Source organism: Pseudomonas sp. LBUM1678 (genome assembly GCF_059695575.1).
Genome location: NZ_CP166775.1, coordinates 4,465,492 through 4,577,819, shown reverse-complemented (window position 1 = coordinate 4,577,819; position 112,328 = coordinate 4,465,492). Strand labels below are relative to the sequence as shown.

The 112,328-nt window shown below is 60.3% G+C and carries 106 protein-coding genes, 2 tRNA genes and 7 pseudogenes (1 of these 115 running past the window's edge); 59 read left to right on the top strand and 56 right to left on the bottom strand.

Features of this window, described 5'->3' with window-relative positions; all coding sequences use genetic code 11:
• Positions 1–22: 22 nt before the first annotated feature.
• Positions 23–787 carry an AraC family transcriptional regulator gene (locus ACA070_RS20895; RefSeq protein WP_497448163.1) on the bottom strand — a complete coding sequence of 255 codons (765 nt, stop codon included), beginning with the start codon at positions 785–787 and terminating at the stop codon, positions 23–25.
• A gap of 99 nt (positions 788–886) precedes the next feature.
• On the opposite strand from ACA070_RS20895, the gene ACA070_RS20890 reads away from it, so the two are divergent.
• Positions 887–2,089 (top strand): MFS transporter, encoded by a 1,203-nt coding sequence (locus tag ACA070_RS20890; protein ID WP_497451998.1) that lies wholly within the window; start codon positions 887–889, stop codon positions 2,087–2,089.
• A gap of 138 nt (positions 2,090–2,227) precedes the next feature.
• Here ACA070_RS20890 and ACA070_RS20885 read toward each other — a convergent pair whose 3' ends face one another.
• Positions 2,228–3,409, bottom strand: a complete 1,182-nt coding sequence (locus tag ACA070_RS20885; protein WP_497448162.1) for an acetyl-CoA C-acyltransferase family protein — start codon at positions 3,407–3,409, stop codon at positions 2,228–2,230.
• Entirely contained in the window at positions 3,406–4,188 is a 783-nt protein-coding gene (locus tag ACA070_RS20880) for an enoyl-CoA hydratase-related protein (RefSeq protein ID WP_497448161.1), read from the bottom strand. Before ACA070_RS20880 ends, ACA070_RS20885 begins: the two co-directional genes overlap by 4 nt.
• Before the next feature lie 229 nt (positions 4,189–4,417).
• On the opposite strand from ACA070_RS20880, the gene ACA070_RS20875 reads away from it, so the two are divergent.
• From ACA070_RS20875 to ACA070_RS20865, 3 genes are read left to right on the top strand one after another with little or no spacing between them, the layout of a single operon-like run.
• Entirely contained in the window at positions 4,418–5,521 is a 1,104-nt protein-coding gene (locus ACA070_RS20875; RefSeq protein WP_497448160.1) for a polyamine ABC transporter substrate-binding protein, read from the top strand.
• Positions 5,522–5,552: 31 nt separating this feature from the next.
• A complete protein-coding gene (locus tag ACA070_RS20870; protein ID WP_497448159.1) occupies positions 5,553–6,971 on the top strand; it encodes an aminotransferase in 1,419 nt (472 codons plus the stop codon).
• The gene (locus ACA070_RS20865) at positions 6,968–7,861 is read left to right on the top strand and encodes a helix-turn-helix transcriptional regulator (RefSeq protein ID WP_497448158.1); all 894 of its coding nucleotides are present in this window, start codon (positions 6,968–6,970) and stop codon (positions 7,859–7,861) included. The genes ACA070_RS20870 and ACA070_RS20865 overlap by 4 nt, the downstream gene beginning before the upstream one ends.
• A 171-nt stretch (positions 7,862–8,032) precedes the next feature.
• On the opposite strand, the gene paaZ is transcribed toward ACA070_RS20865, so the two are convergent.
• The 9 genes from paaZ to paaA all read right to left on the bottom strand — a co-directional run bounded on the left by paaZ (position 8,033) and on the right by paaA (position 17,266).
• Positions 8,033–10,087, bottom strand: a complete 2,055-nt coding sequence (gene paaZ / locus ACA070_RS20860) for a phenylacetic acid degradation bifunctional protein PaaZ (RefSeq protein ID WP_497448157.1) — start codon at positions 10,085–10,087, stop codon at positions 8,033–8,035.
• A 58-nt stretch (positions 10,088–10,145) separates the two neighbouring features.
• Positions 10,146–11,399, bottom strand: a complete 1,254-nt coding sequence (locus tag ACA070_RS20855) for an OprD family porin (protein WP_497448156.1) — start codon at positions 11,397–11,399, stop codon at positions 10,146–10,148.
• Positions 11,400–11,431: 32 nt separating this feature from the next.
• Positions 11,432–13,078 carry a cation acetate symporter gene (locus ACA070_RS20850; protein ID WP_497448155.1) on the bottom strand — a complete coding sequence of 549 codons (1,647 nt, stop codon included), beginning with the start codon at positions 13,076–13,078 and terminating at the stop codon, positions 11,432–11,434.
• Positions 13,075–13,383, bottom strand: coding sequence for a DUF485 domain-containing protein (locus ACA070_RS20845; RefSeq protein WP_497448154.1), 309 nt, complete (start codon positions 13,381–13,383; stop codon positions 13,075–13,077). The genes ACA070_RS20850 and ACA070_RS20845 overlap by 4 nt, the downstream gene beginning before the upstream one ends.
• Before the next feature lie 185 nt (positions 13,384–13,568).
• On the bottom strand, positions 13,569–14,645 hold the full coding sequence (gene paaE, locus ACA070_RS20840; RefSeq protein ID WP_497448153.1) for a 1,2-phenylacetyl-CoA epoxidase subunit PaaE: 1,077 nt from the start codon (positions 14,643–14,645) through the stop codon (positions 13,569–13,571).
• 32 nt (positions 14,646–14,677) lie between these two features.
• Positions 14,678–15,211 (bottom strand): 1,2-phenylacetyl-CoA epoxidase subunit PaaD, encoded by a 534-nt coding sequence (gene paaD, locus ACA070_RS20835; RefSeq protein ID WP_497448152.1) that lies wholly within the window; start codon positions 15,209–15,211, stop codon positions 14,678–14,680.
• The gene (paaC, locus tag ACA070_RS20830) at positions 15,198–15,959 is read right to left on the bottom strand and encodes a 1,2-phenylacetyl-CoA epoxidase subunit PaaC (protein ID WP_497448151.1); all 762 of its coding nucleotides are present in this window, start codon (positions 15,957–15,959) and stop codon (positions 15,198–15,200) included. The genes paaD and paaC overlap by 14 nt, the downstream gene beginning before the upstream one ends.
• Before the next feature lie 8 nt (positions 15,960–15,967).
• Complete coding sequence (gene paaB / locus ACA070_RS20825; protein ID WP_003208899.1) at positions 15,968–16,249, bottom strand: 1,2-phenylacetyl-CoA epoxidase subunit PaaB; 282 nt, start codon at positions 16,247–16,249, stop codon at positions 15,968–15,970.
• A gap of 27 nt (positions 16,250–16,276) precedes the next feature.
• Entirely contained in the window at positions 16,277–17,266 is a 990-nt protein-coding gene (paaA, locus tag ACA070_RS20820) for a 1,2-phenylacetyl-CoA epoxidase subunit PaaA (protein ID WP_497448150.1), read from the bottom strand.
• Between the two features lie 370 nt (positions 17,267–17,636).
• Here paaA and ACA070_RS20815 point away from each other — a divergent pair, with 370 nt between their 5' ends.
• Positions 17,637–18,371, top strand: coding sequence for a hypothetical protein (locus tag ACA070_RS20815; RefSeq protein ID WP_497448149.1), 735 nt, complete (start codon positions 17,637–17,639; stop codon positions 18,369–18,371).
• 57 nt (positions 18,372–18,428) lie between these two features.
• Positions 18,429–18,989: a hypothetical protein gene (locus tag ACA070_RS20810; RefSeq protein ID WP_497448148.1), complete on the top strand. Its 561-nt coding sequence runs from the start codon at positions 18,429–18,431 to the stop codon at positions 18,987–18,989.
• A 159-nt stretch (positions 18,990–19,148) separates the two neighbouring features.
• Here ACA070_RS20810 and paaK read toward each other — a convergent pair whose 3' ends face one another.
• From paaK to paaF, 6 genes are all read right to left on the bottom strand, one after another.
• Positions 19,149–20,474 carry a phenylacetate--CoA ligase PaaK gene (gene paaK, locus ACA070_RS20805; RefSeq protein ID WP_497448147.1) on the bottom strand — a complete coding sequence of 442 codons (1,326 nt, stop codon included), beginning with the start codon at positions 20,472–20,474 and terminating at the stop codon, positions 19,149–19,151.
• A 99-nt stretch (positions 20,475–20,573) separates the two neighbouring features.
• Positions 20,574–21,785 (bottom strand): 3-oxoadipyl-CoA thiolase, encoded by a 1,212-nt coding sequence (gene pcaF, locus ACA070_RS20800; RefSeq protein WP_497448146.1) that lies wholly within the window; start codon positions 21,783–21,785, stop codon positions 20,574–20,576.
• The gene (gene paaI / locus ACA070_RS20795; RefSeq protein WP_497448145.1) at positions 21,778–22,227 is read right to left on the bottom strand and encodes a hydroxyphenylacetyl-CoA thioesterase PaaI; all 450 of its coding nucleotides are present in this window, start codon (positions 22,225–22,227) and stop codon (positions 21,778–21,780) included. Before paaI ends, pcaF begins: the two co-directional genes overlap by 8 nt.
• Positions 22,220–23,737, bottom strand: a complete 1,518-nt coding sequence (gene paaH, locus ACA070_RS20790) for a 3-hydroxyacyl-CoA dehydrogenase PaaH (protein ID WP_497448144.1) — start codon at positions 23,735–23,737, stop codon at positions 22,220–22,222. Before paaH ends, paaI begins: the two co-directional genes overlap by 8 nt.
• A 3-nt stretch (positions 23,738–23,740) precedes the next feature.
• Positions 23,741–24,532: a 2-(1,2-epoxy-1,2-dihydrophenyl)acetyl-CoA isomerase PaaG gene (paaG, locus tag ACA070_RS20785; RefSeq protein WP_497451997.1), complete on the bottom strand. Its 792-nt coding sequence runs from the start codon at positions 24,530–24,532 to the stop codon at positions 23,741–23,743.
• Positions 24,533–24,566: 34 nt separating this feature from the next.
• Positions 24,567–25,340 (bottom strand): 2,3-dehydroadipyl-CoA hydratase PaaF, encoded by a 774-nt coding sequence (paaF, locus tag ACA070_RS20780; RefSeq protein ID WP_497448143.1) that lies wholly within the window; start codon positions 25,338–25,340, stop codon positions 24,567–24,569.
• A 361-nt stretch (positions 25,341–25,701) separates the two neighbouring features.
• Here paaF and paaY point away from each other — a divergent pair, with 361 nt between their 5' ends.
• The 5 genes and pseudogenes from paaY to ACA070_RS20755 all read left to right on the top strand — a co-directional run bounded on the left by paaY (position 25,702) and on the right by ACA070_RS20755 (position 29,349).
• Positions 25,702–26,298 carry a phenylacetic acid degradation protein PaaY gene (paaY, locus tag ACA070_RS20775; RefSeq protein WP_497448142.1) on the top strand — a complete coding sequence of 199 codons (597 nt, stop codon included), beginning with the start codon at positions 25,702–25,704 and terminating at the stop codon, positions 26,296–26,298.
• 166 nt (positions 26,299–26,464) lie between these two features.
• On the top strand, positions 26,465–27,388 hold the full coding sequence (gene paaX, locus ACA070_RS20770; RefSeq protein WP_497448141.1) for a phenylacetic acid degradation operon negative regulatory protein PaaX: 924 nt from the start codon (positions 26,465–26,467) through the stop codon (positions 27,386–27,388).
• Positions 27,389–27,473: 85 nt separating this feature from the next.
• A pseudogene (locus ACA070_RS20765) lies at positions 27,474–28,022 on the top strand (AraC-like ligand-binding domain-containing protein); the annotation flags it as partial.
• A 22-nt stretch (positions 28,023–28,044) separates the two neighbouring features.
• Complete coding sequence (hpaC, locus tag ACA070_RS20760; protein WP_497448140.1) at positions 28,045–28,515, top strand: 4-hydroxyphenylacetate 3-monooxygenase, reductase component; 471 nt, start codon at positions 28,045–28,047, stop codon at positions 28,513–28,515.
• Positions 28,516–28,986: 471 nt separating this feature from the next.
• Positions 28,987–29,349: a DUF6124 family protein gene (locus tag ACA070_RS20755; RefSeq protein ID WP_497448139.1), complete on the top strand. Its 363-nt coding sequence runs from the start codon at positions 28,987–28,989 to the stop codon at positions 29,347–29,349.
• Between the two features lie 122 nt (positions 29,350–29,471).
• Here the strand turns inward: ACA070_RS20755 and ACA070_RS20750 are convergent.
• The 3 genes and pseudogenes from ACA070_RS20750 to ACA070_RS20740 form a co-directional block, all read right to left on the bottom strand.
• Positions 29,472–30,437: pseudogene (locus ACA070_RS20750) on the bottom strand (methyl-accepting chemotaxis protein); the annotation flags it as partial.
• Between the two features lie 480 nt (positions 30,438–30,917).
• Positions 30,918–31,379 (bottom strand): annotated as a pseudogene (locus ACA070_RS20745) (cache domain-containing protein); the annotation flags it as partial.
• Between the two features lie 435 nt (positions 31,380–31,814).
• A complete protein-coding gene (locus ACA070_RS20740) occupies positions 31,815–33,137 on the bottom strand; it encodes an alginate export family protein (RefSeq protein ID WP_497448138.1) in 1,323 nt (440 codons plus the stop codon).
• 352 nt (positions 33,138–33,489) lie between these two features.
• Between ACA070_RS20740 and ACA070_RS20735 the strand changes: the two genes are divergently transcribed.
• From ACA070_RS20735 to ACA070_RS20715, 5 genes are all read left to right on the top strand, one after another.
• Entirely contained in the window at positions 33,490–33,879 is a 390-nt protein-coding gene (locus tag ACA070_RS20735; protein ID WP_497448137.1) for a c-type cytochrome, read from the top strand.
• 49 nt (positions 33,880–33,928) lie between these two features.
• Positions 33,929–35,419: an aldehyde dehydrogenase family protein gene (locus ACA070_RS20730; protein ID WP_497448136.1), complete on the top strand. Its 1,491-nt coding sequence runs from the start codon at positions 33,929–33,931 to the stop codon at positions 35,417–35,419.
• Positions 35,420–35,555: 136 nt separating this feature from the next.
• Complete coding sequence (locus tag ACA070_RS20725; protein WP_497448135.1) at positions 35,556–36,056, top strand: sigma-70 family RNA polymerase sigma factor; 501 nt, start codon at positions 35,556–35,558, stop codon at positions 36,054–36,056.
• 40 nt (positions 36,057–36,096) lie between these two features.
• Positions 36,097–37,071 carry a FecR family protein gene (locus tag ACA070_RS20720; RefSeq protein WP_497448134.1) on the top strand — a complete coding sequence of 325 codons (975 nt, stop codon included), beginning with the start codon at positions 36,097–36,099 and terminating at the stop codon, positions 37,069–37,071.
• A gap of 97 nt (positions 37,072–37,168) precedes the next feature.
• Positions 37,169–39,592: a TonB-dependent siderophore receptor gene (locus tag ACA070_RS20715; RefSeq protein ID WP_497448133.1), complete on the top strand. Its 2,424-nt coding sequence runs from the start codon at positions 37,169–37,171 to the stop codon at positions 39,590–39,592.
• A gap of 515 nt (positions 39,593–40,107) precedes the next feature.
• Here ACA070_RS20715 and ACA070_RS20710 read toward each other — a convergent pair.
• Positions 40,108–41,259, bottom strand: a complete 1,152-nt coding sequence (locus ACA070_RS20710; RefSeq protein WP_497448132.1) for an MFS transporter — start codon at positions 41,257–41,259, stop codon at positions 40,108–40,110.
• Positions 41,260–41,475: 216 nt separating this feature from the next.
• On the opposite strand from ACA070_RS20710, the pseudogene ACA070_RS20705 reads away from it, so the two are divergent.
• Positions 41,476–41,676: pseudogene (locus tag ACA070_RS20705) on the top strand (helix-turn-helix domain-containing protein); the annotation flags it as partial.
• A gap of 45 nt (positions 41,677–41,721) precedes the next feature.
• Positions 41,722–42,714 carry a diaminopimelate epimerase gene (locus tag ACA070_RS20700; RefSeq protein WP_497448131.1) on the top strand — a complete coding sequence of 331 codons (993 nt, stop codon included), beginning with the start codon at positions 41,722–41,724 and terminating at the stop codon, positions 42,712–42,714.
• A gap of 111 nt (positions 42,715–42,825) precedes the next feature.
• On the opposite strand, the gene codA is transcribed toward ACA070_RS20700, so the two are convergent.
• The 5 genes from codA to ACA070_RS20675 all read right to left on the bottom strand — a co-directional run bounded on the left by codA (position 42,826) and on the right by ACA070_RS20675 (position 48,274).
• Positions 42,826–44,070 (bottom strand): cytosine deaminase, encoded by a 1,245-nt coding sequence (codA, locus tag ACA070_RS20695; protein ID WP_497448130.1) that lies wholly within the window; start codon positions 44,068–44,070, stop codon positions 42,826–42,828.
• Between the two features lie 13 nt (positions 44,071–44,083).
• Positions 44,084–45,355 (bottom strand): cytosine permease, encoded by a 1,272-nt coding sequence (codB, locus tag ACA070_RS20690; protein WP_497448129.1) that lies wholly within the window; start codon positions 45,353–45,355, stop codon positions 44,084–44,086.
• Positions 45,356–45,650: 295 nt separating this feature from the next.
• Entirely contained in the window at positions 45,651–46,484 is an 834-nt protein-coding gene (locus ACA070_RS20685) for an alpha/beta fold hydrolase (RefSeq protein ID WP_497448128.1), read from the bottom strand.
• A gap of 268 nt (positions 46,485–46,752) precedes the next feature.
• Positions 46,753–47,109 (bottom strand): 6-carboxytetrahydropterin synthase QueD, encoded by a 357-nt coding sequence (queD, locus tag ACA070_RS20680; RefSeq protein ID WP_008152165.1) that lies wholly within the window; start codon positions 47,107–47,109, stop codon positions 46,753–46,755.
• 85 nt (positions 47,110–47,194) lie between these two features.
• Entirely contained in the window at positions 47,195–48,274 is a 1,080-nt protein-coding gene (locus ACA070_RS20675) for a patatin-like phospholipase domain-containing protein (RefSeq protein ID WP_497448127.1), read from the bottom strand.
• A 256-nt stretch (positions 48,275–48,530) separates the two neighbouring features.
• On the opposite strand from ACA070_RS20675, the gene ACA070_RS20670 reads away from it, so the two are divergent.
• The 4 genes from ACA070_RS20670 to ACA070_RS20655 are packed head-to-tail and all read left to right on the top strand — an operon-like array spanning position 48,531 to position 51,126.
• Complete coding sequence (locus tag ACA070_RS20670; protein WP_497448126.1) at positions 48,531–48,839, top strand: PepSY domain-containing protein; 309 nt, start codon at positions 48,531–48,533, stop codon at positions 48,837–48,839.
• On the top strand, positions 48,839–49,144 hold the full coding sequence (locus tag ACA070_RS20665) for a PepSY domain-containing protein (protein ID WP_497448125.1): 306 nt from the start codon (positions 48,839–48,841) through the stop codon (positions 49,142–49,144). The genes ACA070_RS20670 and ACA070_RS20665 overlap by 1 nt, the downstream gene beginning before the upstream one ends.
• Before the next feature lie 3 nt (positions 49,145–49,147).
• Positions 49,148–49,816: a response regulator transcription factor gene (locus tag ACA070_RS20660; RefSeq protein ID WP_497448124.1), complete on the top strand. Its 669-nt coding sequence runs from the start codon at positions 49,148–49,150 to the stop codon at positions 49,814–49,816.
• A complete protein-coding gene (locus ACA070_RS20655) occupies positions 49,813–51,126 on the top strand; it encodes a sensor histidine kinase (RefSeq protein ID WP_497448123.1) in 1,314 nt (437 codons plus the stop codon). The genes ACA070_RS20660 and ACA070_RS20655 overlap by 4 nt, the downstream gene beginning before the upstream one ends.
• Positions 51,127–51,258: 132 nt before the next feature.
• Here ACA070_RS20655 and ACA070_RS20650 read toward each other — a convergent pair whose 3' ends face one another.
• Both ACA070_RS20650 and ACA070_RS20645 read right to left on the bottom strand, forming a co-directional pair.
• Complete coding sequence (locus tag ACA070_RS20650) at positions 51,259–51,963, bottom strand: methyl-accepting chemotaxis protein (protein WP_497451996.1); 705 nt, start codon at positions 51,961–51,963, stop codon at positions 51,259–51,261.
• Positions 51,964–52,164: 201 nt separating this feature from the next.
• Positions 52,165–52,221, bottom strand: a pseudogene (locus tag ACA070_RS20645) (hypothetical protein); the annotation flags it as partial.
• 1,568 nt (positions 52,222–53,789) lie between these two features.
• On the opposite strand from ACA070_RS20645, the gene ACA070_RS20640 reads away from it, so the two are divergent.
• Both ACA070_RS20640 and ctpM read left to right on the top strand, forming a co-directional pair.
• Positions 53,790–55,106: a Na+/H+ antiporter family protein gene (locus ACA070_RS20640; RefSeq protein WP_497451995.1), complete on the top strand. Its 1,317-nt coding sequence runs from the start codon at positions 53,790–53,792 to the stop codon at positions 55,104–55,106.
• A 228-nt stretch (positions 55,107–55,334) separates the two neighbouring features.
• Positions 55,335–57,017 (top strand): methyl-accepting chemotaxis protein CtpM, encoded by a 1,683-nt coding sequence (ctpM, locus tag ACA070_RS20635; protein WP_497448122.1) that lies wholly within the window; start codon positions 55,335–55,337, stop codon positions 57,015–57,017.
• Between the two features lie 162 nt (positions 57,018–57,179).
• Here ctpM and ACA070_RS20630 read toward each other — a convergent pair whose 3' ends face one another.
• Positions 57,180–58,115 carry a LysR family transcriptional regulator gene (locus tag ACA070_RS20630; protein ID WP_497448121.1) on the bottom strand — a complete coding sequence of 312 codons (936 nt, stop codon included), beginning with the start codon at positions 58,113–58,115 and terminating at the stop codon, positions 57,180–57,182.
• Between the two features lie 227 nt (positions 58,116–58,342).
• Here ACA070_RS20630 and ACA070_RS20625 point away from each other — a divergent pair, with 227 nt between their 5' ends.
• From ACA070_RS20625 to ACA070_RS20615, 3 genes are all read left to right on the top strand, one after another.
• On the top strand, positions 58,343–58,828 hold the full coding sequence (locus ACA070_RS20625) for a DMT family transporter (RefSeq protein WP_497448120.1): 486 nt from the start codon (positions 58,343–58,345) through the stop codon (positions 58,826–58,828).
• The gene (locus tag ACA070_RS20620) at positions 58,828–59,283 is read left to right on the top strand and encodes a DMT family transporter (RefSeq protein WP_497448119.1); all 456 of its coding nucleotides are present in this window, start codon (positions 58,828–58,830) and stop codon (positions 59,281–59,283) included. Before ACA070_RS20625 ends, ACA070_RS20620 begins: the two co-directional genes overlap by 1 nt.
• Positions 59,284–59,518: 235 nt before the next feature.
• Positions 59,519–59,686, top strand: a complete 168-nt coding sequence (locus ACA070_RS20615; RefSeq protein WP_461975136.1) for a metallothionein — start codon at positions 59,519–59,521, stop codon at positions 59,684–59,686.
• A 66-nt stretch (positions 59,687–59,752) separates the two neighbouring features.
• Here ACA070_RS20615 and ACA070_RS20610 read toward each other — a convergent pair whose 3' ends face one another.
• On the bottom strand, positions 59,753–59,980 hold the full coding sequence (locus ACA070_RS20610) for a DUF6555 family protein (RefSeq protein WP_010458578.1): 228 nt from the start codon (positions 59,978–59,980) through the stop codon (positions 59,753–59,755).
• Between the two features lie 145 nt (positions 59,981–60,125).
• Here ACA070_RS20610 and ACA070_RS20605 point away from each other — a divergent pair, with 145 nt between their 5' ends.
• The 3 genes from ACA070_RS20605 (at position 60,126) to ACA070_RS20595 (ending at position 62,314) form a co-directional block, all read left to right on the top strand.
• Positions 60,126–60,914 carry an AraC family transcriptional regulator gene (locus ACA070_RS20605; protein ID WP_497448118.1) on the top strand — a complete coding sequence of 263 codons (789 nt, stop codon included), beginning with the start codon at positions 60,126–60,128 and terminating at the stop codon, positions 60,912–60,914.
• Positions 60,915–61,153: 239 nt separating this feature from the next.
• Positions 61,154–61,327, top strand: coding sequence for a DUF1427 family protein (locus ACA070_RS20600; RefSeq protein ID WP_010458583.1), 174 nt, complete (start codon positions 61,154–61,156; stop codon positions 61,325–61,327).
• Between the two features lie 30 nt (positions 61,328–61,357).
• Positions 61,358–62,314, top strand: a complete 957-nt coding sequence (locus tag ACA070_RS20595) for a quinone oxidoreductase family protein (RefSeq protein ID WP_497448117.1) — start codon at positions 61,358–61,360, stop codon at positions 62,312–62,314.
• A 111-nt stretch (positions 62,315–62,425) separates the two neighbouring features.
• On the opposite strand, the gene ACA070_RS20590 is transcribed toward ACA070_RS20595, so the two are convergent.
• On the bottom strand, positions 62,426–63,448 hold the full coding sequence (locus tag ACA070_RS20590) for a purine-nucleoside phosphorylase (RefSeq protein WP_497448116.1): 1,023 nt from the start codon (positions 63,446–63,448) through the stop codon (positions 62,426–62,428).
• Between the two features lie 24 nt (positions 63,449–63,472).
• Entirely contained in the window at positions 63,473–64,429 is a 957-nt protein-coding gene (locus tag ACA070_RS20585) for a nucleoside-specific channel-forming protein Tsx (RefSeq protein WP_497448115.1), read from the bottom strand.
• Positions 64,430–64,836: 407 nt separating this feature from the next.
• On the opposite strand from ACA070_RS20585, the gene selD reads away from it, so the two are divergent.
• On the top strand, positions 64,837–65,871 hold the full coding sequence (gene selD / locus ACA070_RS20580) for a selenide, water dikinase SelD (RefSeq protein ID WP_497448114.1): 1,035 nt from the start codon (positions 64,837–64,839) through the stop codon (positions 65,869–65,871).
• Positions 65,871–66,974: a tRNA 2-selenouridine(34) synthase MnmH gene (gene mnmH / locus ACA070_RS20575; protein ID WP_497448113.1), complete on the top strand. Its 1,104-nt coding sequence runs from the start codon at positions 65,871–65,873 to the stop codon at positions 66,972–66,974. Before selD ends, mnmH begins: the two co-directional genes overlap by 1 nt.
• A 140-nt stretch (positions 66,975–67,114) precedes the next feature.
• Here the strand turns inward: mnmH and ACA070_RS20570 are convergent, their stop codons facing one another.
• Positions 67,115–67,789 carry a histidine phosphatase family protein gene (locus ACA070_RS20570; protein ID WP_497448112.1) on the bottom strand — a complete coding sequence of 225 codons (675 nt, stop codon included), beginning with the start codon at positions 67,787–67,789 and terminating at the stop codon, positions 67,115–67,117.
• 372 nt (positions 67,790–68,161) lie between these two features.
• Here ACA070_RS20570 and ACA070_RS20565 point away from each other — a divergent pair, with 372 nt between their 5' ends.
• From ACA070_RS20565 to hemB, 3 genes are all read left to right on the top strand, one after another.
• Positions 68,162–68,860: a glutathione binding-like protein gene (locus tag ACA070_RS20565; protein ID WP_497448111.1), complete on the top strand. Its 699-nt coding sequence runs from the start codon at positions 68,162–68,164 to the stop codon at positions 68,858–68,860.
• A 33-nt stretch (positions 68,861–68,893) separates the two neighbouring features.
• Positions 68,894–69,736, top strand: coding sequence for a PhzF family phenazine biosynthesis protein (locus ACA070_RS20560; protein ID WP_497448110.1), 843 nt, complete (start codon positions 68,894–68,896; stop codon positions 69,734–69,736).
• Between the two features lie 274 nt (positions 69,737–70,010).
• Entirely contained in the window at positions 70,011–70,985 is a 975-nt protein-coding gene (hemB, locus tag ACA070_RS20555) for a porphobilinogen synthase (protein WP_497448109.1), read from the top strand.
• Positions 70,986–71,109: 124 nt separating this feature from the next.
• Here hemB and ACA070_RS20550 read toward each other — a convergent pair whose 3' ends face one another.
• Together ACA070_RS20550 and ACA070_RS20545 are read right to left on the bottom strand one after the other, a co-directional pair.
• On the bottom strand, positions 71,110–72,645 hold the full coding sequence (locus ACA070_RS20550) for an FAD-dependent oxidoreductase (protein WP_497448108.1): 1,536 nt from the start codon (positions 72,643–72,645) through the stop codon (positions 71,110–71,112).
• Positions 72,646–72,770: 125 nt separating this feature from the next.
• Positions 72,771–74,993 (bottom strand): TonB-dependent receptor, encoded by a 2,223-nt coding sequence (locus ACA070_RS20545; protein ID WP_497448107.1) that lies wholly within the window; start codon positions 74,991–74,993, stop codon positions 72,771–72,773.
• A gap of 378 nt (positions 74,994–75,371) precedes the next feature.
• Between ACA070_RS20545 and ACA070_RS20540 the strand changes: the two genes are divergently transcribed.
• Complete coding sequence (locus ACA070_RS20540) at positions 75,372–76,463, top strand: DUF1615 domain-containing protein (RefSeq protein WP_497448106.1); 1,092 nt, start codon at positions 75,372–75,374, stop codon at positions 76,461–76,463.
• A gap of 200 nt (positions 76,464–76,663) precedes the next feature.
• Here ACA070_RS20540 and ACA070_RS20535 read toward each other — a convergent pair whose 3' ends face one another.
• Entirely contained in the window at positions 76,664–77,065 is a 402-nt protein-coding gene (locus ACA070_RS20535; RefSeq protein ID WP_497335769.1) for a hypothetical protein, read from the bottom strand.
• A 226-nt stretch (positions 77,066–77,291) separates the two neighbouring features.
• On the opposite strand from ACA070_RS20535, the gene ACA070_RS20530 reads away from it, so the two are divergent.
• Together ACA070_RS20530 and ACA070_RS20525 are read left to right on the top strand one after the other, a co-directional pair.
• On the top strand, positions 77,292–77,912 hold the full coding sequence (locus ACA070_RS20530) for a cysteine hydrolase family protein (protein ID WP_497448105.1): 621 nt from the start codon (positions 77,292–77,294) through the stop codon (positions 77,910–77,912).
• Between the two features lie 94 nt (positions 77,913–78,006).
• Positions 78,007–78,630 carry a glutathione S-transferase N-terminal domain-containing protein gene (locus tag ACA070_RS20525; protein ID WP_497448104.1) on the top strand — a complete coding sequence of 208 codons (624 nt, stop codon included), beginning with the start codon at positions 78,007–78,009 and terminating at the stop codon, positions 78,628–78,630.
• A gap of 131 nt (positions 78,631–78,761) precedes the next feature.
• On the opposite strand, the gene ACA070_RS20520 is transcribed toward ACA070_RS20525, so the two are convergent.
• Positions 78,762–79,202 carry a CBS domain-containing protein gene (locus tag ACA070_RS20520; RefSeq protein ID WP_131059904.1) on the bottom strand — a complete coding sequence of 147 codons (441 nt, stop codon included), beginning with the start codon at positions 79,200–79,202 and terminating at the stop codon, positions 78,762–78,764.
• 343 nt (positions 79,203–79,545) lie between these two features.
• Here ACA070_RS20520 and ACA070_RS20515 point away from each other — a divergent pair, with 343 nt between their 5' ends.
• Positions 79,546–81,906 (top strand): DNA polymerase II, encoded by a 2,361-nt coding sequence (locus ACA070_RS20515; protein WP_497448103.1) that lies wholly within the window; start codon positions 79,546–79,548, stop codon positions 81,904–81,906.
• Here ACA070_RS20515 and ACA070_RS20510 read toward each other — a convergent pair.
• From ACA070_RS20510 to ACA070_RS20500, 3 genes are all read right to left on the bottom strand, one after another.
• A complete protein-coding gene (locus ACA070_RS20510; protein WP_497448102.1) occupies positions 81,871–82,341 on the bottom strand; it encodes a DUF1810 domain-containing protein in 471 nt (156 codons plus the stop codon). The two genes, ACA070_RS20515 and ACA070_RS20510, sit on opposite strands and share 36 nt — an antisense overlap.
• A 30-nt stretch (positions 82,342–82,371) precedes the next feature.
• Entirely contained in the window at positions 82,372–83,193 is an 822-nt protein-coding gene (locus ACA070_RS20505; protein WP_497448101.1) for an aldo/keto reductase, read from the bottom strand.
• A gap of 244 nt (positions 83,194–83,437) precedes the next feature.
• Positions 83,438–84,586 (bottom strand): aldose epimerase family protein, encoded by a 1,149-nt coding sequence (locus ACA070_RS20500; RefSeq protein WP_497448100.1) that lies wholly within the window; start codon positions 84,584–84,586, stop codon positions 83,438–83,440.
• A 399-nt stretch (positions 84,587–84,985) separates the two neighbouring features.
• On the opposite strand from ACA070_RS20500, the gene ACA070_RS20495 reads away from it, so the two are divergent.
• Entirely contained in the window at positions 84,986–85,735 is a 750-nt protein-coding gene (locus ACA070_RS20495) for a hypothetical protein (protein WP_497448099.1), read from the top strand.
• Positions 85,736–86,045: 310 nt separating this feature from the next.
• Positions 86,046–86,831 (top strand): sulfite exporter TauE/SafE family protein, encoded by a 786-nt coding sequence (locus ACA070_RS20490; RefSeq protein ID WP_438662115.1) that lies wholly within the window; start codon positions 86,046–86,048, stop codon positions 86,829–86,831.
• A 19-nt stretch (positions 86,832–86,850) separates the two neighbouring features.
• Here the strand turns inward: ACA070_RS20490 and ACA070_RS20485 are convergent, their stop codons facing one another.
• Positions 86,851–87,219 carry a VOC family protein gene (locus ACA070_RS20485; protein ID WP_497448098.1) on the bottom strand — a complete coding sequence of 123 codons (369 nt, stop codon included), beginning with the start codon at positions 87,217–87,219 and terminating at the stop codon, positions 86,851–86,853.
• Between the two features lie 180 nt (positions 87,220–87,399).
• On the opposite strand from ACA070_RS20485, the gene ACA070_RS20480 reads away from it, so the two are divergent.
• Complete coding sequence (locus ACA070_RS20480) at positions 87,400–87,963, top strand: DUF4174 domain-containing protein (RefSeq protein ID WP_497448097.1); 564 nt, start codon at positions 87,400–87,402, stop codon at positions 87,961–87,963.
• Between the two features lie 491 nt (positions 87,964–88,454).
• Entirely contained in the window at positions 88,455–88,832 is a 378-nt protein-coding gene (locus ACA070_RS20475) for a DUF6124 family protein (RefSeq protein ID WP_497448096.1), read from the top strand.
• A gap of 234 nt (positions 88,833–89,066) precedes the next feature.
• On the opposite strand, the gene ampC is transcribed toward ACA070_RS20475, so the two are convergent.
• Positions 89,067–90,233, bottom strand: a complete 1,167-nt coding sequence (ampC, locus tag ACA070_RS20470) for a class C beta-lactamase (RefSeq protein ID WP_497448095.1) — start codon at positions 90,231–90,233, stop codon at positions 89,067–89,069.
• Positions 90,234–90,393: 160 nt separating this feature from the next.
• On the opposite strand from ampC, the gene ACA070_RS20465 reads away from it, so the two are divergent.
• Positions 90,394–91,272 carry a LysR family transcriptional regulator gene (locus tag ACA070_RS20465; protein WP_497448094.1) on the top strand — a complete coding sequence of 293 codons (879 nt, stop codon included), beginning with the start codon at positions 90,394–90,396 and terminating at the stop codon, positions 91,270–91,272.
• A gap of 41 nt (positions 91,273–91,313) precedes the next feature.
• Here ACA070_RS20465 and gudD read toward each other — a convergent pair whose 3' ends face one another.
• The gene (gene gudD, locus ACA070_RS20460; RefSeq protein ID WP_497448093.1) at positions 91,314–92,657 is read right to left on the bottom strand and encodes a glucarate dehydratase; all 1,344 of its coding nucleotides are present in this window, start codon (positions 92,655–92,657) and stop codon (positions 91,314–91,316) included.
• 24 nt (positions 92,658–92,681) lie between these two features.
• On the bottom strand, positions 92,682–94,028 hold the full coding sequence (locus ACA070_RS20455) for an MFS transporter (protein ID WP_497448092.1): 1,347 nt from the start codon (positions 94,026–94,028) through the stop codon (positions 92,682–92,684).
• 283 nt (positions 94,029–94,311) lie between these two features.
• Between ACA070_RS20455 and ACA070_RS20450 the strand changes: the two genes are divergently transcribed.
• Together ACA070_RS20450 and ACA070_RS20445 are read left to right on the top strand one after the other, a co-directional pair.
• A complete protein-coding gene (locus ACA070_RS20450) occupies positions 94,312–95,025 on the top strand; it encodes a FadR/GntR family transcriptional regulator (protein WP_497448091.1) in 714 nt (237 codons plus the stop codon).
• 92 nt (positions 95,026–95,117) lie between these two features.
• A complete protein-coding gene (locus tag ACA070_RS20445) occupies positions 95,118–95,348 on the top strand; it encodes a hypothetical protein (RefSeq protein WP_497448090.1) in 231 nt (76 codons plus the stop codon).
• 39 nt (positions 95,349–95,387) lie between these two features.
• Here the strand turns inward: ACA070_RS20445 and ACA070_RS20440 are convergent, their stop codons facing one another.
• A complete protein-coding gene (locus tag ACA070_RS20440) occupies positions 95,388–96,296 on the bottom strand; it encodes a DMT family transporter (protein WP_497448089.1) in 909 nt (302 codons plus the stop codon).
• Positions 96,297–96,392: 96 nt separating this feature from the next.
• Here ACA070_RS20440 and ACA070_RS20435 point away from each other — a divergent pair, with 96 nt between their 5' ends.
• Positions 96,393–97,256, top strand: coding sequence for a LysR substrate-binding domain-containing protein (locus tag ACA070_RS20435; RefSeq protein ID WP_497448088.1), 864 nt, complete (start codon positions 96,393–96,395; stop codon positions 97,254–97,256).
• A gap of 156 nt (positions 97,257–97,412) precedes the next feature.
• Here the strand turns inward: ACA070_RS20435 and ACA070_RS20430 are convergent.
• Positions 97,413–97,619: pseudogene (locus ACA070_RS20430) on the bottom strand (U32 family peptidase); the annotation flags it as partial.
• 175 nt (positions 97,620–97,794) lie between these two features.
• Here ACA070_RS20430 and ACA070_RS20425 point away from each other — a divergent pair.
• The gene (locus ACA070_RS20425) at positions 97,795–98,856 is read left to right on the top strand and encodes an AI-2E family transporter (protein ID WP_497448087.1); all 1,062 of its coding nucleotides are present in this window, start codon (positions 97,795–97,797) and stop codon (positions 98,854–98,856) included.
• Here ACA070_RS20425 and ACA070_RS20420 read toward each other — a convergent pair.
• The 3 genes from ACA070_RS20420 to ACA070_RS20410 form a co-directional block, all read right to left on the bottom strand.
• Positions 98,853–99,035, bottom strand: coding sequence for a hypothetical protein (locus ACA070_RS20420; RefSeq protein WP_497448086.1), 183 nt, complete (start codon positions 99,033–99,035; stop codon positions 98,853–98,855). The two genes, ACA070_RS20425 and ACA070_RS20420, sit on opposite strands and share 4 nt — an antisense overlap.
• Positions 99,036–99,135: 100 nt before the next feature.
• The gene (locus ACA070_RS20415; RefSeq protein ID WP_003179723.1) at positions 99,136–99,330 is read right to left on the bottom strand and encodes a hypothetical protein; all 195 of its coding nucleotides are present in this window, start codon (positions 99,328–99,330) and stop codon (positions 99,136–99,138) included.
• A 235-nt stretch (positions 99,331–99,565) separates the two neighbouring features.
• Positions 99,566–99,931 (bottom strand): hypothetical protein, encoded by a 366-nt coding sequence (locus ACA070_RS20410; protein WP_094468152.1) that lies wholly within the window; start codon positions 99,929–99,931, stop codon positions 99,566–99,568.
• Positions 99,932–100,176: 245 nt separating this feature from the next.
• Between ACA070_RS20410 and ACA070_RS20405 the strand changes: the two genes are divergently transcribed.
• Positions 100,177–100,995, top strand: a complete 819-nt coding sequence (locus tag ACA070_RS20405; protein ID WP_497448085.1) for a shikimate 5-dehydrogenase — start codon at positions 100,177–100,179, stop codon at positions 100,993–100,995.
• Between the two features lie 240 nt (positions 100,996–101,235).
• The gene (locus ACA070_RS20400) at positions 101,236–101,754 is read left to right on the top strand and encodes a cupin domain-containing protein (protein ID WP_461975030.1); all 519 of its coding nucleotides are present in this window, start codon (positions 101,236–101,238) and stop codon (positions 101,752–101,754) included.
• A 172-nt stretch (positions 101,755–101,926) separates the two neighbouring features.
• Here ACA070_RS20400 and ACA070_RS20395 read toward each other — a convergent pair whose 3' ends face one another.
• Positions 101,927–102,574, bottom strand: coding sequence for a YceH family protein (locus ACA070_RS20395; protein ID WP_438662099.1), 648 nt, complete (start codon positions 102,572–102,574; stop codon positions 101,927–101,929).
• Between the two features lie 139 nt (positions 102,575–102,713).
• Here ACA070_RS20395 and ACA070_RS20390 point away from each other — a divergent pair, with 139 nt between their 5' ends.
• Positions 102,714–103,223 carry a DUF1993 domain-containing protein gene (locus tag ACA070_RS20390; RefSeq protein ID WP_497448084.1) on the top strand — a complete coding sequence of 170 codons (510 nt, stop codon included), beginning with the start codon at positions 102,714–102,716 and terminating at the stop codon, positions 103,221–103,223.
• A 186-nt stretch (positions 103,224–103,409) separates the two neighbouring features.
• On the opposite strand, the gene sstT is transcribed toward ACA070_RS20390, so the two are convergent.
• Positions 103,410–104,642, bottom strand: a complete 1,233-nt coding sequence (sstT, locus tag ACA070_RS20385; protein WP_497448083.1) for a serine/threonine transporter SstT — start codon at positions 104,640–104,642, stop codon at positions 103,410–103,412.
• A gap of 279 nt (positions 104,643–104,921) precedes the next feature.
• Here sstT and ACA070_RS20380 point away from each other — a divergent pair, with 279 nt between their 5' ends.
• Positions 104,922–106,076 carry an MFS transporter gene (locus tag ACA070_RS20380; RefSeq protein ID WP_497448082.1) on the top strand — a complete coding sequence of 385 codons (1,155 nt, stop codon included), beginning with the start codon at positions 104,922–104,924 and terminating at the stop codon, positions 106,074–106,076.
• A gap of 4 nt (positions 106,077–106,080) precedes the next feature.
• Here the strand turns inward: ACA070_RS20380 and nhaR are convergent, their stop codons facing one another.
• On the bottom strand, positions 106,081–106,980 hold the full coding sequence (nhaR, locus tag ACA070_RS20375; RefSeq protein ID WP_010458685.1) for a transcriptional activator NhaR: 900 nt from the start codon (positions 106,978–106,980) through the stop codon (positions 106,081–106,083).
• A gap of 135 nt (positions 106,981–107,115) precedes the next feature.
• On the opposite strand from nhaR, the gene ACA070_RS20370 reads away from it, so the two are divergent.
• Together ACA070_RS20370 and ACA070_RS20365 are read left to right on the top strand one after the other, a co-directional pair.
• Entirely contained in the window at positions 107,116–107,358 is a 243-nt protein-coding gene (locus ACA070_RS20370) for a hypothetical protein (protein WP_462027877.1), read from the top strand.
• Positions 107,359–107,384: 26 nt separating this feature from the next.
• Positions 107,385–108,134 carry a TerC family protein gene (locus ACA070_RS20365; protein ID WP_497448081.1) on the top strand — a complete coding sequence of 250 codons (750 nt, stop codon included), beginning with the start codon at positions 107,385–107,387 and terminating at the stop codon, positions 108,132–108,134.
• Positions 108,135–108,208: 74 nt separating this feature from the next.
• Here ACA070_RS20365 and ACA070_RS20360 read toward each other — a convergent pair whose 3' ends face one another.
• Entirely contained in the window at positions 108,209–108,379 is a 171-nt protein-coding gene (locus ACA070_RS20360) for a hypothetical protein (protein ID WP_178082292.1), read from the bottom strand.
• Between the two features lie 167 nt (positions 108,380–108,546).
• Between ACA070_RS20360 and ACA070_RS20355 the strand changes: the two are divergent.
• From ACA070_RS20355 to ACA070_RS20345, 3 genes and pseudogenes are all read left to right on the top strand, one after another.
• Positions 108,547–109,274 (top strand): annotated as a pseudogene (locus ACA070_RS20355) (cysteine peptidase family C39 domain-containing protein).
• 94 nt (positions 109,275–109,368) lie between these two features.
• On the top strand, positions 109,369–109,575 hold the full coding sequence (locus ACA070_RS20350; protein ID WP_010458694.1) for a DUF6021 family protein: 207 nt from the start codon (positions 109,369–109,371) through the stop codon (positions 109,573–109,575).
• Between the two features lie 17 nt (positions 109,576–109,592).
• A complete protein-coding gene (locus tag ACA070_RS20345; protein ID WP_497448080.1) occupies positions 109,593–109,808 on the top strand; it encodes a hypothetical protein in 216 nt (71 codons plus the stop codon).
• 55 nt (positions 109,809–109,863) lie between these two features.
• On the opposite strand, the gene pbpG is transcribed toward ACA070_RS20345, so the two are convergent.
• Together pbpG and folD are read right to left on the bottom strand one after the other, a co-directional pair.
• Positions 109,864–110,802 carry a D-alanyl-D-alanine endopeptidase gene (gene pbpG, locus ACA070_RS20340; RefSeq protein ID WP_497448079.1) on the bottom strand — a complete coding sequence of 313 codons (939 nt, stop codon included), beginning with the start codon at positions 110,800–110,802 and terminating at the stop codon, positions 109,864–109,866.
• Between the two features lie 236 nt (positions 110,803–111,038).
• Positions 111,039–111,893, bottom strand: coding sequence for a bifunctional methylenetetrahydrofolate dehydrogenase/methenyltetrahydrofolate cyclohydrolase FolD (gene folD / locus ACA070_RS20335; RefSeq protein ID WP_403104728.1), 855 nt, complete (start codon positions 111,891–111,893; stop codon positions 111,039–111,041).
• 275 nt (positions 111,894–112,168) lie between these two features.
• Here folD and ACA070_RS20330 point away from each other — a divergent pair.
• Positions 112,169–112,245 (top strand) — tRNA-Arg (locus ACA070_RS20330).
• 32 nt (positions 112,246–112,277) lie between these two features.
• Positions 112,278–112,328 (top strand) — tRNA-His (locus ACA070_RS20325); it runs 25 nt beyond the window's last position.

The window sequence follows — 112,328 nt, the reverse complement described above, 5'->3', positions numbered from 1 at the left end:
TCTACTGCCGGTCGTCAGGTGCTTATTTGAGCCAATTGCCAGGAGTGATGCCGGTCATGTCCTTGAAGAACGCGATAAATGCGCTGTCACTGGCAAATCCCGATTCGAAAGCGCTGTAGCTGATGCTGCGTCCGGTGGCGAGCAGTTCCATGGCGCGCATCAGCCGCCACTGTTGACGCCATTGCTGATAACTCATGCCGGTTTCACGCTGGAAGATTCGCCCGATGGTGCGGCCGCTGGCGCCGATCTGTTGTTCCAGTACTCGAAGTTCCGGCGGCAGTTTTTCGGGCGTTGCCAATAGCGGCGCCAGGCGTTTGTCCCACGGCAAAGGCAACAGCATCGATTGCTGCACCGCGTCGCGAATTTCGCTCAGGCAAAGACCCAGCAGGTGAACGAATTTGCCCTGCTGCCAATCGGTGTCGAAGTCGGCGAGCGCGATCGGCTCCAGCACCGCTCGCAGCAATGGGCTGACTTCAATCACGCAGACCTGCTGCGGCAGCGCGGCGCACACATCCGCTGTCAGGTAAATGGAGCGGTAGTCGACGCTCTGCTGCATCACGGCGCGGTGTTCAATCCCCGGCGGAATCCACGCCGCACGGGAGGGCGGCAACAGGCACAACTGCTGCGCGAGGGTGATGCGCGTGCAGCCCTGACGGGTGAACAGTAACTGCCCGCGCTGATGCCGATGCAGTCCGGAATCGTGATCGCCCAAGGTCGCGGCGATGCCGACCACCGACGCTGAGTAACGATCGGGATTGAACCGTGTGTGTGCATCAATCCAGGCCATGGTTGTCCGATTTAAACGATTAAATGTCAGGATCTTGATAATACGTCAGTCAGCGCTCTTTAAGCTGCTTGCCAGTTTTTCTTGAAGAGTGAAGTCGTGATGAATTCCAAAAGCCTGTTGATACTGGCGATCGCGTTGCTGATGTTTCCGCAGATCGCCCAAACCCTTTACAGCCCGGCACTGGCGGACATCGGCCAGGTCTTTTCCGTCGCCCCGCAACAAGCCGCGCAAACCCTGTCGGTGTATTTCCTGGCGTTCGCCTTCGGTGTGGTGGTGTGGGGCCAGCTGTGTGATCGCATCGGACGTCGGCCCTCGATGCTCGCCGGGTTGGCGTTGTATGCCGGTGCCTCGGTATTGGCGCTGAACGCCCACACGTTCGAGGCGCTGCTGATGGCCCAGGCGCTGGCCGCGTTCGGTGCGGCGGTGGGCTCGGTCGTCACGCAAACCCTGTTGCGCGACCGCTTCAAAGGCGCAGAACTGGCGCAGGTGTTTTCGGTGATGGGCATCGCACTGGCGGCCAGCCCTGCGATAGGCCTGTTCGCCGGAGCGAGTCTGGTGCAAGCGTTCGGCTATCGAGGCGTGCTGGGCTGCCTGTTGCTGTTGTCTTCGGCGTTATGGCTGTGGTGCCTGCGCGCCCTGCCGGAAACCCGACCGCAAAATGTATCGACACCGGCGCTGTTGGAGACGCTGTGGCGAATGCTGCAAGACCGCGATATCTGGCGCTCTACGCTGTTGGTGGCGCTGTTCAACATTGCCTTGTTTAGCTACTACAGCCTCGCCCCGTTCATGTTTCAGCGACTGGGTCTGAGTGCGCAATGGTTCGGCTACAGCGGGGTAATCCTGGCCCTGGGTTCCGGCTTCGGCGCCTGGCTCAACAAGCGATTGCTGCGTCGCGGGTTCCAGGGGCCGCAGCTGATTCGGCTTGCGGCAGCGTTGGCATTGTCGGGCGGCGTGGGCGTCTGGCTGATGCAGAAAAGCGCTCTGTTTGCACTGCCGATGCTGCTGGTGGTGCTGGCGTTCGGCATGGCGATCCCGAACATTCTCGGTTCCGCTTTGGCCAACTATGGCGATCGACTGGGCACGGCCGGTGCGCTGTTTGGTTTGCTGTATTACCTGTTGATTGGCGGTGGGCTGATGCTTGCAGTCTGGGGTCAGGCATTGGGCAAAACCTTGATGCTGTGCGGTGGGGTCGCCTTGTTGTTGGCGGTAACAGCAAGGAAACCAATTGTCGGTCCTGTAACCCTTGGCGGTCATTCCGACAGCCAATCGCTGCAGGCCGGGATCGACGAAAAAAACATTTAAACCGCAAACCCCTGTGGGAGCGAGCCTGCTCCGGGCGGCGTTCCGACGATAGCGGCCGTACAGTCGAGATAATTGTCGCCTGGTACACCGCATCGCGAGCAGGCTCGCTCCCACATTTGATCACCGTCGCTCTAACACTCAGACCCGCTCAAAAATCGCCGCAATCCCCTGACCACCGCCAATGCACATCGTCACCAGCGCATAACGGCCGTTGACGCGGTGCAGTTCGTGGATGGCTTTGGTGGCAATCACCGCCCCTGTCGCGCCCACCGGGTGACCGAGGGAAATGCCCGAGCCGTTCGGGTTGACCTTGGCCGGGTCGAGGTCCAGTTCCTGGCTGACCGCACAGGCCTGGGCGGCGAAGGCGATGTTGGCTTCGATCACGTCCATGTCAGCGGTCGTCAGGCCTGCGCGTTTGAGCGCCAGGCGCGTGGCGGGAATCGGGCCCAGCCCCATCAGTTCCGGCTCGACACCGGCGTGGGCATAGCTGACCAGGCGGGCGAGAGGGCGCAGGTTGTTGGCCTGAACCGCGTTGCCGGTGGCCATGACCAATGCCGCGGCACCGTCGTTCAAGCCCGAGGCATTGCCGGCAGTGACGGAACCGTCCTTCTGGAACGCCGGCTTCATCTGCGCGAGTTGTTCCAGTGAGGTGGAACGAGGATGTTCGTCGATGCTGAACAGCGTCGTTTCCTTGCGACCACGGATTTCGACCGCAGCAATCTGCTCATTGAAGTAGCCATTGGCGATCGCAAACGCCGCGCGTTTTTGATCTTCCAGGGCGAGGGCGTCCTGCATGTCGCGGGTGATGCCGTTGCGCAGGGCGACGTTCTCGGCGGTGATGCCCATGTGGATGCCGTGGAACGGGTCATGCAGGATGCCCAGCATGTAGTCGATGGCCTGGACGTTGCCCATGCGCGCGCCCCAACGGGCGGACGGCATCAGGTACGGGCCGCGGCTCATGGACTCGGCGCCAGCGCCGATCGCGATCTCGGCGTCGCCGAGCATCAAGGTCTGGGCCGCGCTGATAATGGCTTGCAGGCCGGAACCGCAGAGGCGGTTGACGTTGTACGCGGGTGTTTCCTTTGGAATGCCGGCGTTCATCGCGGCGACCCGGGAAATGTACGCATCGCGGGTTTCGGTCGGGATCACATGGCCCATCACCAAATGGCCGATTTGCGCCGGGTCCACGCCGGAGCGTTGCAGGGCGGCCTTGACGGCCGTGGTCGCCAGATCGGCCAGCGGGACATCTTTGAGCGAGCCGCCAAAGGAGCCGATGGCGGTGCGTGCGGCGCTGACAACAAATACGTCTGGGGTGTTCATGAAGGCTTTCCTGTAGAGGGGGTCTTTTCAGTGCTGCGATTAAGGAGTGCGTTCAACGCCGCCTGAGCTTCAGGGGTTTTCAGGCGTTTGATGAACAGCAAATTTTCCTGGCGAAGGGTGGCTTGCAGTTCCGGCATCGACGTCTGTTTGAGTAATTGCCGGGACTGACGCAGGGCTTCCTGGGGGAGCGCCAGCAGGCGACGGGCCATGTGCTCGGCGGCCGCCAGGCACTGTTGCCCGTCGTCGAACAGTTCGTTGGCCAACCCACACGCGACGGCGGCGGCACCGTCCAGGCTGTCGCCCCAAAGCAGCAAACGCGCTGCCCGGGCATGACCGAGCAGGCGCGGCAGCAGCAGGCTTGCGCCGAACTCCGGGCACAGGCCCAGGTTCACGAACGGCGTGCGCAACCGGGCATTGCGGGTGACCAGCACCTGATCACAATGCAGAAGCAGGGTGGTGCCGATGCCGATCGCCGCTCCGCACACCGCCGCAATCAACGGTTTTTGCAGGTGGATGACCACGCGCATCAGGCGAAACGCCGGGCTGTCCAGATCGGTCGGCGGATGCTGGAGAAAATCCGCCAGGTCGTTGCCACTGGTAAAGCACGAAGCTCCGCCCGTGAGAATGATCACGCCGGTTTCAGCGTCTTCATCAGCGGCCAGCAACAGGTCGGCCAGCTGCGCATACATGCTGTTATTCAGCGCGTTGAGTTTGTCGGGGCGGTCAAAAGTGAGCGTCAGGACGCCTTCATGTCTTTCTTGTTTGATCAGGTCGTTCATGTACGTGCCCTGGGTGATCTCTATGCAGGGCACTCTAAGCGCGGGACCGGCGTTGGATCTATGACAAAACAAGTCAACGAAACTGCTGCTTTTTGCCATGTCGGGCAGTCGCGAGCGCCGCAAACCAGCTCACACACCCATTCGGGGTATGGTGCCGTTGGCTGAATCGCTCAATAGTGGATTCATCCGCTCATCCAGATCGGAACTCGCTTGATAAGGTGAATTTGCTATGCGCAAGGCCTTCTTGGTGATGCTTGGTGCGTTACTCGTGCCGCTGTCGGTGGGCGTCCACGGCGCCGAAGTGGACGATAACAACACGCTGCGGCTGTATAACTGGGCGGATTACATCGGCGAAAAAACCATTGCCGACTTTCAGAAAGCCACTGGCATCAAGGTCATTTACGACACTTTTGATGCGTATGAAACGGTTCAGGCCAAGTTGCTCACCGGCCACTCCGGTTATGACCTGGTAGTGTTGAACGCCTCTCTCGCGCCACCGCTGATCAAAGCCAAAGTGTTCCAGCCGCTCGATAAAAAGTTGCTGCCGGGCTGGACCAACCTGGACCCGAAAGTCTTGCAGGACTTGCAGGGGTTTGATGCCGGCACGTTGTACTCGGCGCCCTATACCTGGGGCAGCAACGGCATTACTTACAATGTCGACAAAATCCTGGAACGCATGCCGGATGCGCCGATTGGCTCGCTGGCGATGATCTTCGATCCGAAAATCGTCTCGCGCTTCGCCGATTGCGGCGTGACCCTGGTCGATGCGCCCACTGAAGTCATTCCACTGGCCCTGAAGTACCTGGGACGAGATCCGAGAAGCGCCGCGCCCGAAGATCTTAAAGCCGCTCAGGATTTACTGCTGTCGGTCCGGCCCTACATCCGCAAGTTCGACTCGGTCAACTACCTGACCAGCCTGCCCAATGGCGATGTGTGCATGGCCATGACCTGGTCGGGCGATTACGCGACCGCCATGGCCCGCGCCGAAGAGGCCAAGTTGAAGATCAAACTGGCCTACTTCATTCCCAAGGAAGGCTCGTTGATCTGGTTCGACAACCTGTACATCCCCGCCGATGCGCCACACGTGGCCAACGCACACAAGTTCCTGGATTACTTGATGCAGCCACAAGTGATGGCGGACGTGACTGACTACATTCATTACGCCAACAGCAATGCAGCGGCCACGCCGTTGGTGCACGCCGATGTGCGCAACAACCCGGCGATTTATCCCGATGACGAAACCCGCCAGCGTTTGTTTCCGCAAAAGACTCAGGACGCGAAAGACATGCGCGCCATGACCCGGGTCTGGAGCACGGTGAAGAGCGGGATTTGATCGTTTAATTTTTCGGTTTGAGGTTTTTTGTATGGCAACTCCAATCAAGAAAGTTGTGCCCACCGTTGATAATGCCCACTTGGTCAAAGCCGACAAAGCGCACTACATGCACGGCTATCACATGTTCGACGAACACGCCGAACAGGGCTCCCTGAACATTGTTGCCGGTGACGGCGCCTATATTTACGACACCGAGGGCAACCGCTTTCTCGACGCTGTCGGCGGCATGTGGTGCACGAACATCGGTTTGGGTCGTGAAGAAATGGCACTCGCGATTGCCGACCAGGTCCGTCAACTGGCGTACTCAAACCCGTTTTCCGACATGTCCAACAACGTCGCCATCCAGTTGTGCGAGAAACTCGCCAGCCTGGCCCCCGGCGATCTCGATCATGTGTTCCTGACCACCGGCGGCTCCACCGCCGTGGACACCGCGTACCGGTTGATTCAGTACTATCAGAACTGCCGAGGCAAACCGGAAAAGAAGCACGTCATCGCCCGTTTCAACGCGTATCACGGCTCCACCACCCTGACGATGTCGATTGGCAACAAGGCTGCCGACCGGGTGCCGGAGTTCGATTACGCCAACGACAAGATTCACCACGTCTCCAACCCCAACCCTTACCGGGCGCCGGATGGCATGGACGAGGCGCAGTTTCTCGAGTTTCTGATCAAGGAGTTTGAAGACAAGATTCTGTCCATCGGCGCGGACAAGGTGGCGGGCTTTTTTGCCGAGCCGATCATGGGCTCCGGCGGGGTGATCATTCCGCCCAAGGGTTATCTGAAACGCATGTGGGAAGTCTGCCAGCGCTACGACATTCTGTTTGTCGCCGATGAAGTGGTGACGTCGTTCGGCCGTTTGGGCAAGTTCTTCGCCTCGTATGAAGTGTTCGATGTTCAGCCGGACATCATCACCACGGCCAAAGGGCTGACGTCGGCTTACTTGCCGTTGGGCGCCTGCATCTTTTCCGAGCGCATCTGGAAAGTCATCGCCGAGCCCGGCAAGGGCCGCTGCTTCACCCATGGCTTCACCTACAGCGGCCATCCGGTCTGCTGCACGGCGGCGTTGAAGAACATTGAAATCATCGAGCGGGAAAATTTGCTGGAGCACGTCGATGTCGTCGGCGCTTATCTGGAACAGCGTCTGGCGACACTTAGCGACTTGCCGCTGGTGGGCGATGTGCGCTGCCAGAAGTTCATGGCCTGTGTGGAATTCGTGGCCGATAAACGCACCAAGGCGTTGTTCGCCGACGAGATCAACATTGGCGAAATGATTCATTCCCGGGCACAGGCCCGAGGGTTGCTGGTGCGGCCGATCATGCACCTCAATGTGATGTCGCCGCCGCTGATACTGTCCTGTGCGCAGGTGGATGAAATCGTCGAGATCCTGCGGGAGTGCATTCTTGAAGTGGCGGGTGAGCTTGAGCAAAACGGCCAGTACTTCGGCCAATGAGTTCGTCGACTCTGCGGTTACCAGGTGCCGGTTCACCCGCTAGACTGCGGGGCATGAGCAAACCAAACGACGACACGTTGATCGCATTGCCCTTCGGTGCCTTGCATAAGTGGCACGGCGAGATGCGCCAGGCATTCGCCCATATCGATGAGCCCGACGCGCTGCACTTCCTGGTGTCGGCCTTCGAGCATCTGGTGTCCATCGAGTCGGTGATGATCAGCCTGGAACACAAGGACCGCCCGCCACAGTTGTTGTATCAGCGTGGCATTCCGGAAAAATACCGGGAGTCGATCATCGACCGCTATTTTTCCGGCGGCTACTTGCTCGACCCGTTTTGCCTGGCGGTGGAGCAGGGGCTGGCGGAAGGGTTTTATCACCTGGAGGATATTGCCCCGGACAACTTCTTCGACAGTGAGTACTACAAGACTTACTACTTGAGGGCCGGGAGTTCGGAAGACAGTTTTTATATTGTCGATACCGGCAATGACACCAAGGTGTCGGTGAGCCTGTTCCAAGGCTTTGGCGGGGAAGGTCTGCGGGTGGAACAGCTGAATCTGCTGCGGGCGGTTGAGCCGCTGGTGCGCGAATTCATCAGCGAGTTTGGACGCCGGGGTTTACAGCACAGCACCGTCAATCAAGGCGTGCGTGACGATCTCAGGCAACGCGTGCAGTCCGCCTTCGAGCAGTTCGGCTGCGATTTGCTGACCGAGCGCGAGCGGGAAGTGGCGCACATGGTGCTCCGGGGCCACTCCGTGAAGTCCACGGCCAGCCTGATGAGCATCTCGCCGGAGACGGTGCGCATGCACCGCAAGAATCTTTATCTGAAGTTGAATATCGGTTCACAGTCGGAGCTGTTTGCACTGTTTATCGAGTGGTTGCGCAAGCACTGACCCAACTCTACAACCCACCCAAGCCCCCTGTGGGAGCTAGCCTGCTAGCGATGAACGTCAACGATAAAGCGTGCTGTCTGAATGAACGCGGTGTCTGAGCGTCCATCGCTAGCAGGCTAGCTCCCACAAGGGATGTAGGTTGATCACAGGATTTGTGATCAACCCTCAGGGTCAATCTTCGCGTTTAACGACCAGCGTCAGAATGTCATAACTGGCAACCAGTTCCCCCAGTTGGTTGGTGACTTCCACATCCCACGCCACCACCCCTTGCGGTATCCCCAGCGGGCTCTTCTTCCCCTGGTCGATCTTGCGTTTGCAGGTCAGGCGCGCCTGAATCGTGTCGCCGATCCCCACTGGGGTAATGAAGCGCAATGTGTCCAGGCCATAGTTGGCCAGCACCGGACCAGGCGCTGGCGAGACGAACAAACCGGCCGCCGCCGACAGCACGAAGTAGCCGTGGGCGATGCGTTTGCCGAATTGCGATTCCTTGGCGGCGATGTCGTCGAAGTGCATGTAGAAGTGATCGCCGGACAGGCAACCAAAGTTCACCAGGTCGGCCTCGGTCACTGTGCGACGGTGGGTCAGCAGCGATTCGCCGATCTGCAGATCTTGGAAGAACCGGCGGAACGGATGCACTTCGGTCTCGATGACCTTGGCGCCACGCACGTATTCGCCGGTGACCGCCGCCAACATTGTCGGCGAGCCTTGTACCGCGGCGCGTTGCAGGTAGTGTTTCACCGCGCGCAGGCCGCCGAGTTCCTCACCACCACCGGCACGCCCCGGGCCACCGTGCTTGAGTTGCGGCAGTGGCGAACCGTGGCCGGTGGACTCGGCGGCGGACTCGCGGTCGAGCACCAGCAAACGGCCGTGCCAGGCAGCGGCGACCGGGATCGCCTTGGCGGCGATTTGCGGGTCCTTGGTGATCAAACTCGCCACCAGGCTGCCTTTGCCGCGCGCCGCCAAGGCCAGTGCTTCGTCCAGATCCTCGTAAGCCATCAGCGTGCTGACCGGGCCGAACGCTTCGATATCGTGAGCCCCGCCTTCGGCGTGCGGATCGCGCGATTGCAGCAACGTCGGCGCAAAGAACGCACCCTGGCTGACGTTTTCACCGCGCGGCTCGAAACCATCACGGGCGCCAAACAACAGGTCACTGCTCTGCAGGAGGCTTTCCAGGCGCTCGGCGACATCTTTTTGCTGATCGTGAGACGCCAGCGCGCCCATGCGCACACCTTCCACCGACGGGTCGCCGACCACGACTTTCTTCAGTCGATCGCGCAGGCGGGTCGCGACCGCATCGATGTGTTTGGCCGGGACAATCGCGCGGCGAATGGCGGTGCATTTCTGCCCGGCCTTGGTGGTCATTTCCCGGGCGACTTCCTTGATGAACAGCTCGAACTCTTCGTCGTCCGGCGTCACGTCCGGGGCGAGGATCGCGCAGTTCAGCGAATCGGCTTCGGCGTTGAACGGCACCGAGTTGCGGATCAGGTTCGGGTTGACCCGCAGCTTGGCAGCGGTGTCGGCCGAGCCGGTAAAGGTCACCACGTCCTGGCCCTGCAAGCGGTCCAGCAGATCACCGGTGCTGCCGATGATCAATTGCAGGCTGCCGGCCGGCAGCAAGCCGGATTCGTCCATCAGCCGCACCACGGCTTCCGTCAGGTAGCTGGTGGCGCTGGCCGGTTTGACGATGCACGGCATGCCGGCGAGAAAGCTCGGCGCGAATTTTTCCAGCATGCCCCAGATCGGGAAGTTGAACGCGTTGATGTGTACCGCGAGGCCGCCACGGGGCACCAGGATATGCGTGCCGGCGAAGGTGCCGAGTTTGCTCAGCTGCATCGCCGGGCCTTCGTGGACGATGTTGCCCGACGGCAATTCCCGCGAGCCAAGGCTGGCATAGGTGAACAGCGTGCTGTTGCCGCCTTCGACGTCGATCCAGCTGTCGGCGCGGGTGGCGCCGCTGTGATGGGAAATCGCGTAGAGCTGCTCTTTGCGTTCGCTCAGGTACAAGGCGAGCGCCTTGAGACGCTGCGCCCGCTGCTGGAAGTCCAGCGCCATCAACGCGCTGACGCCCTGGCGGCGACCGTGTTCGACAGCTTCGGCGAAGTCCGGGCGCTCTTCGTGGGTGCGCGCAATCTCATGGCCATCAATGGCGCTGCGCAGCACTTGGGCGCCGTGTTCGCCAATCCAGCGACCGGCGATGAAACTTTGCAGGGTAGGGGCGTGAGGCATCACGATTCCTCCAGGTTATGAAAGGTGTTGGCGCGATTGCTACCGCGCCCTTCAAGGATTACCAAAGCGCCACGGTGTAACCGACAATCAGCCGGTTTTCATCGATAGCGGTACTCAAGCCATTGCCGGAACGGAAGGTCACGTTGCGCCAGCGCAGGCTGACGTCCTTGAACGGGCCGCTCTGGATGACGTAACTGATGTCGGTGTCGCGCTCACGCTCGCGACCGCTATCGACGTTGCCGGCCTTGACGTGGCGACCGTCGGTGTAGCGCGTCATGAAGGTCAGGCCGGGGATGCCTTGCGCCGCGAAGTCATAGTCGTAACGCAGCTGCCATGAGTCCTCGTCGGCGCGGGTGTAGGTGTTGTAGGTCACCAGGTTGACCACGTATGGATCACCGCCGTTGAGGAACGGAAAGGCGCTGTCGCCAGACAACTGCTGGTACGTGGCGCTGACTTTGTGGGCACCGTGGGACACGGTGAACATGCTGTTGAAGTTACGGTTGTCGATCCGTCCGGCGCGCTCGGCACCGTCGCCCTGGCTGTCGAAATAGCGCAGGTCGCTGCGCAGGTTGAAACCGTTGCCCAGCGGCTGGGTATGCACCAGCCCGACAAACTGCTGACGATAAATCTGATCGAGCTTGCCGTAGTAGTAGCTCAGGTTCAGTTGCGGGCTGAAGGCGTAGCTGCCGCCGCCGAAGTCGAAGTGATCACTGCTGGCGGCGCCGTAACCGATGTCATCGTTGCTGGAGGAGTCCCGCAGATTGGCCTTGGTCAGACGCCCGGCATTCACCGTCAGGCCGCTTATTTCCTGGCTGGTCAGCAAGCCGCCTTCAAAGGTCGAACCCAGCAGACGGGTGTCGTTGTAGGTCGCCACCGGCAGCAAGGGTTGCAGGGTGCCAACCTTCAACACGCTCTTGGATACCCGCAGCTTGCCGGTCAGTCCCAGTTCGCTGAACTCGTCCGCAGGCTCGTGGCTGTTCGGGCCAAAGGGCAGCAGCCCGGTGCCTCGGCGATCCGGGCTGGAGTCGAGTTTCAGCCCCAGTTCCCCCAGCGCGTCTAGACCGAAGCCGAAGGTGCCGTCGGTGAACCCGGATTCGATGCGCGCAGTGAACCCTTGCGCCCATTCTTCAGCCTTGGATTGCGCCGCGTTGTCCTGACGGAAATCGCGATTGATGTAGTGGTTGCGCATTTCAATGCGTGCCTTGCTGTCGTCGATGAAGTCGGCCATGGCGCTGGGAGCGACCATGGGCAGACTCAATGCGGCGGCTAACGAAAACAGTGATTCGTAGGGTGCGGTACGTGCGGGCTTCATTGTTTTTATTCCCTGGCATCAGTCGGTCGTTATTAGTGCTTGCTAGCGCCGGAGGCACCGATGCCGGTCATCGAACGGATGAACTGCGCCAGATAACGGCCGCGTTCAAGGGCTGCACGGGGTGAGGTGTCGGTGACGGAAAACACCCAGGCGCTCAAGAAGGCCAGGCTCATGGAAAACAGCGCCGGGTTGGAGTAAGGGAACAGGGCCTTGTCGTGATGCAACACGTTGACCCACACAGCGGGGCTCAGCACCAACAGGACAATCGCCGAGATCAAACCGGTCAGGCTGCCGGTCACCGCGCCACGGGTGGTCAGGCCTTTCCAGTACATCGAGAGAAACAGCACCGGGAAATTCACCGAGGCGGCAATGGCCAGCACTAGACCGGAGAGAAACGCGATGTTCTGCGATTCGAACAACAGGCCGAGAATGATTGCCAGGACGCCGATGCACAGCGTGGCAATGCGCGACACGCGAATTTCCTGCTGCTCGGTGGCCTGGCCCTTGCGCATCACGCAGGCATACAAGTCATGGGACACCGCCGACGCGCCGGACAATGCCAGTCCGGCCACCACGGCCAGAATGGTGGCGAAGGCGACCGCCGAGATAAAGCCGAGGAACAGGTTGCCACCCACGGCCTGGGCCAAGTGCACGGCGATCATGTTGCCGCCGCCGATGATCGCGCCGCTGGCATCGCGGAACGCCGGGTCGGTGCCGACCATGACGATCGCACCGAAGCCGACGATAATCAGCAACAAGTAGAAGTAGCCGATAAAACCGGTGGCGTAGAACACGCTTTTGCGCGCTTCCCTGGCATCGCTGACGGTAAAGAAACGCATCAGGATATGCGGCAGGCCGGCGGTGCCAAACATCATGCCCAGACCCAGCGATATCGCATCGACCGGGTTCGACAGCAAACCGCCGGGCGCCATGATTGCGTTGCCCTTGGCGTGCACGGCAGTGGCCCCGGCGAACATCGCTTCGGTGCTGAAACCGAAATGCTTGAGCACCATGAACGCCATGAACGTGGTGCCGAACAGCAGCATCACGGCCTTGATGATTTGTACCCAGGTGGTGGCGAGCATGCCGCCGAAGGTCACGTAGAACACCATCAATACGCCGACCAGCATGACCGCGTAGAGGTAATCGATGCCGAACAGCAACTCGATCAACTTGCCGGCGCCAACCATCTGCGCCACCAGGTACATCAGGGCCACGGTCAGGGTACCGAACGCCGAAGTCAGGCGCACCGGTGTTTGTTCGAGGCGATAGGAAACGACGTCGGCAAAGGTGTATTTGCCGAGGTTGCGCAGGCGTTCGGCGATCAGGAACAGAATGATCGGCCAGCCGGCCAACACGCCCAGCGCATAGAGCAAGCCGTCGTAGCCATTGAGGAACATCATCGCCGAGATGCCGAGGAAGGACGCGGCGGAGATCATGTCGCCGGCAATCGCCAGACCGTTCTGGAAACCGGTCATGCCGCCGCCTGCGGTGTAGAAATCGCTGGCGGAGCGAGTACGCAGCGCAGCCCAACGCGTCACACCGAGGGTGAACAGCACGAACACCAGGAACATGCCGATGGCGTTCCAGTTCAGTGGGCGGGATGCGCCGTCGGCTGCGACCGCCATGTCGGTGACAGCTGCCAGCGGCAGCAGGAATAACGCGAGAAGACGGTTCATCGGGCGCACTCCTGCTTGAGTTTTTCATTCAGCGGGTCGATCACGTTGTTGGCGCGATAGACATAGAAACCGGTCAGTGCGAAGGCCAGCACCACGATTACCACACCCACCAGCATCCCCACGGTGGTTACGCCGCCACTCAGGGACTGGCCAAGGGTGGCGGGGGAGAACGCCACCAGCAACACGAAACCGAAATAGATCACCAGCATGATCAGCGACAGCGACCAGTACAGTTTTTGTTTGCGGCGTACCAACTGGATGAAGTCGGGGTGCTGGCGGATGAGTTCTATGTCTTGGGGTGTCATGTAAGCGCTCTCCTTTGTTGTTTTTGTTGTTGTGTGAAGCAAATTTTGAGGGGCGACCCGTTCCCTGTAGGAGCGAGGCTTGCCCGCGAAGGCGGACGGTCTGGCGACATCGATGTTGAGTCTGATGGCCTCTTCGCGGGCAAGCCTCGCTCCTACAGGTGAAAGGTATGCCCGCGATAGCGATGTCAGAGTTGGTCGAAGTCGAGCACCACCTTGTCGCTCACCGGAAACGCCTGGCACGACAGCACATAACCGGCGGCCACTTCGTAATCTTCCAGGGCGTGGTTGCTGTCCATTTCCACCTCCCCTTCAATGACTTTGCATTTGCAGGTCGAGCACACGCCGGCCTTGCACGAATAGGGCAGTTCTGCGCCCTGAGCGTTGCCGGCATCAAGGATGCTCTGGCTGTTGCGCGGCAGGTCGAACGCCAGGGCGCGGCCGTCGCTGATGACGGTGATTTGGCTGACGGCGGCATCCACTTGTCGGGCCGCCTCGCGGGCCTGGCGTTTTTGCGTGCTGCCGATGGCAGCGAACAGTTCGAAGTGGATGCGCTCGACCGGCATACCTTTGACCTTCAGGCTGTCGCGCACGGTTTCGGTCATTTCCTGCGGGCCGCAGATGAATGCCGCGTCGAGGGCTTTGACGTCGAGCCAGCGGGAGAACAGTTGCTCGCATTTCTCGGCGTTGATCCGGCCGTTGTACAGGTCGACATCCTGCTGTTCGCGACTGAAGACGAAGATCAGATTCAGGCGCTGCAAGTAGCGGTTTTTCAGATCTTCGAGTTGTTCGCGAAACAGCGCGCCGGAGCTGGAACGGTTGCCATATAGCAGCGTAACGCGGCTGTGGGGCTCGGTTTCCAGGGTGGTCTTGATGATCGACAGAATCGGCGTAATGCCGCTACCGGCGGCGACCGCCAGGTAGTTGCCATGGCGAACCGGGTCGAGGTCGACATGAAAATGCCCGGCGGGCGGCATCACTTCCAGGCTGTGCCCGGCCTGCAACTGCTCGTTTGCAAACGCCGAGAAACGGCCACCGGCCACACGCTTGATGGCGACGCGCAGTTCGCCGTCGTTGACACCGGTGCAGATTGAATAGGAACGGCGCACTTCCTCGCCATCCATCTGCGTGCGCATCACCAGGTGCTGGCCCTGGGTGAAGTGAAAACTGTCTTGCAGGTGCTGCGGAATTTCGAAGGCGATGGACACCGCGTCACGGGTTTCGGCGCGCACATCCTTGATGGTCAGGCTGTGAAATTTACTCATTTTTATTCTCCAGCTGGACGGCCGATCGCCGCTCAGATGCACTTGAAATAGTCGAACGGTTCCCGGCAATCGACGCAGCGGTATAACGCCTTGCACGCCGTAGAGCCGAATTCGCTGAGCACTTCGGTGTGGGCGCTGCCGCATTGCGGGCAAACGATCACCGGGCTTTCGCCGAGCAGGCTGCGTTTGCTGGTGCTGCCCTCGGGCGGTGCGATGCCATAGGCGCGCAGGCGTTCACGGCCGCTGTCGGTGATCCAGTCGGTGGTCCACGCCGGGGTCAATTTGCGCTCCAGTAACGGCGCCTTGAATCCGGCCAGTTCCAGCGCCTCGCGGATGTCGCTCTCGATCACTTCCGTAGCGGGGCAACCGGAGTAGGTCGGTGTGACCACCACGTGCAGATGACCGGCCTGCCAGTCGAGATCGCGCACGATGCCCAGGTCGACCACGCTGACCACCGGCACTTCCGGGTCCATGACCTGCGCCAGGGTCGCCCAGGCAGCGGAGAGGTCGGCCGGTTGAGCCGGCCGCGCGCCGAGGTCGCTGGCAATCAGCTCACCAGGTTGCATCGGGGTACGCTCGAGGCAGGAACTGCATTTCGGCCAACAGAATGCCCAGGTGTTCGGTGTGCAGACCCTTGCGTGCATTCAGGTAGAAATAGCTTGGAGCAGCCGGCACGGGCAGGGTGGCGCTGGCGAAGAGGTCGTTGACCTTGGCTTGCCAGGCAGCGGCGACTTGCGCGGTGTCTGGAGTGATGCCGGCGTCGCACAGGCGTTGCTCGCTGTCATCGGCACTGGTCAGCTCGACGGTGAAACGCCAGACCTCGGGGATCGCCGCGATCATGCGCTTGTGGCTCTCTTCGGTGCCGTCACCCAGACGCTCGACCCATTCGCCGGAGCGGCGCAGGTGGTAGGTCACTTCCTTGACCGCTTTGGCGGCGATCCCGGCGATGCGTTCGTCGCTGGACTGGCTGAGGCCGCTGAGCACTGGCAGGTGCCAGGCGTCATAGAGAAACTGCTTGAGGATGGTCACCGCGTAATCGCCGTTGGGTTGTTCCACCAGCAGCAGATTGCGGTAGGCGCGCTCGTCACGGCGGAACGCCAGGTGATCGGCGTCGCGACCGTCGTTCAGCAGTTCGGCGGCGTATTCCAGCCAGTTGCGCGCCTGCCCGACGAGGTCGAGGCCGACGTTCATCAGCGCCAGTTCTTCTTCCAGCGCCGGGGCCTTGCCGCACCATTGGCACAGACGCTGGCCCTGGATCAGGGCGCTGTCGCCGAGGCGCAGCAGGTATTCGATCAGATCAGTCTGGTTATTCATGGTCGACCTCACATGTGCCCGACTTCGGCCGGCAGCTCGTAGAAGCTGGCGTGGCGATAAACCTTGTCGTCCGCCGGGTCGAACAGCGGGTCTTTTTCATCCGGCGATGAGGCGGTAATCAGCGCCGAGGGCACCACCCACAGACTCACGCCTTCGCTGCGGCGGGTGTAGAGCTCACGTGCGTTTTCGATGGCCATGGTGGTGTCGGCGGCATGCACACTGCCGACATGCTTGTGGTTGAGGCCGTGCTTGCTGCGCACGAAGACTTCGAAGAGGGTCCATTCAGACATTTCAGTGACTCCACATCAGGTGGCCGATCAAGCGGCGTTCTTGTTCTGTTTTTTGCGAGCGTGAGCAACCGCGGCTTCGCGGACCCAGGCGCCGTCTTCAATGGCTTTGCGGCGAGTGGTGACGCGATCCTGGTTGCACGGGCCGTTGCCCTTGAGTACTTCGTAGAACTCGCTCCACTGGATTTCGCCGAAGTCGTAGTGACCGCGTTCGGCGTTCCACTTCAGGTCCGGATCGGGGCAGGTGCAACCCAGGAGTTCAAGTTGCGGGATGGTTTGGTCGATGAAGCGCTGGCGCAGTTCGTCGTTGCTCTGGCGCTTGATTTTCCAGGCCATGGACTGGGCACTGTTCGGCGAATGTTCGTCGCTTGGGCCGAACATCATCAGCGACGGCCACCACAGGCGATTGATCGCGTCCTGGACCATGTCTTTTTGCGCCTGATTGCCCTGGCGCATCATGGTCAGGAGGATTTCGTAGCCCTGGCGCTGGTGGAAACTTTCTTCCTTGCAGATCCGCACCATGGCCCGGGAGTAGGGGCCATAAGAGGTGCGCTGCAATACCACCTGATTGACGATCGCGGCGCCATCCACCAGCCAGCCCACCGCGCCCATGTCGGCCCAGTTCAGCGTCGGGTAATTGAAGATGCTTGAGTACTTGGCTTTGCCGCAATGCAGCTTGGCGATTTCTTCGTCGCGGTCGGCGCCGAGGGTTTCCATGGCGCTGTAGAGGTACAGGCCGTGGCCGGCTTCGTCCTGGATCTTGGCCATCAGTTGCAGTTTGCGTTTGAGCGATGGCGCGCGGGTGACCCAGTTGCCTTCGGGCAGCATGCCGACGATTTCGGAGTGGGCGTGCTGGGAGATCTGCCGGATCAGGGTCTGGCGATAGGCGTCGGGCATCCAGTTTTTGGCTTCGATCTTGATTTCTGAATCGATTTTTTCCTGAAAGGCGCGTTCCTGTTCGGACATTTCCGACAGGTCTTTTATGCGCTTTACGCCGGTTTCTACGAGCTGTGCGTACATTTTGGGTCTCCCGCCTTGAAGCTGATCGAGGGCATGGAGAACTTTATAAGCGATACATAAATTAATATCAAACAGAAAATATCGTGTCGCATGTGTTTTTGTATCGCTTTGGGATGGATGGTTGTTTTGTGAGTCAGGAGCTGACTGACTTCAAGCACCTGCACACCCCTCTCCTGTAGCAGCTGTCGAGCCTTGGCGAGGCTGCGTGCTTTTGTGTTCTTTTATCGCAGCCTCGCCAAGGCTCGACAGCTGCTGCAGGGGAGGGGTGTTGGGGCGAATTCTGGACAGCCTAGTGGCTACTTAGTAGCATCCGCGGCATACGGATCTTTCTCCTGCACGTCGATCGACGTGGGTCTAAAAAGGAATCGAAATGCACACGTTCACCCATGGCGATAAATCCGTTGCTTTCACTGTCTTGAGCGGTGAAGTGGTGGGCAGCGAAAAACTCAGTGAAACTCGCGTGACCACCACGGGCGGCGTTCATGTGAACGGCAAGGACGGGGATCTCACGCCGGTGCGCGTCAGTTCGGTGTCGATCATCAATCACGAGTTCTGGGTCAAGACCCCGGACGGCGTCGAACACGATGTGAAGCTGCGTGGCGTGGATATTCCTTTGCGCACGGGCCAGCAGATCTCGCTCATCAGCGCCTTGAAAAAGGATGGTTTGCCCTTGCATACCATCCTGCTGAACCACACGGCCTCCAAGCGCTGGATTCTGCGTGACGCGAGCGTGCTCAATACGGAGCTGGAGCTGACGCCCTTCAGCTGGAAGACCGTGCTGATCGTGTCGGGGTTGTGCGTCGCCGGCATTGCCACCGCCGGGCTCGGTCTCCTGGCGGCGGCGGGTTACCTTTGCTACGCGTTGTATCAGGGCTCCCAGCGCAAGAAGCTGCTGGTCAGCGACCTGAACGCCTACATCGAGAAGCTCGACACTCTGGCGGCCAGTCGTACTCAGGCGCCAAGCGCTGAGCAAGTTGAGAGCCCGGCCCAGGCTGAACTCTCATTTCAGCTCGACAGTCCCGCACCCGCGCAAATCCCTTCTGAAACTGAAAGCCCCGTGCTGAACAGCGACAGCGTGCGCCGGGCACTGTCGCGCAATCTGTGACGAACTGATCTCGATTCGATCTCGGCTCATGGCATCGTGATTTTTCAAGGAATAGAGATGTACGACTACAGCTACGACAATATCGTTATCCGGTTCTGGACCCAGAGTGGAGAGATATTGAGCCGTGAGCGGCGCAGCGAGCCTGTCGCCTACGAGATTGAGGATGAGTACTGGATACGAACGCCTGACGGCCTGGAACTGGAGCTGGTATTCAATAATCCGGATTTCCGCTATCGCCCGGGCGACGAGGTCACCGTGGTCTACGCAGGAACGCGCGACGGCAAGGAGAGCATTTCCACCCTTGTGCACAATCACAGCATTTCGCAAAGCGCCACGCTGGCGAGTGCAGAATGGCTGTTTGGCCAATTGGTTCACCCGGCATCCCGAGGCATGTTGCTGTTCCTCTGTCTGATATTGACCGTCTACACGACCTGGGTTTCTGGTGCATGGGGCTTGTCCACGGGATTGATTGCTTACCTGCTGGCACGCGCGGAAGAAGCCAGGCGCAAAAGACGCATGATCAGCGGATTGACGGCGCACCTTGAAAACTTGCGAGCGCAGTTCCGCCGCGCAGATGATCGACTCGATATCGACGGTGCACTGGCGCGTAATCTCTGATCAAAAGTCGCAGCCTCGTTGCACTCGACAGCTCCTGCAGCGGGACGGGTTAAGGCTGGCTGTCAGGCCGCTTTCGCGAGCAGGCTCACTCCCATAGGGGTCGGGGCATTAACCCAAAAAAAAGCCCCGCAAAAAGCGGGGCTATAAAGGGTGCAGCAGTCATCCCTTCGGACGCTTGTCCATCACATGACAAGCCTTGCCCTCAGACCGCTTGATCGAATGCATCGGCTGCACAACAATCCGCGAACTGATCCCGATATACGTCTTGATATGCCGACTCAACTCGGCACAGACCGCTTTCTGCTGGTCATCCCCCAAATGCTGATGCTCAGCCTTGAGCTCGACATGTACATCCACGCTGTCCAGATTCCCGTTGCGATACAGATGAATCTCATAACACTCTGAAAGCTGTTTGATCTTCAGCACCTGTTCCTCGATCTGCGTCGGAAACACGTTAACCCCACGAATGATCAACATGTCATCACTGCGCCCGGTGATCTTGTCGATCCGCCGCATCGGCCGCGCAGTCCCCGGAAGCAGACGCGTCAAGTCACGGGTGCGATAACGAATCATCGGCAGCGCTTCTTTGCTCAGCGAGGTAAATACCAGTTCGCCCATCTGCCCGTCCGGCAGCACCTCGCCGGTGACCGGATCGATGATCTCCGGATAGAAGTGGTCTTCCCAGATCGTCGGCCCGTCCTTGGTTTCGGCGCATTCCATGGCGACGCCGGGCCCCATGATTTCCGAGAGACCGTAGATGTCGAGGGCGGTAATGCCCAGGCGGTTTTCGATGGCGCTGCGCAGTTCGGCAGTCCACGGCTCGGCGCCGAAGATGCCCAGGCGCAGGGCCAGTTTGTGCGGATCGATGCCCTGGCGCTCGATTTCATCGGCAATGTTGAGCATGTACGACGGCGTGACCATGATGATGTCCGGCTGGAAATCCTTGATCAGCTGCACCTGTTTCTCAGTCTGGCCGCCAGACATCGGAATCACCGTGCAGCCCAGGCGCTCGGCACCGTAGTGGGCGCCAAGACCGCCGGTGAACAGACCGTAGCCATAGGAAATATGCACCTTGTCACCACGCCGGCCGCCCGCCGCGCGAATTGAGCGCGCGACGACGTTGGCCCAGGTGTCGATGTCGTTCTGCGTATAACCCACGACCGTCGGTTTGCCGGTGGTGCCGCTGGAGGCGTGCAGTCGCACGATGTCGTGCATCGGTACGGCGAACATGCCGTACGGATAGTTATCGCGCAGGTCGGTTTTGGTGGTGAATGGAAACTTCGCCAGGTCTTCCAGGGACTTGATGTCGTCCGGGTGTACGCCCAGCGTATCGAAGCGTTGGCGGTACAGCGGCACATTGTTATAGGCGTGGTTCAGGCTCCAGCGCAGACGCTCCAGTTGATGCTGGCGCAGTTCGTCAATGCTGGCGGTTTCCATCGGGTCCAGCACGGGATCAAGCACGGCTTTGGCAATTGGCATGTTCATAACTTCACTCGAATTATTTTTGTGTTTCGGCCCTTCTACACAAGGGCTTTGAGTGCATGCCCCAAGGATACCTCTCGGCTCCTCGGGAATCGCGGTTCTTTAGTCGGACAGGCGCTCGATGATCAGCGCGATGCCCTGGCCGACGCCGATGCACATGGTGCACAAGGCGTAGCGACCCTGACGTTCTTCCAGTTCATGCAGGGCGGTAGTCACCAGCCGTGCGCCGCTCATGCCCAGTGGATGACCCAGGGCAATCGCGCCGCCGTTGGGGTTGACCCGCGCATCGGTGTCGCTCAGGCCCAGCTCGCGCAGCACCGCCAGGCCTTGCGCGGCAAAGGCTTCGTTGAGTTCGATCACGTCCATGTCGGCGAGGCTCAGGTTGGCCAGTTCCAGCACCTTGCGCGTTGCCGGCACCGGGCCGATGCCCATGATCCGTGGTTCGACCCCGGCAGTGGCCATCGCCACGACCCGCCCGCGCGCCTTCAGGCCATGGCGTTTGGCAGCTTGCGGGCTGGCGAGCAATAACGCGCAAGCCCCGTCATTGACCCCGGACGCATTGCCCGCGGTGACGCTGCCGCCTTCGCGAAACGGCGTGCCGAGTTTCTGCAACTGCTCAAGGGTGGTATCGCCGCGGGGGTGCTCGTCATGCTCGACGACTTTGGCCGGGCCTTTGCGCTGGGGGATTTCCACCGCGACGATTTCCTTCGCCAGCCGCCCGCTGGCCTGGGCCGCACCGGCACGTTGCTGGCTGCGCAGGGCGAAGGCGTCCTGATCGGCGCGGGAGATGTTGAACTGCTCGGCGACGTTCTCGGCGGTCTCCGGCATGGAGTCGATGCCGTAGGACTTTTTCATCAGCGGATTGACGAAACGCCAGCCGATGGTGGTGTCGTAGACCTGCGCATCGCGAGAAAACGCTTGCTCGGCCTTGCCCATCACCAACGGTGCGCGGGACATCGACTCGACGCCGCCGACCAGCATCAACCCGGCCTCGCCACAGCGAATCGCCCGCGCTGCCGTGCCAATGGCATCCAGCCCGGAACCACACAAACGGTTGAGCGTGGTGCCGGGCACGCTGACCGGCAACCCGGCCAGCAGCGCCGACATGCGCGCCACGTTGCGGTTGTCTTCGCCGGCCTGATTGGCGCAGCCGTAGATCACGTCATCAACGGCATTCCAGTCGACTTGCGGGTGACGGCGCAGCAGTTCGCGCAGCGGCACCGCGCCGAGGTCGTCGGCGCGCACGCTGCTCAAGGCGCCGGCGTAGCGACCGATCGGGGTCCGTACCGCGTCGATGATCAAGGCGTCATTCATTCGGATTCTCCTGCGTCAGCACAGCGCCGCGCACTTTGTAGGATTTGCCATGGAACAGCGCGATCAGCTGGCCCAGTTGGTTTTCAATGCGTACGTCGTAGTTGCCGGTGCGACCGGAACGGCTTTGCTCGGTGCAGTCGGCATTCAAGGTGTCGCCCAGGCGTGCCGGGGCGATGTAGTCGATGCTGCAACCGATGGCCACCGTGGCTTCGTTGTAGCTGTTGCAGGCCAGGGCAAACGCCGAGTCGGCGAGGGCGAACAGGTAGCCGCCGTGGCAAGTGCCGTGGCCCTGGATCATGTCGGCGCGCACACTCATGCCGACGCGGGCGCACCCTGGCGCGGCGGAGAGCAAGCGCATGCCCATTGCCTGACTGGCGGTGTCGCGCTTGAACAACGCTTGCGCGCAGTCGCTAGCCAGATTCATGGCTTCATGGTTAGTCATGGAACGTTCTCCCTTCAGCGACCCGGCGGCGCAACAACAGCGACGGCCGATAACGTTCTTCGCCATAAACGGCCTGCAGGTTTTCCAGTACCTGGAGGATGTGCGAAAGGCCGATGGCATCGGCCCAGGCCAGCGGACCTTGCGGGTAATTGACCCCGGCACGCATCGCAAGGTCGATGTCCGCGGCCGAGGCCACGCCTTGCAGCACGGCGTCGGCGGCTTCGTTGGCGAGCATGGCCACCGTGCGCAGCACCGCGAGGGCCGGGCTATCACTCAGCGGGCTGACGATGAACCCGGCCCGTTGCAGCAATGCGACGCCGTGTTCGAAGGCGGAGGGCTCGATATCGGGCGAGTAGCTGATAGCGATACGACTGGCCTTGCCGTAGTCGAATGCCAGGTCGAGCAGGATCAGATTGCGCAACCCATCTTCCCTGGCGCGCTGGCAGGCCATGCGCCCGTCGCTTAACGCCAGCACGGCGTCGCCGACCCGCAGCAAACCTTGGCCGTCGCGCTGAACGATATCGATGTTGTGTTCACGCAGGCGTGGGATCAACGCGTTGGCGATGCCGAGATCACCTTCTACAACGCAGGTTTGAACGGCGTGTTCGCTGTTGATGGACATTGGTTGCGGACGCTCGGTGCCTTCGGTGTAGCGATAGAAGCCATGACCACTTTTCCGGCCCAGACGCCCGGCGTCTACCAGTTCTTTCTGGATCAACGACGGCAGGAATCGCGTGTCGCCGTAATACGCATCGAACACCGAGCAGGTGACGGCGTAGTTGACGTCATGGCCGATCAGGTCGGTCAGCTCGAACGCACCCATCGCAAAGCCACCGGCCTCGCGCATCAGTGCATCCAGCGTCGGGCAATCCGCCGCGCCTTCCTGGAGCAAACGAAAGCTCTCGGCGTAGAACGGCCGGGCGACGCGATTGACGATGAAACCGGGCGTCGAACGGGTGTGTACCGGTTTTTTGCCCCAGGCTTTGGCGGTGTCGTACAGACACTCGGCCAACGCCGGATCGCTGGCCAGGCCGGAGACGATTTCCACCAGCGCCATGACCGGCGCCGGGTTGAAGAAGTGCAGTCCGAGCAAGCGTTTCGGGTGGTTCAACTGCGCCGCGATGCTGGTGATCGACAACGATGAGGTGTTGCTCGCCAGAATGCAGCGCTCGCCGCAGATCCCTTCCAACTGGCGGAAGAGGGCGCGCTTGACCTCAAGGTTCTCGACGATGGCTTCGATGATCAGTTCGCAATCAGCCAGTGCTTCGATGGCTTCAACCGCTTGCAGGCGCGCAATCGTTGCGCTGCGCGACTCGGCGGAGAGCTTGCCTTTCTCGACGCGCTTGCCCAGTTGCCGGTCAATCCCATTGATGGCCTGAGCAGCAGCACCCGGCCGATTGTCCAGCAGCAGCACCGGATGGCCTGCTTGAGCGGCGACCTGTGCAATGCCGGCGCCCATGGCCCCGGCGCCGATCACCGCGACGCGCGCATTGGAATTCAGTGCAGTCATGGCTCAGCGCCCCTTGAAGCTTGGGCTGCGTTTTTCCATGAAGGCGCTGACGCCTTCACGGTAATCCTCGCTGCGCCCGGCCAGACGTTGCAGGTCTTTTTCCAGCTCTAGCTGTTCGTCAAATGTGTTGCTCAGGCTGGTGTTCATGCTGCGCTTGATCAGCGCCAGGCCGTAAGTCGGTTGGGTGGCCAGATGGCGCGCGAGCGTCAGGGCTTCATTGCGCAACTCGGCGTCGTCCACAACGCGGTAGATCAGGCCCCATTGCTCGGCTTGCTCGGCACTCAGGCGGTTGCCGAGCAAGGCCAGCGCCTTAGCGCGAGCCATGCCGACCAGGCGCGGCAAGGTCCAGGTGCCGCCGGAGTCGGGGATCAAGCCGATTTTGCAGAAGGCCTGAATGAAGCTCGCCGAACGCGCCGCCAGTACCAGATCACAGGCCAGTGGAATATTGGCGCCAGCCCCGGCCGCCACGCCGTTGACCGCACAGATCACTGGCAACGGCAGGTCGCGCAACTGGCGGATCAGCGGGTTGTAGAACTTCTCGATCGATTCGCCCAAGTCCGGCACGGCGCTGCCCGGCGCGACATTGCGGTCGCTGAGGTCTTGCCCGGCGCAGAAGCCCCGACCTTCACCGGTCAGCAGCAATACGCGCACGTCCGGGTTCTGCCGGACCAGTTTCAGCGCTTCCTTCACTTCACCATGCATCTTCGCGTTGAAGCTGTTGAGCTGGTCCGGGCGATTGAGGCTGAGCAAGGCGACGCCGGCCTCGATGGAAAACAGGATGTGTTCGAAGTTCATGGTCATGGCGCTCTCTGAGAAGTCGTTCGAAGGGTTATTGCCCGGTGAAGGTCGGCGTGCGTTTTTCCTGAAAGGCCCGGATGCCTTCGTCGCGATCTTGGGTACCGGCCAGCACGGTGAAGGCATGGCGCTCGAAACGCAGGCCGCTGGCCAGGTCGGTGTCCATCGCCTTGAGCAGCGCTTCCTTGGCCAGACGCACCGCCAACGGCGCTTTGCCGGCAATGCTGTGGGCGATGTGCACGGCGCGTTCAACGGTGAATTCCGGCTGGGTCACTTCGCTGACCAGCCCGGCGCGCTGAGCCTGGCGGGCGTCAATCGGCTCACCGGTCAGGACCATTTGCATGGCCATGGATTTGCCGACGGCGCGCAGCAAACGTTGGGTGCCACCGGCGCCGGGCATGATCCCGAGGTTGATTTCCGGCTGACCGAAGCGGGCGTCTTCCCCGGCGATGATGATGTCGGCATGCATCGCCAATTCGCAGCCCCCGCCGAGGGCGAAGCCGTTGACGGCGGCGATCAGCGGTTTGCTGAAACGGGTGATGGTCTGCCATGACGCCTGGCGCGGGTCGTCGAGGATGCCGACCAGATTGCGCTCGGCCATTTCTTTGATGTCGGCGCCGGCGGCAAAGGCTTTGCGGCTGCCGGTCAGCACCACGGCGCGGGTGGAGGGATCGGCTTGCGCGGCGTTCAGTTCATCCGCCAGTTCGCCGAGCAATTGGGTGGTCAGGGCGTTCAGCGCTTGCGGGCGCTGCAAGGTAATCAGACGGACACCCGGCTCGATGAACTCGACAGCAAGGGTTAGAGGCATGGCGGATGCCCTCACGGTGCACGCTCGGCTGTGATGCCGGCTCATTATTGGATCGGCGCGGTGGGCCGGTTTTGCCTGAGTATACCTACAACGTGATACGCAAATACAATAGTAAAATTGATTTAATGTGTCCTAATGGCAATTGTTTGGTTTTAAGGCTTTGACCGTGACTGTCCTCGTTAGGCGCTTTTTGTGCCGTTTTTATTGGGTTTTGTCGTGGTTTTTAGTCCCGCGGAAAAGGGGCGCTCGACGGGATTCATAAGTGATACGGTTTTTCTGCTTTGTGCTAACAAATACGATGTGATACAAAATGACCTTGTATCGGCATCGCTTTGTGAATGCCCTATAAAGGGAACGCCCCATGACCTGCTACAGCCTTGCTGGCTTGACCCCGGTGGTTGATCCCACTGCCTACGTTCATCCGTCCGCCGTGCTGATCGGCGACGTGATCATCGGCCCCCATTGCTACGTCGGGCCATTGGCGAGTTTGCGTGGGGACTTCGGGCGGATCGTGCTGGAAGAGGGCGCCAACCTGCAGGACACCTGCGTGATGCACGGTTTCCCGGACAGCGACACCGTGGTCGAACGCAACGGCCACATCGGGCATGGCGCGGTATTGCACGGTTGCCGGGTCGGCGCCGATGCGCTGGTGGGGATGAATGCGGTGGTGATGGACAACGCGCGCATTGGTGCACGCTCATTCGTCTCGGCGGCGGCGTTTGTCAAAGCCGGATTCGATTGCCCCGAGCAGTCTCTGGTGATGGGCGCACCGGCCAGTGTCAAACGCAGCCTCAGCGATGAAGAAGTGTCGTGGAAACAGGCGGGCACCCGTGAGTATCAGCAACTGGCCAAACGCTGCCTTGAACAGATGCAAGTCTGCGAACCGCTGAGCGAGCCGGAACCTGATCGACCGCGCATCAGCGACAGCGGCCTTCGACCCAAAGGCAGCAGCCTGTGAACACAATCCCCTTGTGGGAGCGGGCTTGCTCGCGAAAGCGGTGTGTCATTTAGCATCAATTTCGACTGACACGACGCCTTCGCGAGCAAGCCCGCTCCCACAGGGGAATGCGATTAACCGATGGACTTTCGGTATATTCCTTTTCTTTTTTCAACCCGGTACGCCCATGTCGTTCCTGACACCTTTGAACCACCTGATTACCCGATTCCAGGAGCAGACGCCGATCCGCGCCAGCTCCCTGATCATCACGTTGTATGGCGATGCCATCGAACCCCATGGCGGCACGGTGTGGCTGGGCAGCCTGATTCAGTTGCTCGAGCCCATCGGCATCAACGAACGATTGATCCGTACCTCGATTTTCCGTCTGACCAAAGAAGGCTGGCTGACCGCCGAGAAAATCGGGCGCCGCAGCTACTACAGCCTGACCGGCACCGGTCGTCGACGGTTCGACAAGGCTTTCAAGCGGGTCTACAGCTCCACCGTGCCAGCGTGGGATGGTTCGTGGAGCCTGGTGATGCTGACGCAACTGACCCAGGACAAGCGCAAACAAGTGCGCGAAGAACTGGAGTGGCAAGGTTTTGGTGCGATTTCGCCGGCGGTGCTGGCCTGTCCGCGCAGTGATCGAGCCGACCTCAACGCGACCTTGCTCGACCTCGGTGCCCAGGAAGACACCATCGTCTTCGAAACCACCGCGCAAGACGTATTGGCCTCCAAGGCCCTGCGTCTGCAGGTGCGCGAGAGCTGGAACATTGAAGAGCTGGCAACCCATTACAGCGAGTTCATCCAACTGTTCCGACCGCTCTGGCAAGCGCTTCGCGAGCAGGAGAACCTGCAACCGTCCGACTGCTTCCTGGCACGGGTTCTGCTTATTCATGAGTATCGCAAGCTGCTGCTGCGCGACCCGCAATTGCCGGACGAATTGCTGCCCGGCGACTGGGAAGGCCGTGCCGCCCGCCAGTTGTGCCGCAACATTTATCGATTGATTTACGCCAAGGCCGAGGAATGGCTGAACAGCGCACTGGAAACCGCCGACGGACCGTTGCCGGACGTGGGCGAGAGTTTTTATCGACGGTTTGGCGGGCTGAAATAACCCGTTGTCGTTCAAGGAGCGGTGCTGTTCAGGAGAACCTGTGGATTGGCGTAGATAATAAAAATAAGCCTGCGTGAGGCCAGACATGATTTCTTCAATTGCACAGCGCCGTGATGGCTTTGATCAGTGGATCCATCAGATCAACCAGATCTGTGGCGCCTTTGATGCGCAAACCCTGGGCACCGGGTTTGCCGGGCAGATCCGCGAACACCAAAGCGGCGCCCTCAAACTCAGTTTTGTCGACGCCTGCCAGGCGCGGCTGTACCGCACACCGGCGCAAGTAGCGGCAGGCGAGGGCGGCAAATACTTCGCTGTGTTCCAGCTCGACGGCACGGCCGGTATGGCACAAGGCGACAACAAAGTGTTGCTGTCGGCCGGGGACATCACCCTGATCGACGCCGCGCGCCCCAGCGACTTCACCTACAGTGAAAACTCCCGGCAGTTGTCGCTGATACTGCCGTCGCACCTGGTGGAACAGACCCTGCGCTTCAATCAGGTCAAGTGTGGACACCGGATCGCCGCAACGTCGCCGTTGGCGATGCTGTCGCATCGTCTGATCGTCGACGTCACGCGCCAGAACAACCTCAGCCTGCAGGAAAGCGAGGCGACGCTGGAGGCGATTGTCAGTCTGCTGCCAAATTGACTTTCGCAACGCCATGGCGCAACTGCCGGCGGCGGTGAACATCATCACCACCAATGGCCCCGGCGGACGCTGCGGCATCACCGCCAGCGCCGTGTGCTCGGTCACCGACTCGCCGCCGACCGTGCTGGTCTGCGTCAACCGCAACAGCGCCACCCACGATGTGTTCCGCACCAACGGCCACCTGTGCGTCAACGTACTGTGCAGCGAACAGGAAGAGTTGGCGCGGCACTTCGCCGGCATGACCCAGGTTCCGATGGCCGAACGATTTGCCTGGGACTTGTGGGACGACGGCGCCGCCGATGTACCGGTGCTGCGCGATGCCCTGGTGCAACTGGAAGGAAGGATTACCGAGTGCAAGGAAGTGGGTTCGCACTCGGTGATGTTTGTCGAGTTGTCGAAGGTGGGTGTGCGCGGGGCAGGGGATAGCCTGGTGTATTTCAACCGGCTGTTCCATCGGGTGGAGCATGCGGGGGCGCATTGCTGAGAGACCGCGTTATCGTTCTTCGCGGTCAAGCCTCGCTCCTACAAAGGCGAGGCGAACTCACAATGTATGAACGACATAAACCTGTAGGAGCGAGGCTTGCCCGCGAAGGCGGTGCCTGTTCGGAGTGCATGTTTAAAGGTGTTTAAGGATGCTTCCTGAAAGCTACAACGCCTTGCGCCATTGCCTACGACTACGCCAGAATCCGCCGGCTTGTGCGCTTTGGACGCCCTCGGTAACTTGATTCCCGTCACTGATTCCCAGTGATCGGGTTTAGTAGCCCGAGGTTTGAAAAAGTGTGCACAAGCGACTGTCAGACAGGTATTTCATTGCCTGCATTTGATGGTGGCTGTGCGCAGGGCGCCCTCGGGCGCGCCGGCTTTCGCACTTTTTCCCCGGTCTACTAACCTGCGTACAGCCGCCACCCCTCGTATTAGTAGCGAGGCGTGGCTGCCCAATCAGGAAAATATGCATATGTTCAAGGCAACACCAAATCCGCCAGACACAGATCCGGCATCCCCCTACGAATCACTCGATTCCCAAAAGCTCCACGAAGCCGCCGAGCGCGCCCTCGATCACTACCTCAACCCCGACGCCCTCAAAACCCCGGTCGCCCGCAAACCGAGCACCATGTTCATGATCGCGCCGGACATCAAAGACGAAGACCTGCTGGCGCACACCTGCGAATCACTGGCCTCGGCCAGCGTCATGACCAGCGATTTCGCCGCGCACCTGGAAGGGCCGCATCGGAACACGGCGATGGGGATTCAGCAGATCATCATGCAGGCGGAACTGGCGGTGAACCGGATGATGGATAACGTCGAAGTGCCGAAGTAATCACCGGGAACCGCGTCATCGTTCTTCGCGGGCAAGCCTCGCTCCTACAGAGTTTGTGTCGTTCACGAACTCTGTAGGAGCGAGGCTTGCCCGCGAAGGCGATCTATCAGGCAACACTCATCTCAAATCCTGAAACTCCCCACCAACTGGTTCAGCCGATCCGCCTGCCTTTCCAGCTCAGTACACGCCTGCAACGTCGACTGCAAATTCTCCACCCCTTGCTGATTCAGGGTGTTGATCTCGGTAATGTCGACATTCAACGCCTCAACCACCGACGTCTGTTCCTCAGTCGCCGCCGCCACAGACTGGTTGACGTTGTCGATCTCACCAATGCGCGCCGTCACGCTGCTCAGCCGTTTGCCAGCCAGGTTGGCGATGCTGACGCTTTCCTCGCTGTGGTGCTGGCTTTCGGTCATGGTCGTCACTGATTCGCGCGCGCCGATTTGCAGCTCTTCGATCATCTGCTGGATCTCGGCTGCCGATGTTTGCGTGCGTCCGGCGAGGCTGCGTACTTCGTCGGCGACCACCGCAAACCCACGGCCCGCTTCACCCGCCCGGGCGGCTTCGATGGCGGCGTTGAGTGCCAGCAGGTTGGTCTGCTGCGAGATGCCTTTGATCACTTCGAGGATCTGCCCGATGTTCACGGTTTTGCTGTTGAGCACTTCGATGTTGACGCACGAGGTGCTGATTTTGCCCGACAGTTCGTTCATCACCTGAATCGTGCGTTCCACCACCTGACGCCCGTCTTCGGCTTGTTGCCGCGCGGCAGACGCCTGTTGTGAAGCGTCGGAGGCATTGTTTGCGATCTCTTGTGCGGCGGCGCCCAGTTGGTTGATCGCGGCGGCGACGCTGTTGGTGCGGGTCGATTGTTCGTCGAAGTTGCTCAGCGACGCGTTGGAGGCGAGCAGAACGCGCTTGGCCCCTTCGTTAACGCCGAGCGCCGCCGAAGACACTTCACGGATCGAGTGATGGATGCGCTCGACGAAGCGGTTGAACGCGGTCGCCAGTTGGCCGATTTCATCCCGCGATTGCACCGCCAGACGCCGGGTCAAATCGCCTTCGCCCAAGGAAATATCTTCCATGACCCGCGTCAGCACTTGGAGCGGCCGGGTGATGCGAAACGCTGTGTACCAGATCAGCAGCAAGCCGAGCAGGGCCGAGCCGCCGCCCAACAACAACTCCAGCGCGGTGCTTTGCACGCCTTGCGCATCGAGCTCTTTTTGCAGCGTGGTCACTGGTGCCAGCAACACTTCTTGCGGCACGCCGACCAATACGCCCCAGGGTGCCGCGCCGGCAATCGGTGCCAGCGGTTCGAGGACTTTGATCTGTTCCTGGTCGACGAACACTTTGGGTTGGCCCTGGCGCAAGGTGTCCATGACCTCGGCATTCTCCAGCGGTTGGCCGAGGCGACTGATGTCCTGGCTGTTGGCGGAGATCACCCCGCGCGGGCTGACAATGCTGATTTGCCCATGGCCATCGAACAGTTGATGGGCGCTGGCTTCGCTGTTTTGTTGCAGGGCGGCGAGGTTGATGTCGAGGCCGACCACGGCGATGACTTTGCCGTTGTCCATCAGCGGGAATGCGATGCTGGTCACCAGTTTGCGGCTACCGGAAGCTTCATCGAAATACGGCTCCAGCACACAAGCTTGACGGGTATCGCGGGCGCAGGTGTAGAAGGCGTTATACGGTGCGCCGCTGGGACCGGGCGAGGTGTTGGCCAATAGCGCTTCGTCGCCGATCACCGCTTGCAGTTCGCCGGGTTTGCTTTGCACCCAATACAGGGAAAAACGCCCGGTTTCGTTGCTGCCCTGGGCGGCCTGGTCGACAAAACTGGCGTCGGCACCGTCGAGGGCCTCGGGTTCGAAAATGACGTAAAGCCCGAGCAGGTCGGGCTTGTCGATCAGGGCTTGATGCAGCTGGGTGCTCAGCTCCTGGCGCAATTGTGGGCGGGTCAAATGGCCCTGCTGTTGCAACTGCCTCAGGTACAGCAAATAGCGCGACAACCCTTGGCCATATTCGTGAGTCTGCATGAAGGTGCGCTGCACCTGCATCGCCTGCACTTTGCCCAGCGCCTGCATGTGTTCCTTCGCTGCGTTGGCGAGCATTTCGCTGCTGGCTTGGGCCACTTGCCGGCTGCTTTGATGGGTCTGGTAAAGCGACAAGCCCATCAGCAAACCCACCACCAGCAGCAGGCAGAGGCCGGCGAGCAGGGCGATCTTGCTCTGAATCGTCAGAAATTTTGAGTGCATTGGAAACTCCGTTTCCGTTGAAAGGCAACTTCTGCCTCAACGCGATCCTGTAGCAGCTGGCGAAGCCTGCGTTCGGCTGCGAAGCAGTCGTGAAACCTGAGCACACGGTCTACCTGGCACACCGCGTGTGCTGATTTCACGACTGCTTCGCAGCCGAACGCAGGCTTCGCCAGCTGCTACAAGGACTGCGTCATGGCGGCCGTTGTGTTTCAACCGTTAAAAAGTGGTGGCAAACACCACTTGGCTGTAGAGGTTTTTGTCGTTGTTGCCCAACTGGGTGCCGCCCTGATCGGCGCTCTTGTCCGGCTGGTACAGGCCGATCAGCGGCATCACCGTCAGGTGCTCGTTGACGTGCCATTCGGCGTACAGGTCGACCTCGTGACCATCGGTGTTACCGAGGTTGCGGTCGATGGTGTCGAAGTTGAAATACATCGCGCCGACGCTGAGGTTTTCCAGCGGCGAGACTTTCAGCGTGACGTTCTGGATGCGCGAGTTGTTGTTGAACGGGCCGGCGTAGTTGCCCGCTACTTCACCCTGGAACCAGGTGCCAAAGCCGCGACTGAAACCGTAGAACAGCGTGTCATAACCTTCCGAGAAACGGCTGTAGCGGTAGCTGACATACGGCGTCCAGGGCACGTCGGCGAAGGTCCAGCCGGCTTCCAGGTACCAGGCGTCTTCGGTGGCGGTGTGCGGTTTGTCTTGCGTGGCGTATTCACCCGAGAGGAACAGGTTTTTCACCCCGGCATTGCCCGTCGCGCGCAGGCTGTAGGTTTTCATGCCGTCGCGTTCGAGCTGCAACGGTGAGGCGTACTGTTCATCGACATCTTTAGTGTCGATGTAGGTCAGGCCGACCGTGCCCGCTTCGGCAACGTGTTCGAGGGTGCCGACGTACATTTCGGTTTTCGCTTGCGCGCGGTTGTCCGACTTCAGCCACATCAGGTCGCTGCGCCAGCCTTCCTTGCCACCGAGTCGCAACACGGCGGTCTCGTCGAAGGCTTTGCGCGCGGCCAGCCAGTAGGCACCACCTCGGTTGAATTCGCCGTCGGCCAGGCCTTTGCCCAGGTTGAGCGCGTCGCCATTAATCAGGAAACCGTCGCCGACCACAATGTTCTGGCGGCCGAAGGACAGGTCGACACCGTCCTCACCCAGCACGTCAAACAGCTTGCCCGAGCGCCAGCCGAGGTAGGCATCTTCGAACTTGGTAGTACGTTCCGAGCCGTCGCTGAAACCGGCGGCATCGCCGTCGCCCCAGGTGCCGGAGCTGAGCAGATTCGCCGCGCCATAAGCGGTGCCGACACCGGCCAGGCCTTTGTCGAAGCTCAGGCCATATTTGATGTAGCCCTCGCGCCACGACGAAGAACCCTCGTCGAGGCGGCCGGACAACGCATAGTTTTCCTGGCTGTGGAAAATGCCGAATACCGCTTCCAGCGTGGCGTTCAGGTGACTGTCGTCATCGGCATACAGTTCGTAGGCATTGGCCTGGGCGGCACTGATCATCAGCGCGAGCGTCGAGAGACGAAGCAAGGGGGACTTGAGCATGGTGTGGCATCCATTCTTGTTCATGACCACAGGGTTGAGGTCTTTTTCGATACTAAGGCCCGGAACTTTTTCGGCCTTTTGTGTGGTTGCCAAAGAGTTGCCTGTGCTTGCCAATTTCAACATTCCCCCTGTAGGAGCTGTCGAGTGAAACGAGGCTGCGATCTTTTGATCTTGTTTTTAAAGAGCAAGATCAAAAGATCGCAGCCTCGTTTCACTCGACAGCTCCTACAAGATTTTGTGTGGTTTGGCAGCCTTGCCAATACGACTGGCACGCAGGGCAAAACCTACAGGGCACTGACCCCTGACAATCCGTATCAACGCTGGTCCATACGGATTTTCAAGGTCGTCTTCTATGTTCACTTCGCAGAAATTCTCCCTCGTCGGTTTGCTGTCATTGGCACTGGCGCAAACCGTGGTCGCCGCCGACTGCGCGCCGGACCAGGGCCACGGCGCCCAGGTGTTCGCCAATGAATGCGGGGTTTGCCACTCGGTGAGCAAAGGCATGGCCGGCCTGATGGGGCCAAACCTGGCGGGCGTGGTCGGGCGCAAATCCGGCTCGCTGGAAGGCTTCAGCTACTCCCAGGCGATGCGCGGCAAAGACGTGACCTGGCAGGCCGAAACCATCACGCAGCTGATTACTCAACCCCAGGCTTATGTGCCCGGGACCTACATGCCCTACATGGGAATGGCCTCCGCAGATGATCGTCAGGCGGTCGTGTGTTTCCTCAAAGAACAACGCTAATCAGTCGGATTTTTCAGGCTGAACCACTCGTTTGAACGACAGGTGAATTATGAGCAACGTTGAAATTCTGCCGCAGGTCGCTGCTTTTCTCGACCGCCGCCATGGCTGCTTCATTGACGGCCAATGGGTGCTGGCCGACGGCCCGACCATTGCAGTGGTCAACCCGGCCACCGGGCAAACCCTGTGCGAAACCCTGGACGCGCCGCTGGACGTCGTCGAGCACGCCGTGCAGTCGTCCCATAAAGCCTTCAAGTCCGGCGTGTGGTGCGGTTTGCGTCCGGCGGACCGCGAACGCATCCTGCTGAATTTCACCGCACTGGTTGAAGCGCATGCCGAAGAACTGGCGCAGCTGGAAACCCTGAGCCAGGGCAAGTCGATCAACATGGCCCGGGCGCTGGATCTGAACGCCACCGTGGAGTTCATGCGCTACATGTCGGGCTGGGCAACCAAGATCGAAGGGCAGACCTTCGACGTGTCGATCCCATTGCCGCCGGGCGCGAAATTCACCGCGTTCACCAAGCGTGAGCCGGTGGGTGTGGTAGTCGGCATCGTGCCGTGGAACTTCCCGCTGCTGATCGCCGCCTGGAAACTGATGCCGGCGCTGGCCACGGGTTGCACGGTGATCATCAAACCGGCGATGGAAACCCCGCTGACCGCCATGCGTCTGGCTGAACTGGCCCTGGAAGCCGGCATTCCGGCCGGCGTGTTCAACGTCGTCACCGGTGGCGGCGCCTCGGTCGGTGGCGTGCTGACCGCGCATCCGCTGGTGAGCAAGGTGTCGTTCACCGGCTCCACTGCGGTGGGCAAAAGTGTCGGCGTGGCGTGCATGGAAAACATGACGCGCTTCTCGCTGGAACTGGGCGGCAAAAACCCGATGATCGTGCTGGCCGATGCCGACATCGAAAAAGCGGTGCAGGGTGCAATCCTCGGTGGTCTGCTGAACAACGGCCAGGTCTGCGCAGCGGCTTCGCGCTTCTATGTGCATCGCTCGATCCACGATCAGTTTGTCGAAGCGCTGGCGGCAGCCGTCTCGGCGATGCCAATCGGCGCGGGCATGAATTGCGATGCGGCGATCAACCCGCTGGTGTCGCGCAAGCAACAACAAAGCGTGCTCCAACACATCGAACTGGCTCGCCGCGAAGGCGCGCGGGTGGTGTCGGGCGGTGAGTTGCTGGAAGGCGAGGGCTTCTATGTGCAGCCGACGATTCTGGCCGACATCGACCACAGCATGGCGGTGGCCCGCGAAGAAGTCTTCGGTCCGGTGCTGGGTGTGATGCCGTTTGACGACGAAGACGCGGTGATCGCCCTGGCCAACGACAATCGCTACGGCCTGGCCGCCAGCCTGTGGACCAACGACCTGGGCAAAGCCATGAACCTGGTGCCGCGCATCGAAGCCGGCACCGTGTGGGTCAACGCTCACGTGTTGCTCGACCCGGCGATGCCGTTTGGTGGTGTCAAACAATCGGGCATGGGCCGCGAGTTTGGTCGCGCGGTGATCGAGGCGTATACCGAGCTGAAATCTGTGTGTATTGCGCATTGATTCATGGATATACGACGGCCCCTGCAACGGGGGCCGTTGGCTTGACTGACTAACGGCGACGCGGGCGACATGGAATCCATTGCTTCCCATTAATAGGAAGCATTACTATTCACGCCCGTCTCCACAGCACACCGCAATGACCCCCAAGTTGCCCCGCAGACACGGCTTTTTCGAGCATTACGAAGAGTTGGTTGGCACCTGGACCCGTCGCCTGAGAAATCGTCAGCAGGCCGAGGATCTGGCCCACGACACCTTCGTGCGGGTGCTTGAGTCCGATTCGTCGGCGGTGGAGCAACCTCGGGCGTATTTGCACCAGACCGCGCGCAACATCGCGGTGGATGGTTATCGGCGTGAGGATCGGCGGGGCGCCATGGAGTCGGAGGCGGTTGATCACGGTGTGTCGTCGTCCGGCGACCCGGAGCATTTCATGCATGCGATCCAGTTGGCTGATTCCATCGAACGGGCGCTCACCGAGCTGCCGGTCAACTGCCGCAAGGTGTTCGTCTGGCAGAAGATCGAAGGCCTGACCCAGGCGGAAATCGCCGAACGCCTGGGACTGTCCAAGAACATGGTGGAAAAGTATATGATCCGCACCTTGCGGCATCTGCGCGACCGCCTCGACGGGCTGCACCCATGATCGGCCGCGCCTTCTCACCCCCAGCCAAACAGGAACTTCCATGATGGATACTCGTGATTGTGCGTGCGGGCAAACAACGGTTCGCGACGACGCGGCGCGGTGGTTTGTGCGTTTGCAGGAGCCGGCCGTGGACGTCGAAGAATACCGGCGTTTCGAAGCCTGGCTGGCTGAGCATCCTCAGCATCGCGACGAATTTCAACTGCTTCAGGGCCTGTGGACAGCGGCCGATCTGCTGCCCGCCAAGCGTCTGCAAGCCCTGTGCGAAGCTCCGCCGACCCGACGTAAACGTCATCCGCTGGTGCGTTACGCGGTGGCGGCCAGTGTGCTGGCCGTAGCGCTCGGGTTGGGGCTGTTCAGCGGTTTGAATCATCCGGCGACGTACACGGCCGAATACTCCACGGCATTGGGCGAGCGTCGCCATGTGGCGTTGCCCGACGGTTCGGTGATCGATCTGAATAGCCGCAGCCGCGTTCAGGTGCGTTATGAAAAAAACCGTCGCGGCATCGAGTTGACTGAAGGCGAAGCCATGTTCAGCGTCGAGCACGACACCAGCCGACCGTTCGTGGTCGAGGCGGGTAGCGGCAAGGTGACGGTCACCGGCACGCGCTTCGATGTGCGCCGCGACGCGACAGAAACCCGGGTGGCGGTGGAGCAGGGCACGGTCAAGGTTGAGGGTCAGGGGCCTGATGTCATCAGCCTCACCGCCGGCCTCGGCACTCGCGTCGATGCCAAAGGCGTGGTGGCCGCCGCTTACGCGGTCAATCCGGCAGAACTGACCGCGTGGCGCAGCGGCAAACTGGTGTTCAACAACGCCAGCCTCAACGAGGTCGCCGCAGAAGTTTCGCGCTACCGCGAGAAGCCCCTCACGGTCGGCAACGACAAGGTGGGCGATCTGCGCCTGACCAGCGTGTTCAAATCCGACAACACCGACGCACTGCTCAAGGCCCTGCCGAGCATTCTGCCGGTGGCCGTGCGGACCCTCGATGACGGCAGCCAACAAATAATTTCAAAATAGATTCAGGTTTTTTTTGAGTTCTTCGTCTTCTTGTCCAACTGCAACTGGTTTGCATTAACAGCCGCACACTCTTGCGATCTACAGGACAATGTTCGACGTGAAGAAAACCACCGCTAAAAACAACAATTCCCCTTGGTTGCGGCTCGCGCTCGCCCTGGCTGTCAGTGCCGCGCTTCCCCAGGCATTCGGCGCTGACGGCATTCATATTCCCGCGCAGCCGTTGGGCCAGGCGTTGAGTGAGCTGGGTCAGCAAACGTCGCTGCAGGTTTTCTTCAGTCCTGAGCTGGTAGCCGGTAAACAGGCGCCAGCCGTCGACGGCGACCTCTCGCCGGAACAGGCCTTGCGCCAATTGCTGCAAGGCAGCGGTTTGCAATATCAGATCGATGAAGGCTCGGTGACCCTGACGCCGGCACCGACTTCCGCCGGCGCCGGCCCGATCGAACTGGGCGTGACCGACATCAAAGTGGTCGGCGACTGGCTCGGCGATGCTGACGCGGCGGTGGTGCAGAACCATCCCGGCGCACGGACGGTGATCCGCCGCGAAGCCATGGTCGAGCAGGGCGCCATGAACGTCGGCGACGTGTTGAAGCGCGTCCCCGGCGTGCAAGTGCAGGACGCCAACGGCACCGGCGGCAGCGACATTTCCCTGAACGTCGGTGTGCGCGGCCTGACCTCGCGCCTGTCGCCTCGCTCCACGGTATTGATCGACGGCGTGCCGGCAGCTTTCGCGCCGTATGGCCAGCCGCAACTGTCCATGGCACCGATCTCCTCCGGCAACCTCGACAGCATCGACGTGGTACGCGGCGCCGGTTCCGTGCGTTATGGACCGCAGAACGTCGGTGGCGTGATCAACTTCGTGACCCGGGCGATCCCGGAAAAAGCCACCGGTGAAATCGGCACCACCCTGGAAACCTCCCAGCACGGCGGCTGGAAGCACATCGACACCGCATTCCTCGGCGGCACCGCCGACAACGGCATTGGCGTGGCGCTGTTGTATTCCGGCGTGAACGGCAACGGTTACCGCGAGCGCAACAACGGCAATGACATCGACGACGTGATTCTCAAGACTCACTGGGCGCCGACCGATGTCGACGATTTCAGCCTCAACTTTCACTACTACGACGCCAGCGCCGACATGCCTGGCGGCCTGACCCAGGCGCAGTACGACGCCAATCCGTTTCAGTCCGACCGCAACAATGACAACTTCAGCGGGCGCCGCAAGGATGTCTCGTTCAAGTGGACGCGACAGCTCGACGACCGCACCCAGGCCGAAGTGCTGACTTACTATACCGACAGCTTCCGTGGCAGCAACATCGCCGCCCGCGATCAGAAAACCCTGGGCTCGTTCCCGCGCACTTACTACACCGTCGGCATCGAACCGCGGGTGTCCCGTGTGTTCGATGTTGGCCCGACCACCCAGGAAGTCAGTGTCGGGTATCGCTACCTCAAGGAAGCCATGCACGAACAGGCGAGCCGCCTGGCGCTGGTCAACAACGAGCCGGTGATTCGTCCCGGTTCGGACGGGCATGTGTACCAGGACCGTACCGGTGGCACTGAAGCCAACTCGGTCTACGTCGACAACAAAATCGATGTCGGTAACTGGACCATCACCCCCGGCATCCGCTTCGAACACATCAGCACCGACTGGCACGACCGCGCCGTACTCGACACCGCTGGCAGACGCGTGCCGGAGAAGAACCGCAGCATCGAAAGCAACGAGCCGCTGCCGGCCCTGAGCGTGATGTATCATCTGTCGGAAGAGTGGAAGCTGTTTGCCAACTACGAAACATCGTTCGGCAGCCTGCAGTATTTCCAGCTGGGTCAGGGGGGCGCGGGGGACGAACCGGCCAATGGCCTGGAGCCGGAAAAGGCCAAGACCTATGAGGTCGGCACGCGCTACAACAATGAGGCGTGGGGCGGCGAGTTGACGGCGTTCTACATCGACTTTGACAAAGAGTTGCAATACATCAGCAACGACGCGGGCTGGACCAACCTCGGCGCGACCACGCACCAGGGCATCGAGGCATCGGTGCACTACAACATGGCGGCACTCGATCCACGACTCGACGGCCTGACCGCCAACGCCGGGTTCACTTACACCCGCGCCGTGTATGAAGGTGAAATCCCAGGCTTCAAGGGCCGTGACCTGCCGTTCTACTCGCGCCAGGTAGCGACCGCCGGCCTGCGTTACGACATCAACCGCTGGACCTACAACCTCGATGCCTTTGCCCAGTCCAAGCAGCGCTCACCGGGCGTAGCGGTGAACGCCGATGGCAGCTTCACCAACAACTACATCACCGAAGGCTCCGCCGATGGTCAGTACGGCGACATCCCGGGTTACGTCACCTGGAACGTGCGTGGCGGCTATGACTTCGGCGCACAGCTGTCGAACCTGAAGGTCGGCGCCGGGGTGAAAAACGTCTTCGACAAGCAGTACTTCACCCGCTCCAGCGACAACAACTCGGGGATGTACGTGGGTGCGCCGCGCACGTTCTTTGTGCAGGCCAGCGTTGGGTTCTGATAGACCGAGGTGACCCCATCGCCAGCAGGCTGGCTCCCACATTGATCTCTGCTAAACACAGAATTTGTGTTCACTGAAGCTCCCCTGTGGGAGCCAGCCTGCTGGCGATGACGGCTTCACAGTCGACAAGCTGTTGCCTGACACAGCGCTATCGCGAGCAGGCTGGCTCCCACATTGATCTCTGCTAAACATAGAATTTGTGTTCACTGAAGATCCCCTGTGGGAGCCAGCCTGCTGGCGATGACGGCTTCACAGTCGACAAGCTGTTGCCTGACACAGCGCTATCGCGAGCAGGCTGGCTCCCACATTGATCTCTGCTAAACACAGAATTTGTGTTCACTGAAGATCCCCTGTGGGAGCCAGCCTGCTGGCGATGACGGCTTCACAGTCGACAAGCTGTTGCCTGAAACAGCGCTATCGCGAGCAGGCTGGCTCCCACATTGATCTCTGCTAAACACAGAATTTGTGTTCACTGAAGATCCCCTGTGGGAGCCAGCCTGCTGGCGATAGCTTTATCAGACTTTCAACACCTTGCCGCCAATGGCCACGGCCACCAACAACACCGCCATCAACCCAAACGCAAAACTCAAACTGCTGCCATGGGCGATAAACCCGATCACCGCCGGGCCGGCGAGAATTCCTGCGTAGCCCAATGTGGTAATGGCCGGCACCGCAATGTGTTCAGGCATGACCGTCTGTTTACCGACCGCGGTATACAGCACCGGCACGATGTTCGAGCAACCCGCTCCCAATAACGCATAACCGACCAGCGCCGCCTCCCAGGCCGGTGCAAACGTCGCCAGCGCCAGTCCCACCGCCGCCGTCAGGCCACCGAACACCATCACCCGCGTCGCGCCCAGACGCCGGACAATCCGGTCTCCGGTCAGCCGGCCGGCGGTCATGGTCAGCGCAAACGCCGCGTAACCCAGGCCCGCGTACGCCGTTTCGATCCCGCGTTCCTGCACCAGGAACACCGCGCTCCAGTCGAGCGCCGCGCCTTCGGCCAGGAACACGATGAAACACATGCCGCCAATGAACAGCACGATGCCATGGGGCACCGCAAACGCAGGTCCCGAGCTTTCGCTGCCATAAGGCAACAGATGCGGCGCGGCCTTGAGCAAGGCCAGTACCAGCACCACAACCACCACCGCCATCGCCCCCAGCGGCGACAGACCCAGGCCGAGCAGGGCGCTGACACCCGCGGCGCCGACAATCCCGCCGAGGCTGAACATCCCGTGAAACCCCGACATCATGTTCTTGCCGCTGGCGCGCTCGACGATCACCGCTTGCAGGTTCACCGTTGAATCCACCGTGCCCAGGCCCGCACCGAACATGAACAGCGTGGCGATCAATGCCGGCACCGACGTCACCGTCGCCAACAGCGGCAACGCCGCGCAAATCAACAACGTTCCCCCGGTCGCCACTCGACGACAGCCGAAACGCGTGGACAAGAGGCCAGCCATCGGCATCGCCAGAATCGAGCCCACCCCCAGGCACAGCAGCAACAACCCGAGCGTCCCTTCGTCGAGCCCGGCTCGTGCCTTGGCATACGGCACCAGCGGCGCCCACGCGGCGATGCCCAGACCGGCGATGAAAAAGGCGATGCGGGTAGACATCTGCTCCAGGCGTCCGGGAACAAATGTGGTTTGGGTATTGAGGTTGGTCATATCGATCCTTGGCAAAAAACGTCGCGTCCCCAAGGGACAGTGACTGACCCCTAGGGTTCGGTCAGCGTCCGCGCAGGTTTGCGGTCAGGCAGGGCGACATCCTTGCACAGCCCGACCCACAATCGCGAGCGCGGGTGTCACGGTTGGTCGCACAACACCCGCAAGGACTCGTCGCGTACTTGCAGAATGTCGAACAAACCCAGCGTCCACGGGCACTTCGTCAGTGAAACCAGCTTTAGCTTCAGCCGATGGCGACAGCGTGCACGCTTGCTGCGAGCACTGGAGTTGCTTGCCGCAGACGTACCGGTGACGACCATCGCGCTGGAACTGGGCTACGACGATGTCAGCGCGTTCATTGCGATGTTCCGGCGTGAGTTTGGCGTGACGCCGGGGCGGTATTTCATCGCAGGAAGTTGACGCCTACAGTACAGGCTATTTTCAGGCTGACTCCAGGACCGATCCATGACGCCGTTCTACGATGCTCGAGGCAATATCTACGCGGTAGTGGCGCCCGACGCCGTGCGCGATAGCGGTATCGATTTGCCTGACCAGGCCAGCGACGCTGCGCAAGTTCGCGAGCGCTGGGCGTTGGCGGCCATCGAGGCGTTCTGCAGTTGGGCGCCCGGTACACAACCGCACGGCAGCAAAGACCATCGCTGCGACGGGCTGTTGGTGGGGCCGTTTCAATCGTCACCGCCCTTTGATCTGTTGATCGTCAATACCGACGGCACCTTGGCCGAGCGAAGTGGCAATGGGCTGACGATTTTTTCCCAGGCGCTCAGCGAGCAAGGCTTGATGCCGAAGGAGGAGGCGTGCCTGCTGCGGGTTCATCACGACAAACGCGATGCGGTTTCGCCGGTGGAAACCTCGGTGAAACCCGCTGTGGTCGACGATGTGCAAGGGTTCTGGCTGGATCTGGGCAAACCTTCGTTTGGACCGCAAGCGGTGGGCGCGCGTGAGGTTGAACGCGTGATGTTGAATGAGCGCGAAGTCAGCCATGTGCAGCCGTTGTCGGCGCTTGATCCTGGCTGGAACCGAAGCCAGTTTGTGCGCATCGGCAATCCGCATTGCGTGACGCTGCTGGCAAATGCCGACACGTTGCCGAGCAATGAGCAGATGCGTGAACCGCCATTGGCCCAAGGTTTGTTGCGCATTGCCTACGCCGCGCCGACCGGAGCAGGGCAGCCGTGTCCGGCGGGGGTGAATTTGCAGTGGGCGATGCTTGCGTCCGAGGGGCAAGTGGTGGCGCGGGTGTTTGAGCGTGGGGAAGGGCCGACGGCGTCATCGGGCACCAGCGCCAGTGCGGTGGCGTGTGCTGCCTGGCAAGTGGGTTGGGTGGCGGCGGGAGAGGTGAAAGTAGTCATGCCGGGCGGTACGGCGCCGATTTTGTTGGAGGAGTCGGAGGGGGAGTTGAGTCGGGTCCGGCTGTTCGGCACGGCTCGGTTAATAGGTTGAATCGAAGATTGCCTTCGCGAGCAGGCTCGCTCCCACAGGGTTTTGAGGTCGACTCGGACTCAGTGTGGGAGCGAGCCTGCTCGCGAAGAGGCCCGCCCAGTCAGTGAAAATTCAGAGCTGATCCGTCCACTCCACCACCGGCATCGTCCGCTTCATCAACACCTTGCCATCGCGCACCGAATACAACGGCAACCCCTGACTGCGGATCACCTCGTAGTCGCTGTCCGCCGACAGAATCAGCAAATTCGCCGGCCGTCCGGGCTCCAGCCCATAACGGTCCCCAAGGTTCATGGCCTTGGCGCTGTTGTCAGTGACCAGGTCCAGTGCACTTTGCAGGTTGCGGTAACCGAGCATGTGGCAGATGTGCAGACCGGCTTCCAGCACCCGAAGAATGTTGCCGTTACCCAGCGGGTACCACGGGTCAACGATCGAGTCCTGGCCGAAACACACGTTCATCCCCGCTTCCAGCAACTCATTCACCCGGGTCACGCCCCGGCGTTTCGGGAAGTTGTCGAAGCGCCCTTGCAGGTGAATGCTCTCGGTGGGGCAGGAGACAAAACTGATGCCTGAATGCCCGAGCAGGCGGAAGAGTTTGGCGCAGTAGGCGTTGTCATAAGAACCCATGGCCGTGGTGTGGCTGGCGGTCACCCGTGAACCCATGTCGCGGCTGCGGGCTTCTTCGGCCAGCACTTCCAGAAAGCGTGAATGCGGGTCGTCGGTTTCGTCGCAATGCACGTCCACCAGGCAGCCGGTGCGTTCGGCCAGGTCCATCAGGAACTTCACCGAGCTGACGCCCTGATCGCGGGTGTATTCGAAGTGCGGAATACCGCCGACCACATCGGCGCCCATGCTGATCGCTTCTTCCATCAGCTCTCGACCGTTGCGATAGGACTCGATGCCTTCCTGGGGGAACGCGACGATTTGCATATCGATCAGGTGACGGCTTTCCTCGCGCACTTCGAGCATCGCCTTGAGCGCGGTCAGTTGCGGGTCGGTGACGTCGACGTGGGTGCGCACATGCTGAATGCCGTGGGCGGCGAGGGTCTGGATGGTTTTCTTGGCGCGGGTCTTGGTGTCTTCTTCGGTGATGGTTACCTTGCGTTCGCCCCAGCACTCGATGCCTTCGAACAGCGTGCCGCTCATGTTCCAGCGCGGCTCGCCGGCAGTGAGGGTCGCATCGAGGTGAATGTGCGGCTCGACAAAGGGTGGCACCACCAGGTTGCCGCCGGCGTCGAGGTCGTCGGGGCCCAGGGTCGGGGCTTCGGTCTGACGGGCGATGGTGCGGATCAGGCCGTTTTCCAGGTGCAATTCATGCAGGCCTTCTTGGTTGCGCAGGCGGGCGTTGATGATGTGCATCAGGCGAATCCTTTTATAGATCTTGTAATGGAGCTTCAGCGGCACGGGCACCCAGTACGCTGGTCAATAGCACATACGTTAGCGCGGCAGCGGCAATCCCTACCAGTGGCGCGATCCAGGGCGAACTGAAAGCGGCGACAGTGCCGACGGCATAGGCGGTCAGACCTGGCCAGTTGAACGCCGGCAATCGAGCGTCAGCCAGACGAGGATATTGACCACGATAGCGGAAGAAAAAATCCGCCATGATGACCCCGCCTATCGGCGGAATGACCGTGCCCAGCAGGATCAGATAAGGCACCAGCATGTCGTACATGCCCAGCAGCGCGAGCAAGGTGCCAATCACCGCGCCGGCCAGGGTCACGGTTTTGCGACGACCGGTGCGCAACAGGTTGCAGCCGGCGACGGCGAAGTTGTAGATGGTGTTGTCCTGGGTGCTCCAGATGTTGAGCAGCAACATCGCCATCGCAGCCATGGCGAAACCTTGCAACAGCAGCACTTCGACCACGTCCGGTTGCTGGTAGACGATGGCGCCGTAGGCACCGATTAATACCATCAGGCCATTGCCGATGAAAAAGCCGATCAGGCTCGCCAGCACCGCGACCCGTGCGGAACGGGAGAAGCGCGTCCAGTTGGTCGCCTGGGTGGCACCGCTGACGAAGGTGCCAAACACCAGGGTAATCGCGGTCGACCAATCCAGGGTGCCTGTCGGGACCACCGCGAGCAACCCATCGAGCCCGCCGACTTTCACCGTGGCCACCCACATCGACAGCATCAGCAGCAACATCATCGCAGGCACCGCGATGTACGAGAGGATTTCCAGTCCGCGATAACCGACATACGCGGTGGCGCAAAAAGCCAGGCCGAACAGCACCATCAAGCCCAGAACGGCACCCTCGCTCAATTCGAAATACTTGCCCAGCACCACGGCGGCCGTGGCCGTGCCCCAGGCGTACCAGCCGATCTGGGTGAAACCGAGGATCAAGTCGCTGAGCTTGCTGCCGACCTCACCGAAGCAAAAACGCCCCATCAATACCGAATTCAGGCCGCTTTTGAAGGCGATGTAACCCAGGCCTGCGGCGTACATCCCCAGCAGCAGATTGCCGACGATAATCACCGCCATCATCTCGCCAAAACTGAAGGCCACGCCGAGCTTGCCGCCGGCGAACATGGTGGCGGTGAAGAAGGTGAAACCCAGCAGCACCATGGCCGTGGAGGCGAGGCCCTTGCGGGCATGCATCGGCACTTCGCTGAGGGGGTAATCGTTGCCCGGATCTTTTTGCGTCATGTGGCGTTCCTTGCTGAATGGGGGACGCGGGAAGGGTTGCAGTGGTCGTGCCAAGGGGGGATGGCTTAGTTATGTATAGTCGAGCGCGGGCGTTTGGAGGGTGGTCGGCACGAAAGCAGTGCATCTGCAGGAACATGGAACCCATGTAGGAGCGACCTGTGGCGAGGGGATTTATCGAAACGTCGCACCGCCCCGTTGGGTTGCGCAGCGGCCCCAAAATCGCTAGGACTGCTGCGCAGTCCAACGGGGATAAATCCCCTCGCCACTGGTCGCTCCCACAGTGGATTTGGTTTCTTCAGGGGGATTGGATCAACGGCAAAAACTTCAGCAACGCAGCGACGATAGCCTCCGGTGCATCTTCCTGAACCAGATGCCCGGCATTGGGGATGGGGTGAAACTGCGATCCCACAATCATCTGATGCAGCGCTCGTCCACGCTCGATGGGAATCCACTGATCATCCTCGCCCCACAGAATCTGCACCGGGCAACGCACCGTCGGGTACAACCCTTCTGCCTCACGGGTATAGCGCTCATCCATCTGCGCAATCTGCCGATAGAACGCCGCTTGCCCGGGATCGCCCAGCCACGGTTGCACATACGGGTCGAGTTCTTCATCGGGGATGTCGCGCTTGATCGCCCCGCGAATATAGGCCGGCACAATCGCTCGCTGGATGTAATCGGGCAGTCCGCTGAACGCCGCTTCGTGCTGCCGCACATGCTGCACGAACGGCGAACCCCAGGGCGTCAGCGCCACCGGATCAATCAGCGTCAGGCTGCGGTAATCCTTGCCGTTCAGCAGGTGCGCGCGCAGCGCGGTGGCGCCGCCGAAATCGTGAGCCACCACGTCCGGCCGCTCCAGGCCCCAGTGATCGAGCAAGTTCGTCAACAGGTCGTTCTGCACGCCCAGCGATACGTCGCCGGCGATTTTATCGGATTGCCCATAGCCCAGCAGGTCGAAGTAATGCACCCGGTGGGTGCTGAGGAAATGCGGGGCGATGCGGTGCCACACGTAAGACGAAAAGGGCGTGCCGTGCACAAACACCAACGGCGGGCCATCGCCCCGCACGGCGTAGCGAATGGAATGCCCGTTGAAGCGAAAGGTCTGAGCCAGCGGCCAGTCAGTCCTCATGGGGGTGTCCTTTTGGCGTGTTCGAGCCAAAAAGCATAGGCATAAAAAAACAGCCAATGAAGGCTGTTTTTTGTATCACTGACGAAACGCATTTTCCCCTGTGGAGGGGGCTTTGTGGCGAGGGGATTTATCCCCGTTGGACTGCGCAGCAGTCCCAGAACTTTTGGGGCCGCTGCGCGACCCAACGGGGATAAATCCCCTCGCCACAAAATCCCCTCACCACAAAAGCTCGCTCCTACAGGGGGCTTGCGTTGTCTTATAACGCGGCTTACTCGCCGTGATAGATGCAACCGCTGGTGCACGTCTCGTGGATACGGATCGCGCTCAGTTCCGGCAGCAGGGGCTTCAATTCCTTCCAGATAAACTTGGCCAGCACTTCGCTGGTCGGGTTTTCCAGGCCGGGAATGTCGTTCAGGTAGTTGTGGTCCAGGCGCTCGTAGAGCGGCTTGAAGATCGCCTTGATTTCCGAGAAATCGCGGATCCAGCCGGTGTGCGGATCGAGGTCGCCGCTCAAGTGAATCGCTACTTTGAACGAGTGACCGTGCAGGCGGCCGCACTTGTGGCCTTCCGGTACGTGAGGCAGGCGGTGGGCGGATTCGAACGTAAATTCTTTGAAGATTTCCACAGTGATTTTCAGCTCTGTCAGGTGGCGATCGCCGCGGCGATGTGGGCAGGCGGCGAGTTTACCAGAGCGCTGGGCAAAACACTGACTAAAGGGTCAGCAAGCGCTCGCCGAGGCGACCATTGGCGGTCAGCTCCAGGAACTCGTCACCCAGGCGGCGGCTTTCGTCCATGGTCTTACGCCAGTATTTCTGCCGGCTCGGGGCATCGCCCATGAACCGCTTGAAGTCGTTGCGGTCCGGCAGCTTGCCGTAGGGCAGGCGTGCCAGATAATCCTTCGACGGCGCCAGCAGCAGAACATCCTGCAACCGTTCAGGGCAGGCGCGGCGCCACGGCAGGGTCTTGTCGAACCAGCCGGGAATCACCCGGTCGGTGAAGTGCGGATAGAGCACGATGTCGTTGCCGCTGTAGGGCAGGTCGAGGTGATAGTCGAGCAGACCGCCATCGCGGAACGTCCCCACCCCCGCGCCCGGCAGATCACGCACGCCTTCCATCACCATCGGGATCGAGCCCGAAGCGAGCAGGGCCTGACGCAGGTTGCCGGTATTCAACGCGACGAAGCGCGACGGGAAATCGTTGAGTGCGTTGACCGGCGGGGCCTGGCGCGGGTCGTGGATGATCAGCCGTTCGAAGTGCCGCGACAGTCGCGCCCGACCGCGCAGGTTGTCGGCGATCACCGAGGACAGGCCCAGTCCGAGGCGACCGCGATGGTCGTCCGCGAGCAGGCCGTGGCTTTTGACCACCATGATGTTCAGGCGGTAGTGGGCGTTGTCCAGAATCGACGCATCGCGGCCGTCGAGCAGTTCATCGAGCATGCGCCGAGAGCTCTGGCTGATCTGCGCCATGGTCACGCCCTTGGCGAAGTTCTGCTCGGTGTAGAGGTGACCGAGGCGCCGGATGCCTTCGGCGGCATCCGGCAGGCAGGCGCTGGCGAAGCGCCAAGAGCCCACCGAAGCGCCGATCAATGCACGCTCGCGAGGCGCGGCCGGCAGCCATTCGCCAAACAACGCCAGGTCCAGACCCTGTATCCCCAAGGCTTTCGGCCCCCCGGCGGCACCCGGCAGCGTGCCGACATCGGCGGCGCTCAAACCGTTTTCACGGATGCGCGCCAAGGCACGAGGGCCGGCCTTGAGGGTCAGGGAAGGGAACTTGATGTGGATGGCGGTCATACCGGTCTCGAAGTCTGGCAAGCGGGGATTATAAACAGGTCAGGAATCACCACCAGCCTACTGTGGGAGCGGGCTTGCTCGCGAAGGTGGTGTGTCAGTCGACATCTTTATCGCCTGATTCACCGCCTTCGCGAGCAAGCCCGCTCCCACAGGGGATTGTGTATTGCGGTCCAATGATGGCAATTCAGTTTCAGTTAAGTTCAGCTCGCTAAGGTGCCCCCCGTAGGCAACACATAAAAAAATACGGAGACACCCCATGAAAACCCTGACTGCCCTGTTCACCGCGTCCATCATCGCCATGACCGCCAGCCTCGCCCACGCCCGTGACTTGGGCCCCGATGAAGCCCTGCGGCTGCGCGACGCTGGTACCATTGTGTCTTTCGAGAAGCTCAACGCCACCGCTCTGGCCAAACATCCCGGTTCCGATATCACTGAAACCGAGCTGGAAGAAGAGTACGGCAAGTACATCTACCAGGTTGAGCTGCGCGACCCACAAGGCATCGATTGGGATCTGGAATTAGACGCTGTCAGCGGGCAGGTTCTCAAGGATCATCAGGATACGTAATGAAGGTGTTTTCATTTTCACGCATGACACTGCTGCTTCTGGCGTTTTGCTCGGTCGTCATGGCCCGCGACCTCGATCAGGACGAAGCCCTGCGTCTGCGTCAGCAGGGCGTGATTCTGCCGCTGGAGCAGCTCCTGCAGCAGGCGCTGGACCTGTATCCCGGGTCCAAATTGCTGGAGGCCGAGCTTGAAGAAAAACATGACGTCTACATTTATGAAGTCGAGTTGCTGACCACCGAAGGGGTGGTCCGAGAGCTGGACCTCGACGCCGCCACTGGCCGGTTACTGAAAGACAAGGAAGATTGATCGATGCGTTTGCTTCTGGTGGAAGACCACGTGCCGCTGGCCGACGAATTGATGGCCGGCCTGAACCGGCAGGGGTATGCCGTGGACTGGCTGGCCGATGGCCGCGACGCGGTGTATCAGGGCAGCAGCGAACCGTATGACCTGATCATCCTCGACCTCGGCCTGCCGGGTCTGCCGGGGCTTGAGGTGCTGGCGCAATGGCGGGCCGGTGGGTTGGCCACGCCGGTGCTGATCCTCACGGCGCGCGGTTCCTGGGCCGAACGCATCGAAGGCCTCAAGGCCGGCGCCGACGATTACCTGACCAAGCCGTTCCACCCAGAAGAGCTGCACCTGCGGGTTCAGGCGTTGTTGCGGCGCTCCCACGGTCAGGCCAACCAGCCGACGCTCAAAGCGGCAGGGCTGCACCTGGATGAAGGTCGCCAGTGCGTGATGCGCGACGGCGCCGACATCCAGCTGACCGCCGCTGAATTCCGTCTGCTGCGCTATTTCATGCTGCACCCCGAGCAGATCCTTTCCAAAAGCCACCTCGCCGAACACCTCTACGACGGTGAAACCGAGCGCGACTCCAACGTGCTCGAAGTTCACGTCAACCACCTGCGGCGCAAGCTCGGGCGCAGTGTGATCGAAACCCGTCGCGGCCAGGGTTACCTGTTCGGCGGACAAGCCCGGTGAGGTCGATTCAGCGCCGCTTGAGCCTGGGGCTGATCAGCGTAATGGTGGTCGTCGGCCTGGTGCTGGCGCAAACCAGCCTGTGGTTATTCGAAATGGGGCTGCAGCGCTACCTCGAAGACGGTTTGCGCAACGACAGTGAAAACCTGCTGGTGGCGCTGGTGCGCGGGCCGCAGGGGCTGCAACTGGATGAACGGCATTTGTCGCCGGCCTATCAACGGCCGTTTTCCGGGCATTACTTCCGTATCGATTTTGCCGACAAGCATTGGCGCTCCCGCTCGTTGTGGGATCAGGAACTGCCGCCACTCGACCATCCCGGCTTGCACAGCAACCTGCAACTGGGGCCTGAAGGCCAGCAATTGCTGGTGCTGCGTTCGGATTATCGACGGCTCGGGCAATCGATTTCGATCAGCGTGGCGCAGGACTACACGCCGGTGCGCGAGAGCTTCCGGCGTATGCAGCAGATCGGTCTGGGCCTCGGGCTGGCGGGGTTGCTGCTGATTCTGCTGCTGCAACGGATCACCGTGCGCCGGGCCTTGCGTCCACTGGAAAAGGCCCGTGAGCAAATCGCTCAGTTGCAGCAGGGCCAGCGCTCGCAACTCGATGATCAGGTGCCGGTAGAACTGGAGCCGCTGGTGGCGCAGATCAACCATTTGCTCGCTCACACCGAGGACAGCCTCAAGCGTTCGCGCAATGCCTTGGGCAACCTTGGGCATGCGCTGAAAACGCCGTTGGCGGTTTTGCTGAGCGTGGCTTCAAGCGAGAAACTCGACGCTCATCCCGAGTTGCGCAAGCTCCTCAAGGCGCAACTGGAACAGGTCCAGCAGCGACTCAATCGCGAACTCAATCGCGCCCGGTTGTCCGGCGATGCGCTTCCGGGGGCGTTGTTTGATTGCGATGGGGAGCTGCCGGGGTTGTTGGCGACGTTGAACATGATTCACGGCGAACACCTGAACCTGAGCTATCGCGCACCGGCCGGTTTGCAGCTGCCGTGGGATCGCGAGGACTTGCTGGAATTGCTGGGCAATCTTCTGGATAACGCCTGCAAATGGGCGGATGCCGAGGTTCGGTTGAGCGTGGTCGAGACGGCTGGAGGGTTTGAATTAAGCGTGGAAGATGATGGGCCGGGAATTCCCGAGGCGCAGCGCGAGCAGGTGCTTGACCGGGGAACACGGCTGGATGAACAGACGGATGGGCATGGGTTGGGGCTGGGGATTGTGCGCGACATCGTCGACACGTGGGGCGGGGTGATGAGCTTGGAGGAGAGCGAGTGGGGTGGCCTGAAAGTGGTCATCAAACTCCCCAAACGCTGACACCGCTCTCAAAAACACCGCGTTACTGTAGGAGCCGGCTTGCTGGCGATGGCGGCGATACATTCAACACATGTGTTGGCTGTGAGAACGCAATCGCCAGCAAGCCGGCTCCTACAAGGGCTGTGTTGTCAGTCAGACCCGAAACTGATCCATCAAACTCTGCTGCTGATTCGCCAGGCTATTGAGCGACTGACTCACCCGCGCCGACTCATTCGCCTGCCCCGACAGCGACTCTGTCACATCCCGAATCGTCGCCACGTTGCTGTTGATCTCCTCGGCCACCGCGCTCTGCTCTTCGGCAGCAGACGCAATCTGCAAGTTCATGTCGCTGATCACCGTCACCGCTTCGCCAATCTGGCGCAGTGCCGTCACCGCTTGGCCAACTTGCTCGACACTGCCTTGCGCCTGGCGATGGCTGTTGTTCATCGAACCGACCACCTCCTGCGTGCCGCTCTGCAACTGCTCGATCACCAGACGGGTTTCTTCGACCGACTCCTGCGTGCGTCGCGCCAGATTGCGCACCTCATCGGCGACCACCGCAAAACCACGTCCGGCCTCACCGGCGCGGGCCGCTTCGATCGCGGCGTTGAGGGCCAGCAAGTTGGTCTGCTCGGCAATGGCGCGAATCACTTCCAGGACCGAACCGATTTTCTCGCTGTTGGCCGCCAGGCCTTCGACTTGCACCATGGCCGCGCTCATGTCGGCGGCGAGGTTGTCGATGCTGGTGGTGGTCTGGTCGATGACGGTCAGGCCCCGGCGAGTCGCTTGATCGGCATCTTTCGCGGCCTGGGCGGCTTGCGCGGCACTGCGGGCGACGTCCTGGGCGGTGGCGCTCATTTCGTGGGACGCGGTGGCGACCTGGTCGACCTGACGGTATTGCTGCTCCATGCCGGCGCTGGTCTGCGTGGCGATGGCAGAGGATTGGTCCGCTGTGCTGCGGGCGTCCTGCACCGAGCGTTTCACCTCGGCAATGATCGGTTGCAGCTTGTCGAGGAAGCGGTTGAACCAGCCGGCTAGTTGGCCCAGTTCGTCCTGCTTGTCGTAAGCCAGGCGCCGGGTCAGGTCGCCTTCGCCGCTGGCAATGTCTTCGAGCATGTGCGCCACGCCAAGGATCGGTTTGGTCACGCTGCGCGCCATCAGCCACACCAGCAGCAAGCCGATCAACGCGGCCAGCACACCGAGGCCGAGTTCCACCAGGGTGCCGCTTCTATTGCTGTCATCGAGTTGTTTTTTCAGGGCTTCGGCGGGGCCGACCAGGACTTTTTCTGGCACGTCGAGCAACACGCCCCAGGATTTTCCGCCGGGAATCGGTTGGAAAGGGGACAGCACCTTCAGTTGCTGGTTGCTGTGCAGGCTTTCGGTTTTGCTGCTGGCCGCGAGCATGCGAATCAGCTCGGCACCGTTGGTCTTGTCCACGGCGTCGAGGCGCTGGCTGAGTTTGCTGGCATCCGGGCTGTAACCGGCCAGCAAGCCGACCGGGCTGATGATGCTGACGTTGGTCTGGCCGTCATAGAGCTTTTTGCTCGCACCCTGACTCATCGCCTGCAGGCTGTTGAGGTTGATGTCCACCGACAGCGAGGCGATGACTTTGCCGTTGACCATCAGCGGGAACACGATGCTGGTCATTAGCACGTTCTGGCCATCGATCACATAGAAGTACGGTTCGATCACGCACGGCTTGAGCGTGGTGCGCGGGCAGGTGAACCAGGCGTTGGCCGGCTCGCCGCTGGGGCCGGCACTGGTGTCGGCCATGTCGCTTTCCGGCAACGCCATGGAGGTCACTTTACCCGGCGTCGGTTGCGACCAGTACAGGGCAAATCGCCCCTTGTCGTTGCTGCCCAGCTCAGCCTGGCCGGCGAACAGATCGTCCTTGCCGTCCAGCGCGTTGGCCTCGAACACCAGCGACAGGCCGGGCAATTCCGGGTTGGCTTGCAGCGCCGACTTGACCTGACGGGTCAGGTCCTCACGCAGGTCGAAGGCATCCAGAAAACGCTTTTCCGCCTGATCGCGCAGGAACAGCACCTGACGCGAAAAGCCGTGGCCGTATTGATAGGCGTCCATGAACTGCTGACGAATGACCAGTGCCTGGTTTTCACCCTGGGATTCGATCCGGGCCTGAGCGGCTTCGGTCAGCATCTCCATGCTCGAGGCTTTCACCATCTCGGAGCTGTGCTCCATGCGATACAGCGAAAGACCCACCAGCAGGGTCACGATGCCCGCCAGGCACAGCCCGGCCAGCAGGGTGATTTTCCATTGGATGGAAAGTTGTCTGAGCGACATGGAGAGACGTCCTTATTCGATATTTATCTGAGACTTTGCACTGTAACGGCTGCGAATTGGCTTTCTTTATGCGGTACAGCAAAGCTTTTGTGGCGAGGGAGCTTGCTCCCGCTGGGGTGCGAAGCGCCCCCAATACTGAGACGACGGTTTATCAGATACGCCGCATGGTATGAATTTGCGACTGCTGCGCAGTCGAACGGGAGCAAGCTCCCTCGCCACAGGTATTTCGTGGTCCGTTACATACAGGTTGGCCCATCCGCTTTGACACCGGGCCGACTCTGCGGCAAAGTGCGCGCCCTCTAATAAAACCCATTATTCAATCCGCTGGCGGCTCTATGCAGACTGCCGGCTGAGCTCATTTCGCTTGCCCTGAGGTAACGATGATTAATGCTGTAATTGCCGCGGTCGGCGTCATGCTGGTCCTCAGCCTGTCCCGCGTGCACGTAGTGATCGCGCTGATTGTCGGCGCCCTGGTGGGCGGCTTGACCGGTGGCCTGGGCATCGACGCCACCCTTAAAGCCTTTAACAGCGGCCTCGGCGGCGGGGCGACGGTCGCGTTGTCTTACGCCTTGCTCGGCGCGTTCGCCGTGGCGATTGCCAAGTCCGGCCTGGCCCATGCCCTGGCGGACAAAGCCCTGCTGATGGTTGATCGCCAACACGCGAACGGTGGCGGTCAGGTCAAGTGGCTGCTGATCGGTTTGCTTTGGGTCGTAGCCATCGCTTCGCAGAATATTCTGCCGATACATATCGCCTTTATTCCGCTGCTGGTACCGCCGCTTTTATATGTGCTGACCAAGCTGCAACTGGATCGCCGCTTGATCGCTTGCGTCATGACTTTCGGCCTGATCACGCCGTACATGTTCCTGCCGGTGGGCTTCGGCAACATCTTCCTGAATGAAATCCTGCTGGCCAACGTTGCCCGCAGCGGCGTCGACATCAGCGGCATCAACGTCACCCATGCCATGGGCATTCCGGCACTGGGCATGGTCGTGGGCCTTGCGGTCGCGTTTATCAGCTACCGCAAGAAACGCGTCTACGACCTGGGAAAGATCGAGAAAGTCGAGCAAGTCGCGGTGGAGTACAACCCGCTGAGCCTGATGGTCGCCGGTGTGGCCATCGCGGCGGCGTTCATCATTCAGCTGCTGCTGGACTCGATGATTATCGGTGCATTGGCGGGTTTCCTGATCTTTTCCGTGTCGGGAATCGTGAAGTGGCGCGACACCGACGACCTGTTCACCGAAGGCATGAAAATGATGGCGATGATCGGCTTCATCATGATCGCCGCCTCGGGTTTCGCCGAAGTGATGAAAGCCACCGGTGAGGTGCAAACGCTGGTTGAGACGTCAGCGGCGTGGATCGGCCACAGCAAAGGTGTCGGCGCGTTGTTGATGTTGCTGGTCGGCCTGCTGGTGACCATGGGCATCGGCTCGTCGTTTTCCACCGTACCGATTCTGGCGGCGATTTTCGTACCGTTGTGCGTGCAGCTGGGTTTCAGCCCGATCGCGATCGTGTGCATCGTCGGAACGGCTGGCGCCCTGGGTGACGCCGGCTCGCCGGCCTCGGACTCGACGCTGGGCCCGACCTCCGGCCTGAACATCGACGGCCAGCATCACCACATCTGGGACACGGTGGTCCCGACCTTCCTGCACTACAACCTGCCGCTACTGGCGTTCGGCTGGGTGGCCGCGATGGTCCTGTAACCACACTTCCCCTGTGGGAGAGAGCCTTTGTGGCGAGGGAGCTTGCTCCCGCTCGGCTGCGAAGCAGTCGCAAAGCTTTTGGGGTCGCTTCGCAACCCAGCGGGAGCAAGCTCCCTCGCCACAGGTCGCTCCCACAGGGGGATTGCAATTTCCCCCGGATTCAACTTTTGATCCGGCGTGCCGTTAAAGCCTTTAACCACGCCAACAAAATCAAAAGAGTGAACCGTCATGCGCATGAGCCTGAAGGCTAAAGTCCTGTCCCTTGCCGTCCTCCCGGTGTTGCTCTTTGCGCTGGTCATCAGCCTGACCACGCTGTTCATTCTGCAGGAGCAGGCGCACAAGGAAGTCGAGGAAACCCGCCAGCGCCTGCTCAGTGATGCCAAGGCCACCCTGCAAAGTTACGTCGCCGTGGCCATGACCACGATCAAACCGCTCTACGAGGCGGCCGCGCCTGGCGATGATGCGGCGCGGGCGCAGGTGATCAAGCTGCTGTCGAGCATCACCTACGGCAAGGACGGCTACTTCTTCGGCTACGACTCCAACACCGTGCGCCTGTTCAAGGCCAACAGCCCCGATGGTGTGGGCCAAAGCTTCAAGGACAACCGTGACCCGAACGGCGTCTACGTCAACCGCGACCTGGTGAAAGTCGCCAAAGACGGCACTCACTACCTGCAATACAGCTCGCCACTGCCCGGCAATACCCAAGTGCTGGTGCCGAAACTGGGCTACACCGAATACCTGTCGAAGTGGGACATGGCGGTCGGTACGTCGGTGAACCTCGACGGTATCGAGGCGCAAGTCGCGCTGGTCGAGGCCAAGGTGCAAGATCGGATGGAAGGCGTGGTGCTGACCATTGCCGGCCTCGCTGTGGTGATGTTGCTGGTGATCGCGGCGGTCGGGCTGCTGCTGGCCAATACCATTTTGCGTCCGCTGAACCTGATGAAAGCCAACCTCGATGACATCGCGGCGGGCGAGGGCGACCTGACTCGTCGTCTGACCATCACCAGCCAGGACGAACTCGGCGAACTGGCCGGCTCGTTCAACCGCTTCGTCGACAAGATCCACAGCCTGGTGCGTCAAATCACGGAAATGACCTCGCAACTGACCGGCCTGGTGAATCAGGTTTCCGATCAGGCCCAGCGCTCGGATCAAGCCATGGAGCGTCAGCGTCACGAGACCGATCAGGTCGCCACGGCGATCAACGAGATGTCGGCGGCGGCTCAGGAAGTGGCGAAAAGCGCGCAAAACGCGGCAGTGGCTGCTCAGCAAACCGACGAAGAAGGCCAGGCCGCCAAGCGTGTGGTGGCCGGCAGCATTGTGAAGATTCATGCGTTGGTGAACGACATTCGCAGCAGCGGCGTGTCCCTCGACAGCCTGCAAAAAGACGTGTCGTCGATTGTCAGCGTGCTGGGGGTGATTCGTTCGATTGCCGAGCAGACGAACCTGTTGGCGCTGAACGCCGCCATTGAAGCCGCGCGCGCCGGTGAAGCGGGTCGCGGTTTTGCGGTGGTGGCCGACGAAGTACGGGCACTGGCCAGTCGCACGCAGATCAGCACCCAGGAAATCCAGGGCATGATCGACCGCTTGCAAGCCGGGACCCAATCGGCGGTGGAAGCGATGCGCCGTTCCAGCGAGGCGGGCGATGGCACGTCGGCCCAGGCCAATGAGGCCGGTGCATCGCTGGACACCATGGCCCAACTGATCGGCACCATCAACTCGATGAACGCGCAAATCGCCAGCGCGGCTGAAGAGCAGACCGCCGTGGCTGAAGAGATCAATCGCAGCGTGCATCAGATCGCCGTGGCGGTGGACAACGTTGCCGACGAAACCCAGCTCGGCGCCCAGACCTCACGCAGCCTCGCCGACCTTGGTCAGCGCCTGGGCAAACTGGTCGGCCAGTTCCGAATCTAAGCTGCAACTCACTCCTTGTAGCAGCTGGCGCAGCCTGCGTTCGGCTGCGCAGCAGTCGTGAAATCAGACAATGCAGTTTTTCAGGTGCACCGTGTGCGCAGGGTTTACGACTGCTGCGCAGCCGAACGCAGGCTGCGCCAGCTGCTACAGGGTGCGTTGGCGCTACGGTCTGTCCCAGTAAGGCACCGTTCCAAAGCATTCCACAAAGAAATCAATCACCGTCCTTACCTTCACCGACAACCGTCGGCTACCCGGCCACAGCACCGCAATCTGCTGCGGCTCGAGGCTGTTGGACACCTGATACTCCCCAAGCACCGGCACCAGCGTGCCGTTGCGCACCGCCTCACCAATCAGCCACGACGGAAACATCACCAGCCCCAGGCCTTGTTCGGCGGCTTGAGTGAGCGTGTCGGCGTGGTTGCCGGTGATCGGCCCTTTGACTGAATAGGGCGTCCAGTCTTGCTGGTCCTTGCGGAAAAACCAGCGCTGCTGACCGGTCACGCCCTTGTAGGCCAGGCACTGATGCGCCGCCAGCTCATCGGGATGTTGCGGCGTGCCATGGCGTTCGAGGTAAGCCGGGCTGGCGGCGACTTGAAACCGGTGCGGCGCCAGGATCCGCGCCTGCATGCTCGAATCGTGCAGCGGGCCGATGCGAAACAGCAAATCGGCGCCTTCCTGCAACGGGTCGACGTAGCTGTCGGTTTGCTGGATATCCAGTTGCAGTTTCGGATAGCGCGCGCACAACTGCCCCAGCCACGGCGTCAGATGCCGTTGCCCGAAGACCACCGGCGCATTGATCCGCACCAGTCCGCTGGGTTCGCTTTGCTGTTCCTGCAAGGCCTGTTCGGCTTCCTCCAGTTGCACCAGCACCAGCCGCGCGTGATGGCCGAGCATGCGTCCCGCTTCGGTGGGCGTGACGGCGCGCGTGTGGCGGTAGAGCAATTGTTGGTTCAGGGCCTGTTCCATCAACTGGATTTGCCGGGAAATCGAAGAGGGTGCCAAGCCCTCGCGGCGAGCGACTTCGGAAAAACTGCCATGGTCGAGCACCGCGACAAACAGCCGAAGTGCCTTGAATCCCAGCTCGTTGAGGCCGTGCATGATCAATCCTGCTGTGCGATTTGCGCAAAAGTGTTGTCCGGATGCTCCCATTTATCGCAAAGGATCACCAGCCGATAATGCGGCATACGTCCTCTGTAGGAGCGAAGCTTGCTCGCGAAGGCGTCGTACCAGTCGACATCTTCGTCGTCTGACACGCCGCCTTCGCGAGCAAGCTTCGCTCCTACAGGGGGGGCTGTGTTTCATCTGATGACGGGCAGGTTTTCCTTATGCAATCTTCTTCAATCAACATCGCTGCAGCGCCAGCGACCAAACCAGGGCTGCGGCTGTTGCTGCTGCCACTGGTGATTCTCGCCGGCATGGGCCTTTCCGTGGAGGCCGGTTTGCTCGGGCCGCTCGGGGTTCAGGTCGGGCATTTATGGGCGACGTTCAGCATCTTCGGCGTCGGCTCGGCCATTCTGTTTTTGCTGCTGTTGTTCAGCGGCAAGCAACAAGGTCCGGCCCTGAACACGTTGCCACGCTGGCAATTGATCGGCGGATTCCTCGGGCCGATCTACGTGGTGGTGCTGACCCTGGCCACGCCGCACATCGGGATCGCAATGACGATGATCGCGATCCTCTCCGGGCAGGTCGGCAAAAGCGTGTTGATCGACCACTTCGGCTGGTTCGGCGCTACCCGTAAAAAGGTCAACGGTGAGCGTTGGCTGGCGTTGCTGCTGATTGTCGCGGCACTTGTTCTGATCGCTCGAGGTTGATGATGAATCTGATTGTTTTGTTGGCCGTGGTCGTGGCTGCCGGCGCGGTGTTGAGTGTCCAGGCGGCGATCAATGGGCGTCTGGGGGAAACCGTCGGCGTGTTGCGCAGCAGTTTGCTGACCTTTGCGGTGGGCGCGGTGGTCACCGGGTTGCTGATCCTGTTTTTCGAACCGGCCCATGCCGTGAGCCTGCTGGATGTACCGAAATGGCAGCTCAGCGGCGCGTTGTTCGGCGTGGTCTACATGATTGTTATGGTCGGCGCGGTGCCGCGGGTCGGCACGGCGGTGGCGACCGTGGCCGTGATCGTCGGGCAGTTGGGCATGGGGATGTTGATCGACAACTTTGGCTGGCTGGGTAACCCGGCGATCGAGTTGTCGAGCAGCCGGATGCTGGCAATGGTGTGCCTGGCGCTGGCGTTGTTGTTCATGTATCGCAGCAGCACACGGAGCGAGTAACGAGCCTCTCATGTCTGACTCGCACCCGTAGCAGCTGTCGAGCCTGCGTCCGAGGACGAAGTCCTTGTAAATCCTGTGCACGCGGTTTGCCTGAATCACCGCAGTGCTTGATTTTACGACTGCTTCGCAGCCGAACGCAGCCTCGCAAGCTCGGCAGCTGCTACAACGGCTCCTACACTGATAAGTGAGGTGCGCATTTGCCGCACGCGACGACCACACCCATGGAGTCAGACTCATGATCGACAGTGAAAGTAAATGCGACTGCCCCAAATGCTCCTGCAAACTGGGCGAACATCCGATAGCGCGTCACGGCAAGCACTATTGCTGCGAAGCGTGCGCCAAGCACCACGAACATGGCGAAGAGTGTGCGAGCAAAGGCTGCAAGTGCGCCCACGCCAAATAGCTCATCAACATAAAGTGGAGCCACTCGGGCTCCACTTTTAATGTCTGGTTTCTCCCCCCTGGATCTTTACCCCGCCGGCCGCCACGTCACATTTTCGATGCCGAATTTCTCCGCCAGCGGCTTGCTGGTTTTTTGCACCTTCTCTCGGCCAAAGCGAGGGATTCGTCCGACCCCCGCATCACAACTGGCCCAGTGCCAAGCCTCCGCGTTGTCCATTTTGTCCAGGCGGATAATGAAAGACTTTGGCGCGCCATGAAGGGTGTATTCAATGACGAAAAGTTTTGCGTTGTTCATAAAGCCCGTATTCCTCCCTGTGGTAATACAAGGATCGTCGGGGCTACGGAAAATTCAGTCGGATTGTCAGACGGCTGCCGCCAGTGGCGACATGGCCTGTGCGCCGTTACCATGCAATACCTGAAAACCCCAATGATCATTGCCCATGGCCCTTGCCGCGCCTCCAGACCTGAGTAACACCGATGTGCCCGTGCAACCGCTGGCGCGCACGTACCCGCGCGGCTTGTACATCGAGCCGCATGAGCATGTCTGGGGCCAATTGTTGTACGCAATGAGCGGAGTGATGTGGGTCGAAACGCCCCATGAGGCGCTGGTGGTGCCGCCGCAACGTGCGGTGTGGCTGCCGCCGGGCGTGCCGCATGGCATTCGTGTGGTCTCTGACCTGCAGATGCGCAACATCTACTTGCGGCCCTCATTGGCGGCCACCCTGGATGACAGTGTTCAGGTGATCGAAGTCGGCGGACTGCTGCGTGAATTGATCGTCGAGCTGGTGGAGCAGGGCGACGATGGCGCGCCCGAGTATTACGACGCGCTGGTCGGCCTGGCGCTGTTGGAGCTTAGGCGAGCCCGGCGTTCGCTGTTGAAAATCCCGTTACCGGATGATTCCGACCGGCGCCTGATGAACCTGTGTCAGGCGGTCATGGCCGCGCCCTCGCTGGACATACCTTTCGAACAACACGCGGAGAACGCCGGTGCCAGCGTGCGCACCCTGGCGCGGCTGTTCAAGGACGGCTTGGGCATGGGCTTCGCCGAATGGCGGCGGCAGGTGCAACTGGCGACTGCGGCGGCGGAGTTGATTCAGGGTGTGCCGGTCAGCACGATTGCCCGGGAACTGGGCTATTCGCCGAGCAGCTTCAGCGACATGTTCCGCCGGGAACTGGGTGTCGCGCCCTCGCAGTTTTCGACAAGCCTCAGCCTTAACGCAGATTTGTAGCAGCTGGCGAAGCCTGCGTTCGGCTGCGTAGCAGTCGTGAAATCAGGCAACGCGGTCCTTCAGGAAAACCGTGCATGCAGGTTTTACGACTGCTGCGCAGCCGAACGCAGGCTTCGCCAGCTGCTACAGGTTTGCATCGCACCCGCCGCGCTTTGGCCGATATTCAGAAGCACTTGGCCGATGCCCTTCGCAACCGCTCTCTAGACTTCAGGCATACCTAATTGCCCACGGAGTCTGCCATGAGCTACCTCATCTCGCTGGTCATCGGTCTGGGCGTCGGCCTGCTCTACGGCGCACTGGATTTTCGTTCTCCCGCACCTCCGGCCATTGCCCTGGTGGGCCTGCTGGGCATGCTCGCCGGCGAAAAGTTGTGGCCCATGGGCCGGCAACTGGTGGCTGGCTGGGTCTCCTGAAATCCCTTCCTTTATGCGATGGAAACTGCCATGAAAGCACTGCAATTCGACAAGACCGGCGACCTGTCGGCCCTGCGCTATGTCGATGTTCCGACCCCTGTTCCCGGCGTTGATGAAGTGCTGGTCCAGATCAAGGCGGCGGGCCTCAACCCCAGCGACGTGAAGAACGTGCTGGGGCGCTTTCCCTACACCACCTTGCCGCGGATTCCCGGTCGGGATTTCGCCGGTGTGGTCGTTGAAGGGCCACAGGCACTGATCGGTCAGGAAGTCTGGGGCACCGGCCGTGAATTGGGGTTTTTTGCCGATGGCTCCCATGCGCAATTCGTCAAACTGCCGGCCAATGGCGTGGCGCTCAAACCGTCCCATCTGAGCTTCGCCCAGGCCGCCAGCCTCGGCGTGCCGTACACCACGGCATGGGATGCGTTGGAGCGCAGTCTGGTGACGGCCCAAACGCGTTTGTTGGTGATCGGCGGCGGGGCGGTGGGCAGTGCCGCGTTGGCATTGGCCAAGGTGCGTGGCGCTCAAGTACTGGCGGCGGCGCGCCGGCCCGAACAGGTCAAGGATTTGCAGGCGCAGGGTTATCAGACGCTGCAACTGGATAAACCGGAAGACCTGGGGGCGCAGGTGAATGCCGTGTACGCCGGCGGCGCCGACGTGATCTTCGACGCCACCGGCTTCTGGCTACCGGCCTCGGTCCCGGCGCTGGCGACGTTCGGTCGCATCGCGATCATCGCTGCACCGGTAGACGGGATGGTGCAATTGCCGGCGCTGGCGTTGTATCGCAAGGGTGGGTCGGTGGTGGGGATCAATTCGTTGTTGTACGGCGTGCAGGCGTGTGCGGCGATGCTTGATCAGTTCGGCAAGTTCTTTGATCAAGGGTTGTTGCCGTTGCCGGAAGGGTTGTTTGAATCGCCGTTGGAGGAGGGGTTGGAGCGGTATGCCGAGGTGAATCAGGGCAGTGGCGACAAAGTGATTTTGTTGCCCTAACCGACCTTGGTGTTGACTGTTCTGGCCCCATCGCGAGCAGGCTCGCTCCCACAGGGATTGCGCTGAACCTGTGGGAGCGAGCCTGCTCGCGAAGAGGGCCTCAAGCCGAACTCAAACTTCGGGAACACCGTTCTCCCACGCCGACCAGTTCTTCAAAATCTCCTGCACCAACGGATTCCCCGTCCGGTACAGGTTCTCCAGTGCCGGCACAAACCCGCCCTGATCCGCATACTTGAGCAGGTTATCCACTTCGCTCTGGCCCGGTGCCGGTCGATCAAAGTCGGAGCCCGCGCGCACCACCGCCAGACGTTGCACATCCACCAACCCCTCGCGACTCGCCCGCAGCAGCGCTTCATAGGTGGAGTTGTCTTCCTGTTGCGTCGTGCAGTACTCGCCTTTGTCGTCGGTCAGGAGTTTGGTCCAGACCTCGGCACGCTCACTCAACCGCGTCCCGGAAAACCAGGTGTTGCCCGCCAGCGTGTCGCACTGGGTCACCACTGGCGGCTGATTGGCCGGAGCCGACGGATACTTCTTGCGCCACGCTGCCGACTCCTTGCTTTCACTCAGTTCAACGTTGCGAGTCAGGGCAAAAGCCTTGACCTGCAACTTCGGATTGAGCTCGAAGACCTCGGTCTTGTAGTCCAGCGGCGGTTTTTCATCCGGACCTTTGGTGTTGATGCCGATGTACCCGGTCGGCCATTCTTTCGGTGCGTCTCGCGAATCCAGTTCCCACTGGGTGCCGAACTCCACCAGGTAATGCGCCCACGCAGCGGTGCCGATGGTCCCGTGTTTCGGGCTGATGCCGGCGATCCCGGCGATCAGGAAATAGCTTTTACGCAGGTCGAATTTTGGCGACAGGGCCAGGGCCAGTGTCGAAGCGGCGGCGTTGGTCTGGCCCATGCCGGTGACCATCAGGCACACCTGCTGCGTGTTGCAGCGAATGGTCGGGTACTCGGCGGACAGGCCTGGCACTCGAACTTCCTGCTTGAGTTCCAGGCGATCGATCCAGTTCTGCGCCTCGGGGGCGAACATGGTGATCAGCACCACTTTCGGCTGGATCGGTGCTTCGCTCGCCCAGGCAGTGGAAGAGAGCAGGGCGAAACAGGTCAGGGAAATACGCGTCATTGCATTCATAAAACCTCCAGATTCAATCGAGCCTCAGAACTGATAACCGATGCCGGCGTAGTAACCCCAGCCATTGGAGCGAGCGCGGAAGTCGCCGTCGCCGAAATTCAACTCGCTGCCATCGTCCCAGTTGCCGCCGTTGTGGAAGTAACGGCCGACCAGGGTGAAACGCAAGTGGGTGAACGAGTACAGCAGCACGTTGGTGGCGACGGTGGCGTTGGCGGTGCGGGCCGGGTTGTCCTTGTGCAGGTCCGAGCCGAAATCGAAGTTGGTGAAGCCGATGTACGTCAGCGACGCACCGTTGCTGAAGCTGCTGATGGGCACGATGTATTTGAGCTGGGCGCGGTAGCCGTCCCACGAATATTCGTTGCTGGCGCCGTAGTTTTCCCACTGATAACGCCCGTAGAAGTTCGCCGACAGGTTGACTCGCGAGTGGGTGTCGATGTCGGTGCCCAGGCCGCTGTACAGCGTATTGGCGCGATTGGCGCTGTTGCTGCCGTGGTCGTAGATCCAGTCGAACGCCACGTACCATTCTTTGAACGGCCCGATGGCCAGGCTGCGTCCGGCCAGATAGTCGATGGAGATCCGCGGTTCGTGCTCCATGAACACGGGCGAACCGTGGTCCCACACGCCTTTGTCATGACTGTTGCCGATGTCGAAGATCTTCGGAATGTCGATGTAGCCGTACAACTCGAACGGCCCTTTGCGCCCGAAGTACTCGTATTCCAGGTAAATATCGTCGGCCGGTTGCGGGCCGAAACTGATGTCTTTGCTGCCGATGACGGTCAAGTCCTGGTTGAACCAGTCCGACAGGTACGCACCTTTTTTCGGCGGGCTGGCTTCGGGGCTGAGGGTTTCGCCCTGGGCGGACTCTTCGGCGGGGGCGGGTTGCGCCAAAACGGTGCTGCTGAGTAGTCCTGTAACGCTGGCCAGCAGCAAGGAAACAGCAAAGGTGCGCGAGCAAGTCACGCGGCTGGACGTGCGGTGCATTAAAAGTCCCTTTTCGTGCGGATCAAAAGCCCGGTTCTTCGGGCTTGCGCGGTTATGTCGCGAAAACGTATGTATCAGCGACACGCAAACGTTTGCACAAGAGATGCCAATTATTTCAATTCCATGAAAAATCGACAAAATCAGGGTTTTTATTGTCGTTTCGGTCAGGTAAGCGGGCACGCTTTTTGTAGCAGCTGCCGAGCAGCGCGAGGCTGCGTTCGGCTGCGAAGCAGTCGTCAATTCAGGTAATGCGGTCTATCAGGTAAACCGCGTGCGCAGGATTCACGACTGCTTCGCAGCCGAACGCAGCCTCGCAGGCTTGGCAGCTGCTACAAGGTGTGTGTTGCGCCTTACCTTGATCGCCAATGCTAGACTCGCCCCCATTGTCTTCACGAGGTTATTCCCCCATGAGCGAGCCGATTCGTCTGACCCAATACAGCCACGGCGCAGGGTGTGGCTGCAAGATTTCGCCCCAGGTGCTGGAGGTGATTCTGGCCGGCAGCGGTGCGCAGAACCTCGACCCCAATCTCTGGGTCGGCAACGCCTCGCGCGATGACGCGGCGGTGTATGCGATCGACGAAGAGCGCGGCGTGGTCTCGACCACTGACTTCTTTATGCCGATCGTCGACGACCCGTTCGATTTCGGCCGCATCGCCGCCACCAATGCGATCAGCGATATCTACGCCATGGGCGGCGATCCATTGATGGCGATTGCGATCCTCGGCTGGCCGGTGAATGTGCTGGCGCCGGAGATTGCCCGGGAAGTGATTCGCGGCGGCCGTTCGGTGTGTGACGAGGCGGGCATTCCGTTGGCGGGTGGGCATTCCATCGATGCGCCGGAGCCGATCTTCGGCCTTGCCGTGACCGGACTGGTGGAAAAACGCCATATGAAGCGCAACGACACCGCCACCGCCGGTTGCCTGCTTTACCTCACCAAACCGCTGGGCATCGGCATCCTCACCACCGCCGAGAAGAAGGGCAAGTTGCGCACGGCCGACATTGGCCTGGCCCGCGACTGGATGTGCACCCTGAACAAACCCGGCAGCCGTTTCGGCAAGCTCGACGGCGTGACGGCGATGACCGACGTCACTGGTTTCGGCTTGCTGGGGCACCTGGTGGAAATGGCTGACGGCAGCAACGTCACCGCGCGTATCGAATACAACCGTGTGCCGCGCCTGCCAGGAGTCGAGTACTACCTCGATCTGGGCTGCGTGCCGGGTGGCACCTTGCGCAATTTCGACAGCTACGCCAGCAAGGTCGGGCGCGTGCAGGAACTGCATAAACGGGTGCTTTGCGATCCGCAGACCAGCGGTGGCCTGCTGGTAGCGGTCACGCCGGAAGGCAACGAGCAGTTCCTCAAAGTGGCCGCCGAACTGGGCCTGACCCTTGAGCCGATCGGTGAGCTGGTCGAGCGACAGACCAACGCGGTCGAGGTGTTTTGATGTCAATCGACTTCACCGATTACCGCGACATCTTTCTCAACGACCGGCCGATGATGGATGCCCGCGCGCCAGTCGAATTCCACAAGGGGGCTTTCCCCGGTGTGGTCAATCTGCCGCTGATGAATGACCACGAGCGGCAACGGATCGGCACCTGCTACAAGCAACACGGCCAGCAAGCGGCGATCACGCTGGGGCATCAATTGGTGTCCGGGGAGATCAAGGCCGAACGCATCCAGGCCTGGGCCGATTTTGCCCGGGCGCACCCTGAGGGTTATTTGTATTGTTTTCGCGGCGGCTTGCGTTCGCAGATCGTCCAGCAGTGGCTCAAGGACGAAGCGGGCATTGACTATCCGCGTGTCGGTGGTGGCTACAAGGCCATGCGCAGCTTTTTGCTGGACACGGTCGATCAGGCTGTTGCCCAGTGCGATTTCGTGTTGCTGGGCGGCATGACCGGAACCGGCAAGACCGAGGTACTCACGCAGCTGCGCAACGGGCTGGACCTTGAAGGTCACGCCAATCATCGCGGTTCCAGCTTCGGCAAACGCGCCACCGGCCAACCTTCCAATATCGACTTCGAAAACCGCCTGGCGGTGGACGTGCTGAAGAAGCGCGCCCACGGCATCGAGCAGTTTGTGCTGGAAGACGAAAGCCGCGCGATCGGCAGTTGTGCGTTGCCGCTGCCGCTGTTTCAGGGCATGCAGCAGTTTCCGATGGTCTGGCTGGAAGACAGCCTGCAAGGGCGGGTCGAACGGATCTTGCGCGATTACGTCGTGGACTTGTGTGCCGAATTCATCAGCGTTCATGGCGATGAGGGTTTTGCACTGTTTTCCGAGCGATTGCTCGAGAGCCTGAACAACGTGCAGAAACGTCTGGGCGGTGAACGGCACCGGCGGATGTTGATCCTGATGGAGGACGCGCTGGCGGAGCAGGCGAGCAGCGGGGCGGTGGATATGCATCGGGGCTGGATCGAAGGGTTGCTGCGTGAGTATTACGATCCGATGTATGCGTTTCAGCGGGAGAAGAAGGGGTCGCGGATTGAGTTTGCGGGGGAGAAGGACGCGGTTCTTGAGTACCTGCGCGAGCGGCAGATCAGCCGGCAGTAATGTGTTGGTTTTTCTGGCCCCATCGCGAGCAGGTTCACTCCCACATTAGACCGAGTTGTCTGAATTGACGCGGTCAAAATGTAGGAGCGAGCCTGCTCGCGATGAGGCCCTGACAGACGCCATAAACCCCGGGGTTCAGCTTACGTCGGACACGTCTCCCGCCCATTATCCAGCCCTTGCTTGTAGCTATGGCTCACCAGACTCGCCTTGCCGTTGTGCCAGGTCAACGTGAGCACAAACAGTGAGTCGTAGTCGCTGGACTCCCAGTCTTCAGTGATCTTCTGTTTCTTGCCGACCGCGTCTCCCGCGACCTTGTTGATCAGCTCGGGCAGGTAACCGTGGGACCAGGCCGTGTAGATGACCGAGTTGTGATACTTGTCGTGGAGCAATTCGTCCGCCAGGTCGCTGGTGTCGTTGGCCGAAAAGTTGATGTTCACCGGCAAACCGAGCTTGATGGCGCTGGGGCTGATGGTCATCAGGGGGCGGATGTAGCTGTAGGAATTGTCCAGTTCGCCTTCCTCGACATTACGTGTCGGGTTGGCGGCAAATACGTAATTGGCCTTGCCGAATTTTTCCGGCAGCAAGGTGGCCAGATCGATGGCGCGGTTCAGGCCCTGGCAGTTGAGCTGGCCCAGGCCGCCTTCGGGTTTTTCCGCGTGACGCAGGAATACCAGGGTCTGGGTGCCGTCGGCCGGTTGGGCGCGGCTTTCGCTGGACTCCAGCGACGAAAACAACGCACTCGCCGCCAGCAGGGAGGGCAGAACGACATACGCGCGTTGCTTGAAGTGCTTAACGAGTTTCAAAAGGTTCATCATTGGAATAGGTGATCTTCAGCGCATTCGGTTAAGGCTGACAAACCTCTACACCGCGAGCTCCCAGCATCGGGTGTTTTCCATGTCGTTGGGCCGGTCCGTTTCCGAAAGGGCAGTTCTCAGAGTCCTCTGAAGCCCATTTGGTTCGATCCCGGCGAGTGCGCCGCAATGTACCGATAACCTTGCATGGGTTGGAGCAGAGGTTATCGACAGCATGTTGCGGATTTATGGACACGGTACACGGGGAGGCGCCGGCAAAAGACTGGAATCGTTTGATCTTGCTCATCAGCAATATTGATATCGCCAAAGATCGCAACCTTTGGTCGGCCATCCTGGATTATGCTCAACCCCTTTCCTTGTCCATGGATGCTTTCGATGACCGATCTGTCTGCGTTCCCGATCACTCAAAAATGGCCGGCTCAATACCCTGAGTGGATCCAGCTGTATTCCTTGCCGACCCCCAACGGCGTCAAGGTCTCGATCATGCTGGAAGAGACCGGGTTGCCCTACGAACCCCATCGCGTGGGCTTCGACACCAACGATCAGATGTCCCCCGAGTTTCTGTCGCTGAACCCCAACAACAAGATCCCGGCGATCCTCGACCCCCACGGTCCCGATGACAAACCCCTGCCGTTGTTCGAGTCCGGGGCGATCCTGATTTACCTCGCCGACAAAAGTGGCCAGTTGCTTGCGCAGGAAACGGCGGCGCGTTACGAGACGATCCAGTGGTTGATGTTCCAGATGGGCGGCATCGGGCCGATGTTCGGCCAAGTCGGTTTCTTCAACAAATTTGCCGGCAAGGACTACGAGGACAAACGTCCGCGTGACCGTTACGTCGACGAAAGCAAACGCCTGCTGAAAGTGCTGGATGGGCGGCTGGAAGGGCGCGACTGGATCATGGGCGAACGCTACACCATCGCCGACATTGCGACGTTTCCGTGGGTGCGCAACCTGATCGGTTTCTATGAAGCTGGCGATCTGGTGGGCATCAAGGATTTCCCCAACGTCACTCGTGTGCTGGAGCGCTTCCTGGCGCGGCCGGCGGTGATCCGCGGGCTGGAAATTCCCAAGTAAACCTCTTCGACTTTCTCAAGACCAAGGCAGGCAATGAGCTCATTCGATTTCAAACAAGTAGATGTCTTCAGCCGCGTTGCGCTCAAGGGCAATCCGTTGGCGGTCGTGTTCGGTGCAGACAAGCTCAGCGATGAACGCATGGCGGCGTTCGCGACCTGGACCAACCTCAGCGAAACCACGTTTATCCTCGAACCGCGCGATCCTCGCGCCGACTATCGGGTACGGATCTTCACCACCCTGAACGAGTTGCCGTTCGCCGGTCACCCGACCCTGGGCACTTGCCACGCGTGGCTTGAGGCTGGAGGCGTGCCAAAGGGCGAGGAGATCATTCAGGAGTGCGGCGTCGGTCTGGTCCGAGTCCGCAGGCAAGGCGCGGAACTGGCCTTTCTCGCGCCGCCGCTGATCAAGACCGGGCCGGTGGAGGCCGACGTGGTCGAGCGCGTACGCCGTGGATTGCGGTTGGAGCCTGGCGCAATTGTCCGGACTCAGTGGGTCGACAATGGTGCCGGCTGGCTGGCGGTGATGGTCGAGGACCGCCAACAGGTGCTGAGTTTGCAACCGGATCATTCACACATGCTTGGCCTGGCCGTGGGTGTGATCGCGCGGTGGAACCCTGAACGTGATGGCGATGACGCGCAGTTTGAAGTGCGCGCCTTCATCTCCGGCGACGGCATGCCGGAAGACCCGGCCACCGGTAGCCTGAACGCCGGGATTGCACAGTGGTTGCTTGCTGAAGGTCTGGCGCCGGCGTCCTACGTGGTCAGCCAGGGCCTGACCATGGGCCGCGCCGGGCGCATTCAGGTGGAGCAGGTGGGGGATGAGATCTGGATTGGCGGTGCTGTGGTGACCTGCATAAGCGGCACCCTGCAGCTTTAATCGCAAGCAATGCCCCCTGTAGCAGCTGTCGAGCACCGCGAGGCAGCGTTCGGCTGCGTAGCAGTCGTAAAACCTGAAACCGCGTTCTGCCTGACAGACCGCCGACGCAGCCTCGCGCTGCTCGACAGCTGCTACGGACTTTTTCGTTGCAGGGGATTATTGCCGGACTGGTAACGGTGTGTTCTGCGCCTGAGGTTTGTGCCCCGCGCCTTTCAGGGCATAAGCTTCGCCCCCTACGACTTTCGTCTCGTCCTCCGTTTTTCAGGAACCCCTCATGTCCAGTCAGTTCCCCGAAGCACGTCCACGCCGTCTGCGCCGCAATGCGAGCCTGCGCAGCCTGTTCCAGGAAACCGAGTTCAGCTTGAACGACCTGGTGCTGCCGATTTTCGTCGAGGAAGAAATCGATGACTTCGTGCCGATCAAGAGCATGCCGGGCGTGATGCGCATTCCGGAGTCGAAACTGGCCGGTGAGATCGAGCGCTACGCCCGGGCCGGGATCAAGTCGGTGATGACGTTCGGCGTTTCCCATCATCTGGACAGCAGCGGCAGCGACACCTGGAGCGACAACGGACTGGTATCGCGCATGTCGCGCATCGCCAAGGATGCGGTGCCGGAGATGATCGTGATGTCCGACACCTGCTTCTGCGAGTACACCGATCACGGCCATTGTGGCGTGATGCACCACCATGAAGTCGACAACGACCAGACCCTGATCAACCTCGGCAAACAAGCCGTGGCGGCGGCTCGGGCGGGTGCGGATGTGATTGCGCCGTCAGCCGCCATGGACGGGCAGGTTCAGGCCATTCGCCGGGCGCTCGACGAAGCAGGTTTCACGCAGATCGCGATCATGGCCTATTCGACCAAATTCGCTTCCGCGCTTTATGGCCCGTTCCGCGAAGCTGGCGGCAGCGCGCTCAAAGGCGACCGTAAAAGCTATCAGATGAACCCGATGAACCGCCGCGAAGCGGTGCGCGAATCACTGATGGACGAACAGGAAGGCGCCGACGCGCTGATGGTCAAACCGGCCGGCGCGTACCTGGACATCATCCGTGACATCCGCGAGGTTTCGCGTTTGCCGCTGTCGGCGTATCAGGTCAGTGGCGAGTACGCGATGATCAAATTCGCCGCGCAGGCCGGGGCGATAGATGAAGATCGCGTAGTGCGTGAAAGCCTTGGTGCGATCAAGCGGGCAGGGGCGGATCTGATCTTCACCTACTTTGCGATGGACCTGGCACTGGCCGGGATCTAACAAACACCACAGAACCCCTGTGGGAGTGAGCCTGCTCGCGATGGCGTCTTGTCAGTCACCCAAGTATTGACTGATACGCCGCCATCGCGAGCAGGCTCGCTCCCACATTTGATTTGTGGTGGTCTCAGGGGCTGCCAAAAAACGGCCGAATCCCATGCTCCTTGAAATACCGCTCAATCACCTTGGGATCAGCCGAGTTGTCGGCGATCGCCACATACGTATCCGGCCGCAACAGATAAAAGCCGCTATGCCCCAATCCCGCCGCTTCAAACGCCGGCCGCCAGTCGAACACGTGCAACGGCAGGTGATGCTCGATGCACCAGGCGATCATTTCGTCGCTGGTGTCGCCATACACATGTACCTGCCAGGTCAGGCATTTCAGCGATTCGAAATTGTCCCCCTCACCGTCGTGAGCCCAGGGCAGGCGGTCGCCGCCATGAACGTGCCCGGCGACACCCGTGCTCAACGGTGTCCCACGGTAGTTGAGGGTGATCTGCGACACGGTACGGAACAGAAAATCGCGGGACGTTTCGAACGATGCCATTTTGGGGATCAAAAACGGCGCAAGACGCGTGCGCAGCAAATCGGCCATGCGCCCCTCGGCGGTGACGAAGCTGAACACCCGGTCGGTAGTGCCTACCAGTTTGCGGGCAAAGGCGATGCGTTCGGTTTCGTACGTGTCGAGCAGCGTGGGCGTGGCGCCGCCGCTCAAGACCGCCGCCAGTTTCCAGGCCAGGTTGATGGCATCGCCGATCCCGGTGTTCATGCCCTGGCCACCCGCCGGGCTGTGGACGTGGGCCGCGTCACCCAATAGAAACGCGCGACCGCTGCGAAAGTGATCCGCCACGCGGTGATGCACCCGATACGTCGAGAACCAGTTCACCTGATCAATCTGCACCTTCAGATGCTCGATGGCCTGGCTGCTGACGTCGGCAAACCCGAGGGTTTCAGCACGGTCGGCGCGCTCGTCACGCACGGTACCGATCAAGCGGGCGCGGCCTTCACCGGCTAACGGGAACACGGCGAGAAAGTCCGCTTCATCCAGGTCCAGGTGCAGTTCGCCGTTGAACGTCGGCCCGCGGGCCTGCACATCGGCGACGTAGAAAATCTGCTGGTAGGTGCCGCCGGGAAAACCGGTGTCCAGGGTCTTGCGCACGACTGACCGAGCGCCGTCGCAACCCGCCAGATAACACGCCTGGCAGATTTCCTGCTGGCCATCGGGCAAACGCAGCCTTGCGCTGATGCCGTCGCCGGTTTCCTCAAAACCCTCCAGTTCGGTGTTGCGTTCGACCTTGATGCCGAACCCTTCGAGGCGTTCTATCAGCAGCTGTTCGTGTTCGTCTTGAGGAAACATCTCGAGAAACGCGTAAGGCGTCAGCCCCTCGCCGATGCGGGTCAATGGCAAGCGCGCCACGGGCTCGCCCTTGACCCAGAAATTCGCCGCGGCCACCTGATGACCTTTCTTCACCACCGCATCGCTGAGATCGAGCTGACGGTAAAGCTCCAGCGTCCGCGCCTGGACGGCCAGTGCCCGCGACGTGGTGCCGGGCGCCGACGTCTTGTCGATAATCCGTACCCGAACCCCCAGTTTGCTCAGCCACAGCGCCAGTACCAGCCCGGTCGGGCCAGCGCCGACGATCAGTACGTCGCTACGGTTCATGAGCCTGTCTCCTCGGTGTGTGGCTCAAGTATGGTCCAGCCCGGGGATATGAAAAGGCTGGCCGCCCAACGGAAAAAGGCCCCGCAGCCGAGAAGCTGCGGGGCCTTTTCGTTATGTGCCAGTGATCAGAAGTCGATGGTGCCGGACAACTTCGCTACCCGTGGTTCGCCCTGAGTCAGGTAACCGCCCAGTGCCGATTCCCAGTATTTCTCGTTGGTCAGGTTGTCGACGCCCAGACGCACGGTCACGTCCTTCTGCGAAACTTTGAAGGCATAACGGGCGCCGGCATCGAAGCGGTTCCAGGTCGGCAGGCTGAGGTTGTTTGCGGCATCGGCGTATTGGCCGCCGGTGCGCAGCATCCGTGCGTCCAGCGCGACCCCTTGCAGGCCCGGGACATCCCAATCCACGCCGGCGTTGAACTGGAAGGTCGGCACGCCGATGGCGCGGTTGCCGTCGTTGAGGCCGCCTGCGGTTTTCTTCAGTTCGGTGTCCATCACGGTCAGGCCGCTGATCAGGCGCAGGCCTTCGATCGGCTCGCCGAAGACGTTCAGCTCGACGCCTTTATTGACCTGCTCGCCTTCACGCACAAAGACCGCTGTGGTGGCGTCGACAACTTGTGTGAAACCGTCGGCCGGCTGCTCGATGCGGTACACACCGAGGCTGGCGCCGTAGGTGCCCATGTCGACTTTCACACCGGCTTCGATTTGTTTCGACCGCGCCGGAGCGAAGGCTTCATTGCCATTGATGACCACACGGCCACCCGCGGATGTCGGTGCCGTCGGGCCTTTTGCCAGGCCTTCGATGCGGTTGGCGTAGAACGACACGTGGTCCCACGGTTTGAACACGATGCCGTAGACCGGTGTGGTGATCGATTCGTCATAGGACGAGGTGCGACTGCCGGAACCGTAGTCGGCATAGCCATAGCCTTGAACCACCATCTGCTGGCGACGCACGCCGACGGTCAGTAGCAGGCGATCATCGAAGAAGCCCAGGGTGTCGGACACCGCGCCGCTGCGCACGAAGGTTTTGCCGGTGATGCCAGGGTCGTGCAGGTCGCCGCCGTCGAAGCCGCCCTGAGGCGCCGGCGTTTGAACCGGGTGGTAGATGTTGTTCGGGTAGCGGGTCAAGTCGAAATCGAAGGCGCTGCGCTGTTCGGTCCAGATCCCGGCCAGGCCGAAGTTCAGTTTGTGGCTGACAGGGCCCGTCTGGAAGCGACCGTTCAGGCCCGCCATGACGCTTTTGTTGTCTTCGTCATGGGGAATGAACGAGCCGGTGGTGGTGGCGGTGCCGTCGTTGCCCACGAGGGTGGTCGAGTTATAGCGACCGGTTTCACGGGTGTGCTTGGCGCCGCCCGCGGCGTAGGCGGTCCAGTTATCGTTCAAGTCGTATTCGGCGCGCAGCATGCCGAAGGTGTCTTCGATCTCGGTGAAACCCCACTTCGGCGCGTAGTTGGTGTCGGCCGACGGCGCGTCCGGGATGTGCGTCGCGGTGCCGAGGAACACAGAGTTGCGCCCGCCGTTGATGCGTTGCTTCTGGTAAGCGAAATCGCCGGAGAGGCGCAGCGCGTCGCCGCGATAATCCAGGCCGATCGCGAACAGTTTGGAGCGCTGGTTCTCGTCGTCGACGGCGGTGTCGCCTTCGCGCTGGGCGAGGTTGATTCGGGCGCCGAAGCGATTGTCTTCGCCGAACCGCTGACCGATGTCCAGGTGCTCGCCGACCCGGCCGTCATTGCTGATGTCGGTGCTGAAGCGGCGCAACGGCACGTCGCCGGCGCGCTTAGGCTGCAGGTTCACGCCGCCACCAATACCGGAACCGGTCGGGGTCACGCCGTTGATAAACGCGTTCGGGCCTTTGAACACTTCGACGCGCTCCAGCGCATCGGTGGAAATAATCTGCCGCGGCAGTACTCCGTACAGGCCGTTATAGGAAATGTCATCGCCATTGAGTGGCAGGCCGCGAATCACGAACACCTGTGCCTGGTTGGCAAAACCGGTGGCCTGGCGCACCGACGAGTCGTTGAGCAGCACATCGCCGACGGTTTCGGCTTGCTGGTCCTGGATCAACTGCTCGGTGTAGGACGACACGCTGAACGGCACGTCCATGATGTCCTGGTTGCCCAAAACACCCAATTGCCCGCCGCGCGCCACCTGACCGCCGGCAAACACCGGGGGCAGGGCAGACGGGGATGGGGCCAGGGCGTTGATGTTCACTTCGTCCAGCACCAGCGACTTGCCTTCATTTTCCGGCGTGGTGGCCGGCGTTGCGGCGTAGGCAGTCACGGACAGGGAGCAAAACAAGGCGAGGAGTGTCGGGCGAAAAGGGGCGCCGAGTCGGGCTGGAGTAGTCATGTTTCATTCCTGACGGCACGCCGCCGGTGAGAAAAAAGAAAGTGACGGCGCGGGAACTCCTTGCGCAAATGCGACTCCAGGCGCGAATGATAGGTTTTCTCAGTAACGATGCGCAATCAGTTTGTCATTACGCAAGATGAGGCCTGTAGCAGCTGCCGAGCAGCGCGAGGCTGCGTTCGGCTGCGAAGCAGTCGTCAATTGAGGAACTGCGATCTTTCAGGTAAACCGAGTGCGCAGGATTCACGACTGCTTCGCAGCCGAACGCAGCCTCGCAGGCTCGACAGCTGCTACGGAACGGGGCGTTTGAGCCGCAGTCATAGCCTGCGCCATGCCATTGATCGTATGGTTAACCCGGTTCAGCAGATTTGATGGAGCACCATGCAAGCCAATCGATTGATCATGAGCGTCGCGGCATTGATGGTGCTGGCCGGTTGCGGCACTCAGCGCACTCAGGAGTTGCCGGCCCGCAAACCCGCCGAGGTCAAGGCTGAGATCGTGCGTCTGCTGCCGGCCAAAACCGTTGACCGCCAAGGGTGGGCGACGGACATCTACGCCGCATTTGCCGCGCAGAACATCTATCCGTCCACGCAAAACCTGTGTTCGGTACTCGCGGTTACCGAGCAAGAGTCGACATTCCAGGTCGACCCGCGCGTGCCGGGCCTGGGCAAGATCGCCCGCGAAGAGATCGACCGTCGTGCCGCCAAAGTCCACATCCCCGGCCTGTTGGTGAGCGGCGCACTGCAGGTCAGTTCGTCCAACGGTAAAAGTTACAGCGACCGGCTCAATGCGGCGCGCAGCGAAAAAGAGCTCAGCGCCATTTTCGATGACTTCATCGGCATGGTGCCCATGGGGCGGACCTTGTTTGGAGCGCTTAACCCGGTGCACACCGGTGGGCCGATGCAGGTCAGCATCGACTTCGCCGAGCAACAGGCACGGGATTATCCGTATCCGGTGGACGGCTCGATCCGTCGTGAGGTGTTCAGCCGTCGCGGCGGCATGTACTTCGGCATTGCTCACTTGCTCGGGTACCCGGTGAGCTACAAACAGCCGCTGTATCGCTTCGCCGATTTCAATGCCGGTTGGTACGCCAGCCGCAATGCGGCGTTTCAGAACGCGGTGAGTCGTGCGTCCGGCATCCCTTTGGCGCTGGACGGCGATCTGGTCCGTTACGACGCGATCATGCCGGGCACCACGGAGTTGGCGGTGCGCACCCTTGGCAAGCAATTGGGCATGCGCAACACGACCATTCGGGATCAACTGGAGGAGGGCAAAAACCTCGAGTTCGAGGACACCCAACTTTATACGCGGGTGTTCAACCTGGCGGAGAAGGCGGAAGGTCGGCCATTGCCTCGGGCAGTGTTGCCGGGGATCGTGCTGCAAAGCCCGAAGATCACCCGCAAACTCACGACAGCGTGGTTCGCCAAGCGGGTCGATGAGCGATATAAGCGATGCATGGCCAAGGGTAATTGAAGATCAAAAGATCGCAGCCTCGTTTCACTCGACAGCTGCTACAGGGGAATGCAAAACCCTTGTAGGAGCTGTCGAGTGAAACGAGGCTGCGATCTTGGCGTATTAACAGACACCGCATGAGTTTCCGATGATCGCAGGCATAAAAAAACCCGGCGGATGAGGCCGGGTTTTTCATTGAGTACCGCGGTAAAACCATTCATTTATACAGCGCGGCTTTCAATCAGACGGTCGGAACCACCTTCAGCGACGCGGTTTTCGATCAGACGATCCGAACCACCTTCAGCGACGCGGTTTTCGATCAGACGGTCGGAACCACCTTCAGCGACGCGGTTTTCGATCAGACGGTCGGAACCACCTTCAGCGACGCGGTTTTCGATCAGACGGTCGGAACCACCTTCGGCGACGCGGTTTTCGATCAGACGATCCGAGCCACCTTCAGCAACGCGATTCTCGATCAGACGATCCGAACCACCCTCAGCCACACGACTTTCAATCAGTCGATCCGAGCCGCCTTCAGCGACAACCGGGTGAGCAGAGGTAGCGGCGAAAGCGTTAACTGCAAAAACCGAGAAAGCGATGCTGAGAAGGATTTGGCGTTTCATGATGGTGTGCTCCGGGGTGTAGTTGTTTTGGTATGGAGCCGATCTTACGCCGCGGATTTTTTATGAGAACTTCATTGAGGTGATGGTGAACATCGACGGCAATGATAGGTAGAACGATGCCCCACGCGTGGGGGTGATGGTTCAGTCGTCGGATGGCCACGTTCGGGACGACCGACGCTTCTACACTGGTTAGCTGGCGCGTGCCTTTGCCCTTGAGGAGTCGATCATGAATGCCAGTTCCTATGTTGCCGCCCACACCGGTCTGCTGCTGGTGGATCCTTACAACGACTTTCTCAGCGAGGGCGGCAAACTTCATGGCCCTGCTCAGCCGGTGGCTGACAGCGTCGGCACGCTGGCCAACCTGAAGACCGTGGTGGCGGCCATTCGCAAGGCCGGCATCCAGGTTTTCTACGTTCCGCATCACCGCGCCGAACCCGATGAACTGGCGCGCTGGAAACACCCCAGCCCCTATCAACAAGGTGCCAGCCATGCGCAAGTGTTTGCCGCCGGAACCTGGGGCGGGGAATGGCACCCGGACTTCCAGCCCGAGGCTGGTGACGTGATCGTCAAGGAACACTGGGGCGGGAGCGGTTTCGCCAACACCGATCTGGACTACCTGCTCAAACAACACGGGATCGACAAGGTCGTGGTGGTGGGGATGATCGCCAATACGTGCATCGAAAGCACCTCCAGGTTCGCCGCCGAACTGGGTTATCACGTGACGCTGGTGCGCGACGCCACGGCGGCCTTCAGTGCAGAGGCGATGCACGCCGCGCATGAGATCAACGGGCCGACCTATGCCCACTCGATTGTCACGACGGCAGAGTTGATCGAGGCGCTGGGATAGGGCGTTCAGCCGCTATATTCACAGTGGCAGGGAACGAGGCCGGCCGGCGGCACCTCTACTGACTATAATTTCGTCTCGCCAGGGGGGCCGCATCATGTATCAGCTCTACGGACACCAGAACTCCGGCGCTGCCGCGATAGAGGCCGCACTTGAGCTCTGTGAAATCCCTTATCGCTTCATCGACGTCGAGTTGTCTCCAGAGGCCGCCATAGCCCTGGAGAAGCTCAACCCGCTCAAGCAGATTCCCGCCTTGCAACTGCCCGACGGCAGCATTCTGACCGAGAGCGCGGCGATCCTGATTCATCTGGGGCTCGCGTTTCCTGAGTCGAACCTGTTGTCGAAAACGCCCGCGGAGCGTGATCAGGCCATTCGCGGCCTGGTGTACATCGTCAGCAATTGCTACACGGCCATCGGCATCATCGATTACCCCGAGCGCTGGCTGATCGACGCGGATGCAGCGTCCATGGAAAACCTCATGGCCGGCGCCCGCCGACGGTTGCACTGGAGCTGGGAGGTATTTGCCGATCAGTTCTCGGGCGAGTTGTATCTGGACGACGAGACGCCTGGGGCACTGGATGTGCTGGCGGCGGTGGTGACGCGGTGGGCGGGCAGTCGCGAGCATCTGCGCAATGCCCGACCCGGTTTTTATGCGTGGCTGACGCGAATCGACCATCACCCCACATTGGCCCCGGTATTCGCCCGGCATTGGCCAACCTGAAAAACACCACTAATCAAGTGTGGGAGTGAGCCTGCTCGCGATAGCGGTGGGTCAGTCAATACAAGTGGCGACTGATACACCGCTATCGCGAGCAGGCTCGCTCCCACAGGGGGAATTGTGGGGTTTCGGAACTATTCCCCGCGAATGTATTGCTCCAACTGGCGAATCAATTCAGCCTGTTCGGCGATGGCTTCCTTGACCAGGTCGCCGATCGACAACAAACCGATCAACTGCCCGTTCTCCACCACCGGCAAGTGCCGCAGGCGTTTGTCGGACATGATGCCCATGCAGGTTTCGACGGTTTGATGGGTATCCACGGTAATGACCGGCGACACCATGATGTCTTCGACCGGCGTACCGACCGAGGAACGACCCTTGAGCACGAGTTTGCGCGCGTAATCACGTTCGCTGATGATGCCGACGACCTCGCCATTCTTAACGACCGGCAAGGCGCCGACGTTTTTCGCGGCCATGACCATCAGCGCTTCCAGCACCATTTGATGCGGCGCAATGATGTGGACTTCATGATTCTGTTCAGCCTTTAACTTCAGCAATTGGGCGACGGTTTTCATGGCGGTTTCTCAGGTGTTGTCGTTGTTATTGAAGAATCGTAGACCCAGGCGCTGAGGGCAAGGCGCAAAGCGGCAGATAACGCGCAAAAAACGTCATTGGGCGGTTTTTCTTCGGTAACCTGGAGTATTCCACAGTTGTCCACTGATCCATGGGCTCAACTCGATTCCTGTGGGAGCGAGCCTGCTCGCGATAGCGGTTTAACATTCAACAATGATATTGGCTGTGAATCCGCTATCGCGAGCAGGCTCACTCCCACAGGGAGTGCGTCCACCTCGTGGTGGGGGCTATCCCCCGCAATGACGCGTAGAATTGCCGCCTGAATCAAATCTTGAGGTTGCAGTGGTGGATTTACAGCAGGGTTTCGTCCTGACCCGGCATTGGCGCGACACCCCGGCCGGCACGCAAGTCGAGTTCTGGCTGGCGACCGACACCGGTCCCCAGCGTATCCGTCTGCCTCATCAACCGTCGGTAGCGTTCATCCCGGCAGCCCAGCGCGAGCAGGCCGAGGCGGTTTTGCGCGGCGAAAAAAATGTTGAGCTAAAGCCACTGGCCCTTCAGGATTTCGAACACCGCCCGGTGCTCGGCCTGTATTGCCAGCAACACGGTCAGTTGATGCGCCTGGAAACCGCGTTGCGCAAAGCAGGTGTCGAGATGTTCGAAGCCGACGTGCGCCCGCCGGAACGCTACATGATGGAGCGCTTCATCACCGCGCCCGTCCTGTTCGGTGGCACGCCAGGCGCCGAAGGCTTGCTGCTCGGCGCGCAAATGAAACCGGCCCCCGACTACCGGCCCAACCTCAGGCTGGTGTCCCTGGACATCGAAACCACCGCTCAGGGCGATTTGTATTCCATCGCCCTGGAAGGCTGCGGCGAACGCCAGGTCTACATGCTTGGCCCGCAAAATGGCGATGACAGCGAGGTGGATTTCCAGCTCGAATACTGTGACTCCCGGACCGTGCTGCTGAAAAAGCTCAACGACTGGTTCGCTCGCCATGACCCCGACGCGATCATTGGCTGGAACGTCGTGCAGTTTGACCTGCGCGTGCTGCACCAACACGCGCGGCAGCTTGGCGTACCGCTGAAACTGGGGCGTGGCGGCGAAGAAATGCAATGGCGCGAACATGGCAGCCGCAACCATTACTTCGCCTCGGCCGCCGGCCGGTTGATCATCGACGGCATCGAATCCCTGCGCTCGGCGACTTGGAGCTTTCCCTCGTTCAGCCTGGAAAACGTCGCGCAAACCCTGCTCGGCGAAGGCAAGGCAATCAGCACGCCGTATCAGCGCATGGACGAAATCAACCGCATGTTCGCCGAGGACAAACCGGCGCTCGCCAAGTACAACCTCAAGGACTGCGAACTGGTGACGCGGATTTTCGCCAAGACCGAACTGCTGACCTTCCTGCTGGAGCGCGCCAGCGTCACCGGTTTGCCGGCAGACCGCAGCGGTGGTTCTGTGGCGGCGTTCACCCACCTTTACATGCCGCTGATGCACCGCCAGGGCTTCGTGGCGCCCAATCTTGGGAACAAACCCGCGCAGGCCAGCCCCGGCGGTTTTGTCATGGACTCGCAACCGGGTCTGTACGAGTCGGTACTGGTGCTCGACTACAAAAGCCTTTATCCGTCGATTATCCGCACCTTCCTGATCGACCCGGTCGGGCTGATCGAAGGCTTGCAGCATCCCGACGACAGCGAGTCCGTGCCGGGTTTCCGTGGTGCGCGTTTTTCCAGGACACGGCATTGCCTGCCGGCGATCGTCGCCCGGGTGGCCGAAGGCCGCGAGACCGCCAAGCGCGAACACAACGCGCCGCTGTCGCAAGCGTTGAAGATCATCATGAACGCCTTCTATGGCGTGCTCGGTTCCAGCGGCTGCCGCTTCTTCGATACGCGCCTGGCCTCGTCCATCACCTTGCGCGGCCACGAGATCATGCTGCGCACCCGGCAGTTGATCGAAGCCCAGGGGCACACGGTGATTTACGGCGACACCGACTCGACCTTCGTCTGGCTCCATCGCGCCCACGGCCAGGAAGAAGCTGCGCAGATCGGCCGCGCGCTGGTGGACCACGTCAACCAGTGGTGGTGCGAGCATGTGCAGCAGGAATATGGGCTGGAAAGCGCCCTGGAATTGCAGTTCGAGACTCACTACAAACGCTTTCTGATGCCGACCATTCGCGGCGCCGAGGAGGGCAGCAAGAAGCGTTACGCCGGGCTGGTCACCCGCGCCGATGGCACCGAGGAAATGGTCTACAAGGGCCTGGAGACCGTGCGCACCGACTGGTCGCCGCTGGCCCGGCAATTCCAGCAGGAGCTGTACTCGCGGATTTTCCATCGCAAGCCGTATCAGGATTACGTGCGCGATTACGTGCGCAAAACCCTGGCCGGTGAGTTCGACGACCGCCTGATCTACCGCAAGCGCCTGCGCCGTACCCTGGATGACTATGAACGCAACGTGCCGCCCCATGTCCGTGCGGCGCGGATCGCCGATGACTACAACGATCAGCAGGGCCGCCCGCGGCAATACCAGAATGGCGGCTGGATCAGTTACGTGATCAGCGTCGCCGGGCCCGAGCCGCTGGAGATTCGCAGCGCGCCCATCGACTACGACCATTACGTCACCCGACAACTGCAGCCGGTGGCGGATGCGATTCTGCCCTTTGTGGACGACGACTTCTCAACCTTGATTGGTGGGCAACTGGGCCTGTTTTGAGTCCAGCAGCACCAGCGTCCAGTCATCCAGGATGCCGTGGAAGTACTGATCCAGCGCCTGGTTGAAGAGGTTGTCTGCGGGCGCCACCTGGGCGAATAACGTCATGGAGGAGTGAAACTTGAGATCGTCGGGATGGCCGAATATCCCTGCAATCGTGCTCTTTTTGATGTCCAGCACCAGTTGCGTGCAGGTGCGCAATCGTGAACCCAGCAGCGGATGATTCAGATAAGCCACGGCTTCCTCGATGGAACGAATGGCAAAGTGTCGGGACATCTCGCTCCCGCCCAACCCGGCGAACTGCGGAAAAATGAACCACATCCAGTGACTGCGTTTGTGGCCAGCGCGCAGTTCTTCTTGAACCCGGTTGAACACCGGGTCTTGAGCCTGGATAAAACGCGGCAAATTAAAGGCGTCGAGCTGATCAGTGCTTCTCATGCAGAAGCCCTCTGACAGTACCGCGATGGCTCAGACCATGGCCAACCGGTGCTTTCGTTGTGGCGCGTGAAACGCGTGGTCCAGCGCCTTCAGATCCTCGTCTCCGAGCCGCAATTGCGCGGCCTGCGCATTCAGTTGCACATGTTCAGGTTTGACCGCTTTGGGGATGGCGATCACGCCCGTCTGTCGCAGAATCCATGCCAGTGCTACCTGAGCCGGCGTCACGGCGTGACGGGCGGCAACCTGTTTGAGCGCCGGATGGGCCAGCATCTTTCCTCCCTGACCGATGGGACAGTATGCCATCAACGGCTGATGACGCTGTTGGCACCACGGCAGCAGGTCAAATTCGATGCCGCGCTCTTCCAGGTTGTACAGCACCTGATTGGTGGCGCAGGCCGGTGAGTTCAATTCCTCCAGGTCGTCGACGTCGAAGTTTGACACGCCCCAACGGCCGATCTTGCCGTCTTCCCGCAGGCGTTCGAAGGCTTCGACGGTTTCTTCAAGCGGATACTGGCCGCGCCAATGCAGCAGGTATAAATCGAGGTAATCGGTCTTCAGACGCTGCAGGCTGCGTTCGCAGGCCTGGGGGATGCCTTTGCGGCTGGCGTTGTGCGGGTAGACCTTGCTGACCAGAAAGACCTTGTCGCGCAGACCGGCGATGGCTTCTCCCACCACTTGCTCCGCGCCGCCTTCGGCGTACATCTCGGCGGTGTCGATCAGGGTCATGCCCAACTCGATGCCCAGGCGCAGCGCGGCGACTTCCTGGCGGTGTTGCGAGGGATCTTCGCCCATGCGCCAGGTGCCTTGGCCGATGACCGGCACGTTGATGCCGGCCAATTCGAGGGTCCGCATGAAAACCTCCTTATTTCGAATCGATAAGTGCTCATTAGTTGGCAGCAAAATACCCCGGTGGTTCCGTAGACATGTTGTAGCAGCTGCCGAGCAGCGCGAGGCTGCGTTCGGCGGCGAAGCCGTCGTAAACCCGGTTTACGCGGTTTTCCTGAAAGAACCGGTTGCCTGATTTTACGACTGCTCCGCAGCCGAACGCAGCCTCGCGCTGCTCGGCAGCTGCTACATGGCGCGTGATGTCGGATGTTTATTTGGCCGAAAACTTCAGCACTGTGCTCTGGGTATAAGTCTTGCCCGGATCGAGTCGCGTAGACGGAAAGTTCGGCTGGTTCGGCGAGTCCGGGTAGTGCTGAGTCTCCAGGGTAAACGCGCCCCAATGCGGATAAACCTTGCCGCCCTTGCCCTTGACCGTGCCGTCGAGGAAGTTGCTGGTGTAGAACTGCACACCGGGTTCGGTGGTGTAGAGCTGCAAACGGCGCCCGGAGAGTGGGTCGCTGACATCGGCGGCCAGTTTGCCCACGTCACCCTTGGCGTCCAGTGCCCAGTTGAAATCGAAGCCACCCTGTTTTGGTTCGGCGAATTTCAGTTGCGGGTGATCGGCCTTGATGTTTTTGCCGATGGCGGTGGGCTGCGTGAAGTCCATCGGAGTACCGGCGACCGGGGCCAGTTCGCCGGTCGGGATCAGCTTGGCGGTGACCGGTGTGTAGTGGGTCGAATGCAGAGTGACGAGCTGTTTCAGCACATCACCGTTACCCGCGCCGGCGAGGTTGAAATAGCTGTGGTTGGTCAGGTTCAGCACGGTAGGTTTATCAGTGCTGGCCTTGTAATCGATGCGCAACTCATCGTTCTCGGTGAGGCTGTAGGTCACCTCGGTTTTGAGGTTGCCGGGGAACCCCATTTCACCGTCTACCGACAGGTACGTCAGGGTCACGCCCACCGAGTCCTTGCCTTTGCTCGGCTGGGCTTTCCACACATGTTTGTCAAAACCCTGCGGGCCGCCGTGCAGCGAGTTGGAACCGTCATTGAGCGGCACTTGATAACGCTCGCCGTCCAGTTCGAACGCGCCGTTGGCAAGGCGATTGCCGGAACGCCCGATGGTCGCGCCGAAGTACGCGGTGCCGCTCTGATAGCCCTGAACATCGTCAAAACCCAGGACCACATCGTCGAGCTTGCCGTTTTTGTCCGGCACCTTCAGCGACTGCAAAATGCCGCCATAAGTAATGATCGTGGCTTGCAGGCCATGGCTGTTGCGCAAAACGTATTGCTCGACGGGTGTGCCGTCGTTGGTCTTGCCGAACGTTTTGTGTTCGCTGGACAGGCCAGCCGCTTGAGTGGGGAGGGTGGCGATCATCAGGGACAGTCCGAGGCCGGAGAGCAGGTGTCGGGATTGCAGCATGTAAACCTTCCTTATTGTTGTTTTCATAGGTCAGTAAAATATCTAGTAGTCATACTAAATATTCTACTGGAGAAGATTTATAGCTATTTGCTCGATAAAAGCCATTAAAAGTATGACTAAATAGCCCGGCTTGTAGCAGCTGCCGAGCAGCGCGAGGCTGCGTTCGGCTGCGAAGCAGTCGTGACATCAGGCGCTGTGGTTCTCCAGGTGAACCGCTCTCTCCGGTTATACGACTGCTGCGCAGCCGAACGCAGCCTCGCGCTGCTCGGCAGCTGCTACAAAGAGAGGGCCGGCGATCAGTCTGATGTTCGGCACTGCACTTTTTCAGCTTTGGCGGCTCTATCCTTGGCCAGCCTGCGGCGATCCCCACCGTCGGCCAATGCCCAAGTTCAAGCACCCATGGCTCGAGTTTTACCCTTCTTCACGTCATCAATCCGTCGCCAATGCCTGCTGCTCGCCAGCCTGTCGATGCTCTTCGCCAGCGGTTGCAGCCAGCAACAGGGCAGCGACATCGTTAGCCAGTTCCGCGAAGGCACCCCCCAGGAATTCCTCCAGACCAGCGTCGACCGCATGGCCACCCTGGCGATGCGCGATAACCTCGACAGCCTCTATTTGCTGATGAGCAAGCTCTACCTGCGCAACCCGGACGAGTTGAAAAAGTCCGGCTTCCTCGACGCCCGCACCGCCGGGAAGCAAGTGCGCCTGGCCATCGAACAACAACAGCCGCTGCCCACCCTCGGTGGCAAGAAAGACCTGGCGGCGCTGAGTTATGCCATGAGCCCGGAGTTTCTCGGCGACCGGGTCGGCGCCTTTATCTATGCCATCGGCAGCATGCTGGTCACCGCCCACGGCAATCGTCTCGAGTTCTACATGACCGATGCGATCAACCCGACCTTCGTCAGCAACGCCGCCCGCAACATCGAGAAAGCCACTTGGATCCTGAGCCAGCGGCAAAATAAACACGGCGAACCCTTGCTGTTCTCCAACGAAATTTCGGAGGAGGGCAGCAACCTGAGTTTTGCTGTGGAGTTCGGCAAGATCGTCGCGCGGCTCGACCTGCTGACGCAGATGCTGGATGAGCGCTACCGGCGGATCGGCCTGAACTATGCGCAGAGTTTGCTGTTTTTGAATTTCTTGCCGGTGCAGTAGATCCACATCCCCAAGCCCGGCCGCCGCTCTGACCGACCCAGCAAATCCCCTGTGGGAGCGGGCCATGTGGCGTGGGGGCTTGCCCCCGTTGGACTGCGCAGCAGTCCCAGAGCTTCTGATTTCGGGGCCGCTTCGCGACCCAACGGGGGCAAGCCCCCTCGCCACATTGCTCGCTCCTACAGTGGGAATTGGGTGCATAGGGAGATTGATGTGTTGTGGAATAACGATAGTCCGCATCGATATAAGTGGTTATAAGAAAAATCGCTATGCTGCGGACCAGTTTTTTCATGCGTTTTTTGTGGGCGTGTTGATGGATTTCGTTAACTTCGGGTTGGTGGTTGCAGGGTTGGTCGTGGGCTTCATCGTCGGCATGACCGGCGTGGGCGGTGGTTCGTTGATGACCCCGATTCTGCTCTGGTTCGGTATCAATCCGGCCACGGCGGTGGGCACCGACTTACTGTACGCGGCCATTACCAAATCCAGCGGTGTGCTGGTTCATCGCAAGAACAACAACATCGACTGGGCAATTACCGGCTGGCTGACCCTCGGCAGCGTGCCGGCGGTGGCGCTGACGCTGTGGTTCCTGAGTAGTTTGCAGACTTCCCCCGATGCGATGAACGCCGTCATCAAACAGGCGCTGGGCTTTGTGTTGTTTGCCACGGCACTGGCGATTTTCTTCAAGAAGCGCCTGCTCGATTTCGCCCACAAACGTGCGGGCGGTCAATACAACCCCAGCGGTTCGCGACTGAATGTCCTGACGGTCATCACCGGCCTGGTCCTCGGCACCATGGTCGCGCTGACCTCCATTGGTGCCGGCGCTCTCGGCACCGTGGCGCTGTTCATCCTCTATCCGCTGCTGCCGACGCGCCGCCTCGTCGGCACGGAAATCGCGCACGCCGTCCCCCTGACTCTGGTCGCCGGCCTGGGCCATGCGAGCATGGGCAACATGGATTGGCATGTGCTGGGTTACTTGCTGATCGGTTCGCTGCCGGGGATTTACCTGGGCAGCCATCTGACCGGTCGCATCTCCGACGAAGTATTGCGACCGTGCCTGGCCACGATGCTGGTGCTGATCGGCTACAAACTGGCGTTCTGAACCGGCACGGCTCCCAGCCTCAGGGCTGCGTGAGAATCTCCAGCAGATGCCCGTCCGGGTCATCGAAATAAACCCTTCGGCCACCGCCGTAATCGTTGATCTCGTTGGGCCGTTGCTTGCCGGGGTCAGCCCACCAGGGTTGGTTGCGCGCTTGCAGGCGCGCGAAGGCCGCATCGAAATCCTCCTCGCCGATCAAAAACGCGTAGTGCTGGGAAGCAATCGGCGGGTCGTTGTCGTAGAAATCCAGCGACACGCCATTGTCGAGCTTGACGATCAGCATCGGCCCGAACGGCTCGGGAGCGGGCAGGCCGAGGATCTCCGCGAGGTAATGGGCCGAGATCTGCTTGTCTCGGCACCAGACGATGGTGTGGTTCAACTGAGCGCTCATGGTGGGGGCCTCACGGCGGATCAGACGGCTCGTTATCAGCGATGAGATTAGCTCAAGCTGTTGCGCAATGACCGCCCTGACCTAAGCTTGGGTCAAGGCGGAACACAATTGCGGTGCGTCACCCGGAACGATCGCCGCGATGCGCAATCATTAGAGCGTGGATATCAAAAGGAGATGCGCATGCTCATCAGGTCTTTGACCCTGACCACCCTGCTGGCTTTCGCCGGCCCCTTGCTCGCCGCCGAAGACGGCTCACCTTTGGACATCGACAAGGGCAGGGCCCGACCACTGATTGTGATTGCTCCCAACACCGCTAACCCGGTCTGGGTGGGCCTGAAAAATTCGCTGAACGATCCGGCCAACAAGGCAGGTATCGCCCAGCGCAATATCAGGGTGTACACGGTGCTGAACATGTCCGGTCAGCTCGACGGCAAGGACCTCGGTCCACAGGACACCATGGCATTGATCCGCTCGCTGAAACTCGGCGCGGGGGCGTTGCCCAAAGTCATCCTGGTGGGCAAGGACGGCGAGAAGAAGTTCGAGAGTTCGGGGGATGAATCAAAGTCGGTCGATCTGAAGAAAATCTTCGACACCATCGATGCCCTGCCGGCGACCGAGAAAGAAGCCGCACCGCCGACAGTCGCGACGCCCGTTGTCGCCGAACCGGCCGCTACAGGTACCAAGGGCGCAAAACCGGGTAAACCGGCGAAACCGACCAAGCCCCCTGAAATGCCTGATGACTGATACACCTCATATCCCTGTGGGAGCGAGCCTGCTCGCGATGGCGGTGGTTCAGTCGACGTCAATGCTGCCTGTGAGTCCGTCATCGCGAGCAGGCTCGCTCCCACAGTTGATCTGCGCAGGGCCCAATCTTTTTGTGCGCCGCCGTCTCCTGCGGGAGCGAGCTTGCTCGCGCTAGCGTTCGATCAGTCGACACCAATATTGCCTGTGAGTCCGTCATCGCGAGCAGGCTCGTTCCCACGGAAAAGTTCGCTCGCCCGGTGAGATTCAAGACGGTATCTACAAAAAAACCGGGTGCTGCACAGGGCGATGCGCTGGTTTTATTGGTCTCGGAAATTTCCTGCAAGTCCTGTCGGATTTCATGAACTGGTTTCTGTCAGAGCGCACCGTTAGCCTTCGTCAGCCACCGCAACACTCGCGGTCGGACGTGGGAGTCCGCAACATTGAGGGATCCAGGGACGAACAATACCAATGGCCAGAAAGGAGCCTCGTCTATGAAGAAGTTCGGCAAAAATGATGCGCAACGCCCAACCGATGCCAGCCACCTGAAGCTCGTTCGGCTTGGCGATACGGCCGGGCGCGACACCAGCATTGGTGTGCGTAAGCCCAGGCGTTCCGTCCCGATCAAACAGATCTTCGCGATTGCCCCCGGCGTCGACACCCTTACCCTCTTGCATCAGGCCAGCGAAACCCTCGCTTCACTGAATGCCGTGATTGTGAATTTTGCCGTCAAGATGGATGGCTCGAACCGAGCCATGCTCGGGGCGATTCAGCAGTTGGCAGGGATTGCGGAGTTGTTGGTGAATCAGGCTCGGGACAATCTCGATCCGAGGAACGATGTGCCCGACCCTCAGACACCGACCCGGCATTGATCTGATGCAATAACGACAATGGGCGACCTCAAAGAAGGTCGCCCATATTTATTGCCCGAACGATATTTGTAGCAGCTGTCGAGCCTGCGAGGCTGCGTTCGGCTGCGCAGCAGTCGTAGATCCTGCAACCGCAGTTTTATAGATAAACCTCATTAGCCGGATCACGACTGCTGCGCAGCCGAACGCAGCCTCGCAGGCTCGACAGCTGCTACAGGGGGATCGAGTTGCTATAGGTTATTCAGTCAGGGCACTCAATATCTTGTGAGCTATCTTGATCCGCTCGGAGTTCGGGTAATTCTTGTTAGCCAGAATCACGATACCGATATCTTTCGAAGGCACGAACGCGACATAAGCGCCGAAACCACCGGTCGACCCGGTCTTGTTGAACCATGCCGTGTCTTTCGCAGCTTGCGGCGGGTTCAGCCACTGGACTTTATGAGCCTCCATCGCCATTTCCGTCGAGTTGCCACTCAGCAACGTATCGAGGCTGACCGGATAGTTGTAGAGCTCCCAGCCCAACCCCTGCGTCATCTCGCCCACGGTGTAGAAACCGGTGTGAGTGAGGGCAATCGCCTGCTGCAATGGCTTTTCCAGCGTCGCCGGTTTCAGGTTGGCTTCAACATAACGAAGCAGATCTGCAGCGCTGGTTTTCACGCCATACGCTTCCGAATCCAGCGCACCCGGGCTCACCCGCACCGGTTTGCCGTCCTTGCCGTAACCCTGGGCGTAAAGCCCCATTTGGCCCTGCGGCACCTTGAGGTAGGTGTGCTTGAGCCCAAGTTTCGGCAGCAGGGTTTTTTCCATTAACTCATCGAACGGCTGGCCCATGCTTTTGGCCGCCAGATAACCGGACAGCCCAAGGCTGGGGTTCGAATACTGGCGGTGGGTGCCTGCTGCATACACAGGTTTCCACTGTTTGAAGTAGGCGAGCATTTTGTCTGGATGATCGGCCTCGTCGGGGAACTGCAGCGGCAGCCCGCCTGCGGTGTAAGTGCCGAGTTGCAACACGCTGATGGTGTCGAACGCACTACCTTTCAACTCAGGCCAAACCTGGCTGGCCCGGTCAGACAAAGACAGTTTGCCGCTGGCCTGGGCGTAGGCAGTCAGCGTGGTGGCGAAGGTTTTACTCACCGAACCGATTTCGAACAGGGTGTCTTTGCTGACCGGTTTGCCGTCCTCTTTCGAGGCCACGCCGTAGTTAAAGTAATGCTGCTGGCCATTCAGGGTGATCGCAACCGCGATGCCAGGGATATTCTGTTGTTGCATGACCGGCCCGATGGCGGCTTTCACCAAGGCGTCGAGTTGATCGTCGGATTTTGTTGCGGCCATACAGTGACTTGCACCTAGCAGTACGGCGAAAGCGCTAAAGGACGCAAGTCTTGGCAGATGAAATTTGTACATGATTGGAACCACTCTCCATGAGTTGCCATTACTTTACCCGCTACACTCCGGACGGATTCAAAACCGGATGGCTGATGGGCGCGCCAAATCTAGGCAGTCGGGCGACAATCGACAAACGACGATATTTCGGGTTAGCCATTAGAAAAATTTGGGAGTGGGTATGATTCGTCCTCATCTGCCGCTGAATGCATTGCGCGCCTTCGAGGCTTCCGCGCGCCATTTGAGCTTCACTCGGGCGGCGGTGGAGTTGTTCGTTACGCCGGCCGCCGTCAGTCATCAAGTCAAAAGCCTTGAAGCCCAGCTTAACGTGACGCTGTTCAAACGCTTGCCCCGCGGCTTGATGCTGACCAGTGAAGGCGAAACCTTGCTGCCGGTATTGCGCGAGTCCTTCGACCGGATTGCCGAAACCCTTGAGCGATTCGAGGGCGGCCATTTTCGTGAAGTGGTGACCGTGGGTGCCGTGGGGACGTTTGCGGTGGGCTGGCTGTTACCGCGGCTGGCGGACTTCCAGTCGAAACATCCGTACATAGATTTGCGCCTGTCGACCAACAACAACCGGGTGGACGTGGCCGCAGAAGGGCTGGATTACGCCATCCGGTTTGGCGCCGGCGCCTGGCACGGGATTGAAGCTTTAAAGCTGATTGAAGCGCCGTTGTCGGTGCTCTGCGTTCCGGAAATAGCTGGGCAGTTGCAAGAACCTATCGATCTGCTCAAGCAGACGCTGTTGCGTTCCTACCGCACGGATGAATGGCCCGAGTGGTTCCTGGTCGCCGGGTTACCGGCCAATACACCGCCGCCCAAGAGCATCGTCTTCGACTCCTCGCTCGTCATGATGGAGGCCGCGCTACAGGGCGCCGGCATCGCCTTGGCGCCGCCACTGATGTTCGCCCGGCAACTGGCGGCGGGGGCCATCGAGCAACCGTTCGACATCGGCATCACCACCGGCAGCTATTGGCTGACCCGCTTGCAGTCGCGCCCTGAAACGTCGGCGATGACGATGTTCAAGGAGTGGCTGTTGCAAGCGACCGAGATGAGCTGATGAATACCATCGCTCCCACATGGATTTCAGTGTTCCTGGGATTAGCGCACCAGACACGGCCGCTTGTTATCAAACGTCCAACCCGGAATCAGAAACTGCATCGCCACGCTGTCATCCCGCGCGCCCAATCCCATGCCTTTGTACAACTCATGGGCCTTGGCCAGGTGATCCAGATCCAGCTCAACCCCCAGCCCCGGTTTCTTTGGCACCTGCACGCAGCCGTCGACGATTTGCAGCGGAGCCTTGGTCAGGCGCTGACCGTCCTGCCAGATCCAGTGCGTGTCGATGGCGGTGATTTCACCGGGCGCAGCCGCCGCGACATGGGTGAACATCGCCAGGGAAATATCGAAGTGATTGTTGGAGTGCGAGCCCCAGGTCAGGCCCCATTCGTGGCACATTTGCGCCACACGAACCGAGCCCTGCATGGTCCAGAAATGCGGGTCGGCCAACGGGATATCAACCGATTGCAACTGGATCGCATGACCCATTTCCCGCCAGTCAGTGGCGATCATGTTGGTCGCGGTTTTCAGGCCCGTGGCGCGGCGGAACTCAGCCATCACTTCACGGCCCGAATAACCGTTTTCAGCCCCGCACGGGTCCTCGGCGTAAGCGAGCACGTGATGCTGATCGCGGCACAGTCGAATGGCTTCCTTGAGTGACCACGCACCGTTCGGATCGAGCGTGATGCGTGCATCGGGAAAGCGTTCGGCCAGCGCGGTGACGGCTTCGATTTCTTCGTCGCCGCTGAGCACGCCGCCCTTGAGTTTGAAGTCCTTGAAGCCGTAGCGGGCGTGCGCGGCCTCAGCCAGGCGCACCACGGCGTCGGCGGTCATGGCTTTCTCGTGACGCACGCGGAACCAGTCGTTGTCGGCGTCCGGTTCGCTGCGGTAGGCCAGATCGGTTTCGTTGCGATCACCGACATAAAACAGATAACCGAGCATCTTCACTTCGTCGCGCTGCTGGCCTTCGCCAAGCAGTGCCGCGACCGGCACGTCGAGATGCTGGCCGAGCAGGTCGAGGAGGGCGGCTTCCAGACCCGTGACCGCGTGAATGGTGATGCGCAGGTCGAACGTCTGCAAACCGCGACCGCCGGCATCACGCTCGGCGAAAGTCTGGCGCACCTGATTGAGGATCTTCTGATACGTGCCAATCGGGCTGCCGACCACCAGCGAGCGTGCGTCTTCCAGCGTCTGGCGAATACGCTCGCCACCCGGCACTTCGCCGACCCCGGTGTGACCGGCGTTGTCCTTGAGGATCACGATATTGCGGGTGAAAAACGGGCCGTGGGCGCCGCTCAGATTGAGCAGCATGCCGTCGTGACCGGCCACCGGAACCACCTGCATACTGGTGATGATCGGAGCTTTAGCGGTGTCTTGTGGGTTCATTGTCTTGTCCTTCAAAACAGAGGTTCAGGCGTGATTGGGCGCTGGTTTGCCCAGTGCAACGGCAGGTGCGGTTTTCGGTGTATTGCGCGCGGCGAAGACGATGATCGCGGCGATGATTGACGTCGCGGCCAGGCCATACAGCCCGCCCTGGATGGAGCCGGTGTGTTCTTCGAGCAGGCCGAACGTGGTCGGTGCAACGAAGCCGCCAAGGTTGCCCACCGAGTTGATCAGCGCGATCACACCCGCTGCGATTCGCGCATCCAGATAGGCCTGAGGGATTGGCCAGAACAGTGACGAAGCGGACTTGAAACCCAGCGCCGCGAAGCAGATCGCAACGAAGGCAAAGATCGGCCCACCGGTGGTGGACATGAACATCCCTGCCGCCGCGATCAGCAGCGCAGCGGCGACCCAGGCTTGCTGGTTTTTCCACTTGGCCGACAGCGAAGCGAAGGCGTACATGCCGACGATCGACAGCAACCACGGGATCGAGTTGAACAGCCCGACCTGAATGTCGCTGAGGTCGCCCATCTTCTTGATGATGCTCGGCAGCCAGAAGGTCGCGGCATAAATGGTCAGCTGGATGAAGAAGTAGATCAGGCAGAACAGGATGATCTGACGATCCTTGAGCAGCGTACCCAACGATGGCTTGATCGGTGTCGCCGCTTCGCGGGCCAGTTGTTCGTCGTCGATGGCTTTGACCAGCGCATCTTGCTCGGCGCGGGTCAGCCATTTGGCGTCGTGGGGTTTGGAGTCCAGCCAGAACCACACGAACACGCACAGGCCCACGGAGAACATGCCTTCAATGAAGTACATCCATTGCCAGCCGTGCAGGCCGAATCCGCTGATCTGCAACAGCAACCCGGAAAGCGGGCCGGAGATCAGCGAAGCAATCGCCGAACCGCTGAGGAAAATCGCAATCGCCTTGCCGCGCTCAACGCCTGGCAGCCAGCGGGTGAAGTAATAAATCACCCCGGGAAAGAAACCGGCTTCAGCCACGCCCAGCAGGAATCGCAGGATGTAGAAGTGGGTTTCGTTCTGGATGAAGGCCATGCAAGCGGCGACCAGGCCCCAGGTCAGCATGATGCGGGTCAGCCAGATGCGGGCGCCGACTTTTTGCAGAAGCATATTGGAGGGGACTTCGAACAGCGCGTAACCGATGAAGAACAGGCCGGCACCGAGGCCGTAGGCGGCAGCGCCGATGCCCAGGTCCTGCTCCATGTGGGCGCGGACGAAGCCGATGTTCACGCGGTCAATGTAGTTGACGATGAACATGATGACGAACAGCGGCAGGACATGGCGTTTCACTTTCGAGATGGCGGACTTCAGGACCGAATCGGCGCCATCGTGCATCCCGGATATGGATGTATTCACTTGGTTTTCTCCCACTGATTATTTTTATGCGGGGTGCGGCTGGGTGTTGCTATGTTGATAGACATCATACAACTAGGTTTTTTTGTTTCGCAAGCACTCATGTCCAGTTAAATGGCGCTTTTTCGCAAGATTTTTATTGGTTTTGCGGTTTCGTTTGCACTTGTAGAAGGCCGGTTACGTCCAGTAGTTAAGTGTTGTCATACAAGTAGGGCGTTGTTTTCTTGGGGATTCCGGCCAAGCGCAGTGCTACGATTCCGTTAGCCCATGCCTCCGGATGATCGCCATGCAAGAAGACCTCGACGCGCCTGCCCGCAAGCGCACCCACAACCTGGCCCATGACCTGGTGGCCAAACTGAGCCAGAGCATCTTGCTCGGGCAAATGTTGCCGGGGGACAAGCTGCCGTCGGAGAACACGATTGTTCAGGAGCACGGGGTCAGTCGCACGGTGGTGCGTGAAGCGATCTCGAAATTGCAGGCTTCAGGCCTGGTGGAAACCCGTCACGGCATCGGCACCTTTGTGCTCGAGCGCGCGCCGGAGCAGGGGCTGCGATTGAATGTCGACACCGCGCTGGGTGTGCGCAGCATTCTGGAGTTGCGCATGGGCCTGGAAACCCAGGCCGCCGCGCTGGCGGCGAGCCGTCGCACCGATCATCAGTTGATGCAGATGCGCCAGGCACTCGATGACTATCAAAGCCTGCTCGCCAACAACGACAGCTGCGTTGAGGCCGACAAGCGCTTCCACCTGCTGATCGCCGAAGCCACCGGCAACGTGTGCTTCACCGAAATCATGCAGCACCTGGGCAGCGCCATGATTCCGCGGACCCGGGTCAACGCCGCCGAGCGTGGCGCGGCGGATTTGAGCAAGCTCGGGCAACTGGCCAACCTCGAACACGAGGCGATTCTCAACGCAATCAAACGCCAAGACCCGGACGCCGCACGCGCCGCCATGTGGCTGCACCTGACGAACAGCCGTGACCGGTTTTCGGCCGGCGCCTGACGACCGTTTGTCTAGTCGATAGCACGCCATTCGAGCGCTCGATTCCAACGAGTACGGCCCAGATTTGCTGGACCTCATCAGTGAGGTGCGTCATGGCTAACGACTCAATGTTCCAGGGTGGAACACCCAATACCGACCCGACCAGACCCATGCCCGGCACCGACGAGCCGACGCTGGATCAAGATGCTCCGCCCGGCAGGGACCCTTCGCTGGACCCGGCTGCCGCCGACGCTGATCGACCTGAAGACTGGAAGGATCCGGCCGCAGACGAAGACGTTCCGCCAGCAGATGAGCCAACCCCTTTATCCGATGACAGGAGATAAAAAGAACCCGGCCAATGTGCCGGGTTTTTTATTGAACCGTCAGCGATGGCCGGGCAGGCTGGTCGCGATGACCGCGGGACGCCGCTCCAGATTCAACGCCAGCACACTGATCAGCACCACAACCGCGCCGATCCCGACCATCAACGTCGGCTGTTCACCCAAGGCAAAAGCCGCAATGGCCATGGCGGTCGGTGGAATCAGGTACAGCGTCATCGTCGCCCGACTCAAATCTATGTGAGCCAGCACAAACGCCCAGGCCAGGTAGGCGAGGGCGCTGGGAAACACGCCCAATGCCAACACTGCCCATTGCACAGGCATCGGTGCACTGACGACCTTGCCGGCCAACCCCGGCAGATAAATCAGCAGCAGTGCGGTGCCCGACCAGACCGTGTAACAGACCAGCGTCAAGCCGTCGTAGCGCCCGGAGTGATGCTTCTGAAGTGCGAAGTAAAACCTCCACGACACCGCCGCCAGCAAGATCAGCAAACCGTGCGCATCCATGCTGCCCAGTCCGCGATCACCGGCCACCACAATCACCACGCCGATCAACCCCAATAAAACACAACCCCAGCGCCAGACGCTGACCCGGTCCTTGAACACGAACCGCGCCAGCAAGGTGCTGAACAACGGCGTCGATTGCGCCAGCACACTGGACGCTCCGGCGCTGACACTTTGCTGGCCGATATTCAGAGCGACGTGGTGCAGGCTCACGGCAAAGAAACCGAGGACGAACAGCAGCGGCAGATCGCGAAGCGTCGGCAAGCTGATGCCTTTGAACGCGGCGACGATTGCCATGAACACCGATGCGATCAGAAAGCGCAGCAGCGCCAAGTGACCGGGGTCATAGGCCTGCAATCCAATGTGAATGCCGGTCGGCGAGTATCCCCAGCAGGCGACGACAAACGCCATGGCCAGGAGAATTTTTAGAGTGTGCGTGGAGGGCTTCATGTTCGATCACCGGTGGGTTGATGCACCGAGTATCGGAAGCCTGATCATTCGCCACAACTGACTTATACTGCGTCAACTATTCACTTTAGGTGATGTATGGAATTGGCGCAGATTCGCATGTTCAAAACCATTGCCGACGTCGGCAGCATCGCCCGGGCGGCGGAGCTGTTGCATTGCGTGCCATCGAACATCACGGCACGCATCAAGTCGCTGGAAGCCGAGTTGGGTGTGGCGCTGTTTCTACGCGAGGGCCGAGGTCTGCGCATCAGCCCGGCGGGGCAGACTTTTCTGTCTTACGCCTCGAAGATTCTCGCGCTGACCGTTGAAGCCAAACGCGCGGTGGACCCTTCGGCCGAACCGTCCGGGCCGCTGCGTATTGGCGCCATCGAGTCCTCGGCCACCGGTCGTCTGCCGCGTCTGCTGGCCAAGTTTCACAAGCGTTATCCCGGCGTCGCGTTGGAGCTGACCACCGGCACCTGGAGCCAACTGCTCGATGACACCCTCAATCATCGGCTCGACGGCGCAATCGTCGCGGTGGATGTCGAGCGCTCGCAACTCAAGCGCACGCCGATGTACCGCGAAGAGCTGCTGCTGATTGCCTCGACATCCCTGGGGCCTGTGCGTGATATCACCGATTTGCAGAACAAGACCGCGTTCATGTGGCCGCAAGGCTGTCCTTATCGGGCGGCGCTGGAGCATTGGTTGTTGCGGCAAGGGCAGGCGCTGCCGATTGTCAGCCTGGCGAGTTATGGGGCGATTGTCGGGTGCGTCAGTGCCGGGGCCGGAGTCGCGCTGGTGCCCAAGGGAGTGTTCGATCAGTACGCCAAAGGGGCAGGGTGCGCAGGGTTTGAATTTCCTGAGCTGACGGCCATCGACAACCTTTTTTACTGGCATGAAAACGCCGGAGTTCACCCGGCGCGGGAAGCGTTTGTGGCGATGTTGGGTGAGGAGTTCGCTTAGCCGATTACCTGTGGGAGCGAGCGCGCTCGCGAAAACCGTTCAACACTGATTGATGCTGTTGGCTGAAAGTCCGTCATCGCGAGCAGGCTCGCTTCCACAGAGTTCCTGGTTATTGCGTCACGCCCACATCCCGCATTAACAACCCGAACCGCAAGTGTTCACCACCACATAGAAACGTTTGCCTTGGGCCTGCGCCTCGCGAATGCCGAGCGCGAGGTTGGCGTGATCAAATTCGTTGTTGCGCACCCGCAGGCTGTAACGCGGCTGGCCGGCGTAGACCGCATCGGCACCGTAGGCGAAGGCGTAGCGCATGTTTTTCAACGTGCCGGCGGGAGCGAGCAGTTCTGGAGCAAGGAGTGTCATGGCAGTGTCGATCGCAAAAGCCCGGGAGGGTAGCCGGCTTGTCCGCGGGGTTCATTGATCTGGATCTATGCTTGATGAATAAACGGATGGCACTCGCGCGAACCGTGGCGGACTAAGCATCAGGAAGGCTCTTCAATAAAAGAGCATGGCCCCTGCGCGCTGACATGGATCGAACATGAACGAAGAGACGGTACACAACAAATCGCTGGTGATCTTGCTCGGGGTGGTCACTGTCGCCTTCATCTGGATTTTGCTGCCGTTCTATGGCGCGGTGTTCTGGGCGGTGATCCTCGGGATTCTGTTCGCGCCGCTGCAACGCCGGATTCAACTGAAGTTCGGCTGGCAGCGCAACCTGACGTCGCTGCTTACCCTGAGCATCTGCTTGGTGATTGCGATCCTGCCGGTGATCATCCTCAGCATTTTGTTGGTTCAAGAAGGGGCTTCGGTCTACAAGAGTATCGAAAGCGGCGAACTGGACATCGCCGGGTATGTGACGCATTTCAAGCAGAGCTTGCCGACGTACTTCCAGCATTTGCTTGACCGGGCAGGGATCGGCGAGCTGGACGGGCTGCGGGAGAAAATCATCAAGAGTGCGGTGACGGGCAATGAATTTGTCGCCACTCAAGTCTTCAGTTTCGGTCAGGGCACGTTCGATTTTGTGGTGGGCTTTTTCATCATGCTCTACCTGCTGTTCTTTTTTCTGCGAGACGGTGCCGAACTGGCCCGTAAAGTTCGCTCCGCCATACCGCTGCAGGAACACCAGAAACGCCGCTTGCAGCTCAAGTTCAACCGCGTGGTTCGGGCAACCGTAAAGGGCAACCTGCTGGTGGCGATCACACAGGGCACATTGGGCGGTTTGATTTTCTGGTTTCTGGACATCCCGAGCGCGTTGCTCTGGGCGGTATTGATGGCGTTTCTATCGCTGTTGCCGGCGGTGGGGGCGGGGATTGTCTGGGCACCGGTGGCTGCGTTCTTCCTGTTCAGCGGGGCTATCTGGCAGGGTGTGGTGCTGGGGTTGTTCGGGGTGTTTGTGATCGGGCTGGTGGATAACGTGCTGCGACCGATCCTGGTGGGCAAGGATACGAAGATGCCGGATTACCTGATCCTCATCTCGACACTGGGCGGCCTGGCGATTTTCGGCCTGAACGGCTTTGTCATCGGGCCGCTGATCGCGGCGCTGTTCATGTCGAGCTGGGCCATCTTCCTCGAAACCAAGCCAAGGATTCAGCTGCCTTAGGCGCTGAGCTGACCCTGGCCGATCCGTTGTGACAGTGCCTTGGCGGCCGGCAGTGAAGTGAGCGGTCCGCTGATTGGTTCGCCGTCCTGCACCAGATACCAGCAGGCGAGCAATCCGATCTCTCTGAGCGGTGCGGGAACGGCGCTGCCGATTACAGACATGATTTGAACCTGGGACATAAGTACCTCCATCGATCTATGGAGCTACCTTACGGACCTGCCACTCGAACGGACAATCAACGCTTTCGATAGTCGTCATTGACGCCAGTGAGTGTTGGGCTCAGTCGACCACCAGATCAAGCATATGAACCACTTCCTGCTCGTTGAGCAGGCCTTTGCGCACCAGGTTTTCTGCCAGCAGCGAAAGAAACTTGGCGCTGCGATGGCCTTCCAGGTGCTTGAGTTCAGTCAAAGCGTTGTACACCTTGCTGGAAGTGCACAAGCCGACAATGCGGTGCGGATTTTGTGTGGGCATGAGGTCGTCCTTGTTTTTATCAACCTGTTGTTTACGGACCGGTCCAAGCTTGCGGACTTGGCGTGACATAAATATGACCGTTTTTCCCGATACGGGGAAAGGGCGGTCGAGTCAATCTTGCCAACTTGAGCCACCCACACTGTCCCGACAGCGACCTTGACGCGATTTTTCCAGACCTTCGCCGACGAACGGTCACAAAAAAGCCCCGCTGATAAGGCGGGGCCTGTTGAGTCTGTTACCAGCGACCATAACCGTGGGGAGGGCCGTAGTAACCGCGCGGTGGACCGTAATAACCACGTGGCGGGCCGTAGTAAACCGGTGGGGGCGCGTAGTAGACCGGTTGCTGCACGTAGACCGGTGCAGGCTGGTAATAAACCGGTGGCGGCTGCTGTATGTAAACCGGCTGTGGCTGGGCGTAAACCGGTTGCTGTACGTAGACAGGCCGGTTGCTGTTGATGATGGCCGAGCCGACGATTGCCGAACCAACGATCGCGCCAAATACCGCTGGACCCTGCCAACCGTGACCGCCGCCAGCTTCTGCCTGCCCTGTGATGGCAAGTGCGCCAAGCAGCAAGGCAACTGTGGGGATTTTACGGATCATGATAATTCCTCGGTTCTTCGACCCGGCGCTTGCGTCTGCAATAGACCCAAGGATTGTCGCGGGGATACATCTAAGACAGCGGTTTTTTGAAAATCAGCACAGCCGTTGGGTAAATTTTGTGTAAGGTCTGTACCGACTTCCTGACGGTTGCGCGATGCCTCGCGCAGACACGTCGTTATGATCGAACAGACCTGATGGAATGGCTAATCCCGTCCATCTGAAAGTGCTATTGAAGGAGAAGTTTCATGCAGATGAACCCCAACAGAGACACCCAGCTATGTATGTCGCTTTCCGGGCGTCCCGGCAATTTCGGCCTGCGGTTTCACAATCATCTGTATGAACAACTGGGCCTGAATTTCTACTACAAGGCCTTCAGCAGTCAGGATCTGCCGGGCGCTGTTGGCGGCATTCGCGCACTGGGCATTCGTGGCTGTGGCGTGTCGATGCCGTTCAAGGAAGCCTGTATCGCACTGGTGGATGAGCTGGACGCGTCCGCGGCGGCCATTCAGTCGATCAATACCATCGTCAACACCGACGGCCACCTCAAGGCTTACAACACCGATTACATCGCCATTGCGCAGCTGCTTGAAACCCATCAGGTGCCGAAGGAATCGACCTTTGCCCTGCGCGGCAGCGGCGGCATGGCCAAAGCCGTGGCCAGCGCCTTGCGCGATGGCGGCTATAAAAATGGCCTGATCGTGGCCCGTAACGAGCGCGCCGGGCGTGCGTTAGCTGAGTCGCTGGGTTATCAGTGGTCAGCAGAACTGGGCACTCAGCGCCCACAGATGTTGATCAACGTTACGCCGATCGGCATGAGCGGCGGGCCGGAGGCCGATCAACTGGCGTTCGATGCTGAAACCATTGCTGCTGCCGAGACGGTCTTCGATGTGGTGGCGATTCCCTCGGAAACACCGCTGATCGTGCGCGGTCGTGCCGAGGGCAAGCGGGTGATTACCGGGCTGGAAGTGATTGCGATCCAGGCACTGGAGCAGTTTGTCCTGTACACCGGAGTACGGCCGACGGATGAGCAGTTCAAGAAAGCGGTGGAGTTTGCCCGGGGCTGATCCTGAGGTTCTTGGTTGGCTGTACCGGCCCCATCGCGAGCAGGCTCACTCCCACAGTTAATCGGCGTCGTACACAAAATGTGTGACCGACAGAGACCCTGTGGGAGTGAGCCTGCTCGCGATGGGCGCAACTCGGTCCCCAGGCAAGCCCAATCAGTTGCCGCACATTTCCCTGCCTATACTCCCCGCCAGCAAACAAAGACTTGCCGCCCCAACAAACAAACCGTGCCCGAGGTTCCCATGCATCCCCCCATCCTCAACCTGAATCAGGTCGAACTTGAACCGTTGCCCGAAGCCCTGGCGCCCACCGGTGAAACCGCCGGCCGCTATCAGCAGAGAATGGCCCGCGTCGGTCAGCAGCTGGGTGCACAAAAGCTCGGTTATCGGTTGTATGTACTCGAACCAGGCATGCGTGGCAGTCCGTTTCACAGTCATCGGGTCAACGAGGAAATGTTTTACGTCGTGGCCGGGGAAGGGGAGGTTCGTCTCGGTGCCGAGCGTTTTCCGATCCGCGCCGGTGACGTGATCGCCTGCCCGCCGGGCGGTCCTGAAGCCGCGCACCAGATCATCAACAACAGCAATGGCGAACTGCGCTACCTGGCGGTCAGCACCCAGCAATCGCCGGAGATTTGCGAGTACCCGGATTCTGGTAAATACGCGGTGATGGACGACTTCAAGGTCGACGCCGAAGGCAATGCCTCAGGCTTCGTCGCCATCGCCCGGCCGGGCGACGGGGTTGATTACTGGGATGGCGAATAACCTGCGCTTATCTTGTAGCAGCTGCCGAGCCTGCGAGGCTGCGTCCGGCTGCGCAGCAGTCGTAAACCCTGCATGCACGGTACACCTGAACACCGCATTGCCTGTATTCACGACTGCTGCGCAGCCGGACGCAGCCTCGCAGGCTCGACAGCTGCTACAGGGATCGCGCTGGTTATTCGAGGCGGGCCAGGCGTTCTTCCAGCGCGGCAATCCGCGCCTCAAGTTCTTCGATCCGCTCAACCGACACGCCGCTGCCGGCGCCACGTTCGGCCGGGTTTTGCCGGGCTGCGAGGATGACTTCGATATCCGCCGGATCACCCAGCGCATGCATATAGCGGTCTTCGCGCTGCCCGGCCTGACGTGGAATCAACAACGCCAGACCGCGAGCAATCAGCCGCTCCAGTTGATGCACCACCTGTTCGGCGTCTTCAAAATCATGCATGCGGCCGCTGCGGGTCAGCAGTTCATTGACCGTCTGTGGCCCCCGCAGAAATAACAATCCCGCCAGAATCACCTGGGCCGGCACCAGTTCCAGCGCCTTGTCGACCTTATGCTCCCAGCGATCGGCACGGCTGCCCATCACCAGTTTGGTGAAGCCGCGACCTTCAAGGGCGCGCAGGCTCTGGCCGACCTGACCCTGGGTGAGGTTCATCACCGGTTCGCGACTGGTTTTCTGGTTGCAGGCAATCACCAGCGCATTAAGGGTCAGCGGATACGTTTCCGGGCTGGTGGCCTGCTTCTCGATCAACGAGCCCAGAATGCGGATTTCCGTGCTGTTGAGCCGCGGCTCGTCGAAGGTCGTCTCTTGCTCAGTGCTCATCGCGCTTTTCCCTTTGCTGTGAAAGCATGCAGTCGAAGCCGCCTAGCCTAATCCTTGCTGGATAAAAGACAAGCCGCAGGTGGGGCGGGCATGGCTATAATCGGCCCACGTTTTCCTCCTGTCACCACACGAGACTGTCATGACCATTTCCCTGTATGCCGCTTCCGTTCCGGTTTTCAAACAAATGCTCGGCGCCCTGAGCGACGTTCTGAACAAGGCCGAAGCCCACGCCACTGCCAAGAACATTGACCCGAACGCTTTCCTGCAAGCTCGCCTGTACCCGGACATGTTCCCGTTGGTGCGTCAGGTGCAGATCGCCGTTGATTTCGCCAAAGGCGTGTCCTCTCGCCTGGCCGAGATCGAAGTGCCGAAATATGACGACACCGAAACCACCTTCGCTGAACTGCAAGCACTGATCGCCAAGGTCCTGGCTTACATCGGCGAGATCAAACCTGAGCAGATCGACGGCAAGGAAGGCATCGAGATCGTTACCCGTCCAGGCACGCCGAAAGAGAAACGCTTCAGTGGCCAGGCTTATCTGCTGAGCTACGGTCTGCCGCAGTTCTTCTTCCACGTCACCACCGCGTACGCATTGCTGCGTCACAACGGTGTGGAAGTGGGCAAGCGCGACTACATGGGCGCTTTCTAAACCGCTCAGGTACAAAAAAGCCCCCGCAGCCTGAGGTTGCGGGGGCTTTTTCATGGGTACGCATTGTTCATCTGCACCGCAGATCCTGTAGGAGTGAGCCTGCTCGCGATGAGGGAGGTACATTCAACATTGATGTTGGCTGAAAGTCCGCCATCGCGAGCAGGCTCGCTCCCACAGGGATTTGGGTTAGGTCAACCGTTCTGCTTTTGCTTCTTCACCGAGGCAAGCCGCGGCGGTGAACAGCACGTCGGTGGACGAGTTCAGCGCAGTCTCCGCAGAATCCTGCAACACACCAATAATGAAACCGACCGCCACCACCTGCATGGCGATTTCACTCGGAATACCAAACAAACTGCACGCCAGCGGAATCAGCAACAACGAACCGCCCGCCACGCCCGAAGCGCCACACGCGCAGATCGCCGCCACCACGCTGAGCAGAATGGCCGTCGGGATATCCACGGCGATACCCAGGGTATGCACGGCTGCCAGGGTCAGCACGGTAATGGTGATCGCCGCGCCGGCCATGTTGATGGTGGCGCCGAGCGGAATCGATACCGAGTAAGTGTCCTCATGCAGGCCCAGGCGCTTGCTCAATTCCAGATTGACCGGAATGTTCGCCGCCGAGCTGCGGGTAAAGAACGCGGTGATGCCGCTTTCCCGCAGGCAGGTCAGCACCAGCGGGTACGGGTTACGACGCAGTTTCCAGAACACGATCAGCGGGTTCATCACCAGCGCCACGAACAGCATGCAGCCCAGCAGCACGGCCAGCAGATGCATGTAACCGAGCAACGCCCCGAAGCCGGACGTGGCGAGGGTCGACGCGACGAGGCCGAAGATCCCCAGCGGCGCGAAACGAATCACCAGGCGCACGATCAGGGTCACGCCATTGGACAGGTCGCCGAGTACCTCGCGAGTCGTGTCACCGGCATGGCGAATCGCAACGCCCATGCCAATCGCCCACGCCAGAATGCCGATGAAGTTGGCGTTCATCAGCGCGCTGACCGGGTTGTCGACCACGCTGAGCAGCAGACTTTGCAACACTTCGCCGATACCGCCCGGCGCGGTGACCGCGACGTCCTGTGTGGCCAATACCAGGCTGGAGGGAAACAACGTACTGGCAACCACGGCCACGACGGCGGCGGCAAACGTGCCCAGCAGGTACAAAAACAGAATCGGCCGGATGTGGGTTTCCTGGCCGTGCTTATGGTTGGCGATCGAGGCCATGACCAGCACGAACACCAGGATCGGCGCGACGGCTTTCAGCGCCGAAACGAAGACCTTGCCGATGAACGCCGTGGACTTCGCCACGTCCGGCGCGAACAGCGCCAGGGCAATCCCGGCGATCAGGCCAATGACGATTTGCGAGACCAGGCTCAAGCGTTTCAAGCGTTGCAATAGCGAAGGGGATGAAGCAGTCATAAAACGGCATCTCTGATTATTAGGTGCGGGGGTGTCGCGACATCAGTGCCAAGGAGTGGCCGATGAACAGGTGTACGTATCGCAGGGCGCGGACTTTATCACAGCGTGGTCTTCATCCTTCAGACCTGTGACGATCTGCCGCCCGCGTGTTCAACGAGATCGGCAGGTTCGTGCAACCCTGATCGGAAACACTCTGTTAAGATTGCGCATCCTCATTTTCAAGTCATGCCAGTGGGCCTTCGGGCTATCGCTGGTGTCGTCGTTTTTCTGGAGTTCTGCATGTTGTTGCCCATCCTTCTGTTGTCGGCCGCCGGTTTTACCGTGCTGACCACGGAGTTCATCATCGTCGGTCTGTTGCCGGCGATCGCCCGAGACCTGGACGTCAGCATTCCCCAGGCGGGTCTGCTGGTGACCTTGTTCGCCTTCACCGTTGCGGCGTTCGGGCCATTCCTGACTGCGTACTTCGCCAGGTTCGAGCGGCGCAAGCTGTTCATCTCGGTGCTGATCATGTTCGGTCTGGCCAACACCCTCGCCGCGTTTGCGCCGAACATTTGGGTGATGTCCATCGCCCGGCTGATCCCCGCGCTGGGGTTGCCGGTGTTCTGGGCGCTGGCCAGTGAAACCGCGGTGGACATCGTCGGGCCGGACTACGCCGGGCGCGCCATTGCCAAGATCGGTTTCGGTATCGTCTGCGCCACAGTGTTTGGTATTCCGGTGGGCACATTGATTTCCGACGCGTTCGGCTGGCGCAGTGCCTTTGGGATTCTGGCGGTGATCGCGTTTGCCAAGGCGTTGCTGCTGTTTATCTACCTGCCGAAAACCAATCTGCATCAGCATCAGGTGAGCTTCCGCTCACAGTTCAAGATCCTGCGCAGCCCGTTGATGCTGGGCCATGTGTTGCTGTCGGTCCTGGTGTTCAGCGGCATGTTCACCGCTTACACCTACCTCGCAGACATCCTTGAACGCCTTGCCGGTTTCAACGGCACGGTGGTCGGATGGTGCCTGATGGGCTTTGGCGCGGTCGGTTTGATCGGCAACTCATTGGGCGGTCGCGCGGTGGACCGTCATCCGCTGATCGCCTCGATGATGTTCTGCGCATTCATGATCGCCGGCATGGTGGCGCTGGTGCCGAACATTCATTCGCCGCTCGGTCTGGCGGCGGCGATGGGGATTTGGGGCGTGACCCAGGCCGCGTTGTTCCTGGTCAGCCATGTGCGATTGATGAAGGCCGCGCCCGAGGCTCCAGCCTTTGCCGCGTCGCTGAACATTGCCGGGGCCAACCTCGGCATCGGTCTGGGCGCAATGGTCGGCGGACGCGTGATCGACAGCGTTGGCCTGGGCGGGCTGGGTTTTGCGGCGGCGGTTTTTATCCTGGCTTCGATTCTCCTGGCCATGGCGCTGATGACCATGAAACCGCGCGAAGTCTGCGCCTGACCTTTCACAGCTCGGTGAACAGCTCGCGTCGGGCACCTTCGGTAATCGCCACAATGCCGGGGTGCTTGACCTTGCGCTCCACCGAAATGGCGTAGAACGACTCGGTCACCGCGTCGGTCTGGCCAATCAACTCCACGCCGTATTGGCGTTTCACTTCGTCGGCAATCACGCTCGGGCCGATGAAAATCCCGCTGCCTGATTGACCGAAAGCCTGCATCAAGGCGCTGTCGTCGAATTCGCCGACGATGCGCGGCTGGATCTGCTGCTCGGCAAACCAGCGCTGCAAACGACTGCGCACCACAGTTTCCGGCCCGGGAATCAATAGCGGTGCGCCGTGCAGGCTGCGGGGGAAATCCTGGCCGTACTGCGCTGCCAGTTCAGCGGTGGCGAAGAAGCTGATCCCGCATTCACCGAGTTTCTGGCTGTAACCCTTGATGTCCAGATGCGATGGCATCGGGCTGTCGGAAATCACCAGGTCCAGGCGCTGGATCGCCAGGTCGGCGAGCAAACGTTCGAGTTTGTCTTCGCGACAGGTGATGCGCAGCGGCTCGCTCAATTCCATGGTCGGCGCGATCAGGCGATAGACGATGGATTTGGGCACCACATCGGCGACGCCCACCCGAAACAGGATCTGCTGTTCGTTGGGTTGCGCCCGCAGCATCAACTCCAGTTCGCCACCCAGCTGAAACATTTGCTCGGCGTAGGGCAGGGTCTGACGCCCGGCCTCCGTCAGCTCAAGTTGCCGGCCGACCCTTCGGAACAGCTCAATGCCGTAAGTCTGCTCGAGCAAGGAAATCTGCCCGCTGATGGTCTGGGGCGTCAGGTTCAGCTGCTCGCAGGCACGCACAATGCTGCCGGTCTTGGCCACCACCCAGAAGTAATGCAATTGCCGATAGTTGAGCATGACGACCTACAGTTCGTAAAAACCGAAGTATAACCGCTAAAAATACGAATTTTCCTGAAGTGTTTGCCTCCCTAGAATGCCTCGCTATCAACGGGCCATCGTTTCCGCCCGTTTTGTTCTATCGAGGAAAGCATCATGAAGCTTAAAACCACGGCGCTGCTGATTACGTCTTTACTGGTATTGGCCGGTTGCGACCAAGCCGAGAAAAGTGCTCAGCAATTGATGGGCAAGGCCGCCGAAACCGCCAAACAGGCGATCGACGACACCCACAAAGCCGCCGAACAGGCGATCAGTGATGCCACCGGCGGACTGATCAGCAAGAAAGAACCATCGGGCGAAGACAAGCAGAAAACCGAATCTTCGTCCCAGGAAATCTAAACCGTTCAACGAGTCAGGACTGACCCATGGAATACCTTTTAGAACTTGCTGCAAGCCCCACCGCCTGGGTCGCCCTGGCCACCTTGATCGTCATGGAAATCGTGCTCGGCATCGATAACCTGATCTTCATCTCGATCCTGACCAACAAACTGCCAGAGCAGCATCGGCAGAAAGCACGCCGCATCGGTATCGGCATGGCACTGATTCTGCGCTTGGGCCTACTGAGCACCATCGCTTTCATCGTCCAGTTGACGGAGCCTGTGATCGATATTCTCGGCCATGCGTTCTCCTGGAAAGACATGATCCTGATCGCCGGTGGCCTGTTCCTGTTGTGGAAGGCGACCTCCGAGATCCATCACAGCATGGACCCGGCACCGGATGATCCGAAGTCGGCGACCTCGACTGTGACCCTGGGCTTTGCTGCTGCGATTGGTCAGATTCTGATGCTGGACATGGTGTTTTCCATCGACAGCATCATTACCGCTGTGGGCATGACCGAGCATTTGCCGATCATGATCATCGCTGTGGTGGTGTCGGTACTGGTGATGTTGCTGGCGGCTGATCCTCTGGCCAAATTCATCAACGAAAACCCGACGGTGGTGATGCTGGCGCTGGGCTTCCTGATCATGATCGGCATGACGCTGATCGCTGAAGGTTTCGGTGCCCACGTGCCTAAGGGCTACGTCTACGCCGCCATGGCCTTCTCGGCGACCATCGAGGGCTTGAACATGATGTCGCGTCGGGCCAAGCAGAAGAAAATAGCGGCTGAAGCCTAACCCGCGATAAACGAAACGGCCGCCTGCGCTCGAAAGAGCCCAGGCGGCCGTTTTTGTTGGCGAATCCGAAAGGATCAGTGCGCGGTCGCGTGGTGTACCGGTGGTTTATCGGTCTTCGCCAAAGGCGCCGATTGAACAGGGTGGTGATGGTGCCGACGGGTAATCCGCAAAACGCCCCACAACATGGCGGCGGCCACGGCCAGCCAGCCGGAAATCAACATCACTATTGTCATTGTCAGGCTCATCAGTGCCTCCTCTTTGCCCTGCCTCGGGCACACACTCTCTGCAAATGACAGTCTAGTCGCTGCTGTGTTTCAGGCTATTGACCAAAGGTCGCCTGTCATCAACCAGTTCGCTCTATCGAAGGCACTCGACTGCGGTTTAAGGCTATACCGCCGCCGCTTGGCGCCCTATGATCGACGACCAAGCCGGGAGCGTGTTGCCTGGCGTCTGAACAAGAGAGTGATGAACGTGCGGGTATTTTCTCGAATTCGAACGGCGGCGCTGATTGTTGGCTGCGTTGCAGGATTGGCAGGCTGCGCGGGAAGTGTGGCGCCGGAGATCAAGCGTCTGCCGGAACGTGTCGAACTCAGTGGCACGTTCTACCGAGGCCAAGACCATCAGAGCGGACCTCAGGTGCTGGCCAGCATGCTGTCGCAGCAGGGCATTGTGATCACACCCGGCTTGCTCGAAAAACCCCTGCACTTGCCGGGTGCCGAGGCCCAGTTGCAGCAGAACATGCAAAACCTGGCGCGTGAGTACGGGATGGTAGTGTATCCGCTCGACAGCAATTTGCCGGCACTGTTGACCCAGGTCGCGGCCGGTTATCCGGTGATGGTGCGCTTCACTGAAGGCTCGGCGCTCTGGGCTGAACCGCGTTACGCCATTCTCGCCGGTTACAACCGCCAGAAGCAGACGGTGTTGCTGCGTGCCGGGATGAATCGCCGGAATTTGATGAGCTTCAGTTCGTTTGAGTCATCTTTCAAGGACGCCGGAGGTTGGGCCGTCCTCATCCAGAAACCCAATCAGATCCCTGCCAACGTGGATCAGCAGCGCTGGCTCAAAGCAGCGAGCGATCTAGGCCAGGCCGGCCAGGAACAGGCCGCTGCCCGTGCGAAAAAGGCGCTGACCGCGCAATAAGTTTCCGTTCGTCATGTGCCCGGCACCGTCGGGCGTGCCTGGCCTCTAAAGGACAAGGCCCGGTTTCTCCGGACCAGATTCCAGGAGGCGCCCCATGGCACATTCCAATACCCCCGACGGCCCGCATTCGTCTGAGCATTCCTCGGGCGACGAGTTGGGTTTCGACCCCGATTCGCCGGACCTCGCCGACCCTCAGGTCGATCCCATCGGACCCGCCAAGGCGCCCAGGGATGTAAAGCCGGGCGACAATCCCAAGGCTCCGGCGAAGCCTTACGACCCACTCGCTGATCTGAAACCCTAACCCTTGGTGAGGTGCGTATGTCTACTGATTCGAGTTTCAATGACAAACGTCCGGACAGTGTTCCCACTACGCCCGAGAAGGGCATTGATCCGGTGCTGGATCCGAACGATCCGCTGAGAGATCCTTTGGCGCGTCCGATGGTGGTCCCGACGGAGCTTCCCCATGGCATGAAAGATCCAAGCGCCGGGGATGGCATTCCGGATGATGATCAGATGCCGTTGCCCAACGATTAACGCCAGACGAAAAAAAGCCCCGAATGTTCGGGGCTTTGTTTTTTCTGTCGCTGACTTATTTTGAAGCTTCAACCACACCGCTCTGACGGTGCTTCAGGTTTTTGTCCGATTTGTACTGCAAGGCTACCGACGGCACGTCTGCGCCTTTGCCGGTTTCCACCCAACTGCGGATGCGGGCGGCATCGGCAAAATGCGTGTACTTGCCGAAGGCGTCGAGGATCACCAGCGCCACCTGGCGATTACCCATGCTGGTCACCAACACCAGGCAGTGACCGGCTTCATTGGTGAACCCGGTCTTGGTCAGCTTGATGTCCCAGTTTGGCTTGCGGACCAAATGGTCGGTGTTACGGAAACCCAGGCTGTAGTTGGGTTTGCGGAACGTGACGGTTTTTTCCTTGGTGGTACTCAACTCGGTCAATAACGGGTACTTGTGCGCGGCGATCAGCAATTTGCTCAGGTCGCGGGCGGTAGAGACGTTACGAGGGGAGAGGCCCGTCGGCTCGACGAAATGGGTGCTGGTCATGCCCAACGCCTTGGCCTTGGCGTTCATCGCGGCAATGAATGCGACGTAGCCACCCGGATAGTGATGGGCCAGGCTTGCGGCAGCGCGGTTTTCCGAGGACATCAGGGCGATCAGCAGCATTTCCCTGCGCGGCAATTCGCTTTTGAGTTTGACCCGGGAGAACACGCCTTTCATTTCTGGCGTGTCGCTGATGTTGATATTGATGTACTCGTCCATGTTCTGTCGGGCTTCAACCACAATCAGGCCGGTCATCAATTTGCTGACGGAAGCGATAGGGACAACCACATCAGGGTTACTGGCATAAATGACTTTGTTGGTCTGCATATCCAGCAGCAAAGAACTGCCGGAAGCGAGCTTGAGTTGTTTCGTGTCTCGGGGGGCCGCGGTGGTCTCCGCGGCGCTGGCGATTGGCGTGATGAACGTCCCTGTAAATGCAAATAATAGGCTCAGGATGGAAAGAGGGATTTTCACGCTGGCAGACTCATAAGGTGTTGATAAGCCGTTATGTAACGGGCTATTTCGTAAAACCGCGACATTCTGGAGTATGGCTGAATAACTGTCGATGGTTGTTCAAGGAGGAGGCGAAAGTTCGTGGAAACATGAAAAAAAAGTCATTTTCCGGCGGATGGTCGACCTTTTGCCGCGAACAAAAAAAACCCCGCTGTTGGCGGGGTTCTTTTGTTCATCGCTTACTTCGAAGCGAGCCCTCAGCTGTGCAGTGTTTCCGCCGCGTACAGCGTGTTTTCCAGCAGGCAAGCGCGGGTCATCGGGCCGACACCGCCCGGTACCGGAGTGATCCAGCCGGCGCGGGGCAGGGCGGTTTCGTAGATCACGTCACCGACCAGTTTGCCGTCTTCCTGGCGATTGATGCCGACGTCGATCACGATCGCGCCTTCCTTGATCCACTCACCTTTGACCAGGCCCGGCTTGCCGGCGGCGACGACGACCAGATCGGCACGGCCGACATGGCCGGCCAGATCCTTGGTGAAGCGGTGGGTGACGGTCACGGTGCAACCGGCCAGCAGCAATTCCATCGCCATCGGACGACCAACAATGTTGGAGGCTCCGACGACCACGGCGTCCATCCCGTAAAGGTCAGCACCGGTGCTTTCCAGCAGGGTCATGATGCCTTTAGGGGTGCACGGGCGCAGCAGCGGAATGCGTTGGGCCAGGCGACCGACGTTATAGGGGTGGAAACCGTCGACGTCTTTATCCGGACGAATGCGTTCCAGCAATTTGGAAGCATCCAGGTGTTCAGGTAAAGGAAGCTGAAGCAGAACGCCATCAATTGCCGGGTCGTCGTTCAGGCGATCGATCAGGTCGGTCAGTGCTTCTTGAGTGGTTTCGGAAGGCAGGTCGTAGGCTTGGGAAATAAAGCCGACCTCTTCACAGTCTTTACGCTTGTGCGAGACATAAACCTGAGAGGCGGGATCGCTGCCGACCAGGATCACCGCGAGGCCCGGTGTGCGCAGGCCTTGCTCGCGACGCTCGGTGACTCGTTTGGCGATCTGCTGGCGCAGGCTGGCGGCGATCGATTTGCCGTCGATTAGTTGTGCAGTCATTGCGCGTGATTAACCATCGAGAGGGGAAAAAAAGAGAACGCATTCTCGCATGTCATGAGGTGAGGGCAAAGGCGCTTGGTCTGCAAATTCCGCTAAGCCCTTTAATTAAATGAATTTTTTATAAAAAGGATTTGACGGCCTTCGGGGCGCTCTATACTATTCGTCGCACTTGTCGGGCACAGCCTAGCACTGGATGAGAAGGTCAAGCGGAATTACGGTTCTGCGAGGCTGGAAAGCTCTTAGTTTGTAGTCCTCCAAGAGTACAGATTAATAAGGCGCCCGTAGCTCAGCTGGATAGAGCATCCGCCTTCTAAGCGGATGGTCGCAGGTTCGAGTCCTGCCGGGTGCGCCATTAGGCAGCTTTGGCACAAGTAGCGCAATATGGTGGGCGTAGCTCAGTTGGTAGAGCACGGGATTGTGACTCCCGTTGTCGAG

Bases quoted from the DNA above. Each gene is read 5' to 3' on its own strand.
- ACA070_RS20895 (WP_497448163.1), bottom strand. From the start codon at position 787: ATGGCCTGGATTGATGCACACACACGGTTCAATCCCGATCGTTACTCA.
- ACA070_RS20890 (WP_497451998.1), top strand. From the start codon at position 887: ATGAATTCCAAAAGCCTGTTGATACTGGCGATCGCGTTGCTGATGTTT.
- ACA070_RS20885 (WP_497448162.1), bottom strand. From the start codon at position 3,409: ATGAACACCCCAGACGTATTTGTTGTCAGCGCCGCACGCACCGCCATC.
- ACA070_RS20880 (WP_497448161.1), bottom strand. From the start codon at position 4,188: ATGAACGACCTGATCAAACAAGAAAGACATGAAGGCGTCCTGACGCTC.
- ACA070_RS20875 (WP_497448160.1), top strand. From the start codon at position 4,418: ATGCGCAAGGCCTTCTTGGTGATGCTTGGTGCGTTACTCGTGCCGCTG.
- ACA070_RS20870 (WP_497448159.1), top strand. From the start codon at position 5,553: ATGGCAACTCCAATCAAGAAAGTTGTGCCCACCGTTGATAATGCCCAC.
- ACA070_RS20865 (WP_497448158.1), top strand. From the start codon at position 6,968: ATGAGTTCGTCGACTCTGCGGTTACCAGGTGCCGGTTCACCCGCTAGA.
- paaZ (WP_497448157.1), bottom strand. From the start codon at position 10,087: ATGCCTCACGCCCCTACCCTGCAAAGTTTCATCGCCGGTCGCTGGATT.
- ACA070_RS20855 (WP_497448156.1), bottom strand. From the start codon at position 11,399: ATGAAGCCCGCACGTACCGCACCCTACGAATCACTGTTTTCGTTAGCC.
- ACA070_RS20850 (WP_497448155.1), bottom strand. From the start codon at position 13,078: ATGAACCGTCTTCTCGCGTTATTCCTGCTGCCGCTGGCAGCTGTCACC.
- ACA070_RS20845 (WP_497448154.1), bottom strand. From the start codon at position 13,383: ATGACACCCCAAGACATAGAACTCATCCGCCAGCACCCCGACTTCATC.
- paaE (WP_497448153.1), bottom strand. From the start codon at position 14,645: ATGAGTAAATTTCACAGCCTGACCATCAAGGATGTGCGCGCCGAAACC.
- paaD (WP_497448152.1), bottom strand. From the start codon at position 15,211: ATGCAACCTGGTGAGCTGATTGCCAGCGACCTCGGCGCGCGGCCGGCT.
- paaC (WP_497448151.1), bottom strand. From the start codon at position 15,959: ATGAATAACCAGACTGATCTGATCGAATACCTGCTGCGCCTCGGCGAC.
- paaB (WP_003208899.1), bottom strand. From the start codon at position 16,249: ATGTCTGAATGGACCCTCTTCGAAGTCTTCGTGCGCAGCAAGCACGGC.
- paaA (WP_497448150.1), bottom strand. From the start codon at position 17,266: ATGTACGCACAGCTCGTAGAAACCGGCGTAAAGCGCATAAAAGACCTG.
- ACA070_RS20815 (WP_497448149.1), top strand. From the start codon at position 17,637: ATGCACACGTTCACCCATGGCGATAAATCCGTTGCTTTCACTGTCTTG.
- ACA070_RS20810 (WP_497448148.1), top strand. From the start codon at position 18,429: ATGTACGACTACAGCTACGACAATATCGTTATCCGGTTCTGGACCCAG.
- paaK (WP_497448147.1), bottom strand. From the start codon at position 20,474: ATGAACATGCCAATTGCCAAAGCCGTGCTTGATCCCGTGCTGGACCCG.
- pcaF (WP_497448146.1), bottom strand. From the start codon at position 21,785: ATGAATGACGCCTTGATCATCGACGCGGTACGGACCCCGATCGGTCGC.
- paaI (WP_497448145.1), bottom strand. From the start codon at position 22,227: ATGACTAACCATGAAGCCATGAATCTGGCTAGCGACTGCGCGCAAGCG.
- paaH (WP_497448144.1), bottom strand. From the start codon at position 23,737: ATGACTGCACTGAATTCCAATGCGCGCGTCGCGGTGATCGGCGCCGGG.
- paaG (WP_497451997.1), bottom strand. From the start codon at position 24,532: ATGAACTTCGAACACATCCTGTTTTCCATCGAGGCCGGCGTCGCCTTG.
- paaF (WP_497448143.1), bottom strand. From the start codon at position 25,340: ATGCCTCTAACCCTTGCTGTCGAGTTCATCGAGCCGGGTGTCCGTCTG.
- paaY (WP_497448142.1), top strand. From the start codon at position 25,702: ATGACCTGCTACAGCCTTGCTGGCTTGACCCCGGTGGTTGATCCCACT.
- paaX (WP_497448141.1), top strand. From the start codon at position 26,465: ATGTCGTTCCTGACACCTTTGAACCACCTGATTACCCGATTCCAGGAG.
- hpaC (WP_497448140.1), top strand. From the start codon at position 28,045: ATGGCGCAACTGCCGGCGGCGGTGAACATCATCACCACCAATGGCCCC.
- ACA070_RS20755 (WP_497448139.1), top strand. From the start codon at position 28,987: ATGTTCAAGGCAACACCAAATCCGCCAGACACAGATCCGGCATCCCCC.
- ACA070_RS20740 (WP_497448138.1), bottom strand. From the start codon at position 33,137: ATGCTCAAGTCCCCCTTGCTTCGTCTCTCGACGCTCGCGCTGATGATC.
- ACA070_RS20735 (WP_497448137.1), top strand. From the start codon at position 33,490: ATGTTCACTTCGCAGAAATTCTCCCTCGTCGGTTTGCTGTCATTGGCA.
- ACA070_RS20730 (WP_497448136.1), top strand. From the start codon at position 33,929: ATGAGCAACGTTGAAATTCTGCCGCAGGTCGCTGCTTTTCTCGACCGC.
- ACA070_RS20725 (WP_497448135.1), top strand. From the start codon at position 35,556: ATGACCCCCAAGTTGCCCCGCAGACACGGCTTTTTCGAGCATTACGAA.
- ACA070_RS20720 (WP_497448134.1), top strand. From the start codon at position 36,097: ATGATGGATACTCGTGATTGTGCGTGCGGGCAAACAACGGTTCGCGAC.
- ACA070_RS20710 (WP_497448132.1), bottom strand. From the start codon at position 41,259: ATGACCAACCTCAATACCCAAACCACATTTGTTCCCGGACGCCTGGAG.
- ACA070_RS20700 (WP_497448131.1), top strand. From the start codon at position 41,722: ATGACGCCGTTCTACGATGCTCGAGGCAATATCTACGCGGTAGTGGCG.
- codA (WP_497448130.1), bottom strand. From the start codon at position 44,070: ATGCACATCATCAACGCCCGCCTGCGCAACCAAGAAGGCCTGCATGAA.
- codB (WP_497448129.1), bottom strand. From the start codon at position 45,355: ATGACGCAAAAAGATCCGGGCAACGATTACCCCCTCAGCGAAGTGCCG.
- ACA070_RS20685 (WP_497448128.1), bottom strand. From the start codon at position 46,484: ATGAGGACTGACTGGCCGCTGGCTCAGACCTTTCGCTTCAACGGGCAT.
- ACA070_RS20675 (WP_497448127.1), bottom strand. From the start codon at position 48,274: ATGACCGCCATCCACATCAAGTTCCCTTCCCTGACCCTCAAGGCCGGC.
- ACA070_RS20670 (WP_497448126.1), top strand. From the start codon at position 48,531: ATGAAAACCCTGACTGCCCTGTTCACCGCGTCCATCATCGCCATGACC.
- ACA070_RS20665 (WP_497448125.1), top strand. From the start codon at position 48,839: ATGAAGGTGTTTTCATTTTCACGCATGACACTGCTGCTTCTGGCGTTT.
- ACA070_RS20660 (WP_497448124.1), top strand. From the start codon at position 49,148: ATGCGTTTGCTTCTGGTGGAAGACCACGTGCCGCTGGCCGACGAATTG.
- ACA070_RS20650 (WP_497451996.1), bottom strand. From the start codon at position 51,963: ATGAGCGCCACCGCCCAGGACGTCGCCCGCAGTGCCGCGCAAGCCGCC.
- ctpM (WP_497448122.1), top strand. From the start codon at position 55,335: ATGCGCATGAGCCTGAAGGCTAAAGTCCTGTCCCTTGCCGTCCTCCCG.
- ACA070_RS20630 (WP_497448121.1), bottom strand. From the start codon at position 58,115: ATGCACGGCCTCAACGAGCTGGGATTCAAGGCACTTCGGCTGTTTGTC.
- ACA070_RS20625 (WP_497448120.1), top strand. From the start codon at position 58,343: ATGCAATCTTCTTCAATCAACATCGCTGCAGCGCCAGCGACCAAACCA.
- ACA070_RS20620 (WP_497448119.1), top strand. From the start codon at position 58,828: ATGATGAATCTGATTGTTTTGTTGGCCGTGGTCGTGGCTGCCGGCGCG.
- ACA070_RS20615 (WP_461975136.1), top strand. From the start codon at position 59,519: ATGATCGACAGTGAAAGTAAATGCGACTGCCCCAAATGCTCCTGCAAA.
- ACA070_RS20610 (WP_010458578.1), bottom strand. From the start codon at position 59,980: ATGAACAACGCAAAACTTTTCGTCATTGAATACACCCTTCATGGCGCG.
- ACA070_RS20605 (WP_497448118.1), top strand. From the start codon at position 60,126: ATGGCCCTTGCCGCGCCTCCAGACCTGAGTAACACCGATGTGCCCGTG.
- ACA070_RS20600 (WP_010458583.1), top strand. From the start codon at position 61,154: ATGAGCTACCTCATCTCGCTGGTCATCGGTCTGGGCGTCGGCCTGCTC.
- ACA070_RS20595 (WP_497448117.1), top strand. From the start codon at position 61,358: ATGAAAGCACTGCAATTCGACAAGACCGGCGACCTGTCGGCCCTGCGC.
- ACA070_RS20590 (WP_497448116.1), bottom strand. From the start codon at position 63,448: ATGAATGCAATGACGCGTATTTCCCTGACCTGTTTCGCCCTGCTCTCT.
- ACA070_RS20585 (WP_497448115.1), bottom strand. From the start codon at position 64,429: ATGCACCGCACGTCCAGCCGCGTGACTTGCTCGCGCACCTTTGCTGTT.
- selD (WP_497448114.1), top strand. From the start codon at position 64,837: ATGAGCGAGCCGATTCGTCTGACCCAATACAGCCACGGCGCAGGGTGT.
- mnmH (WP_497448113.1), top strand. From the start codon at position 65,871: ATGTCAATCGACTTCACCGATTACCGCGACATCTTTCTCAACGACCGG.
- ACA070_RS20570 (WP_497448112.1), bottom strand. From the start codon at position 67,789: ATGATGAACCTTTTGAAACTCGTTAAGCACTTCAAGCAACGCGCGTAT.
- ACA070_RS20565 (WP_497448111.1), top strand. From the start codon at position 68,162: ATGACCGATCTGTCTGCGTTCCCGATCACTCAAAAATGGCCGGCTCAA.
- ACA070_RS20560 (WP_497448110.1), top strand. From the start codon at position 68,894: ATGAGCTCATTCGATTTCAAACAAGTAGATGTCTTCAGCCGCGTTGCG.
- hemB (WP_497448109.1), top strand. From the start codon at position 70,011: ATGTCCAGTCAGTTCCCCGAAGCACGTCCACGCCGTCTGCGCCGCAAT.
- ACA070_RS20550 (WP_497448108.1), bottom strand. From the start codon at position 72,645: ATGAACCGTAGCGACGTACTGATCGTCGGCGCTGGCCCGACCGGGCTG.
- ACA070_RS20545 (WP_497448107.1), bottom strand. From the start codon at position 74,993: ATGACTACTCCAGCCCGACTCGGCGCCCCTTTTCGCCCGACACTCCTC.
- ACA070_RS20540 (WP_497448106.1), top strand. From the start codon at position 75,372: ATGCAAGCCAATCGATTGATCATGAGCGTCGCGGCATTGATGGTGCTG.
- ACA070_RS20535 (WP_497335769.1), bottom strand. From the start codon at position 77,065: ATGAAACGCCAAATCCTTCTCAGCATCGCTTTCTCGGTTTTTGCAGTT.
- ACA070_RS20530 (WP_497448105.1), top strand. From the start codon at position 77,292: ATGAATGCCAGTTCCTATGTTGCCGCCCACACCGGTCTGCTGCTGGTG.
- ACA070_RS20525 (WP_497448104.1), top strand. From the start codon at position 78,007: ATGTATCAGCTCTACGGACACCAGAACTCCGGCGCTGCCGCGATAGAG.
- ACA070_RS20520 (WP_131059904.1), bottom strand. From the start codon at position 79,202: ATGAAAACCGTCGCCCAATTGCTGAAGTTAAAGGCTGAACAGAATCAT.
- ACA070_RS20510 (WP_497448102.1), bottom strand. From the start codon at position 82,341: ATGAGAAGCACTGATCAGCTCGACGCCTTTAATTTGCCGCGTTTTATC.
- ACA070_RS20505 (WP_497448101.1), bottom strand. From the start codon at position 83,193: ATGCGGACCCTCGAATTGGCCGGCATCAACGTGCCGGTCATCGGCCAA.
- ACA070_RS20500 (WP_497448100.1), bottom strand. From the start codon at position 84,586: ATGCTGCAATCCCGACACCTGCTCTCCGGCCTCGGACTGTCCCTGATG.
- ACA070_RS20495 (WP_497448099.1), top strand. From the start codon at position 84,986: ATGGCTCGAGTTTTACCCTTCTTCACGTCATCAATCCGTCGCCAATGC.
- ACA070_RS20490 (WP_438662115.1), top strand. From the start codon at position 86,046: ATGGATTTCGTTAACTTCGGGTTGGTGGTTGCAGGGTTGGTCGTGGGC.
- ACA070_RS20485 (WP_497448098.1), bottom strand. From the start codon at position 87,219: ATGAGCGCTCAGTTGAACCACACCATCGTCTGGTGCCGAGACAAGCAG.
- ACA070_RS20480 (WP_497448097.1), top strand. From the start codon at position 87,400: ATGCTCATCAGGTCTTTGACCCTGACCACCCTGCTGGCTTTCGCCGGC.
- ACA070_RS20475 (WP_497448096.1), top strand. From the start codon at position 88,455: ATGAAGAAGTTCGGCAAAAATGATGCGCAACGCCCAACCGATGCCAGC.
- ampC (WP_497448095.1), bottom strand. From the start codon at position 90,233: ATGTACAAATTTCATCTGCCAAGACTTGCGTCCTTTAGCGCTTTCGCC.
- ACA070_RS20465 (WP_497448094.1), top strand. From the start codon at position 90,394: ATGATTCGTCCTCATCTGCCGCTGAATGCATTGCGCGCCTTCGAGGCT.
- gudD (WP_497448093.1), bottom strand. From the start codon at position 92,657: ATGAACCCACAAGACACCGCTAAAGCTCCGATCATCACCAGTATGCAG.
- ACA070_RS20450 (WP_497448091.1), top strand. From the start codon at position 94,312: ATGCAAGAAGACCTCGACGCGCCTGCCCGCAAGCGCACCCACAACCTG.
- ACA070_RS20445 (WP_497448090.1), top strand. From the start codon at position 95,118: ATGGCTAACGACTCAATGTTCCAGGGTGGAACACCCAATACCGACCCG.
- ACA070_RS20440 (WP_497448089.1), bottom strand. From the start codon at position 96,296: ATGAAGCCCTCCACGCACACTCTAAAAATTCTCCTGGCCATGGCGTTT.
- ACA070_RS20435 (WP_497448088.1), top strand. From the start codon at position 96,393: ATGGAATTGGCGCAGATTCGCATGTTCAAAACCATTGCCGACGTCGGC.
- ACA070_RS20425 (WP_497448087.1), top strand. From the start codon at position 97,795: ATGAACGAAGAGACGGTACACAACAAATCGCTGGTGATCTTGCTCGGG.
- ACA070_RS20420 (WP_497448086.1), bottom strand. From the start codon at position 99,035: ATGTCCCAGGTTCAAATCATGTCTGTAATCGGCAGCGCCGTTCCCGCA.
- ACA070_RS20415 (WP_003179723.1), bottom strand. From the start codon at position 99,330: ATGCCCACACAAAATCCGCACCGCATTGTCGGCTTGTGCACTTCCAGC.
- ACA070_RS20410 (WP_094468152.1), bottom strand. From the start codon at position 99,931: ATGATCCGTAAAATCCCCACAGTTGCCTTGCTGCTTGGCGCACTTGCC.
- ACA070_RS20405 (WP_497448085.1), top strand. From the start codon at position 100,177: ATGCAGATGAACCCCAACAGAGACACCCAGCTATGTATGTCGCTTTCC.
- ACA070_RS20400 (WP_461975030.1), top strand. From the start codon at position 101,236: ATGCATCCCCCCATCCTCAACCTGAATCAGGTCGAACTTGAACCGTTG.
- ACA070_RS20395 (WP_438662099.1), bottom strand. From the start codon at position 102,574: ATGAGCACTGAGCAAGAGACGACCTTCGACGAGCCGCGGCTCAACAGC.
- ACA070_RS20390 (WP_497448084.1), top strand. From the start codon at position 102,714: ATGACCATTTCCCTGTATGCCGCTTCCGTTCCGGTTTTCAAACAAATG.
- sstT (WP_497448083.1), bottom strand. From the start codon at position 104,642: ATGACTGCTTCATCCCCTTCGCTATTGCAACGCTTGAAACGCTTGAGC.
- ACA070_RS20380 (WP_497448082.1), top strand. From the start codon at position 104,922: ATGTTGTTGCCCATCCTTCTGTTGTCGGCCGCCGGTTTTACCGTGCTG.
- nhaR (WP_010458685.1), bottom strand. From the start codon at position 106,980: ATGCTCAACTATCGGCAATTGCATTACTTCTGGGTGGTGGCCAAGACC.
- ACA070_RS20370 (WP_462027877.1), top strand. From the start codon at position 107,116: ATGAAGCTTAAAACCACGGCGCTGCTGATTACGTCTTTACTGGTATTG.
- ACA070_RS20365 (WP_497448081.1), top strand. From the start codon at position 107,385: ATGGAATACCTTTTAGAACTTGCTGCAAGCCCCACCGCCTGGGTCGCC.
- ACA070_RS20360 (WP_178082292.1), bottom strand. From the start codon at position 108,379: ATGAGCCTGACAATGACAATAGTGATGTTGATTTCCGGCTGGCTGGCC.
- ACA070_RS20350 (WP_010458694.1), top strand. From the start codon at position 109,369: ATGGCACATTCCAATACCCCCGACGGCCCGCATTCGTCTGAGCATTCC.
- ACA070_RS20345 (WP_497448080.1), top strand. From the start codon at position 109,593: ATGTCTACTGATTCGAGTTTCAATGACAAACGTCCGGACAGTGTTCCC.
- folD (WP_403104728.1), bottom strand. From the start codon at position 111,893: ATGACTGCACAACTAATCGACGGCAAATCGATCGCCGCCAGCCTGCGC.